Annotated in this window: 111 protein-coding genes, 1 tRNA gene and 2 pseudogenes (1 of these 114 running past the window's edge); 82 read left to right on the forward strand and 32 right to left on the reverse strand. The window is 68.5% G+C overall.

Annotation, left to right across the window (positions count from 1 at the left end):
- Positions 1-143: 143 nt before the first annotated feature.
- A pseudogene (locus ABZX90_RS27705) lies at positions 144-254 on the reverse strand (IS5/IS1182 family transposase); the annotation flags it as partial.
- A gap of 324 nt (positions 255-578) precedes the next feature.
- On the opposite strand from ABZX90_RS27705, the gene ABZX90_RS27710 reads away from it, so the two are divergent.
- Positions 579-1019, forward strand: a complete 441-nt coding sequence (locus ABZX90_RS27710; RefSeq protein WP_355209151.1) for a hypothetical protein — start codon at positions 579-581, stop codon at positions 1017-1019.
- A gap of 127 nt (positions 1020-1146) precedes the next feature.
- Here ABZX90_RS27710 and ABZX90_RS27715 read toward each other — a convergent pair whose 3' ends face one another.
- From ABZX90_RS27715 to ABZX90_RS27725, 3 genes are all read right to left on the reverse strand, one after another.
- The gene (locus tag ABZX90_RS27715; protein ID WP_355209154.1) at positions 1147-1953 is read right to left on the reverse strand and encodes a tetratricopeptide repeat protein; all 807 of its coding nucleotides are present in this window, start codon (positions 1951-1953) and stop codon (positions 1147-1149) included.
- Between the two features lie 343 nt (positions 1954-2296).
- The gene (locus ABZX90_RS27720) at positions 2297-3598 is read right to left on the reverse strand and encodes a restriction endonuclease (RefSeq protein WP_355209157.1); all 1302 of its coding nucleotides are present in this window, start codon (positions 3596-3598) and stop codon (positions 2297-2299) included.
- A gap of 865 nt (positions 3599-4463) precedes the next feature.
- Positions 4464-5531, reverse strand: a complete 1068-nt coding sequence (locus ABZX90_RS27725; protein WP_355209160.1) for a DUF262 domain-containing protein — start codon at positions 5529-5531, stop codon at positions 4464-4466.
- A gap of 407 nt (positions 5532-5938) precedes the next feature.
- On the opposite strand from ABZX90_RS27725, the gene ABZX90_RS27730 reads away from it, so the two are divergent.
- On the forward strand, positions 5939-6343 hold the full coding sequence (locus tag ABZX90_RS27730; protein ID WP_355209163.1) for a GntR family transcriptional regulator: 405 nt from the start codon (positions 5939-5941) through the stop codon (positions 6341-6343).
- A gap of 29 nt (positions 6344-6372) precedes the next feature.
- On the forward strand, positions 6373-6933 hold the full coding sequence (locus ABZX90_RS27735) for an HD domain-containing protein (protein WP_355209166.1): 561 nt from the start codon (positions 6373-6375) through the stop codon (positions 6931-6933).
- Here the strand turns inward: ABZX90_RS27735 and ABZX90_RS27740 are convergent.
- Together ABZX90_RS27740 and ABZX90_RS27745 are read right to left on the reverse strand one after the other, a co-directional pair.
- Complete coding sequence (locus ABZX90_RS27740) at positions 6926-7399, reverse strand: NUDIX domain-containing protein (protein WP_355209169.1); 474 nt, start codon at positions 7397-7399, stop codon at positions 6926-6928. The two genes, ABZX90_RS27735 and ABZX90_RS27740, sit on opposite strands and share 8 nt — an antisense overlap.
- On the reverse strand, positions 7396-8142 hold the full coding sequence (locus tag ABZX90_RS27745; RefSeq protein ID WP_355209172.1) for a helix-turn-helix transcriptional regulator: 747 nt from the start codon (positions 8140-8142) through the stop codon (positions 7396-7398). The genes ABZX90_RS27740 and ABZX90_RS27745 overlap by 4 nt, the downstream gene beginning before the upstream one ends.
- 337 nt (positions 8143-8479) lie before the next feature.
- Between ABZX90_RS27745 and ABZX90_RS27750 the strand changes: the two genes are divergently transcribed.
- The 16 genes from ABZX90_RS27750 (at position 8480) to ABZX90_RS27825 (ending at position 19963) form a co-directional block, all read left to right on the forward strand.
- Positions 8480-8770 carry a hypothetical protein gene (locus ABZX90_RS27750; protein WP_355209375.1) on the forward strand — a complete coding sequence of 97 codons (291 nt, stop codon included), beginning with the start codon at positions 8480-8482 and terminating at the stop codon, positions 8768-8770.
- Positions 8767-8913, forward strand: coding sequence for a hypothetical protein (locus ABZX90_RS27755; RefSeq protein ID WP_355209175.1), 147 nt, complete (start codon positions 8767-8769; stop codon positions 8911-8913). Before ABZX90_RS27750 ends, ABZX90_RS27755 begins: the two co-directional genes overlap by 4 nt.
- Positions 8910-9905: a DUF2637 domain-containing protein gene (locus ABZX90_RS27760; protein WP_355209178.1), complete on the forward strand. Its 996-nt coding sequence runs from the start codon at positions 8910-8912 to the stop codon at positions 9903-9905. The genes ABZX90_RS27755 and ABZX90_RS27760 overlap by 4 nt, the downstream gene beginning before the upstream one ends.
- A complete protein-coding gene (locus ABZX90_RS27765; RefSeq protein WP_355209181.1) occupies positions 9902-10552 on the forward strand; it encodes a GGDEF domain-containing protein in 651 nt (216 codons plus the stop codon). Before ABZX90_RS27760 ends, ABZX90_RS27765 begins: the two co-directional genes overlap by 4 nt.
- Positions 10549-11250, forward strand: coding sequence for a DNA methylase (locus ABZX90_RS27770; RefSeq protein WP_355209184.1), 702 nt, complete (start codon positions 10549-10551; stop codon positions 11248-11250). The genes ABZX90_RS27765 and ABZX90_RS27770 overlap by 4 nt, the downstream gene beginning before the upstream one ends.
- Complete coding sequence (locus ABZX90_RS27775) at positions 11250-11636, forward strand: RRQRL motif-containing zinc-binding protein (RefSeq protein ID WP_355209187.1); 387 nt, start codon at positions 11250-11252, stop codon at positions 11634-11636. Before ABZX90_RS27770 ends, ABZX90_RS27775 begins: the two co-directional genes overlap by 1 nt.
- A gap of 80 nt (positions 11637-11716) precedes the next feature.
- Positions 11717-13957, forward strand: a complete 2241-nt coding sequence (locus ABZX90_RS27780; protein ID WP_355209190.1) for a cell division protein FtsK — start codon at positions 11717-11719, stop codon at positions 13955-13957.
- A gap of 140 nt (positions 13958-14097) precedes the next feature.
- A complete protein-coding gene (locus tag ABZX90_RS27785; protein ID WP_355209193.1) occupies positions 14098-14349 on the forward strand; it encodes a hypothetical protein in 252 nt (83 codons plus the stop codon).
- Between the two features lie 19 nt (positions 14350-14368).
- Entirely contained in the window at positions 14369-14557 is a 189-nt protein-coding gene (locus ABZX90_RS27790; protein WP_164192113.1) for a hypothetical protein, read from the forward strand.
- Between the two features lie 13 nt (positions 14558-14570).
- Positions 14571-15173, forward strand: coding sequence for a hypothetical protein (locus ABZX90_RS27795; RefSeq protein ID WP_355209196.1), 603 nt, complete (start codon positions 14571-14573; stop codon positions 15171-15173).
- Complete coding sequence (locus ABZX90_RS27800) at positions 15170-15484, forward strand: hypothetical protein (protein ID WP_355209199.1); 315 nt, start codon at positions 15170-15172, stop codon at positions 15482-15484. Before ABZX90_RS27795 ends, ABZX90_RS27800 begins: the two co-directional genes overlap by 4 nt.
- 12 nt (positions 15485-15496) lie before the next feature.
- Positions 15497-16183 carry a MazG-like family protein gene (locus ABZX90_RS27805; protein WP_355209202.1) on the forward strand — a complete coding sequence of 229 codons (687 nt, stop codon included), beginning with the start codon at positions 15497-15499 and terminating at the stop codon, positions 16181-16183.
- 87 nt (positions 16184-16270) lie between these two features.
- Complete coding sequence (locus ABZX90_RS27810; RefSeq protein WP_355209205.1) at positions 16271-17170, forward strand: bifunctional DNA primase/polymerase; 900 nt, start codon at positions 16271-16273, stop codon at positions 17168-17170.
- Complete coding sequence (locus tag ABZX90_RS27815; RefSeq protein ID WP_355209207.1) at positions 17167-18324, forward strand: AAA family ATPase; 1158 nt, start codon at positions 17167-17169, stop codon at positions 18322-18324. Before ABZX90_RS27810 ends, ABZX90_RS27815 begins: the two co-directional genes overlap by 4 nt.
- A complete protein-coding gene (locus ABZX90_RS27820; RefSeq protein ID WP_355209210.1) occupies positions 18321-18515 on the forward strand; it encodes a helix-turn-helix domain-containing protein in 195 nt (64 codons plus the stop codon). Before ABZX90_RS27815 ends, ABZX90_RS27820 begins: the two co-directional genes overlap by 4 nt.
- 206 nt (positions 18516-18721) lie before the next feature.
- Positions 18722-19963, forward strand: coding sequence for a site-specific integrase (locus tag ABZX90_RS27825; RefSeq protein WP_355209213.1), 1242 nt, complete (start codon positions 18722-18724; stop codon positions 19961-19963).
- A gap of 45 nt (positions 19964-20008) precedes the next feature.
- Here the strand turns inward: ABZX90_RS27825 and ABZX90_RS27830 are convergent, their stop codons facing one another.
- Positions 20009-20620 carry a hypothetical protein gene (locus ABZX90_RS27830; RefSeq protein ID WP_355209216.1) on the reverse strand — a complete coding sequence of 204 codons (612 nt, stop codon included), beginning with the start codon at positions 20618-20620 and terminating at the stop codon, positions 20009-20011.
- Positions 20621-21252: 632 nt separating this feature from the next.
- Between ABZX90_RS27830 and ABZX90_RS27835 the strand changes: the two genes are divergently transcribed.
- The 4 genes from ABZX90_RS27835 (at position 21253) to ABZX90_RS27850 (ending at position 26377) form a co-directional block, all read left to right on the forward strand.
- A complete protein-coding gene (locus ABZX90_RS27835) occupies positions 21253-22239 on the forward strand; it encodes a hypothetical protein (protein WP_355209219.1) in 987 nt (328 codons plus the stop codon).
- A 920-nt stretch (positions 22240-23159) separates the two neighbouring features.
- The gene (locus tag ABZX90_RS27840; protein ID WP_355209222.1) at positions 23160-25133 is read left to right on the forward strand and encodes a hypothetical protein; all 1974 of its coding nucleotides are present in this window, start codon (positions 23160-23162) and stop codon (positions 25131-25133) included.
- 216 nt (positions 25134-25349) lie between these two features.
- Positions 25350-25796, forward strand: a complete 447-nt coding sequence (locus tag ABZX90_RS27845) for a GntR family transcriptional regulator (RefSeq protein WP_355209225.1) — start codon at positions 25350-25352, stop codon at positions 25794-25796.
- 11 nt (positions 25797-25807) lie between these two features.
- Positions 25808-26377, forward strand: coding sequence for an HD domain-containing protein (locus ABZX90_RS27850; protein ID WP_355209228.1), 570 nt, complete (start codon positions 25808-25810; stop codon positions 26375-26377).
- On the opposite strand, the gene ABZX90_RS27855 is transcribed toward ABZX90_RS27850, so the two are convergent.
- Positions 26365-26838 (reverse strand): NUDIX domain-containing protein, encoded by a 474-nt coding sequence (locus tag ABZX90_RS27855; protein WP_355209230.1) that lies wholly within the window; start codon positions 26836-26838, stop codon positions 26365-26367. The two genes, ABZX90_RS27850 and ABZX90_RS27855, sit on opposite strands and share 13 nt — an antisense overlap.
- Positions 26838-27605 (reverse strand): helix-turn-helix transcriptional regulator, encoded by a 768-nt coding sequence (locus tag ABZX90_RS27860; RefSeq protein WP_355209233.1) that lies wholly within the window; start codon positions 27603-27605, stop codon positions 26838-26840. The genes ABZX90_RS27855 and ABZX90_RS27860 overlap by 1 nt, the downstream gene beginning before the upstream one ends.
- 501 nt (positions 27606-28106) lie before the next feature.
- Here ABZX90_RS27860 and ABZX90_RS27865 point away from each other — a divergent pair.
- The 18 genes from ABZX90_RS27865 (at position 28107) to ABZX90_RS27950 (ending at position 42201) form a co-directional block, all read left to right on the forward strand.
- Complete coding sequence (locus tag ABZX90_RS27865) at positions 28107-28487, forward strand: RNase adapter RapZ (protein WP_355209236.1); 381 nt, start codon at positions 28107-28109, stop codon at positions 28485-28487.
- 165 nt (positions 28488-28652) lie between these two features.
- Positions 28653-28949, forward strand: a complete 297-nt coding sequence (locus tag ABZX90_RS27870; protein ID WP_355209239.1) for a hypothetical protein — start codon at positions 28653-28655, stop codon at positions 28947-28949.
- On the forward strand, positions 28946-29926 hold the full coding sequence (locus ABZX90_RS27875) for a DUF2637 domain-containing protein (RefSeq protein ID WP_355209242.1): 981 nt from the start codon (positions 28946-28948) through the stop codon (positions 29924-29926). The genes ABZX90_RS27870 and ABZX90_RS27875 overlap by 4 nt, the downstream gene beginning before the upstream one ends.
- Positions 29923-30573 (forward strand): GGDEF domain-containing protein, encoded by a 651-nt coding sequence (locus ABZX90_RS27880; protein ID WP_355209245.1) that lies wholly within the window; start codon positions 29923-29925, stop codon positions 30571-30573. Before ABZX90_RS27875 ends, ABZX90_RS27880 begins: the two co-directional genes overlap by 4 nt.
- Complete coding sequence (locus ABZX90_RS27885; RefSeq protein WP_355209248.1) at positions 30570-31784, forward strand: DNA cytosine methyltransferase; 1215 nt, start codon at positions 30570-30572, stop codon at positions 31782-31784. The genes ABZX90_RS27880 and ABZX90_RS27885 overlap by 4 nt, the downstream gene beginning before the upstream one ends.
- Positions 31781-32116: a hypothetical protein gene (locus tag ABZX90_RS27890; RefSeq protein WP_355209251.1), complete on the forward strand. Its 336-nt coding sequence runs from the start codon at positions 31781-31783 to the stop codon at positions 32114-32116. The genes ABZX90_RS27885 and ABZX90_RS27890 overlap by 4 nt, the downstream gene beginning before the upstream one ends.
- A gap of 151 nt (positions 32117-32267) precedes the next feature.
- Positions 32268-34508, forward strand: a complete 2241-nt coding sequence (locus ABZX90_RS27895; protein WP_355209254.1) for a cell division protein FtsK — start codon at positions 32268-32270, stop codon at positions 34506-34508.
- Between the two features lie 139 nt (positions 34509-34647).
- A complete protein-coding gene (locus ABZX90_RS27900; RefSeq protein ID WP_355209257.1) occupies positions 34648-34899 on the forward strand; it encodes a hypothetical protein in 252 nt (83 codons plus the stop codon).
- A gap of 19 nt (positions 34900-34918) precedes the next feature.
- Positions 34919-35107: a hypothetical protein gene (locus ABZX90_RS27905; protein WP_164192113.1), complete on the forward strand. Its 189-nt coding sequence runs from the start codon at positions 34919-34921 to the stop codon at positions 35105-35107.
- A 13-nt stretch (positions 35108-35120) separates the two neighbouring features.
- Positions 35121-35726 (forward strand): hypothetical protein, encoded by a 606-nt coding sequence (locus ABZX90_RS27910; protein WP_355209260.1) that lies wholly within the window; start codon positions 35121-35123, stop codon positions 35724-35726.
- A complete protein-coding gene (locus ABZX90_RS27915; protein ID WP_355209263.1) occupies positions 35723-36055 on the forward strand; it encodes a hypothetical protein in 333 nt (110 codons plus the stop codon). Before ABZX90_RS27910 ends, ABZX90_RS27915 begins: the two co-directional genes overlap by 4 nt.
- Entirely contained in the window at positions 36052-36300 is a 249-nt protein-coding gene (locus tag ABZX90_RS27920; RefSeq protein ID WP_355209266.1) for a hypothetical protein, read from the forward strand. The genes ABZX90_RS27915 and ABZX90_RS27920 overlap by 4 nt, the downstream gene beginning before the upstream one ends.
- 5 nt (positions 36301-36305) lie before the next feature.
- A complete protein-coding gene (locus ABZX90_RS27925) occupies positions 36306-36794 on the forward strand; it encodes a single-stranded DNA-binding protein (protein ID WP_355209269.1) in 489 nt (162 codons plus the stop codon).
- Between the two features lie 86 nt (positions 36795-36880).
- Positions 36881-37780, forward strand: a complete 900-nt coding sequence (locus tag ABZX90_RS27930; RefSeq protein ID WP_355209272.1) for a bifunctional DNA primase/polymerase — start codon at positions 36881-36883, stop codon at positions 37778-37780.
- Positions 37777-38952 carry an AAA family ATPase gene (locus ABZX90_RS27935; RefSeq protein WP_355209274.1) on the forward strand — a complete coding sequence of 392 codons (1176 nt, stop codon included), beginning with the start codon at positions 37777-37779 and terminating at the stop codon, positions 38950-38952. The genes ABZX90_RS27930 and ABZX90_RS27935 overlap by 4 nt, the downstream gene beginning before the upstream one ends.
- A complete protein-coding gene (locus tag ABZX90_RS27940) occupies positions 38936-39127 on the forward strand; it encodes a helix-turn-helix domain-containing protein (RefSeq protein WP_355209378.1) in 192 nt (63 codons plus the stop codon). Before ABZX90_RS27935 ends, ABZX90_RS27940 begins: the two co-directional genes overlap by 17 nt.
- Positions 39124-40578 (forward strand): site-specific integrase, encoded by a 1455-nt coding sequence (locus ABZX90_RS27945; protein ID WP_355209277.1) that lies wholly within the window; start codon positions 39124-39126, stop codon positions 40576-40578. Before ABZX90_RS27940 ends, ABZX90_RS27945 begins: the two co-directional genes overlap by 4 nt.
- A gap of 456 nt (positions 40579-41034) precedes the next feature.
- Positions 41035-42201: an ImmA/IrrE family metallo-endopeptidase gene (locus tag ABZX90_RS27950; RefSeq protein ID WP_355209280.1), complete on the forward strand. Its 1167-nt coding sequence runs from the start codon at positions 41035-41037 to the stop codon at positions 42199-42201.
- Here ABZX90_RS27950 and ABZX90_RS27955 read toward each other — a convergent pair.
- The 3 genes from ABZX90_RS27955 to ABZX90_RS27965 form a co-directional block, all read right to left on the reverse strand.
- A complete protein-coding gene (locus ABZX90_RS27955; RefSeq protein ID WP_355209283.1) occupies positions 42198-43004 on the reverse strand; it encodes a hypothetical protein in 807 nt (268 codons plus the stop codon). The two genes, ABZX90_RS27950 and ABZX90_RS27955, sit on opposite strands and share 4 nt — an antisense overlap.
- Positions 43005-43135: 131 nt before the next feature.
- Positions 43136-44632 carry a PD-(D/E)XK nuclease family protein gene (locus ABZX90_RS27960; RefSeq protein WP_355209381.1) on the reverse strand — a complete coding sequence of 499 codons (1497 nt, stop codon included), beginning with the start codon at positions 44630-44632 and terminating at the stop codon, positions 43136-43138.
- Between the two features lie 343 nt (positions 44633-44975).
- Positions 44976-45047: transfer RNA gene (locus ABZX90_RS27965), tRNA-Arg, on the reverse strand.
- 163 nt (positions 45048-45210) lie between these two features.
- On the opposite strand from ABZX90_RS27965, the gene ABZX90_RS27970 reads away from it, so the two are divergent.
- The 26 genes from ABZX90_RS27970 (at position 45211) to ABZX90_RS28095 (ending at position 73949) form a co-directional block, all read left to right on the forward strand.
- Positions 45211-45702, forward strand: coding sequence for a response regulator (locus tag ABZX90_RS27970; protein WP_355209286.1), 492 nt, complete (start codon positions 45211-45213; stop codon positions 45700-45702).
- A 490-nt stretch (positions 45703-46192) separates the two neighbouring features.
- The gene (gene nrtL, locus ABZX90_RS27975) at positions 46193-47458 is read left to right on the forward strand and encodes an ArgS-related anticodon-binding protein NrtL (RefSeq protein WP_355209289.1); all 1266 of its coding nucleotides are present in this window, start codon (positions 46193-46195) and stop codon (positions 47456-47458) included.
- Between the two features lie 34 nt (positions 47459-47492).
- The gene (gene lysA / locus ABZX90_RS27980; RefSeq protein ID WP_355209292.1) at positions 47493-48884 is read left to right on the forward strand and encodes a diaminopimelate decarboxylase; all 1392 of its coding nucleotides are present in this window, start codon (positions 47493-47495) and stop codon (positions 48882-48884) included.
- A 262-nt stretch (positions 48885-49146) separates the two neighbouring features.
- Entirely contained in the window at positions 49147-50436 is a 1290-nt protein-coding gene (locus ABZX90_RS27985; RefSeq protein WP_351127920.1) for a homoserine dehydrogenase, read from the forward strand.
- Positions 50437-50442: 6 nt separating this feature from the next.
- Entirely contained in the window at positions 50443-51501 is a 1059-nt protein-coding gene (gene thrC, locus ABZX90_RS27990) for a threonine synthase (RefSeq protein WP_351127776.1), read from the forward strand.
- A 393-nt stretch (positions 51502-51894) separates the two neighbouring features.
- The gene (thrB, locus tag ABZX90_RS27995) at positions 51895-52824 is read left to right on the forward strand and encodes a homoserine kinase (protein WP_351127778.1); all 930 of its coding nucleotides are present in this window, start codon (positions 51895-51897) and stop codon (positions 52822-52824) included.
- Positions 52825-53212: 388 nt separating this feature from the next.
- The gene (gene rho / locus ABZX90_RS28000) at positions 53213-55252 is read left to right on the forward strand and encodes a transcription termination factor Rho (RefSeq protein ID WP_351127780.1); all 2040 of its coding nucleotides are present in this window, start codon (positions 53213-53215) and stop codon (positions 55250-55252) included.
- Positions 55253-55504: 252 nt separating this feature from the next.
- Positions 55505-57205 (forward strand): trypsin-like serine protease, encoded by a 1701-nt coding sequence (locus tag ABZX90_RS28005; RefSeq protein WP_351127922.1) that lies wholly within the window; start codon positions 55505-55507, stop codon positions 57203-57205.
- A gap of 209 nt (positions 57206-57414) precedes the next feature.
- Positions 57415-58551, forward strand: a complete 1137-nt coding sequence (locus tag ABZX90_RS28010) for an LCP family protein (RefSeq protein WP_351127782.1) — start codon at positions 57415-57417, stop codon at positions 58549-58551.
- A gap of 148 nt (positions 58552-58699) precedes the next feature.
- A complete protein-coding gene (rpmE, locus tag ABZX90_RS28015) occupies positions 58700-58921 on the forward strand; it encodes a 50S ribosomal protein L31 (protein WP_100595864.1) in 222 nt (73 codons plus the stop codon).
- Between the two features lie 173 nt (positions 58922-59094).
- Positions 59095-60171: a peptide chain release factor 1 gene (gene prfA / locus ABZX90_RS28020; protein ID WP_351127785.1), complete on the forward strand. Its 1077-nt coding sequence runs from the start codon at positions 59095-59097 to the stop codon at positions 60169-60171.
- Between the two features lie 36 nt (positions 60172-60207).
- Positions 60208-61053 carry a peptide chain release factor N(5)-glutamine methyltransferase gene (gene prmC, locus ABZX90_RS28025; protein WP_266762817.1) on the forward strand — a complete coding sequence of 282 codons (846 nt, stop codon included), beginning with the start codon at positions 60208-60210 and terminating at the stop codon, positions 61051-61053.
- A 101-nt stretch (positions 61054-61154) separates the two neighbouring features.
- Complete coding sequence (locus ABZX90_RS28030) at positions 61155-61802, forward strand: L-threonylcarbamoyladenylate synthase (protein ID WP_266762819.1); 648 nt, start codon at positions 61155-61157, stop codon at positions 61800-61802.
- Positions 61799-62467: a protein-tyrosine-phosphatase gene (locus ABZX90_RS28035; RefSeq protein WP_351127787.1), complete on the forward strand. Its 669-nt coding sequence runs from the start codon at positions 61799-61801 to the stop codon at positions 62465-62467. The genes ABZX90_RS28030 and ABZX90_RS28035 overlap by 4 nt, the downstream gene beginning before the upstream one ends.
- 70 nt (positions 62468-62537) lie before the next feature.
- On the forward strand, positions 62538-63776 hold the full coding sequence (glyA, locus tag ABZX90_RS28040) for a serine hydroxymethyltransferase (protein ID WP_351127788.1): 1239 nt from the start codon (positions 62538-62540) through the stop codon (positions 63774-63776).
- Between the two features lie 129 nt (positions 63777-63905).
- Positions 63906-65258: an MraY family glycosyltransferase gene (locus ABZX90_RS28045; RefSeq protein ID WP_351127790.1), complete on the forward strand. Its 1353-nt coding sequence runs from the start codon at positions 63906-63908 to the stop codon at positions 65256-65258.
- A 295-nt stretch (positions 65259-65553) separates the two neighbouring features.
- Positions 65554-65991: a hypothetical protein gene (locus tag ABZX90_RS28050; RefSeq protein WP_351127791.1), complete on the forward strand. Its 438-nt coding sequence runs from the start codon at positions 65554-65556 to the stop codon at positions 65989-65991.
- Between the two features lie 225 nt (positions 65992-66216).
- Positions 66217-67044, forward strand: coding sequence for a F0F1 ATP synthase subunit A (gene atpB / locus ABZX90_RS28055; protein WP_351127793.1), 828 nt, complete (start codon positions 66217-66219; stop codon positions 67042-67044).
- 74 nt (positions 67045-67118) lie between these two features.
- On the forward strand, positions 67119-67346 hold the full coding sequence (gene atpE, locus ABZX90_RS28060) for an ATP synthase F0 subunit C (protein ID WP_351127795.1): 228 nt from the start codon (positions 67119-67121) through the stop codon (positions 67344-67346).
- Between the two features lie 41 nt (positions 67347-67387).
- A complete protein-coding gene (locus ABZX90_RS28065) occupies positions 67388-67933 on the forward strand; it encodes a F0F1 ATP synthase subunit B (RefSeq protein WP_351127797.1) in 546 nt (181 codons plus the stop codon).
- The gene (locus ABZX90_RS28070) at positions 67930-68751 is read left to right on the forward strand and encodes a F0F1 ATP synthase subunit delta (protein ID WP_351127799.1); all 822 of its coding nucleotides are present in this window, start codon (positions 67930-67932) and stop codon (positions 68749-68751) included. The genes ABZX90_RS28065 and ABZX90_RS28070 overlap by 4 nt, the downstream gene beginning before the upstream one ends.
- Positions 68752-68877: 126 nt before the next feature.
- Positions 68878-70467 carry a F0F1 ATP synthase subunit alpha gene (atpA, locus tag ABZX90_RS28075; protein WP_351127801.1) on the forward strand — a complete coding sequence of 530 codons (1590 nt, stop codon included), beginning with the start codon at positions 68878-68880 and terminating at the stop codon, positions 70465-70467.
- Between the two features lie 21 nt (positions 70468-70488).
- Positions 70489-71403, forward strand: a complete 915-nt coding sequence (locus tag ABZX90_RS28080; protein WP_351127803.1) for a F0F1 ATP synthase subunit gamma — start codon at positions 70489-70491, stop codon at positions 71401-71403.
- The gene (gene atpD / locus ABZX90_RS28085) at positions 71403-72839 is read left to right on the forward strand and encodes a F0F1 ATP synthase subunit beta (RefSeq protein WP_351127804.1); all 1437 of its coding nucleotides are present in this window, start codon (positions 71403-71405) and stop codon (positions 72837-72839) included. Before ABZX90_RS28080 ends, atpD begins: the two co-directional genes overlap by 1 nt.
- 128 nt (positions 72840-72967) lie before the next feature.
- Positions 72968-73342, forward strand: coding sequence for a F0F1 ATP synthase subunit epsilon (locus ABZX90_RS28090; RefSeq protein ID WP_351127806.1), 375 nt, complete (start codon positions 72968-72970; stop codon positions 73340-73342).
- A gap of 160 nt (positions 73343-73502) precedes the next feature.
- Positions 73503-73949: a DUF2550 domain-containing protein gene (locus ABZX90_RS28095; RefSeq protein WP_351127807.1), complete on the forward strand. Its 447-nt coding sequence runs from the start codon at positions 73503-73505 to the stop codon at positions 73947-73949.
- 114 nt (positions 73950-74063) lie between these two features.
- On the opposite strand, the gene ABZX90_RS28100 is transcribed toward ABZX90_RS28095, so the two are convergent.
- From ABZX90_RS28100 to ABZX90_RS28110, 3 genes are all read right to left on the reverse strand, one after another.
- Positions 74064-75902: a glycoside hydrolase family 18 chitinase gene (locus ABZX90_RS28100; protein ID WP_355209307.1), complete on the reverse strand. Its 1839-nt coding sequence runs from the start codon at positions 75900-75902 to the stop codon at positions 74064-74066.
- A gap of 218 nt (positions 75903-76120) precedes the next feature.
- Positions 76121-76762 carry a response regulator transcription factor gene (locus ABZX90_RS28105; protein ID WP_351127811.1) on the reverse strand — a complete coding sequence of 214 codons (642 nt, stop codon included), beginning with the start codon at positions 76760-76762 and terminating at the stop codon, positions 76121-76123.
- Entirely contained in the window at positions 76759-77964 is a 1206-nt protein-coding gene (locus ABZX90_RS28110; RefSeq protein WP_351127813.1) for a histidine kinase, read from the reverse strand. Before ABZX90_RS28110 ends, ABZX90_RS28105 begins: the two co-directional genes overlap by 4 nt.
- Before the next feature lie 152 nt (positions 77965-78116).
- On the opposite strand from ABZX90_RS28110, the gene ABZX90_RS28115 reads away from it, so the two are divergent.
- The gene (locus ABZX90_RS28115; protein ID WP_355209311.1) at positions 78117-78716 is read left to right on the forward strand and encodes a hypothetical protein; all 600 of its coding nucleotides are present in this window, start codon (positions 78117-78119) and stop codon (positions 78714-78716) included.
- 49 nt (positions 78717-78765) lie between these two features.
- On the opposite strand, the gene ABZX90_RS28120 is transcribed toward ABZX90_RS28115, so the two are convergent.
- The gene (locus ABZX90_RS28120; protein ID WP_351127817.1) at positions 78766-79338 is read right to left on the reverse strand and encodes a cob(I)yrinic acid a,c-diamide adenosyltransferase; all 573 of its coding nucleotides are present in this window, start codon (positions 79336-79338) and stop codon (positions 78766-78768) included.
- Between the two features lie 223 nt (positions 79339-79561).
- Between ABZX90_RS28120 and ABZX90_RS28125 the strand changes: the two genes are divergently transcribed.
- From ABZX90_RS28125 to ABZX90_RS28135, 3 genes are all read left to right on the forward strand, one after another.
- The gene (locus ABZX90_RS28125) at positions 79562-80410 is read left to right on the forward strand and encodes a 3-hydroxyacyl-CoA dehydrogenase family protein (protein WP_351127819.1); all 849 of its coding nucleotides are present in this window, start codon (positions 79562-79564) and stop codon (positions 80408-80410) included.
- A 215-nt stretch (positions 80411-80625) separates the two neighbouring features.
- The gene (locus ABZX90_RS28130) at positions 80626-80949 is read left to right on the forward strand and encodes an STAS domain-containing protein (protein ID WP_028804243.1); all 324 of its coding nucleotides are present in this window, start codon (positions 80626-80628) and stop codon (positions 80947-80949) included.
- A 269-nt stretch (positions 80950-81218) separates the two neighbouring features.
- Positions 81219-83768: an ATP-binding protein gene (locus tag ABZX90_RS28135; RefSeq protein ID WP_355209316.1), complete on the forward strand. Its 2550-nt coding sequence runs from the start codon at positions 81219-81221 to the stop codon at positions 83766-83768.
- A gap of 148 nt (positions 83769-83916) precedes the next feature.
- On the opposite strand, the gene nucS is transcribed toward ABZX90_RS28135, so the two are convergent.
- Positions 83917-84588, reverse strand: coding sequence for an endonuclease NucS (gene nucS, locus ABZX90_RS28140; RefSeq protein WP_351127823.1), 672 nt, complete (start codon positions 84586-84588; stop codon positions 83917-83919).
- 360 nt (positions 84589-84948) lie between these two features.
- Here nucS and ABZX90_RS28145 point away from each other — a divergent pair, with 360 nt between their 5' ends.
- The gene (locus ABZX90_RS28145) at positions 84949-85341 is read left to right on the forward strand and encodes an SCO5389 family protein (protein WP_266762851.1); all 393 of its coding nucleotides are present in this window, start codon (positions 84949-84951) and stop codon (positions 85339-85341) included.
- A gap of 104 nt (positions 85342-85445) precedes the next feature.
- Here ABZX90_RS28145 and ABZX90_RS28150 read toward each other — a convergent pair whose 3' ends face one another.
- Positions 85446-86474 carry an LLM class flavin-dependent oxidoreductase gene (locus tag ABZX90_RS28150; protein WP_355209319.1) on the reverse strand — a complete coding sequence of 343 codons (1029 nt, stop codon included), beginning with the start codon at positions 86472-86474 and terminating at the stop codon, positions 85446-85448.
- A 221-nt stretch (positions 86475-86695) separates the two neighbouring features.
- On the opposite strand from ABZX90_RS28150, the gene ABZX90_RS28155 reads away from it, so the two are divergent.
- Complete coding sequence (locus tag ABZX90_RS28155; protein ID WP_351127826.1) at positions 86696-87028, forward strand: ATP/GTP-binding protein; 333 nt, start codon at positions 86696-86698, stop codon at positions 87026-87028.
- Positions 87029-87104: 76 nt separating this feature from the next.
- On the opposite strand, the gene ABZX90_RS28160 is transcribed toward ABZX90_RS28155, so the two are convergent.
- The 3 genes from ABZX90_RS28160 to ABZX90_RS28170 all read right to left on the reverse strand — a co-directional run bounded on the left by ABZX90_RS28160 (position 87105) and on the right by ABZX90_RS28170 (position 90300).
- On the reverse strand, positions 87105-87947 hold the full coding sequence (locus ABZX90_RS28160; RefSeq protein WP_351127828.1) for an ABC transporter permease: 843 nt from the start codon (positions 87945-87947) through the stop codon (positions 87105-87107).
- Complete coding sequence (locus tag ABZX90_RS28165; RefSeq protein WP_355209323.1) at positions 87944-89173, reverse strand: ABC transporter ATP-binding protein; 1230 nt, start codon at positions 89171-89173, stop codon at positions 87944-87946. Before ABZX90_RS28165 ends, ABZX90_RS28160 begins: the two co-directional genes overlap by 4 nt.
- 236 nt (positions 89174-89409) lie before the next feature.
- Positions 89410-90300, reverse strand: a complete 891-nt coding sequence (locus tag ABZX90_RS28170; RefSeq protein WP_351127832.1) for a hypothetical protein — start codon at positions 90298-90300, stop codon at positions 89410-89412.
- A gap of 295 nt (positions 90301-90595) precedes the next feature.
- Between ABZX90_RS28170 and ABZX90_RS28175 the strand changes: the two genes are divergently transcribed.
- Positions 90596-91465 (forward strand): hypothetical protein, encoded by an 870-nt coding sequence (locus ABZX90_RS28175; protein WP_351127834.1) that lies wholly within the window; start codon positions 90596-90598, stop codon positions 91463-91465.
- Positions 91466-91546: 81 nt separating this feature from the next.
- Here ABZX90_RS28175 and ABZX90_RS28180 read toward each other — a convergent pair whose 3' ends face one another.
- The 5 genes from ABZX90_RS28180 to mce all read right to left on the reverse strand — a co-directional run bounded on the left by ABZX90_RS28180 (position 91547) and on the right by mce (position 99111).
- Complete coding sequence (locus tag ABZX90_RS28180; RefSeq protein WP_351127836.1) at positions 91547-92314, reverse strand: ABC transporter permease; 768 nt, start codon at positions 92312-92314, stop codon at positions 91547-91549.
- 2 nt (positions 92315-92316) lie between these two features.
- The gene (locus tag ABZX90_RS28185; protein WP_351127838.1) at positions 92317-93321 is read right to left on the reverse strand and encodes an ABC transporter ATP-binding protein; all 1005 of its coding nucleotides are present in this window, start codon (positions 93319-93321) and stop codon (positions 92317-92319) included.
- Positions 93322-93461: 140 nt separating this feature from the next.
- Positions 93462-94397, reverse strand: a complete 936-nt coding sequence (locus ABZX90_RS28190) for a cellulose-binding protein (RefSeq protein ID WP_351127840.1) — start codon at positions 94395-94397, stop codon at positions 93462-93464.
- 181 nt (positions 94398-94578) lie between these two features.
- Entirely contained in the window at positions 94579-98427 is a 3849-nt protein-coding gene (gene scy, locus ABZX90_RS28195; protein WP_351127842.1) for a polarized growth protein Scy, read from the reverse strand.
- 243 nt (positions 98428-98670) lie between these two features.
- On the reverse strand, positions 98671-99111 hold the full coding sequence (mce, locus tag ABZX90_RS28200) for a methylmalonyl-CoA epimerase (protein ID WP_351127844.1): 441 nt from the start codon (positions 99109-99111) through the stop codon (positions 98671-98673).
- Between the two features lie 148 nt (positions 99112-99259).
- Between mce and ABZX90_RS28205 the strand changes: the two genes are divergently transcribed.
- The 4 genes and pseudogenes from ABZX90_RS28205 to ABZX90_RS28220 all read left to right on the forward strand — a co-directional run.
- Positions 99260-100462, forward strand: coding sequence for an acetyl-CoA C-acetyltransferase (locus ABZX90_RS28205; protein WP_351127846.1), 1203 nt, complete (start codon positions 99260-99262; stop codon positions 100460-100462).
- Between the two features lie 38 nt (positions 100463-100500).
- Complete coding sequence (gene meaB / locus ABZX90_RS28210; RefSeq protein ID WP_351127924.1) at positions 100501-101457, forward strand: methylmalonyl Co-A mutase-associated GTPase MeaB; 957 nt, start codon at positions 100501-100503, stop codon at positions 101455-101457.
- Positions 101458-101663: 206 nt separating this feature from the next.
- Positions 101664-102914, forward strand: a complete 1251-nt coding sequence (locus ABZX90_RS28215; protein WP_355209330.1) for an MFS transporter — start codon at positions 101664-101666, stop codon at positions 102912-102914.
- A 210-nt stretch (positions 102915-103124) separates the two neighbouring features.
- Positions 103125-103400, forward strand: a pseudogene (locus tag ABZX90_RS28220) (ATP-binding protein); the annotation flags it as partial.
- Positions 103401-103406: 6 nt separating this feature from the next.
- On the opposite strand, the gene ABZX90_RS28225 reads toward ABZX90_RS28220, so the two are convergent.
- The 4 genes from ABZX90_RS28225 to ABZX90_RS28240 all read right to left on the reverse strand — a co-directional run bounded on the left by ABZX90_RS28225 (position 103407) and on the right by ABZX90_RS28240 (position 106057).
- On the reverse strand, positions 103407-103883 hold the full coding sequence (locus ABZX90_RS28225) for a MarR family transcriptional regulator (protein ID WP_103550943.1): 477 nt from the start codon (positions 103881-103883) through the stop codon (positions 103407-103409).
- Between the two features lie 92 nt (positions 103884-103975).
- A complete protein-coding gene (locus tag ABZX90_RS28230) occupies positions 103976-104776 on the reverse strand; it encodes an AIM24 family protein (protein ID WP_351127850.1) in 801 nt (266 codons plus the stop codon).
- The gene (locus tag ABZX90_RS28235) at positions 104773-105423 is read right to left on the reverse strand and encodes an AIM24 family protein (protein WP_351127926.1); all 651 of its coding nucleotides are present in this window, start codon (positions 105421-105423) and stop codon (positions 104773-104775) included. The genes ABZX90_RS28230 and ABZX90_RS28235 overlap by 4 nt, the downstream gene beginning before the upstream one ends.
- 1 nt (position 105424) lies before the next feature.
- Positions 105425-106057, reverse strand: coding sequence for an AIM24 family protein (locus ABZX90_RS28240; protein ID WP_266765854.1), 633 nt, complete (start codon positions 106055-106057; stop codon positions 105425-105427).
- A gap of 191 nt (positions 106058-106248) precedes the next feature.
- Between ABZX90_RS28240 and ABZX90_RS28245 the strand changes: the two genes are divergently transcribed.
- From ABZX90_RS28245 to ABZX90_RS28260, 4 genes are all read left to right on the forward strand, one after another.
- Positions 106249-106593, forward strand: a complete 345-nt coding sequence (locus ABZX90_RS28245; protein WP_355209334.1) for a DUF3817 domain-containing protein — start codon at positions 106249-106251, stop codon at positions 106591-106593.
- Positions 106590-106883 (forward strand): MTH1187 family thiamine-binding protein, encoded by a 294-nt coding sequence (locus ABZX90_RS28250; RefSeq protein ID WP_261707197.1) that lies wholly within the window; start codon positions 106590-106592, stop codon positions 106881-106883. The genes ABZX90_RS28245 and ABZX90_RS28250 overlap by 4 nt, the downstream gene beginning before the upstream one ends.
- A 249-nt stretch (positions 106884-107132) precedes the next feature.
- A complete protein-coding gene (locus ABZX90_RS28255; RefSeq protein WP_351127854.1) occupies positions 107133-108917 on the forward strand; it encodes a cellulose synthase catalytic subunit in 1785 nt (594 codons plus the stop codon).
- A 3-nt stretch (positions 108918-108920) separates the two neighbouring features.
- Positions 108921-110876, forward strand: coding sequence for a kelch motif-containing protein (locus ABZX90_RS28260; RefSeq protein WP_355209337.1), 1956 nt, complete (start codon positions 108921-108923; stop codon positions 110874-110876).
- Here the strand turns inward: ABZX90_RS28260 and ABZX90_RS28265 are convergent.
- Together ABZX90_RS28265 and ABZX90_RS28270 are read right to left on the reverse strand one after the other, a co-directional pair.
- Positions 110869-111867, reverse strand: a complete 999-nt coding sequence (locus tag ABZX90_RS28265) for a glycoside hydrolase family 6 protein (RefSeq protein WP_351127858.1) — start codon at positions 111865-111867, stop codon at positions 110869-110871. The two genes, ABZX90_RS28260 and ABZX90_RS28265, sit on opposite strands and share 8 nt — an antisense overlap.
- Before the next feature lie 96 nt (positions 111868-111963).
- Positions 111964-112613 carry the 3' portion of a DUF5937 family protein gene (locus ABZX90_RS28270; RefSeq protein ID WP_351127860.1) on the reverse strand. Its footprint extends 334 nt past the window's final position, so 650 of the gene's 984 nt are visible here — the last part of the coding sequence; the start codon falls outside the window, past its right edge — the gene reads right to left on this strand; it ends in the stop codon at positions 111964-111966.

Raw genomic sequence — 112613 nt, forward strand, 5'->3', positions numbered from 1 at the left:
AAGCATTAGTTCCCCCATGTGTAAGCCCGCGCACGCGCAATGACGTGCGCAAAGATCAGTCGCGTTCGAACTGTATCTCGACAGCTGCTGCACCCCCGCGTGGCGACGTGCGGACAGATCCCGCGGGCCCACAGTCTCCGTTACTTGTCGTGGTCGTAGCCGCGGTCCGCGAGCAAGGTGGTGGGCTGGCTGCGCGGGCGGCCGACCACACCGGCCACCGCGGGAACTTTGTCGAGCATCGACAGTAGTTGGGTGGCAAGATCCACCCCTGGCGGACGGTTACTCCACACACGGCTCCGGAGCACAATCAGAGTTCGGCTTGCGGATGGGATCTGACCAGCAGGTTCCTTGATCCCCGGAGGCGTGTGGTGCCCTCCTGTATCGCAAATAGTGCGAAGTCGGAAGTCGCCTCCGGCTCCTGCGCCCATTGAGAGGTCGGCTCCGCCGACGGGCTGCAACACCCCGGGTGTTACAGCCGCTTGTGTCTATCTGCTGTCGTCCGGCTGGCCCGTGCTGGTGACGTGCCCGGGCTGTCAGTGGAGGACCGTACGGTTTCTCTATTGGCTGATGGAGGGCAAATGCCGGAAGGCGTAAGCGAGTTCCGATGGTGGTGGATCAAGACGACCAAACCGAAGGAAGAGAAGATCTTCCTGTACTACCCGAACAGCGCGCGTACGGACTGCAAGGTGATCCGGGTGTGCGATCGGGACGGGCTCGATCACGCAATCCTGATCTGGAACGCCTGCCACGACTGCCGGTTCGGGATGATCGCGAAAATCTCGATCATCGACGAATGGCAGCGGCAGGGCCTCGGGCGGCGGCTCTTGCTGTGGGCTTTGCGGGAAAGCCCAGGCTGCGACTGGGTCACTTCGGGCCAGTCGCCTGAGGCGCAACTGTTCTTCCCGGCCATGGCGCGGGAGACCGGTGCTGCCTTCACTACTAACCGGGGTAAGTCGTGCGGACACCTTGACATCGGGAACCGGTCGTACCCGCGACCGCGGGTCCTAACCGACATCTGAGGCCATCAGACCGGACACCCCGGACAGCTGGAAACATAGCTGTCCGGGGTGTCCGTGCAGTTCAGGGCCCTAATCGGACAGTCGGACACCTGGGACCCCAGTGTTCGGAGTCTCGGTGCGCGTCCGATCAAGCGCCGTCTATTCGGTCGAGCAGAGCCTGAGCCTCGACTGTGCGGCGATGGTCCGGGCCGTATGAGGCCAGACAGGCATCGTGAGCAGCTGCGGCCTGAAGGCGAGCTTCGGTGCCGCGGCGTAGTCCCAGGAGGGCGGTGGCTATGGCCAGCTCGATGGCGCCGGTCGCTGGGCGGCCCTCCGCGGGCAGGCTGCGGCACAGCTCACGGGCGCGCTCCGCCTCGGCGAGGGCCTCCCCGTGGCGGGCTTGGCCGTTGAGGCTGCGTGCCAGGCCGATCCTCAATGCCAGAGTCAGCCGGTCCGGTTCAGGATGGGCGGCCAGGGCCTCGCGGGCGCGTGCCTCGGCCTCTGGGTGGCGCTCCTGCGCGCTGAGAGCGAAGACCAGCCCGTTACTGGCAGCCCTTACTACGTTTTGCAGCTCCCCTGTACCGCCGCTCGCGGTCTGGGCGACGGCCGCACACTCTGCCTCACACTCGGCGTACCGACCGAGCTCGGCCAGCGTCTGGGCGCGGTCGGAGCGCAGTTTCAGGGTCTGCCAGTGATCGGCTCCGAAAGACTTTCCGACGGCCGGCAGCACTTCGTCGTATATGGCGAGAGCGTCGGCGTGGCGGCCCTGGGCGCCCGTCGCGTTTGCGGTGATGCTCAGTGCCAGCGGTGTGTACGTGTCATCGTGTGGCAGTGACCGGGCCACAGCACGGGCCTCGGTCACCGCCTCTGCGTAGCGCCCGGCCGTGTACAGGGCCATGGCCCGCGACACAGGGGGTTCAGTCGTCCGCTTGGCGCGCGATCGGAAGAGTCTCATGGCCGGAGGATATGGATACTGCGCGTGGTGCTCCCGAAGGGGCGGGAATGGTCGGCAGCACCGGATGAGGCGACTGGGGCGCGCGGCGGCCACCTAGCGTGCTCAGCCACCTGAGTTCGCTACTGCGGCAGGAATCCGGGCTTCTCTTGTCCAAGCGCGCAGACGTGCCAGATACTCCTGAGCGGCTGGCTCAGAGCTGTAGCGACGCTTCATCTCGGCAGCGAGTTCGAGGCTGGTCGTGATTCCGGAGGCCCCGTGTGTCTCACGCGTTCCAGCAGGTCAGAGACTTTCGGGCACCCGATGGCGTCGCTGGCGTCCGCGAATAGGCTGCGGCCAAGGATGCTCACTCAAGCAGGATCTCTTCCGGCCGCCGATTCGTGATCACAGTCTCCTGCCCGGCCAGTATGTGCTCGATGCAGGCCGTGAGGTTGCCGCCGTGGTCGTCACGGGCCATACCCCTGAGCTCACGGACAAGGTCCAAGCCGTTGATCAGGACGATGGGATATTGGTCCTCCACAATCTCGGTCTGGGCTGGCTCCGAATAAGCCCCGGTCGTGACGTACACCCCGATCCAGCCCCGCCGGAGTCGGGCCACGATCCGAGCGATCTGCTCTGCACTGACGAGGTTGTCCAGCTTCACGCACTTGGCCTGGCCCAGTACAACGAGGCTGGTGCCAGCCAAGCCGCTACCGAGGTCGATGCGTCCCACGAAGTCGGCGCCGCCGTCGCCAGACCGTCGCGTCAGCCATCCTTCGACGTAGCTGTGCCCCGAACCGCGCAAGACCCGGGCCGCTACAGCGGATGCCAAGGCCTCAAAGTCGTGCTTGCGCCCATCGAAGTGCTTGTAGACCAACTCCAGGTCGACAAGCTCAGGGCTGCCGGGCTGCGGCCGTTGGTCTCGGACCTTAGTGACCTTGGCACGTGCCACGCGGCGCCGCAGCCTGGGCAGTGCCGAATTGCCGTTCTTGACCCACTCGCGCCAAGCCTTCGGTGCAAGGTCGAGGGCGGCGGAGTCAGCTACAGCCCCATTCCTGCGAGCCTCGATCCACTCCCACGTGACCTCTTCGTCCTCGGCAGTCAGGTCGATCAGGGCAATGTCGTAGACGTAGTTGACAAACGTCGTGTGCTCGCGCCCGCCCCACTGCACCAGGCGCTCGGTCCGCTCGATAACACCCAACCCACAGAACTCGACATGCCCCTTCGGCTGGCCGTTGCGCGACACGGAACGGAACAACAACAGGGGAGTTGCCTTCGTCCGATCCTCCGGGGTGTGGCCCTGATAGCCGTCGAAGGCATCCAACAGCGTGGCGTTCCCCGTGGTGGTACCGGGAGTAGCGCTCAGGCCAGCCTTGTGGTCACCGAAGTAGCGGACGTGACCGTTGTCCATATCGAACACGTCGTGCCACGGCGTCTGCTCGGTGCCAGCCTTCCACGGACTCGACCGGATGAAGATGGCCGGCCGACGTGCACCACCTGGCGCCGAGACCTTGGCCATGCCGTTGATGCCACGTTCGAGCAACGCCCGCTTCAGGCCCGGAGAGTGCGTCACGTGATGGAAGTTGGGAAATCCGTCGACCTCAGGCGACGCCTGGTCCTTCCCACTCGCATATCGGTACACCTGACCGACGCGCAGCCGTCCACCCACGATGACCCTCCTCAAATGTCGCTTTCCCGCGATGTTCCACGGTCAGTAGATTTGGGGCGCTGAAAGCTCACCACATCATGAAATTGAGCGTCGTCTTTTAAGTCATGGGCGAGCTTATCTGCTATCGATCTAGGAAGCGACGGGCGCCCGAGACTGATTTCTCGCCCGAGCGGCCGTCCAACCGGAACTGCCCAAATTAGTTTGTTGCAGCTTCTGTGACTAGCTTGAGGCAGTCCACCCAGTGTGAGAAATTGGCAATGCCGCCGACCCCGGTTTGGCACATGTGGCTGTGCGCGTCGGTGCATCCCTGCCGGAAGTGACGCTTCATACGGTCGTAGGTCTTGTCGCCTTTGTGGGCGCAGAAATTCCGCACCTCCCTAATTTCCTCGATTGGATTAGGGGCGGAGTTTCCGAACGGAAGGCTGATGCTGTTGGCCGTAACGGCGCCATACAGTGGATGCGTGGCCGGAATAGTCAACGACTGACAGATGTCTAGAAGCATCTCGGGAGCGGACCAGGTGGGCTCGCCACCCATCATGCGAATTCTATTATTCTGGCTGAACGAGTCAGTCTTGAGTTTTCTCAGCGCATCGCGCTCGTTACGTGGGCGCCTCGGCACGTAGCGGGTTCCGGACCCTCCAACCGTTTCACTCGCAGCGCTGGTTATGACGACAGACCGTATGAATCGTCCCCACAAATCCCAGAGTGCAGTAAGGCAGCCGTCGGTGGCAGGTATATATGCAACCTTGTATGCGGAGACGGGAGCCATCGAGGCGCACTGATGGAAGCAGCTCTCAATTTCGTCTGCTTCGCGACCAAAATCCTTACTTATGTCACGCAGGTTGGGAACCACCCCCGAATCCCCTTACATGTCGTAGAAAGACTTCCCAGCGAGTGCGCGGCAGAAATACTCAAAGCGGACCTGGCGGCTAGCCATGCGCTGGCTGGACGATCGCGCCTCGATGAATGGCAGTGCGCGTTTGTCCAGGTCTTCTGCCGGGGTGTCGATCGCAGTGTTGAGGTGGCCGATGGCGGTCACGGCCAGGTCTCGATCGTTCAGCATCGAGCCAGGTTCCTCGACCTTTGCGAATGCCAGTCGACCCTCCGGCAAAACCCCCATGCTGTACATGACAGCAGCTGCCAGTATCAGGAAATTCGGGCGCGTGGAAATCGCTTCGTTCTTGAAATCCGCCAGCAGGTCCGAGGTTGTCTGCATTACCTGGATAAAGAGTTCCTCTGAAGGGAGTTCGCTTTCCAGGGTCTCGATGTGCGACTCGTAAAGCTCGGTGATATCGGAGTCGGCTCCCTCGGCAACTCCTCGCATCATGAACCCGAGTAGTTCCGCGATGGTCGAGTGGTCATTCATGCGGACTCTGTCGCGGTTTGAGATAACCCCCAGCTCCCAAACGAACGGGATCTTTCGAGTCAGGTCCTTCACATACGATGAAAAGGCGTTGTCGAAGCGGGCGTTGCGAAGCTCGGATCCGTTCACCGGTACGGCGTACGAGTTGATACGGAGAAATACTTCCAGGACGTCTTCGTCGCTAGCATTGATGAGTTGCTCGCAGGTTAGCTTGTAAGCCAGGAATGCATCCTTCTCCTCATCCTCCAGGTCGGAGTACCTGTATCCCCGGTACTCTCCTGCCTTGGATGTGAGGGCGAACTTGCCGGCTGCGAAATCAATGATTGTGCGAAGTCGCTGCTGCCCGTCCACGACGTCACGGATTGTTCGCCGAGTATCCCTGTCGATATTGGTGCGTAGTAGAAGTTTCGGGATGGGGTATCCGCGAATAATTGAGTCGATGAGGTAGCTGCGTGCAGGAGACGCCCAGACAGGACCTCTTTGGAATTTCGGATTCAGGTTCAGCTCTTTATCGTCGTCCCATTTTAGGAATTCGGCGATGGTGAATGTCTGTGGTGCGCTGCCCTGCATTTTTCGCCCTTCTGGTGGTCCGAATCTCGCTGATTCTAACGGCGGATGGGTGCCTGGGTGTGGGTTTTGTGGAGCCGACCGCCCCAGCCACCGCGGGTTGTCCCACCCATCAACCCTGAGCCGTAGGCGCGCGGGCCGCACGCGCCTCGCGTGCGCGGCGGGTGCCTTGATCAGGTAGGGAAAACGTCACTCTCCGGGCTGTAACACCCCGCGTGTTGCAGCCGTCTGTGACCGGACAGGCCGGACAGCGGTCTTCTGAACTGTCCGGCCTGTTAGTGCTGGTGAGAGCCATATCCGGACAGTCGGACAGCTGGGACACACAGTGCGGATCCACGTGGGAAGCTTGAACGCGACGGTCTCCGAAGGAGGAATGCGTGCCGAGCCCTAGCCCTCGCGGGACGTATCAGGTGATCTCTCAGGCGTTGCGCGAGCGGATCGCCGCTGGGGTCTATGTGGACGGGTTGCCGTCCGAGGCCGAGATTGGGCGCGAGTTCGAGGTGGCTCGTACGACAGTTCGGCGCGCGCTGCATGACCTCGAGGAATCGGGGGACATCAAGACCGTTGCCGGCGTTGGCCGCATTGTCGCCGGGGGTGCTGGGAATGCACCTTACGAACGGATCATGGCCGACCTGTTGGATCAGATCCGGAGCGGCGACCTGCCCTCTGGAGCGCGTCTTCCCAGTGAAGCCGCCCTTGTCGAGAGGTACGGGGTGTCTCGTGGCACGGTTCGCCGGGCTGTGCGTGAGCTGGAGACCGCCGGCCATGTCGAGGCGCGGCACGGGGTTGGTCGGTTCGTCAGCTCTCCTTCCTGAACTCCCGATTGCCTCGGAGGCAGTAGAAGATGCAACTGGCCAAGTGGGCCTACGATCTTGCTGAGTCGCTGTTGGCCGACAACCTGCCGCAGCGGTGGGCGCACTCCCAGAGGGTTCACTCCCAGGCGCTGACCCTGGCACCGACGCTGGGAGAGGACGCCGAGCTGCTGGCGGCCGCAGCCATCGTGCACGACATCGGTTATGCCAGAGACGCCGTGGATACCGGACAGCACATGATCGACGGGGCCCGGTACTTGCGCGACGTTGTGGAGGCTGACCCACGCCTGTGCAGCATCGTGGCCTTCCACACGTCCTCGTCGTGGGAAGCATCCCAACTTGGGCTGGACGATGCGCTGACCGAGTTCGGGCCCGCCGAACCCGAATTGGTAGACGCGATCACCTACTGCGACCTGACCAGTACTCCGACCGGGGACCTTGTGGACCCTGCCAAGCGGCTCTCCGAAGTTCTGGAGCGGTACGGTCCCGAACACGTCGTCTTCCGGGCAGTATCCGAAGCCCGGCCCGAACTCATGGCCAGGGTGGCCCGGGTACGGAGCCGAGCCGAGGCAGTGGAGACAAAGCTCAACTGATCAACGGGACCTCGGCGTTGCGGAACCCCGCTTCGAGGCGTCGACGTGTAGTTGGCGAGACATCGAGAGACGCCAGCTCTGTTCTCGGGACCCACCGCACTGCGAATGACTCCGAACTCACCTTGATCTCGCCGCCGAGCGGCCTGGCTCGGAAACAGAGCGAGAACTCCTGACGCACCTCTCCGTCTGCGAAGGCGATGACGTGTCCGGGGTCGGTGAAGATGCCGACCAGGCCGACCACTTCGACGTGAATCCCCGTCTCCTCCAGGACCTCCCGGACGACGGTGCCAGCGATATTCTCCCCGACTTCCTGAACGCCACCGGGCATGCCCCAGCGCCCGTTGTCCGAACGTTGCTCCAGGAGTACGTCGCCCGCGTCGTTGACGACGAACGCGGTTACCGCGGGCACGATGCTGTTGGCCTTTGGCGCGGCTGGATCGTTGAAGTAGTCGGTACGGCGACTCATGAGGACCCTTCAATGGGGATGGCTTCGGACCACACTTTCTCGAAGCTCTGCTGGTACGTCGAGACCAGCTCGGCGCCAGCGACACGGCGGAGGTGGAGCACCGGGGCCATGGGGGCGCTCACCCCGTAGACCTGCGTGTTGACCAGCCACTCGTCGTCGGAGCGGTAGAGCGAATTGTGAAGAGTTGACCTGTGCTTCCGGAACTCGATGCCCGGGACCGAGTACAGCGGACGGTAGAGCTTCATGACCTCGCGCACTTTGTAGGCGACGCCTTCGCCTATCTCCTCCTCTTCGCCCCGCCGCTGGATCTCCGGACTGCTGGGGTCGCCTAGCAGGATCCGGGCCCGTACGCCGGACGACGCCTTCAGCTTCAGCAGTTGGGGCCACCGCGGGTTCTCCGCGAGGAAGACGCCCGCGTGGACGAGTAGGCCTATCTCCCGCTGAGCGCGGCCAAAGAGCTGAAGCCAGAGATCCGGGGGAACGTAGGAGCGGTGCGGGTACACCTTCAGGACCTCGGCGTCGGCTGCGTCCTGACGCTGGCCGTCGGGAAGGCCGTTCGGCCAGAGATATGCCTCGTCTTCGCGCAGGAACGCGGCGACGGCAAGGCGGTGGCGCCGGTAGGGCGCACGGTCCTGAGTTATCCAGCGCTCGACGGTCTTTGGGTCCACTCCGATGTGGGTTGCCATGGCGTCGACCGTGATGCCGTTCGTCAACATCGCTGATCGTAAGCGTTCGTTCGCCATCCCAACTCCCGGGGACGTCTGGGGACGTGCATGACTCAGTGAACGCTAGCGAGGACGTCCCAAGTCGTCCAGGGACGTGGTGACTTCGTCCCACCCGTGAGCGGCAATCTGATGTCACGCCGCAGGGCAACCCGAAAGCAGTGAAGGACTTGACAGCCGCAATCAGGCGCGCCACTGTGAGATACACGTTCAAGCATGTATCGCATGACTGAACGGGCAGCCATGGCTGTCCCGACCTGTTCAAGCACGCCCTGCGGCGGGACTCCCCAGCAAGGTCGCCCGCCGCCGGGTTCTCCCTGCTCCTTCGACTCAGGAGAGATCTGTGAGTAGTTCGAGGTTGCGCACGTTCGTTGCAGGCCATGAGGCCCTGACCACGAACGACTTTGTGGAACTGGCGCTCGGCACCCCGGTTGAGCTGTGGCTCGGGGTGGAGGGCGAGACGGACGAAGAGCGTGCGGCTCGCTTGGATGCGGCGCGCGACATCCTCGCCGACAACCCGCATCTGCCCGACGCCGTGAGCCGGATCGCCGCCGAGGCGATCGAGTCGTACGCGCCGGAGCTGTTCAACGTCATCCCGCTGGCCCGTCCCGCCGGCCGTCGCCCGGTGCGCAAGGGGGCGGCGGCATGAGCGAGGACCAGAACTTCCAGGACCGCATGTTCCTGGAGAGCGAGGCCGTCTATCAACGCATCGTCGACGGCCAGGCCGGCGACGTGGAAGCCGAACTGATGGAGGCCCAGCTCCGGGCATCTCAGGACGGTGAGAGCGCATGAGCGCGCCGGAGACCATCGAGAGTCCGGCCGTGCCGCCGCTGACGACACCGGAACTGTGGCTGTTAGGCGCGGTCGCCGTACTCGCGGCCAGCGTCGGCGGGCTGGGCCTGGCCTCTTCCTTCGAGGCCGTGTCCGCGGCCGGGGCGCGCTGGGGGTTCGCCTCCCCGTGGATGCTGCCGGTGGGCATCGACACGGCGATCCCGGTGTTCACTGCAGCGTTCCTGCTGCTGATCCGTACGGACATGCCACTGGGCTGGGTGAGGTTCGTGCCGTGGGCGCTGACTGGGGTGACGTGCTGGCTCAACATCGCGGCTGGGCACTCGCTGTCCGCGAAGCTCGCGCACGGCACGATGCCGCTGCTGTGGGTGGTCCTGTCCGAGGTGGCCGCGCACGTCTACGCCTCTCGCATCGGCGCCGTCACGGGCCGGCGGATGGAGAAGATCCGTCGCTCGCGCTGGGTGCTCGCCCCGCTGTCGACGTTCGCCCTGTGGCGCCGGATGACGCTGTGGGAGGTCACGTCCTACTCCGATGCTTTGGGGCGGGAGCGTGAGCGGCAGTTGGCCCGTGCGGAGCTGCGCGAGCGGTTCGGCCGGCGGTGGCGTTCCAAGACACCGCGGCCGCAGCGGGTGCTGTTGAAGTTGGGCGAGCTGGCCCCGGCCAGCGACGACCTGTCGCCCGTTCTGCCGCAGAGCGCGGAGCCGCCGAAGCAGGAGACGCCCAAGCCGCCGCGCAAGCGCACCGTCAAACCCAAGCCCAAGACCGGCAAGGCACCGCGGACTCCCGCTGAACTGCTGGCCGAAGCCCGCGAGGCCACGGCCGAGTGGGCGGACGACGCGATCAACGCTGAAGCGATCCGCACCACGCTGCACTGCTCGGCCGCAAACTCCCGCGTGCTGCGGGACCTGCTGCTCGGCGAGCGCGCAGACGGCCGACGCCTGCACCCCATCGACCGTACCGACGACGGCGAGCGCGACGAGGGGGCGGCAGCATGAGCACCCCGGCCACCGTCCTGCTCCCCGCACTGGCCCCGGCCGCGGGCTGGGCTGTCCACGCCTGGAGGCTGCGGGCCCGTCTCAACACGGCACGGCGTGACCCGCTGACCGGCTTATGGACCCGCGACGGGTTCACCTGCCGCGCCACCGCTCTGCTCAAGGACCCGCGCGCCGTGGTGGTGCTGGCCGACGTGGACCGCTTCAAGCAGATCAACGACACTCACGGCCATGCGGCCGGGGACGCGCTGCTGAAGGCGACCGCCGACCGGCTCACCCACCACGTCGGCCGTGCCGGGGTCGCCGGGCGGCTCGGGGGCGACGAGTTCGCCGCCGTCGTCATCGATGACCACGGCACCGCGGGCGACCTGCTCGCCGTCCTGCACGGCGTGCTCGCCCGCCCGGTCGACGGCCACGACCCGGACGTACACACCACGGTCTCGCTCGGCTGGGTACGTGCCGCGGACTTCCCCGACGATGACCTGTCGGGGCTGCTGCGGCGGGCGGATGAGGCGATGTACGCGGCCAAGCAAGCGCGCGCCGGAATGCGCCGGGCTGGCCTGGGTCGGCTGTTCGCGACCGTCACCGGTCGTCGTTCCGGCCGAACCGGGGCCCGCACGAGTGCGCCGGTCGTGGGGGTGGCGGCATGAGCCGGCCGCGTCTGCTCGATCTGTTCTCGTGCGCCGGTGGCGCCGCGATGGGCTACCACCATGCGGGGTTCGCCGTGGACGGTGTGGACATCGTCGATCGGCTCAGCTACCCCTTCTCGCAGCACCGGGGCGACGCCCTGGAACGACTTGCCGCGCTGATCTGTTCCGGGGAGATCGAGCGGTACGCGCTCGTGCACGCCTCTCCGCCGTGCCAGGGGAAGTGCGCTCTCACGGTGGGCACCAATCAGTCGCAGGGTTGGGGCGGCACGCACGAGGACCTTGTGGCCCCCACCCGCGAGCTGCTCGACCGGACCGGTCTGCCGTACGTCATCGAGCAGCCCAACGGCCGCGCGCAGATCCGTAAGCACGTGACCTTGTGCGGGGAGATGTTCGGGCTCGGGGTGATCCGGCACCGCAATTTCGAGTTGGGCGGCTGGACGACCACGCAGCCGGTCCATGTCCCGCACCGCGGACGGGTCCGCGGGTATCGACACGGCCGCTACTTCGACGGCCCCTATGTCGCCCCGTACGGCTCCGGCGGCGGCAAGGCCACCGTCCCCGAGATGCAGTCGGCGATGGGCATCACATGGACCGACGTCCGCGGAGAACTGACCGAGGCGATCCCGCCCGCCTACACCGAGTGGATCGGTCGACAGTTCCTCACGGCTGGCGACGTGTCCGGGGCGGTGGCGGCCTGATGTCCACGGCGTTCAATGAGTGCTTCGACCCCGACGGCACGCGGTACGGGGTCCCCACCTTCCCGTGGCGCTTCGCCCCCGATGGCTACGCCACCCGCCGTCAGCTCCGGGACCGCGGGCTGAGGCCCGGCGGACAACCGATCGCAGCGCAGGTCATGCGCCGCCACCGGGGCCGGAAGTCCGGGGTTCAGGTCGCCTACCTCTACCGCGTCGACCACGCCCGTCTCGTGCGGCCGATGACCTCCCGCAAGTGGGGTGCGCTCGCCCTGGCGATGCTCGCCCGCCGCACCTGCCCCCTGTGCCTGTTGGACGCCGGATACGTCATCCCGACCTCGCTCGGAGCCTGCGTGTCCTGCGCCTACCCCGAGGAACAGTGCGCCGCATGACCAGCACGGCGGGCCCGACCGCTCACCTCCTACAGCGACGGCCGGGCCCGCCCTTTCCCTCCCGAGAGAAGGAACTGTCAGTGAAACACCCCGACGACGACAACGAACTCTTCAACCGGCTCGAAGCCGAAATGACCGACCCCGGTGCCCCGGCCGGGGGCGAGGTGGTCGACCTCGGCAAGGCCCGCACCGCGCGCGGTGAGTCGACCGACCCGGCCCCCGACCCGTCGGCCGACTCCGGTCCGTCGCAGTCGGCCGACCCGGAGCCGACCGGGTCGGCCGACGGACGGCCGACGCTGGTCGACAGCACAGTGCCGACCGTGTCCGGCCCCGGCGTGATCGACCGGATCAAGAACTCCAAGCGGCTGGACGTCTTCCCGGCCTGGCTCAAGTCGGCCGCGGAGTTCCGGGAAGCACTTGGCTGGCTGGCCGGGCACGCCTGGCACACCGTCGCCTTCCACACGGTCCGCGTCCCGGTCGTCTACCTGCCCAAACTGATCTGGCGTTCCCCGCGCGGCGCCCTCCACACCCTGGCCAAGGTCGGCCGCTGGTCCGTAGACGCCGAGGGCGAGGCACTGCGCCAGTACACGGCCACGAACGAGCAGGTGGATGAGTACCTGAAGCTCTCCCGGCAGCGCGACCGCCGCGTCCGCCTGCGGATGATCCTCACCATCATCGGCTCCCTGTTCACGCTGGGCACGGTCCTGTTCCTGGTCTACGGCGCGGAGCCGATGACGCAGGTCATCGCCGCCACGGTGGCGGTGCTCGGCTTCGGGCTGGCCGGGGCGCCGGCGGATGCTCCACTGGCGACGCGGGCGGTCATCAAGACCGAGGTGCAGAAGCTGACCAGCGACATCGTGATCAAGGCCATGGCCTCCATCGGGATCGGCCAGATCGCCAGTGCCGTGGCCAAGGGCAAGGACGGCATCCAGTTCGCCGCTCCCATCACTCGCGAGGGCCCCGGCTGGCGCGCGGACATCGACCTGCCGCTCGGAGTCACTGTCGCGGACGTAGCCGACCGGCGTGCCCGACTCGCCTCCGGCCTGCGCCGGCCGCTCGGGTGCGTGTGGCCGGACGCCGACCCCAACGAGCACGAGGGACGCCTGATCCTGTGGGTGGGGGACCGGGACCTGTCCAAGACCGGCATCGTCAAATGGCAGCTCGCAGGCGCCCGCAGGCACGACATCTTCAAGGGCATCCCGTTCGGCCTGGACCCGCGCGGCCGTGGCCAGTCGGTGCCGATGATCCAGCACAACGTGCTGATCGGCTCCCAGCCCGGCCAGGGCAAGACCGCCTCCGTCCGCGTGCTGGCCTGCGGTGCGGCACTGGACCCGTCGGTGGAAATGTGGCTGCACGAGCTGAAAGGCACCGGCGACGTGGACGCCCTCGCCTGCACCTGCCACCGGTTCGTCTCCGGCATCGACGACGACTCCATCAAGTACGCCGCCGACTCCCTCACCCTGCTGCGCGCCGAGGTCATGCGACGCGCAGCCGCGATCAAGAAGCTGCCGCGAGACCTGTGCCCGGACAAGCGCATCACCCGCACCATCGCCGACAAGCGCTCGCTCAAGCTGTGGCCGCTGCTGGCCGTGTTCGACGAGTGCCAGAACCTTTTCGCCCACCCCAAGTACGGCAAACAGGCAGGTGAGGACGCCGAGTTCATCATCAAGCTCGGTCGCGCCCTCGGGGTGATCCTGATCCTGGCCACCCAGCGCCCCGACAAGGACTCGCTCCCGACGGGGATCAGCGGCAACGTGTCCATCCGCTTCTGCCTCCGGGTCGCCGGGCAGGTCGAGAACGACATGATCCTCGGCACGAGCGCGTACAGGAACGGCGTGCGCGCCACCGCATTCCGACCGGAGATCGACGCAGGCAACGGCTACCTCGCCGGTGCCGGCCCCCTGCCGAGCGTGGTCCGCACCGCCTACCTCGACGACCCGGCCACCAACACCATCGCCCAGCGCGCCCTCGCCCTGCGCAAGGCCGAAGGCACCCTGTCCGGCCGTGCTCTCGGTGAGGACGCCGAGAGCACGGCCGGACCGTCCTACGACCTGCTCGCCGACGTCGCCGCGGTCGTGCCCGCCTCGGAGAAGCGGGTGTGGAACGAGCGGATCGCCGCCCGGCTCGTGGAGCTGCGGCCAGCGGTCTACGGCGGATGGAAGGGCGAGAACGTCACCAGCGCGCTTAAGCCGCACGGCATCAAGACCACCGGCATAGCCGGGACTACCGACGACGGCGAGCGCACCACCCGCCGCGGCATCGTCCGCGACGACCTCACCACCGCGATTGCGGAGCGTGACGGAAACCGGGGTGCCGCCTAGCCCCGCACCCCCGCTACCGGTAGCGGGCGCGCCTGCTACCGGTAGCACCCCCGCTAGCACCCCAAACAGCATCCGATCAGGGAGCTAGCGGATAACACCCCACCTGCGAAAACCCCGGAAAACAGCCCGGAGGGACCCCGATGACCCCCGTAACCCTCGCTATGGCATGCCTACTCGCCATCACGCTCTGTTATGGCGCTCTGTGTGTCGGGAGCCCGTTCGGCACCTGCCGCAAGTGCAACGGCTTCGGCTTCGCCACCACCACCGACCGCAAGGGACGCCCCAAGCGCGGCAAGCACTGCCGCCGCTGCAAGGGCCGCGGCAAACGCGTCCGCATCGGCCGCTGGCTCTACAACCGCGCCTCACGGATCTACCGCGCAGGCACCCGCTGACACGAAAGGAGGCCACCCCATGGCCGTGACCGTCTCCCTGGTCCTGCTCTTCGGACTCGTCCTGTTCTTCCTGCTCCGCTCCAAGTCCCTCGGCTACGGAGCCGCGTTCATCGCCGCGATGTTCGGGTTCTTCCTCGCCTCAACCGGCGCCGCCGGACCCATCAACGAACTCACCCGCGCCGTCATCAACGCCATCCCCGACCTGTGACAGGAGTCCGGCCGTGAACGAACAGATCATCGCCCGGCACTGGCTCGCCCTCATCGCCCCCAAAGCAGCGCCCGCCGTGGCCACGTCCACCGTGCTGATCCTGGCCCGCATCTGGAACGCCAACGGCGCCGAACACTCCATCGGCAACGCCGTGCTGATGACCGCGCTCTCCCTCGCTGCCGCAGCGGCCGGCGTGTGCGCGAGCATCGGCCAGGCCGGAGACCCCGTTATCGCCGGAACCGCGTTCGCCGCCTCTGGAGGACTCGTCCTCGCGGGCGTGGCCGGATACGCCGACGGCCTCTCGCTTCCGCTCCTGCTGTGGGTGCTCGCCACCGCCGTCGCCTACGGGCTCGCCGCGCGGTACTGGCGCGACGACCGCCGCACGCGAGTGGCGTACGAGCGACACGTGAGCGACCGGCGCGAGGAACGCACCCACATCGAGCGCGTCGAGACGATCCGCGGCACGACACAGATCGAGGTGGCCCGCAGCGGCGCCGCCTACGCCGAATCCCTCGCGCAGGCCCTCGTCACCCGCGCCGCCTTGCCCGGCTTCGATCCCAACGCCCTGGAAGCGGTGGGCCTGCCGGAGCTGCCGACGCACCACCGCGCCGCATGAATGCGGGCGTCGTACGCCTGCTGATCTGGTGCGAGGCACTGCACTTCGACCGGTTCGAAGACCTGCCCTGCGTCCTGTGCCGCAAGCCGACGCCGATGCGCTCCCACACTGACGAGCCCGTCCACAAGGTGTGCGCAGAGCAGTGGAACCACACCCACCCCGAGGCGCCTCGCCACCGGGCCGGAACGCGTGATCTCGGCACCCACCGCTTCCACGACGACGCCGCCACCCGCATCAAGCAGACCAACGTGCGGCACCTGCCTCAGCGGCCCGCACCCAAAAGCCCAACCCCTGCAACTCCCTACCGCTGAGAGGAAGTCCGCATGAGTACCGCACTGTGGCCCGCCATCAGTCGCATCGTCTCCGCTCTGAACGAGGCCAACGGCACCGGTGAGAATGAAATCTCTGTACGCCTGCTCAAGGTGACGGAGGAAGCGGGCGAGGTCGCCGCCGCATACATCGGCATGACCGGGCAGAACCCCCGCAAGGGCATTACACACAGCCGCGCTGACGTGGCCGACGAACTCTGCGACGTGATCATCGCCGCCACCGTCGCTCTCCACTCCTTCACCGACGCTGCGCCCGCCGTGCTGGACGCCAAGCTGCACGCCGCAACGCAACGTCTGTACGAGACCGAGGTGTGGCTAACGGCATGGCCTTCACCCGAGGACGCCTACGCCGCTGCCCCGGACATCATCCGCGAGATCGGATGGACCGCCGCGGCGGCCAGGACAGTGAGCAGCCGCTCGCAGGACGACGGTGTGGGCCGTGAGTACTGGCTGCGCAAAGCCGCCGTGCTGGACCGCATCGTCCTGAGCTACGAAGCCGAGGGCGTCCCCAACGGCAACGACGACATCGCAGCCAATGCCGCCCGGCAGCTCATCGAGGCCGACCGGGACGGCGACGGCGACTACTACGGCGACCCGTACAGCCCGGAGGACCCGGCCACGCTCGCCCACCCGCGCGGCTACGTCCGCCAGGAATACGCCCGTTGGGTCAAGAACCAGTAGCAACGCCGCGGCGGCGGGACTCCCCAGCAAGGTCGCCCGCCGCCGCGGTTCTCCCTGTCCACCCGAAAGAGAACAGGAACCTTCAGCATGCCGCACACGGACGGCTCTGCCCAGCTCACCTCAGCGCTCGACGCAGCGTCACGAGGCTGGCACGTCTTCCCCCTGATCCCCGGAGACAAGCGCCCCGCCCTCGCCGACTGGGAGCCCCGCGCCACCACCGACCCGGACCGCATCACCGTCGCGTGGTGCGTCGGCGCCTACAACCTCGGCATCGCCACCGGCCCCTCGAAGCTGGTCGTCATCGACCTTGACCGGCCCAAGCACGCCGACGACACCCCGCCGGCGCACTGGGCCGAACACGGCGTCACCGACGGCGCCGACGTCCTCGCCGTGCTCTGCGAACACCACGGCCAGCCCTTCCCTGCCGACACGTACACGGTCCGCACCTGGAGCGGCGGAACTCACCTGTACTTCACCGCCCCCGAGGGGGAGACCTTGCGCAACACGGCCGGGGACAGCGCCCGCGGGCTCGGCTGGAAGGTCGACACTCGTGCCGCTGGCGGCCTTGTCGTCGGCGCGGGCAGCACCTTCAACGGACACCCCTACGAGATCACCCACAACGCCCCCGCGGCCCCATTGCCGGGCTGGCTCGCCGAACTCCTGCGCCCCGCTCCACTGCCCCCACAAAAGCCGATCAGGGTTGCCCTGTCCGGTAGCGGCCGTCGTATCGGGTTCCTGCGGGCCGCGGTCAAGGGGGAAGTCGAGCGGGTTGCCACCTCCGGCGAGGACCAGCACAACAACGCCCTCTACATCGCCTCCGTCGCCCTCGGGCAGCTCGTTGCCGGGGGCGAGCTGGGCGAAGCCGACGTGACCGGCTGGCTCCTGACCGCAGCCCTTCAGCTCGGCCAGGGCGAGCGCGAGGCCCGCCGCACCATCGCATCGGGCCTGCGGGCCGGAGCACGTCGGCCCCGGACGGTCGTGGCATGAGCACCAAACCGATCCCGCCCCTGCACCTGTACTCCGTCCCCAGCGACCCCCAACAGCCGACCGTGCCGCCGCCGAAGCGGGAGCGTCCGCGGACCGCGTGGACGGCCGATCAGCTCATGGCCGCGGACTTCCCCGAACCGAAATGGGCCGTGCCCGGCATCCTCGCCGAAGGCGTCAGCCTGCTCGCCGGACCGCCCAAGGTCGGCAAATCCTGGCTTTCGCTCGGGCTCGCCCTCGCGGTCGCAGCCGGAGGGCAAGCGTTCGACTCCGTCCCCGTCCAGGGTGGCCCCGTCCTTTACCTCGCCCTGGAAGACACCCCGCGCCGTCTCCAGACCCGCATGGGCAAGCTCCTGGGAGGCCAGCCGGCGCCCGCTGGCCTCACCCTCGTGACCGAGTGCCCGCCCTTTCCCCAGGGCGGCACCGAAGCCATCGCGCAGTGGCTGGACCGCAACCCCGACGCCCGCATGGTCGTCATCGATGTGTTCGCCAAGATGCGCGGCCAAGCCCCACAGGGTGTGTCCGCGTATGACGCGGACTATGTCTCCGTCGGCTACGCGAAGCGCCTTGCGGACCACTACGGCATCGCGGTCGTTCTGGTCCACCACGTCCGCAAGGCAGGCTCGGACGACTTCCTGACGGAGGTCTCCGGGACCAACGGCATTGCGGGCGCCGCGGACGCAACGCTCGTACTGAAGCGGGCGCGCGGGCAGGCGGACGGCGTCCTGCACGTCACCGGCCGCGACGTGGACGAAGCCGAGTACGCCCTCAGCTTCCAACCCGCCTCCGGCGCCTGGCACTTGCTGGACGGCCCGGCCACCGACCACACCGTCGGAGACACCCGAGCCACGATCCTCCGGTACGTCCGTGCGCATCCCGGTGCGAAGCCCAAGGACATGGCAGGCGAGCTGTCGCACGTCGACCTGGACACGATCCGCCGGACCTGCGCCCGCATGGCCGAGGCGGGACAGCTCACCAGGGACGCTGGCGGCCGGTACTACTCGGACACCGAGACCCGGACACAGGGCGCCCTGGAGGTGTCCGGGCTGTCCGGCTGTCCTGTTAACCCCCCTGAGCTGCAAGAACGACCCGGACAGTCGGAATTGGAGCTGTCCGGGCTGTCCGGGTCGAGCGAAGCCGAAGGGACGGCGGTATGAGCGGCCGCGCGCTGGACGAGAAGTTGACCGTCGCCGAGGTCATCACTGATCTGAAGGTGGCTCCGTCGACCTTCTACCGGTGGCGTCAGCTCGGGAAGGGCCCGCGCTCGATCAAGCTGCCGAACGGCGACGTGCGCATTCGCCGCTCCGAGTACGAGCGCTGGCTTGCGGAGCGGGAGGATGCCGCGTGAGCACGCCCAACGACTCCCCGGCCGGGCGACCTCGCGGGTCCGCCCGATCGTGCTACTCCCTCGACATCCGCCTGTGGAGGGTCACGAAGACCGGTCGGAAGTCTCGCCCTTACCGACTGCGTTGGGTAGTGGCCGGACAGGTGCACGGTGACACCTTCGCCACTTCCGCGCTCGCCGACAGCCGTCGATCGGAACTGTGGCAGGCCATGCGACGCGGCGAAGCGTTCCACGAGGAATCGGGACTGCCAGAGTCTGAGATCCGCGCGGCAGCAGAAGCCGCCGAAGCTAAGACTCCGTTGCGATGGTTCGAGTTCTGCCGGAAGTACATCGCAGGCCGGTGGCGCACCAGTGCGGCCAAGTCGCGGGAGAGCATGGCGGACGGGCTCGCGGCCGTTGCCCTCGCCATGGTTCAGCGCGGAGAGGGCGTTCCGGAAGATACGGATCTTCGGCTCGCGTTCCGGTGGGGCATTGTGCCCACGAACGCGAGGGAGGAGCCGCCGGCGGAGTTGAGGGCCGCGTACGAGTGGCTGACAACGTCTGACCGGCCGGTCCTGGATCTGACCGATGCGGAGGTCTTCGAAGACGTCCAGTACCGCCTTGGCTACCGTCTCGATGGCGTCCGTGCGGCAGGTGAGACGTACAAGCGGCGCCGCCGCGCCCTGAACACCGCACTCGAATACGCAGTGGACCGCGGGGAACTCCGAGAGAATCCGCTGCAGCGGGCCAGCAAGCGACGTGTGGGTTCCACCGATGTGGTGGACAGGCGTGTCCTGGTGAACGCTGTACAGGCCCGCCAGTTGCTCACCGCCGTTTCCTACGTCGGTTCATGGGATCGGTGCCGTGGAAGACGACTGGTTGCCTTCTACGCAGTCCTGTACTACGCCGGGCTCCGGCCTGCTGAGGCGGCGGGGCTCCGGGTGTCGGACTGCCACCTGCCGGAGACGGGTTGGGGCGTGCTGACGCTGCGGGAGACGCGCCCCGTCTCCGGCAAGCAGTGGACGGATTCCGGGGAGAGGCATGACCGCCGTGGCTTGAAGGCGCGCGAAGCGTCCACCGACCGGCCGGTCCCGATCCCGCCGGTTGTGGTCGCAATCCTCCAGGCTCACCTGAAGGACTTTGGAACGGCTAAGGAAGGGCGCGTGTTCGGGAACGAGCGCGGGGGAGTGGTCGGCTCGTCCACCTACTGGCGGGTGTGGGAGGAGGCGCGCGAGTACGCACTGCCGTCGGAGCGCATCGACTCGCCACTGGCCGGCCGTCCATACGACTTGCGGCATGCCTGCATCACGCGGTGGCTGAACGCTGGGGTGCCCATCGCCGAGGTGGCCCGGCGGGTCGGCAACTCCCCTGAGGTAATCCACCGCCGGTATCACGGTTGTATCGACGGTCACGAGGAAGCTGCGAATGCGAAGATTGCCAAGTCGCTAGAAGAGGACGGCGACGCAAACTAGCGGATGGCGCGCGTTCCGAGGGCGGTCGTGGATTGCGATCGCCCTCTAAGGTGCTTTTTCTGGCTCTCTCAGAGCCTGCGCTGCCATTTTGGCGAACTCCACATGCAACGTTGTGAGCTCACGGTCGCACCTCTGAAAAGTTTCACTATACGCGTCCGCCAGAAGCCCGTCAGTAACTGCCGACTGCCAGGCCCACCACGACTTGTAAACCTGATCCGCCTGATTGATGAGTTTGGTATTGATTTCTGGTCCCAACTCCGGACCCCACACCGAAAGGCGAGGAAGAATTCGCAGCAATGCTCCCTGGGCGGTCCTGTACTGCTCATGCAGGGAGTCCGGTGGCACTTCTCCGAGGGTGAGTTTCACCTTCGCGGCATTCAAGGTGCTTTGAAGGGCCGCAAGCTGATCAAGTACCTCCATCAAGGTCAGCATGCGCTGCTCCCGTGCCCAATGCCTATGCTCGGCCTTCTCCTGCCCTTCGACCTGGGCGTGCGCCGCTTCCAACCCTTTGGCAGCGCCCGTTCGAGCACCCCACATCGCTGCGCCAGCGCTCGCAAACGCGCCGATCAGCGCGAAGGCGCCCGCGGTCAGCGCCGCGGTTCCTTCATCCATCGCATCATGATCGCAATTTGCGACGTTTCGTGCGGCGTCCGACACGCTCCCAACTGTGTGTCGGAGGTGTGTCGTGAACGCTGAGAGGCAACGAGAAAGAGCGGGAGTCAGTGAGACTGACTCCCGCTCTCTCGTCTAGGCATCCGCCCAGCTCAGCGGGTGATTCTTGCTGGCTGTGTGGCGAGTGCCCCCGGCAGGATTCGAACCTGCGCACACGGCTCCGGAGAGCATGCTCATGAAATTCTCGATTATGGCTCTGACCTGCAAGGTAGCCATGAGGGTCGCGCTATCCCCACTCGCTCACACGCCCCTCACGCGCACGGGAGAGGGGCGCGAGGGCACCTCTGGTTGTTAAAGCCTGGCGGGAGGCGACGACGTGAGGGGCTGCAACACCCTGTGGGTGTTGCAGCCCGATGCTCAGGTCGGACAGGTGGGACACTGGCGAATCTCGCTGTCCCACCTATTTGTGCAGGTCAGAGCTTCAACCGGACAGTCGGACACGTAGGACACATGGCGTCCCAGGCTTGGAGTGGAGATCCCTTTGTCTTCGCGCACCGGCCAGGCACCTCGCGACACTTCAGTGGAGGCGGCTAGCAGAAGACCCGAACTGCCACTGGGTAGTGCCATTCTCTGCCATGCTAGTAACTAGACTGATTACTAGGGACTTTGGGGGTAAAGTGCCTACATCTCCTGCGAATGGCGCGGCGGGTTCCGGTGGTGTGGTGCCGGGTCAGTCCGGGGCGGCGTCTGGTGGCGCGGCGGGTTCCGGTGGTGTGGTGCCGGGTCAGTCCGGGGCGGCGTCTGGTGGCGCGGCGGGTTCCGGTGGTGTGACGGGCGAGCGCCACATGGCTGGCCGTTTCGATGAGTGGACTAAGCGAAATGTATTCCTGACGGTGCTGGCATTTTCGGCAGTGCTTATTTCTTCTGTGATTACGCTGTTTACAGCTGCGAGTGACCTCAAGGGCTGGTACGAGTCACGCTTTGACTGGAAGGAAGCCGAGTACGAGAAGCTGACCTCCCTGCATGCCGGCTATAGCTTCGCGAAATTCAGAGAGGAGCTTGGCGCTCCATTATTCGTGCAGCCGGTCCGGGGTAAGGATCTCACGGAGAATATCTTCGAGGGGAGGGGGTATTGGGTCGATGTCGTGACTGACAAATCGGGAACATCCTTATCGTATGCAGTCACGGCCTGCAAAAGCGACTTCCGCCCAAAATTCTCGTTCTCGATAGGGTCGGTTGACGAATCATCGGGCGCTTTGAGTGTAACTCTTAATCAGGACTTCATGACCCAGAATCCAGTACGCGACTTCGGTACGCTAAAGGTTTACGCGTCCGGTGCCACGTCGAATAGTTTTGCCTTCCAGGTCATTCCACCCTCCAATCCGACTAGCTATAAATCTTACGGGTGGGGATTAAATGATGCTTGCCCTTGGCGTTCGACTCTCTCTGGTGATTCTTTGGATTCGTGGCTGAAGTGGCAAGATAGTCATCTCTCAAGCAAGCCCTACTTTCAGATGGATGGCCTATCTGCGCCTTTGCGTGGACTGATGGATCGATCAATTGTGAACACTTACATGGAGACGGCTCCTCATGTTGAGGAGTCAGATGTATATCCGTGGCAAGTTGGCGTTGATCGGATTCTCACACGAACTGTCAGTCAGTGATCTGATACGCGCACATGGCTCTGGAGAGCACGCTTCCGTAACGACTTATCATCCGTCTGACCTGCATGAATCCTTCGGGAAGATCGCGCACTCTCCCGATCCACACGCCTGTCACACGATGACTGCGATGCTTCGTAGGTCCAAGAGGAGAGCCCGTTGTCAGGACGGGTTCGAATCGCTTCTGTGCAGTGCCCCGGGAAACACCACGTGCCCCGCTGCTGCGTCCGCGCGAAAGGGGTTGGAGCCCGAGGCATCGAGGCTGGCGAGTGCGGTCCATGCCTCCCAAGCGCAGTGCCACAACTCTGGTAGGGACGCCGCATGAGCGGCTCCCCGTGACCGACTGGTCGCATGATTCCTTGCGCGCCACCCCCCCGCGACTGTCCCGGCGCCGACTGTTGAGGGGCGGCGATGTGGCTCCTTGAAGACGGTGCTCCAGGACCAAGCCGCAGACAACGGGACCGAGTGCAGATGCGGTCGCCTGTTCCGACGCGCTGATGTGTGCAAGCAGCTCTGGCCACCTCAGCACGACGACGCTCTCCCAAAGTTCCGGAGGGACGGTATTGGCGACGTGGTGACTCTCCCCGACCGGGAGATCACGAAGCCGCCGTTCCCCTTTTCGCGTTTGACCGACGTAGCACAGCCCGCCACTGGTGAAGACCCCGTACAGGACAGGCCCCGTCACAGGAGCACGCCGGCCGTTCGCGCGCGTCAACAAGTCACCCACCTGATGCGCGAAGGCGAACCGACGGTCCTGCCACTGAGCGAGACTCGCTGGGTCCGAGACCAGGTGATGAAGGGAGGCGAGCCAGCCCGTGTATGCATTATCAAGATCAGTCACATCAGACAGTCTGAGGGTATGACTGTCCAGTCCAACAGCCCGTCGGCTCCTACATCTTCAGCTTGACGTGACCCACAAACCGATGGCTCAGACCAGCAAGGTTCGAGACCATGAAGCCATGTCTCTCCCGACGGTAGCTTTGGTGCGCATCTTGCAGGCTGCGAGAAACGAACTTGGTCAGCTCACTGACCCGCCGCGGGCCAGTGTTCCCGTGGCTGAGGACGACTGGGAGCAGTCTCTGTGGGATGCAGGGCTCTGTGAAGAAGAGTGGTTTCTCGGTGGCCCAGCGAATGCGCTGGTGACCGCCGTTGCGGACGGGAACGCCAAGGAGATCAAGAAACATGCGCTCGACTTGGTGCATGATGTAAAGGCGCAAGAAGAAGACCTGTGGTATTTGGCCTTGCTCAAATCTGGGCTCTCGTTGGAAGTGCTGCACTTGCGAGAGCGCTTGCATGCTTTTGCGATCCAAGTTCTTGATGATGCTGCTTGTGGATTTCCTGATGGTCTGCGGCATGTGGATGAGTTGCGGGCCAAGCTGGACTCGATTATAAGCGCCACGCCAAGTTTACCGAGCGAAACGTGCAGTAAGATCTTTGGCGTGGCGCGCGATGAGATCTGTGATCAACGAGGGGTCTTCCTTCCGTCGCGCCTCCTGGCGAACTATCGGGGGCGTATTGGCGTGCTCTATAAGCGTCTATCTTCTGTGCTTTCTGAGCTAGCGAAGAAGCCACTGACTGTCGAAAGTGCAGTCGATCTCGCTTGGGCCTACACTCAAAGCGGAAGACCTCTGTTGGTGTTGCGCTCGGCATTCTTTGTTTCGCGCACCGTAAGGAGTGGATTTTCTTCAGACCCGATTTTCGCGGAGCCGATCAGGCGCCTGAAGGCGCGGACCGATCGAAGCGCGGCTAATCACCAGGGGATCATTCAAGCCCAGCAGAACCTCAGAAATGCATCAACTGCTCAGCAGCGTGCCTTTTGCATGCTCGATATCTATCGCAGGGTGGTGGAGGGCCAACTCCGGCCTTGTACGTGGACGGTCCTTGAGCTGCGAGGGCGATCTGGAAGGCTGCCCGAGGTTGCCTCCTTGCGTGACCAGTTAGTTGCTGATGGACACCAAATCCTTCAGGATGCAGCACAGGCGATACTGCCAGCGGTCAGAAATGGGGCCGCTCACGAAGACTTCGAATGGGATGAAGATCGCGAGCTAATTTGTGTCGGCGAGGACACGGCCGCGGTAGAGGATCTTGCTGATGGGATCGAGCGGGCGTACGCATTCATGGTGGGGTTCGACTGTGCATTGATGGCGCTCCGGGCAGAGATGCCAGAACTTGCGCGCTTCCTTGACGAGAGTGATCCGCCGCAGGGCGTTCGTGCGCTGCGTGAAAAAGAAGCTCTCAACTCCTTCGGTAGTAATGGGCTCTCGGTCCGCGATTGGCGCTATGAGCGCGGTCGCCTCGAAGTGGTGTTAGATCGCTGGGGGATGGACTCCTTCTATCCTGGTCTTCAGGCGGTAATGTGGACTTCCCGCTTTCTGGAGAACCTAAAAGAAGTCGCGGTGAGTGTTCGCGGCTCTGAATCGGTTCCGATCGTGGTAAGCCGCCCGGCGCTGGATGCCATGTTCGCTGTATGGGACGAAGCGCGTACTCTCTTCCCGGTGCTGCCTGCCTTCGTCTTCATGCCGGTGGAGTACTCGGTGAGGGTCGCTGGAGGTCAGCACGACGTTGCGTTTGGTGTAGTGCTCCGCTTGGCGATTCAGAACACGCTAGCTATGTTCTCCTCATTCGAAGAGAGTGGCAAATCCGACGTCTTGGTGCGCCGTCTTACGTTGGTGACGATTGCCATCCGACAAACGAAGGACCTAAGCGGAAATGGTCAATGCGTGGGAGTGGATGATGTTGAATCGCTCATTTATCGCCTGGTGGAACAGTTTGTAAAGCCTAAGCGAGAAAGGGTTCCGTCAGTTGCTCGCTACCTGCTTCAGAAACTGACGAACGTGCATGACCGCTTGCCAGTTGCGTTGCCAATCCCTGGGCTCTCCGGCGGCTCTGGGGCCTAACGCACAGGCTCCCACCGGCTGAAACACCCCGGTGTTTCAGCGCCGGTCGGACAGCTGGGACAGCAAGGTTTCTCGCTGTCCCAGCTGTTTTCCCAGGTCAACCCGGGTACTGGGACAGTCGGACAGCTGGGACAGTGTCTGCCCGGCGCTGCCTTGAAACGTCGTGGCACTCTTGGCACTGGGCACTGGGCAGTGGAGGCTGTGAGAGGAGTCGGAGTGTCGGAGGCCAGTCCGCGCGGGACCTATCTGGTCATCTCTGAGAAGCTACGAGAGCGGATCGGGGCAGACGAGAACGCCGAGGTACTGCCCTCAGAGGCTGACCTGATGCGTGAGCATGGCGTCGGCCGGAACACGGTCCGGCGGGCTCTCAAGGTTCTCGAATCTGAGGGCGTCTTGGAGTCCGCTCCCGGGATCGGGTGGCGCATCGTGCGGAGTGACGATCACCGTCCCCTCGCGGAGCGGATGTCTGACCTGATCGCTGAGGAATCACTGTCGGTGGGCGACCCGTACCCGTCCGAGTCAGAGCTCTGCAAGCGCTTCGAGGCCTCCCGTACGGCAGTACGTCGCGTCCTGGCACTGATGGAGGGGAACGGTCTGTTGGACACTGTCCACGGCAAGGGGCGAACGGTGCGCGCTCTCCCGGGTCCCACTGTCCGGCCGTAGTCTTGACCTCCATGGGCCTCACTGAGTGGGCGTACTCGCTCTCCGAATCGCTGCTATCCGATCCGCTCCCGCGTCGGTGGGCGCACTCCCTGGGGGTCGCCAAGCGCGCTCGCTCCCTGAGCCCGATCCTGGGCGACGACGCCGAACTCTTGGAAGCCGCCGCTGTGCTGCACGACATCGGGTACTCGCCGGCTATCGCTGTCACCGGCTTCCACCCCTTGGACGGCGCCCGGTTCCTCCGGGACCAGGAGGGCGCGGACGGGCGGGTCGTTCGTCTGGTAGCCCACCACTCATGCGCGCTTCTGGAAGCCGAGGAACGCGGACTGAGGCAAGATCTAGAAAGCGAGTTCGAGCTGGAGCGTCCGGACCTCGTTGACGCTCTGCTTTTCTGCGACATGACGACGACACCGGACGGGACGCAGACCACGCCTGCTGAACGGCTGGACGAGATTGTGAAGCGGTACGGCTCGGACACGATCGTTGGGCGGTTCATTCAGCATGCTGCCCCGGAGATCAACGCTGCTGCGGATCGTGTTGAAGAGCGCTTGGCGCAAGTCTCCGTTGGCGATCAGCCGATGTAGGGCTCACGTTGCGACTCGTCGAGGCCGTGCCTAATCCGCAGCATCATCGACGGGTGAATCTCCAGTCCATCGAGGTCCGTTGGGGCAACCCACCGGACCTCTTTCGATTCGCTGCTAGTGCGGAGGGAACCGCCGACAGGGTGCGCTCGGAAGCAGATCGAGAACTGTTGCCGGACCTCTCCGTCGTCGTACGCGAGCACGTGCTCAGGGTCGGTGTAGAGCCCGACGATGTTGTCTACCTCGACCTGAATGCCGGTCTCCTCCAAGACCTCACGGACGGCTGTGTCGGCGATGCGCTCGCCGATGTCGTGGCCGCCACCCGGCAGTGCCCAGAGATCGTTGTCGGTCTTGTGGATGAGCAGAAGTCGTCCGGCATTGTCCCGAACGATTGCCGTGACCGAGGGCACCACTGAGTTGGCCCTCGGGGCGCTGGGGTCGCGGAAGTAGTCGATACGGCTCATCAGTTCGTGCCTTCCCAGTCGGCCGGCGAGGAGATAGGGCGGGCCGATTCCCAGATCCGTTCCACGCTTTCAGCGTAGGCGTCGAAGAGTTCGCCACCGGGAACGCGTCGCAGGTGCAGTACGGGGGCCATGTAGGCACCGACGCCGTATATGTGGCCGTTGGCCAGCATCTCGTCATCAGCTCGGTAGATCGAGTTGTAGAGCGTGGTGTTGTGCAGTCGGAACTCAACACCGGCAAGGCCGAAGAGCGGACTGTAGTTGACCAGGGCGTTCCGGATCTTCGCACCCATCGCCGGGCCGATTCCTTCGTCGTCCCCGCGTACGGCCACGGCCTGCGACGTTGGCTCTCCCAAGAGGAAGCGGATCGACACCCCCTCTGCTGACTTCTCCTTCACGATGCGGTGGAAGGTCGCGTCTTCGGTCAGCCAGAACCCGGAGTACACCAGCACATCGAACTGGCGTCTCGCCTTGGAGTAGAGGTCTGTCCAAAGGGTCTGCATCACCACGGAGCGGTGCGGATAGAGCCTGACCAACTCCGCGTTGCCGGAGGCTGTGACCTCGGCAGACGTCTGTTCGTCGGGCCACAGATACGACACCTCGCACTTCAACAGTGAGGCTGTCGCGTACTGGAAGCGGCGGTACGGCTTGCGCTCAGGGTCGTTGATCCAGCGTTCGACCGTCTTGGGTGCTACCCCGAGCCGCTCACCGACCTCATCGAGCGTGAGGCCCAAGTCCACTATCGCGCCGCGCAGTCGCTCGTTCGCCACACCAACCTCCCTTCACGCAGGACGACTTGGTACGACTTCACGCTAGCCAAGAGCGACCTGAGTCGTACAGGTGCGAAGTCGAGTGTCGTCAATGCCAACGGCAGTCTGTAGATACATCGCGGCGAGGGGCTCGCCGAACTCCACCAGTCGAAGGGCTTGACGGAGTGAACCCCCCTCTGCATGATGAGGAACAGGTACTACATGTTCCTCATGGAGGAAACGGCCCGGAGAGCCCCGTGACACGGGCTTGAAGGAAGCCGCTGATCTTTGACAACTGAATGGGGATCACGCCGCCTCTCCTCGGCCAAGTAGGCGGTCACGCGGGTCATCCCGCGTGACGTACAGCGCAACCCAATCCTTCGCAGCGCTTCGGCGCTGCGGCCCCGGCCAGCCGTGATGGCGGCGGATCGAATCCGCCCTGGGGTGCTGCGGGCGATCGTCTCTCACCTCTCACGACCACGGTCGCCCGCCTTCATTCCCATCGCCTTTTCAGGAGCCTTGATGGCCGCTGTTGAGATCGTCTCGTTCGGCTACCTGCACGACGGGCCGCCCACCGCACATCTGACCATCGACCTGCGCCACCACTTCCGTGACCCGCACGTCTCGCCGGAGCTCCGTTGCATGACCGCCGACGACGAGCCCGTCAGGGCCGCGGTGCTGGGCACCCCTGGCGTCGCGTCCCTCGTTATGGCAACTGTCGCCGCGGTTGAGGCATTCGCCTTCGGGCCGTCCGCCAGGACCATCACGATCGCCGACGGATGCGCCGGCGGTCGACACCGCGCCCCCGTCTTCGCCCGAGCACTCGCCGAACTGCTGCGCGATGCCGGACATGACGTGTCCGTCCACCACCGTGACCTGGACAAGCCCGTCGTCCAGCGTTGACCCGCTTCACCGTCCCGATGGTCGAGAGGCTGGGTTCGACTCCTGGCCGGGGCACTCACCCCGCCGCATCTGCGGCTTGGGGCGCACATCCCGAGCGGTCGCCTCTCACCACCAGGCCACGACCGCCCGGCGCCTCTCCATCCCTTCGACATCAGGAGCGCTGCCATGCGTGCCTACATCGGCGGCCATCAGGCCGTGAATGACACCGATTTCGTCGAACTCGCCCTCGGGACCCCGGTTGAGCTGTGGCTCGGGGTCGAGGGCGAGAGCGACGAGGAGCGAGTGGCCCGGCTGGACGCGGCCCGCGACATCCTCGCCGCTCCCGAGTACCGCGACCTGCCCGACCGCGTGAGCCGGGTCGCCGCTGAGGCGATCGAGGCCTACGCGCCGGAGCTGTTCAACGTCACCGAGCTGTCGCGCCCCGCGCGGCGCCGCACTTCTCGGAAGGGGGCTGCGGCATGAGCACCGCAACCGAGACGGCAGCGCCCCAGGTACCGCCGTTGTCGAGGCCTGAACTGTGGCTGTTGGGCGCGGTCGCCGTGCTCGCGGCCAGCGTCGGTGGACTGGGCCTGGCCTCTTCCTTCGAGGCCGTGTCCGCGGCCGGGGCCCGTTGGGGGTTCGCCTCGCCATGGATGCTGCCTGTGGGTATCGACACGGCGATCCCGGTGTTCACCGCGGCGTTTCTGCTGTTGATCCGTACGGACATGCCGTTGGGCTGGGTGCGGTTCGTGCCGTGGGTGCTGACCGGGGTGACGTGCTGGCTGAACGTCGCGGCCGGGCGGTCGCTGTCCGCGAAGCTCGCGCACGGCACGATGCCTCTGCTGTGGGTGGTGCTGTCCGAGGTGGCCGCGCACGTCTACGCCTCTCGGATCGGTGCCGTCACGGGCCGGCGGATGGAGAAGATCCGCCGCTCGCGCTGGCTGCTCGCCCCGCTGTCGACGTTCGCTCTGTGGCGCCGCATGACGCTGTGGGAGATCACGTCCTATTCCGACGCGTTGGGGCGGGAGCGTGAGCGGCAGTTGGCCCGTGCGGAGCTGCGCGAGCGGTTCGGCCGGCGCTGGCGTTCCAAGACACCGCGCCCCGAGCGGGTGCTGTTGAAGCTAGGTGAACTGGCCCCGGCCAGCGAGGGCGTTCCGCCCGTGCCGCCGCAGGATGCGGAGCCGCCGAAGCAGGAGACGCCCAAGCCGCCGCGCAAGCGCGCCACCAAAGCCAAGGCGCCCAAGGCGCCGCGGACCCCTGCGGAGCTGCTCGCTGAAGCCCGCGAGGCCACGGCCGGGTGGGCGGATGACGCGATCAACGCCGAGGCGATCCGCACAGCGCTGCACTGCTCGGCAGCGAACTCCCGCGTGCTGCGGGACCTGCTGTTGAGCGAGCGCGCGGACGGCCGGCGCCTGCACCCCATCGACGACACGGACGACGGCGAGGGGGCTGCGGCATGAACACCCTGGCCACGGCCCTGCTGTCCGCACTGCCCCTGACGGCCGCTTGGGCGGTCCACGCGTGGTGGCTGCGCGCCCGGCTGAACAAGGCACGGCGCGACCCGCTCACCGGCTTACGGACCCGTGACGGGTTCACCCGCCGCGCCACGGCTCTGCTCAAGGACCCGCGCGCGGTCGTGGTGCTGGCCGACGTCGACAAGTTCAAGCAGATCAACGACACCCACGGGCACGCGGCCGGGGACGCCTTGTTGAAGGCGACCGCGGACCGCCTCGCCCACCACGTCGGCCGGTCCGGGGTCGCAGGGCGGCTCGGGGGCGATGAGTTCGCCGCCGTGGTCATCGACGACCACGGCACCGCCGGCGACCTGCTCGCAGTCCTGCACGGCGTTCTCGCCCGGCCGGTCGACGGCCAGGACGCGGCCGTGCACACAACCGTCTCGCTCGGCTGGGCCCGTGCCGCGGACTTCCCCGCCGATGACCTGTCCGGCCTGCTGCGGCGGGCGGATGAGGCGATGTACGTGGCCAAGCAAGCCCGTGCCGGAATGCGCCGTGCCGGTCTGGGCTGGTTGTTCGCCACCGTCGCCGGACGGCGTGCTGGCCGGACCGGCGCCCGTGCGGCGGCGCCCGTGGTGGGAGTCCCGGCATGAACGGGCCCCGGATCGGGTCAGTGTGCACCGGATACGGCGGCCTTGACATCGCCGTCCAGGCCGTGTTCGGCGGCTCGCTCGCGTGGGTGGCGGACAACGACCCCGGCGCCGCGCGCATTCTCGCCCACCACCATCCCGAGGTGCCCAACCTCGGGGATGTCACCGCCGCTGACTGGCACGACGTCGAGCCGGTCGACGTCCTCACTGGCGGCTATCCGTGCCAGCCGTTCAGCACTGCGGGCAAACGGAAGGGAACCAAGGATGCCCGGCACCTCTGGCCGCACATCGCCCGCGCCCTTGGCGTTCTACGACCCCGGCTCGCGGTCTTTGAGAACGTCGCAGGGCACCTTTCACTCGGCTTCGACACCGTCCTTGGAGACCTTGCCGCGCTCGGGTTCGATGCGGACTGGTGCTGTGTACGCGCGTCGGACATCGGTGCTGCACACCAGCGCAACCGGCTCTTCGTGCTCGCCTGGCCTGCCGACTCCGGCGGCGCGGGACTGGCGCGGAGGTGGGCAGCGCGGACAACTGCCCATCGCGGTATCGCTGTTGCCGACGCCATCGACCTCGGAGAACACGGGGGCGGGGCACGCGGCACAGGGAGGGATGAACCTGCGGCACGTCGTATCCCTCCTGCCGACACCAGTGGTCGGGGACTCCAAGGGCGCCCTCCAGTCGACAGCCCCGAACCCCCGCAGCAGTTCTCCGACGCTGACGGACCTGACTTTCAGCGGGGCATTGCTGCCGACTCCCCGCGCGTCGGAGAACGAGAACCGGCAGACCCGACGTACCCCGTCGCAGGAAGCCGGGACGCACGGCAAGTGCCTGGCTGCGGAGGTGGCGAGTCTGCTGCCGACTCCGAGGGCGTCGGACGGGGCGAAGGGCGGCCCGAACCAGCTCGGCAAGGGGGACTTGACGCTTCCCTCAGCGGCACACCGGACTGGGGCGAGTACGAGCCCGCGATCCGGCGGTGGGAAGCGGTCATCGGCCGCCCTGCCCCCGGGCCAACTGACGCTCTGGGACGGCTGAACCCACCGTTCGTCGAATGGCTGATGGCCCTGGACGACGGCCACGTCACCGCCGTGCCTGAACTGTCGCGCACGGCGCAGCTCAAGGCGCTCGGCAACGGTGTGGTGTGGCCGCAGGCGATTGCCGCCCTGCGCATCCTGCTCAGCCGCGCGGAGCCCGCGATGTGGGGGAGGGCGGCATGAAGTCTCAGCCCATCGTCGGCGCCGCCGTGTTCAACACGGTCATGGAGGCCGCCAGCCACCGCTGCCAGTGCGAGGGCGAGTGCGGCCAGCCCCACACCAAGGGCGACGGGCGGTGCCAGCACGAGCATGACCACTACACCAGCAAGCACGGGCGCCGGGTCCGGCTGATGGCCGCGCCCGCCGACCCGCTCGCCACCGACGTCGCCGCCGCTCGCCTCCCGGCGAGCGAGCTGCGCGCCTGGTGCCCCGACTGCCATGGCGCCGCCGCACGGCATGCCCGCAGGCAGCTTCCCCCGACCCTGACGGATCAGGGCGGCCTGTTCGACCTGTAACCAACCCTGAATCCCAATCAGGCCTGATTGCGGTTCAGGGCTCCGGGGCCCAAATGGCCTTACGTTCAACGCCCGTTGGGGCTCGGCCCTCAACCGACCAAAGCGATGACCGAGCCCCGACTTACCCCTCCTGTTCAGGAAGGAAGTCCCAGTGAAGCACCCCGACGACGACAACGAACTCTTCAACCGGCTCGAAGCCGAAATGACCAGCTTCGGTGCCCCGCCTGGGGGCGAGGTGGTCGACCTCGGCAAGGCCCGCACCGCGCGCGGTGAGTCGACCGACCCGGCCCCCGACTCGTCGGCCGACTCCGGTCCGTCGCAGTCGGCCGACCCGGAGCCGACCGAGTCGCCCGACGGACGGCCGACCCTGGTCGACAGCACGGTGCCGACTGTGTCCGGCCCCGGCGTGATCGACCGGATCAAGAACTCCAAGCGGCTGGACGTCTTCCCGGCCTGGCTCAAGTCGGCCGCGGAGTTTAGGGAAGCGCTCGGCTGGCTGGCCGGGCACGCCTGGCACACCGTCGCCTTCCACGCGGTCCGCGTGCCGTTCGTCTACCTGCCCAAACTCGCCTGGCGCGCCCCGCGTGGCGCGCTCAACACCCTGGGCAGGGTGGGCCGCTGGTCCGTGGACGCCGAGGGCGAGGCGCTGCGGCAGTACACGGCCACGAACGAGCAGGTGGACGAGTACCTGAAGCTCTCGCGGCAGCGCGACCGACGGGTACGCCTGCGGATGATCCTCACCATCCTCGGTGCCGTCTTCGCCCTGGGTACGGCTTTGTTCCTGGTCTACGGGGCGGAGCCGATGACGCAGGTCATTGCCGCCGCGGTGGCGGTGCTCGGCTGCGGTCTGGCCGGGGCGCCGGCGGATGCGCCGCTGGCGACCCGTGCGGTCATCAAGACCGAGGTGCAGAAGCTGACCAGCGACATCGTGGTCAAGGCCATGGCTTCCATCGGTATCGGTCAGATCGCGAGCGCGGTCGCCAAGGGCCAGGACGGCATTAAGTTCGTCTCGCCCATCACCCGCGAGGGTCCGGGCTGGCGCGCGGACATCGACCTGCCGCTCGGGGTGACGGTGGCCGACGTGGCCGACCGGCGCTCCCGGCTCGCCTCCGGCCTGCGCCGCCCGCTCGGGTGCGTGTGGCCAGACGCCGACCCCAACGAGCACGAGGGACGCCTGATCCTGTGGGTGGGGGACCGGGACCTGTCCAAGACCGGCATCGTCAAATGGCAGCTCGCAAGCGCCCGTCGGCACGACATCTTCAAGCGGAACCCGTTCGGCATCGACCCGCGCGGCCGGGCTCAGTCGGTGCCGATGATCCAGCACAACATCCTGATCGGCTCACTGCCCGGCCAGGGCAAGACCGCCTCGGTGCGGGTGCTGGCCTGCGGTGCCGCGCTGGATCCGTCGGTGGAACTGTGGCTGCACGAGAACAAGGGCACCGGTGACCTGGACTCGCTCGAATGCGTCAGTCACCGGTTCGTTTCCGGCATCGATGACGACTCGATCAAGTACGCGGCCGACTCCCTCAAGCTGCTGCGCGCCGAGGTCATGCGGCGCGCGGGTGTGATCAAGAAGCTGCCGCGGGACCTGTGCCCGGACAAGCGGATCACCCGCTCCATCGCAGACAAGCGCTCGCTGAAGCTGTGGCCGCTGGTCGGCGTGTTCGATGAGTGCCAGAACCTGTTCGCCCACCCCAAGTACGGCAAACAGGCAGGTGACGACGCCGAGTTCATCATCAAACTCGGCCGTGCCCTAGGCGTGATTCTCATCCTGGCCACGCAGCGCCCCGACAAGGACTCGCTCCCGACCGGGATCAGCGGCAACGTCTCCATCCGCTTCGCACTCAAGGTCGCGGGCCAGGTCGAGAACGACATGATCCTCGGCACGTCCGCCTACAAGAACGGCGTACGCGCCACCTCTTTCCGCCCCGAGATCGACGCCGGTAACGGCTACCTCGCCGGCGCGACCGCGCTGCCGGTCGTGGTCCGCACCGCCTACCTGGACGACAACGCCACCCACGCCATTGCGCAGCGCGCGCACGCTCTGCGCAAGGCCGAAGGCACCCTGTCCGGACACGCGCTCGGTGAGGACGCCGAGAGCACGGCCGGACCGTCCTACGACCTGCTCGCCGACGTCGCCGCGGTCGTGCCCGCCTCGGAGAACCGGGTGTGGAACGAGCGGATCGCCGCCCGGCTCGCGGAGCTGCGGCCGGAGATCTACGGCGGATGGAAGGGCGAGAACGTCACCTCCGCGCTCAAGCCGCACGGCATCAAGACCACCGGTGTGGCCGGGACGACCGACGACGGTGAGCGCACCACCCGCCGCGGCATCGTCCGCGACGACCTCATGGCAGCGATTGCGGAGCGTGACGGAAACCGGGGTGCCGCCTAGCCCTGATCGGCTGCTACCGGTAGCGGGCTCGCCTGCTACCGGTAGCACCCCCGCTAGCACCCCAAACATCATCCGATCAGGGATCTAGCGGATAGCACCCCACCTGCGAAAACCCGGAAAACGGCCCGGAGGGACCCCGATGACCCCCATAGCCCTCGCTATCGCATGCCTACTCGCCATCACACTCTGTTACGGCGCTCTGTGTGCTGGGAGCCCGTTCGGGACCTGCCGCAAGTGCAACGGCTTCGGCTTCGCCACGACCACCGACCGCAAGGGACGCCCCAAGCGCGGCAAGCACTGCCGCCGGTGCAAGGGCCGCGGCAAACGCGTCCGCATCGGCCGCTGGCTCTACAACCGCGCCTCACGGATCTACCGCGCAGGCACCCGCTGACACGAAAGGAGGCCACCCCATGGCCGTGACCGTCTCCCTGGTCCTGCTCTTCGGACTCGTCCTGTTCTTCCTGCTCCGCTCCAAGTCCCTCGGCTACGGAGCCGCGTTCATCGCCGCGATGTTCGGGTTCTTCCTCGCCTCAACCGGCGCCGCCGGACCCATCAACGAACTCACCCGCGCCGTCATCAATGCCATCCCCGACCTGTGACAGGAGTCCGGCCGTGAATGAACAGATCATCGCCCGGCACTGGCTCGCCCTCATCGCACCCAAGGCCGCGCCCGCGCTCGCCACGTCCACCGTGCTGATCCTGGCCCGGATATGGAACGCCGACGGCGCCGAACACTCCATCGGCAACGCCGTGCTGATGACCGCGCTCTCGCTCGCCGCAGCGACGGCCGGCGTGTGCGCGAGCATCGGCCGCGCCGGAGACCCAGTGATCGCCGGGACCGCTTTCGCCGCCTCCGGCGGACTCGCCCTCGCGGGAGTTGCCGGATACGCCGACGGCGCCTCGCTGCCGCTCCTGCTGTGGGTGCTGACCACCGCCGTCGCGTACGGGCTCGCCGCGCGGTACTGGCGTACCGACCGCCGCGAGCGCGTCGCGTACGAGCGGCACGTGAGCGACCGACGCGAGGAACGCGCCCACATCGAGCGCGTCGAGACGATCCGCGGCACGACACAGATCGAGGTGGCCCGAACCGGCGCCGCCTACGCCGAACAGCTCGCGCAGGCGCTCGTCACCCGCGCCGCCCTGCCCGGCTTCGACCCGAGGGCCCTGGAAACCGCAGGCCTGCCCGAACTCCCCACCGCTGAGGGGAAGTCCGTATGAGCGCCGTCCTGTGGTCCGTCACCGGCCGCATCGTCGCAGCCTTGAACGCCACCAACGGCACCGGCGAACACGAGAGCGCGATGCGACAGATGAAGGTGACAGAGGAAGCCGGGGAGGCCGCCGCCGCATACATCGGCACGACCGGCCAGAACTCCCGCAAGGGCACCACCCACACCCGCGCCGACGTGGCCGACGAACTGTGCGACGTCATCATCGCCGACGCCGTCGCCCTGCACGCCTTCACCACCGCAGCGCCTGCCGTGCTGGACGCCAAGCTGCACGCCGTGGCCCGGCGACTGAACGCGGATGCTCCGGAGCACACCCCGTGAGGCAGAACGATCCCATCTCTGACGGCCCCCTCGAACAGGCTCCGTTCGGCTTTGTCGGAGCCCGCGGACAGCGTGCCGCACTGATGGCCGAACTCGAAGCCGCAGGGGTCGAACTCGGCTTCTACGACCCGCGGATCGTGGACTGGCCTGCGGGCTGGGACTGGCCCACCGTCGCCACGGTCGCCAGCCTCATCCGCCGCGCTCACCGATCCGCACCTCACCCCACCCTCACCGAAAGCGAGTGATCCCCATGTCCGTGGGAGAGACCACCATCACCATCGTCGGCAACCTGGCCGGAGACCCGGAACTGCGCTACACCCCGTCCGGGGCCGCGCTGGTCAAGTTCTCCGTCGCCTCCACCCCGCGCAGCTACGACAAGGCCACCGGCCAGTGGCAGGACGGCACCGCGATGTTCCTGCGTTGCACCGCCTGGCGCGACCTCGCGCAGCACATCGCCGAGAGCCTGACCAAGGGCATGCGCGTGGTCGTCACCGGTCGTCTGCGGCAGCACAACTGGAAGACGGACCAGGGCGAGAACCGCTCGATGCTCGGTCTGGAGATCGACGACATCGGGCCCTCGCTGCGCTTCGCCACGGCCAAGGTCGAACGCGTCCAGCGCAACGGCGCAGCCAACTCCGGCCCGGCGAGCGACGCGTGGAACACCCCGGCCCCTGCCGGAGCCGCTCCGGCTGCGGGCGGATGGGGCGCGTCGTCGACCGGTGACGAGCCGCCGTTCTAGACACGCCCGGGGCGGGCGCCTCTCACCACAAGACCGCGCCCGCCCCGGCTCCCTTGTCCCTTCGACAGAACAGGAGAACCTCCAGAATGCCTCACCTGGACGGCTCTGCCCAGCTCGCTTCTGCGCTTGACGCAGCGTCGCGAGACTGGCACGTCTTCCCCCTCATCCCCGGCGACAAGCGCCCAGCCGTCTGCGACTGGGAGAACCGCGCCACCATCGACCGCGAGCGCATCACCCGGTGCTGGACGCACGCCCCCTACAACGTCGGCATCGCCACTGGTCCCTCCGGCCTGGTCGTCGTCGACCTCGACACCCCCAAGGGCCCGGACGACATCCCGCCGGCCGCATGGGCGGCGCACGGCGTCACCGACGGAGCCGACGTGCTCGCCGTTCTCTGTGAGCGCCACGGCCACCTCTTCCCGGCCGACACCCACACCGTGCGCACCGGCCGCGACGGACAGCACCTGTACTTCGCCGCCCCTGACGGCGAAGAGCTGCGCAACACCGCAGGAGACAGCGCACGCGGGCTCGGCTGGAAGGTCGACACCCGAGCGGCCGGCGGCTACGTCGTAGGCGCGGGCAGCACCGTCAACACCCGCCCGTACACGACCGTCCACGCCGCTCCCGTGGCGCCGCTCCCCACCTGGCTGACTGGTCTGCTGCGCCCGGCGCCGCTGCCCCCGCAACGCCCGGTCCTGGTCCCGCTGACGGACCGCGACCGGCGCGGCAAGTTCCTCAACGCCGCGCTCAACGGCGAGTTGGCCCGCGTCACCGGCTCCGGCGATCACCAGCACAACCACGCGCTCTACATCGCCTCGCTCGCCCTCGGGCAGCTCGTCGCCGGGGGAGAGCTGGATGCGTACGAGGTGACCGAGAAGCTCGTCGAAGCCGCGCTCAGCGTCGGCCAGGGCCAGGGCGAGGCCCGGCGCACCATCGCCTCCGGCCTGCGGGCCGGAGCCAACCGCCCCCGAAGGGTCGCGGCATGAGCGCCAACCCGATTCCCCCACTGCACCTGTACTCCGTACCGAGCGATCCCCAACCGGCCCCACCGGAGCTGACCAAGCGGGAGCGCCCGCGAACCGCATGGACGGCCGATCAGCTCATGGCCGCGGACTTCCCCGAGCCCAAGTGGGCGGTGCCCGGCATCCTCGCGGAAGGCGTCAGCCTGCTCGCCGGACCGCCCAAGGTCGGCAAGTCCTGGCTCTCCCTCGGGCTCGCCCTCGCGGTCGCCTCTGGGGGCTACGCCTTCGACTCCCTGCCGGTCGACAGCGGGCCGGTGCTCTACCTCGCCCTGGAAGACACCCCGCGCCGTCTGAAGACCCGCATGGGCAAGATGCTCGGAGGACGACCGGCCCCGGCCGGGCTGACGTTGGTCACCGAATGCCCGCCCTTCCCCCAGGGCGGCAGCGACGCCATCGCCGGATGGTTGGAGCGCAACCCGAACGCCCGCATGGTCGTCATCGACGTCTTCGCCAAGATGCGCGGCCAAGCCCCACAGGGCGTCTCCGCATACGACGCGGACTATGTCGCGGTCGGATACGCCAAGCGGATCGCGGACCATTACGGCATCGCCGTGGTGCTCGTTCACCACGTCCGCAAGATGGCCTCTGAGGACTTCCTGACAGAGGTCTCCGGCACCAACGGCATCGCCGGAGCCGCGGACGCCACGCTCGTACTGAAGCGGGCGCGCGGGCAGGCGGACGGCATCCTGCACGTCACCGGACGCGACGTAGACGAAGCCGAGTACGCGCTTCAGTTCCAAGCAGCCTCCGGCGCCTGGCACATGCTCGATGGACCGGTCACCGACCACACCATCGGCGACACCCGCGCGGCCATCCTCCGGCACGTCCGCACCCACGTTGGCGCCCGCCCCAAGGACATCGTCGCCGCACTACCGCAGCTCGATGCCGACAACGTCCGCCGCACCTGCTCGCGCATGGCCGCAGACGGACAGCTCACCAAGGACGGCACCGGCCGCTACTACCCGAACACCGAGACCCGGACAGAGGGCACGGCAGAGGTGTCCCACCTGTCCGACTGTCCCAATACGTCCCCTGACCTGCACGAAGAGGTGGGACAGCCGCAATCGAGATTGTCCCACCTGTCCGACTCCCGTTCCGCTGGCGACAACTCGGAGGGAACTGACCGTGGCGCGTGACGAGATGCTCACGATCTCTGAGGTCATCGAGGAAATCGGCGTACCCCGAGCGACCTTCTACCGCTGGCGACAGCTCAGAAAGGGTCCGAAGTCCATCAAGCTCCCCAACGGCTCGGTGCGTATCCGGCGATCGGAACTGGACCGCTGGATCGAGGCGCTGGAGGAAGCCGCATGATCTACCGCAACACCTCGCAGGGCGCCCGCGAGAGCAGGCGCCCTGCCGCCACACAGGAAGCCATCCTGTCCACTGACGTGCGGGTATGGAAGATCAGCCAGGTACGGAGCAAGAGGGCTCCCTATCAGCTTCGTTGGGTTGTAGCGGGCAAGGTCAATACGGCCAGTTTCGCGACGATTACCCTCGCTGAGCATCGTCGTTCTGAACTGTGGAAGGCGATGGTCAAAGGCGAGGCGTTCGACGTTGATTCGGGGCTGCCGGAGTCAGAACTCCGGGCGGCTGCCGCACGGGCGAGGGCCAAGCCCGATCCGTCATGGTGGGACTTCAGCCGCGAGTATGTGGCGAGCCGCTGGCGAACGTCTGCGGCTAAGACCCGAGAAGGCATCGCGGACGGCCTCGCCACGGTCGCGCTCGCGATGATGGGTGACGGGAAGAGGACACCGTCGCTCGAAAGCGTCCGCTTGGCAACGCGGTGGGCCGTTGTTCCGGCGCACAAGGACGACGCCCCTCCTGAGGGCCTGGCGGCTGCTTGTACGTGGCTGCAGAGTCATTCTCTGCCCCTGTCGGCTCTCACAGACCCGAAGGTGGCCAGGGATGTCCAGTACAGGCTGTCGTTCAAGTTGGACGACACCCCAGCAGCATCGGAGACCTATAAGCGCCGGAGGCGTGCCTTCAACACGGCCATGGTGTACGCCATCGAGGCGGGCTACCTGGAGCAGAACCCCCTCGCAAACGTCAAACGCTCAGTACGGCAGGGCGGCGATCTCGTCGATCCCCGCGTCCTGGTCAATGCGACGCAGGGGAATCAACTTCTCGTTGCCGTCTCCTACGTAGGCTCCGTGCACCGCAACCGGGGGCGCCGGTTGGTGGGCTTCTTCAGCTGCATGCTCTATGCGGCGATGAGGCCGGCGGAAGCTGTCGGTCTGCGGCTCGTTGATTGCCATCTCCCTGATGAGGGGTGGGGGACCCTCACGCTGAGGGAGACCCTGCCGGTCTCCGGAACCAAGTGGACGGATTCGGGGAGGCGGCATGACAAGCGAGGGCTCAAGTCTCGGGAGGCAACCAAAGACCGGCCGGTACCGATCCCCCCGCTGCTGGTGGCGACGCTTCAAGCTCACGTGTCTGACTTTGGGACAGCAAGCGATGGCCGGCTATTTCACAACGAGCGAGGTGGGGTCCTTGGCACGTCGAGCTACTGGCGCGCTTGGCAGGAGGCAAGGCCCCTGGCCTTACCTCCGGACAAGGTTGAGTCTCCGCTGGCACGTAGGCCGTACGACCTACGCAGTACCTGCATCACCAACTGGCTGCGGGCGGGTCTGCCCATCGCCGAAGTCGCCCGACGTGCTGGCAATTCTTCCGAGGTCATTCATAGGAGGTACGCAGGGTGCATCGACGGGAGTGAGGATGAGAGCAATCGAAGGATTGAGCAAGTGATGGGCTGGACGGACTAGCTTCGCTCCGGGGGAGGGCGCTTACACGCGGCCTCCACCCCGGAGTGCGTGCACTGCGCTTCGGGGTGGAGGCAATGGCAGATTTCAGCTCGGCGCAGAGCTGATGCTGAGGCGCAGCGCAGGGCGTGCGGGCCATCAGCCCGCGTCCACGAGTCACGAGCCGGTGGGACCGTGCACACGACTACTCAACGCAGCCGTGGCAATGATCCCTAGCCTCGATGCCAGGTAGCAGCGCAGTTGGCACGGCTTGCCAGTCGCGACCTCTGCCTTCGCATCAATCAAAAGTTACAGAGAGTGACTGTCAGTGGTGGGCGATAGCGTCTCTCTCAACGAGTTGGGGGGCGTCAGTCCTGCTGCTCTCGATGTGTGATCGCAGTACATCTGCCACACTGGGTAGCGGTTGATAGGTCATGTCTGAGCCTTGTGCAGGGAGTTGCCAGAACGTGAGAAGGGGCGGTGACGGAAGTGGGTGAGACGCTCGAACAGCGCTTCGCCGTGACTTTTCAGTCCCTGATTGACGAGGCCAAAACACCTCTCGCGCAACTCATTGAACTTCTCGGGTCCAAGGCAGATTTGGACGACCTTGTGACAGGTTCGCGGCTGCCCTCCTTGTATGAGGCCACCGCGCTTGGTGCGTTCTTCAAGGTGGCGCCAAGCACTCTGCTTCAAGAAAAGTCTCCCTCAATGGGGGTCAGCTTCAGGCTTGGTCAACTTGAGGGTATTCGCGATGTCAGCGGCGCTGTCGCGCATGCCGCAAGGCTTCTTGCCGTTGATCGCCTGACGCGCGATTGGGGGCACGAAGAAGCGGTAACACCGCTTCCGAAATTCGCTCCCTCGAAATCATGGAATTATCGTCAAGCGGGCGAAAAAACTGCGTCTCGTCTTCGAGCGTTCCTTGATATCGACGATTTGGCGCCGATTGAGGACCTTACAGGTCTCGTCGAGAGCCTGGGTTACCCGGTCGAGTACCGGCTTCTCCCTGAAGATGTGCATGGAATCTCGGTTCCGGAAGACTGGGATGGCTTGCCCGCGTGGGTTGTTCTCATCAACTGTGAGGACAATTGGGCGCGACAACGCTTCACTCTTGCTCACGAACTGAGTCACATTCTGCAAAGGGATTTGGGGCAGATCGTGATTGACCGCGCCAATCTAGATGACGACAGGCGCGCTGAGCGAATCGCTGATTCGTTCGCGAGAAATTTCCTCCTCCCTGAAGAGGCAGTGCAGTATGCCTATTCAAGGAGTGGCAGGATCTCCAGCGTGGAACAGATGGCTTCGCTAGTTACGAACCTGATGCTCACGTACGGCGTCAGTCGTGATGCCACGATTTATGCACTGCAAGAGACGGTTGAGGATATCTCGAACAGCCCCTTTTTTGCGGCCTGTAAAGAAGCAAAAGTATCCGACCTGATGCATATCTCTGGCAATGAGCATGATTGGGTCGAGGTCAAGGGCAATCAGGGAATCCCGTTCCCGTCAGACCGCCTCACGCAACAAGCCCTGAATGCGTACGCTGCTGGGGTGGTCCCCTTGAGAGCAGTAGCCGACGTGATTACTGACGGGGACGAGTCGGCTGCGGAAGCTCAACTGCGATCCGCTGGTTGGGACATGGCCGGCACCTAGGGCTGACCGTCGCAGAGTGCGCACCTTTCGCCATCTCTGCGGCACGTGAAGAACTCCGAGTCCTTCGGTCGTACTTCCGAGGGAACCGTCGCGAAGCTCGACGTCATGTGATTGAAGTCGCCGAGCAGTTCTTCGGCATTCAGGAGCGGGTCTTGACAGACCAGTTCCGCGAGCAGTTGGCCCGTGTGCTTCCAGGCGATATTGTTCTGCTCCGCGACACGCATCGCGCCGTTGTCATTCGTGAGCAGGACCGTGCTTCCGCCGTGGCCGACTGTGAGCATGGCGCTAACGATGCTGTGCGCCTCGCCAGCGTGTTTCTGAGAAGAACGCACGGCGTCATCGGTCCGGCCGAAGATAGCGTTCTGCCGCTCCTCGAACGCGTCCAGCTGGCTGAGCACGCGGTCGATCATGCGAACTGTCTCCTCCGTGGCGAGGAGGGGGTGCTCCGGGATGTCTCCGGCGTTCAGTATCGCGACGACCGAGTCGGCACTCTCGCACCGCTGACGGTTCTCGTGGGTCCGGTTGGCGCCACGGATGTTCGCCATGGCGCGAACCTCGTGTGCCACGGCATAGGTGACGACCAACGATGAACCGTACAGCTCCCGCACCTTGTTGAGGGTGTCGGGCTGCCGGCCGAGAGACAGCAGGGTTCCGGTGTCGCACCAGGCCAGGGTGACAGGAGTATGGCGCTTGGGGCGACTCTCCATCGCCTCCCGGCGCGACGGCTGAACTTTGGACCGCGGCTGGAGGTTCGGTCGACGCAGGGCCATCGCTTTGGGGGAGGGGCGCTCCAAGTCGTCCAACGCCCCCTCCTCGCCGTCCCGTTGAGTCCCGCCCATGCACGGGAGTATCCGGACAAGCGTAGCCTCGCCGGACAGCGTTCGCACCCGTCTCCGTGAACGCGCCCAGCGCGGGCTATCCCGCTTTAGGCTACTCACTCCAATGTGTCGGCCTCGTTCGCGTCTTCGCTGTCGGCTTCGGGGCACCAGCGCTTAACTGGGCACCAGGAACAGTGTTTTCCCGGGGTGGCTTCCCAAGTAGTGTCCCTATGCCACGCCTTGGCCCGTTGACGTACCTCTTTCCCGGCCATGCGGAGGACGCCTGCATCGTTGAGGTCCCACGTGAAGACCTTGCTGTCGCCAGCGGAGATCACTTCGAGTTCGAGTCGAGCCGATGTGCTCTGATACGGGCCGCGGTACCCACTGGCGAAAAGGTTAAGCAGCCAAGCAGATGCGAAGAATTGATCGAATGCTTCTGCGTTATCTTCGGGAAGATCGCGACTAGTCGTCTTAGTTTCCCGAATCACCAGAGAATCATCAACGTCGACGAACACCATGTCAGGAGTACTGGCGATCACGACATCGGCTGAGGCGTCGTATCCGTAGAGCGGTGCCTCGATCGAGATGATCTGGCTTCCTGGATTCACGGGGCAGGTCTGTACGTGATGCGCGAGAAAGGGTTCAATTTCTGTGTACTCATCCTCGGACATGGTCCCCGTGAAGGTGTTGGGGTTGTGAAAGTCCCCGGTTTCCTCGACGCTGCACCTCTGGTTCCGGGAGTGTGCTTGCGCGATCCATTCGTGAACAAGCCGACCGCGATGCGACGCGGCGCCAGAAACGGACTTCCGTGGCAAAAATTGTGAGTGAGTTAGGAACCACTGCGTGGGGCAAGTCTCATATACTTCTACATCCCTGGCGCTAACGGATCGAGTGCCGGCGCCGGGGGTTGTCTGCCCCAAAAAGCCGTCCCACCTATCGAGTGCCCCACAGCATCCGGCAATCTTGCAATCTTTACAAAAGGTGCCGGAGTGTGTGGTGTTGGCGTTGACGATTTTCAGTAGGTGAGGCAGCGCGTTCGATGTGAAAGTGGAGCGGACTACCTCAGGGGTGGCTTCGAAGAGGACTTGACATGAGGCGTCACTCAGCCCGATCTCCACGACGCGGATGCGCGATACCGCTCTCTGGGGAGGGAAGAGTCCGGCCACGTGTGCAGCAACGACAGTCCAACGGTCCGGATTCGTGGGCCTCTCTCGGACACCGCCCAGGCGGATCTTCCTAATTTCCCGGATTCCGTCTGGAGATTCGTAGAGGGGGGCCCATACGGTTAGGGTCCCGTTAGGCTCAGGGAAAATTTTCGGGTCGAAGCAGCGAAACTCCAGCCCTGGAGTTTCGGCCGACAGGACCTCGTGCGCTTCGAGGTAGTTCGTGATCGCGTGCTCGGTGTATCTGCGAGTCGCAGGGTGCAAGGGGACAGTCGCCAGCTTTTCGTGGATGGCGGCTTGCGTCCCTTCCCAAGTCTCGATCCGTGGGTCGCTGTGCAGGGCACACGCGATCTCGCGGATCACCCGTCCCAGGAAGGGGTGGCTGTCATCTCGTCGACGACTCCACTCGGGGCTGACGACATCCGGACGCACTTTCAAGGCGCCGCCCATACCGCAGGTGGCTGAGCGCTCCTGCACGTCCGTGGCGCTGATCTTCAGGATGTGTCTGCGCCCGACGAGGTCCGGGCCCGCACCTTCAGCATGCAACGCTGGTTTGCCCCCATTCAAGCGACGAGTCGTCAGCTTACGGCTTTGGGGTGGTGCGTGGCAGGGAACGCGTGGCACACGGTCGAAAACGACTTGAGCTTGATCGGTGCGGTAGCAACCCACTCGCCCCTCACTCGGGAGGCGTGCGTGAGAATCACAAAGAGCCGGACTCAGTGGGACTGAGTCCGGCTCTCTATCTTTGGCACTTCTGCTGGTCAGCGGCTTGATGGCGCTGTTCCGGCTTCTGTGCCCCCGGCAGGATTCGAACCTGCGCACACGGCTCCGGAGGCCGTTGCTCTATCCCCTGAGCTACGGGGGCGTGTCGGGCGCGTTGTGTGCGGCGACGGGTAGAACCCTACCAGCTCTTTCAGGGGTGATCGCCACGTGTTTTGGTCGGGGTCGGGTGGTGTTGCGGGGAGTGCGGGAGGGCTGGGGGAGTGGGGTGCGTCTGCGGTGGGTGATGGGGTCCGCACGGGGTGGAAGTGGGGAAAACCCGGACGCGGCGGTGGGCGCGGACCTACTCTCGAGTTGTGCCAGGCGCGTCCGGCCGGGTGCTTGTTGTGGACGACAACAAGGTCATCCGGCAGCTGATCAGGGTCAACCTCGAGCTGGAGGGTCTCGAGGTCGTGACCGCGGCTGACGGTGCCGAGTGTCTGGACGTCGTCCATCAGGTCCGGCCCGATGTCGTCACACTCGACGTCGTGATGCCTCGGCTCGACGGCTTGCGCACCGCCGCTCGGCTGCGTGCCGATCCCCGGACGCGGAGCCTTCCCATCGCCATCGTCAGTGCCTGCACTCAATACGAGGTCGAGAGCGGGCTCGACGTCGGTGTCGACGCCTTTCTCGCCAAGCCCTTCGAACCCTCCGAACTCGTGCTGCTCGTAAGGCAGTTGATGGATCGGCGTGAGGCGGGCGGTGGCGTCGCGGGCGGCGGCGTCGAGGAGGCCGAGCGTGCGGGACGCACCGGTCACTGAGCCGTGGCCCGGCTGCCGGTCGCGAGCGTCCTGATCCGGCGGTCGGCTGAGCTGCGTGCAACACCCGGTCGCCGAGGTATGCCGGACCCCGCGGACCCGCGGACCCCGCGGACCCGTCGGTGGATCGCTGAGACGGCGCCGGCCCCCTGTATCGGCGAGGGTCGGCAGTAACCGGGCGTGGTCGGCCTTCCGGGTGAGCGGCGGCGGCCCTGGAGCCCGTCCTCCGGGTCCGTCCTCCGGGTCCGTCCTCCGAGCCCCTTGGCGATCCCGGCCCCGGCAGTCGACCCCGAGGCGCTGCCCCGGCCCACCTCCGACCTCGCCCCCGGAGCCCATCCCCCCAGCCCACCCCGACGCCCACCAACCGCTCCCCCCTTCTTCCTCCCCCTCCCCCTCTCCCTCTCTCCCTCCCCCCGCCCCAGTCCGTCCACATCCCGGACCATCGTCCAAACTGGCTCGCATACCCACCCCCCTCCTCCCCTAGGCTTGTCCCGTGACTCCCGTCGAGCTCTCCCGTACCGTGCTGTGCGCGGTGCGTCGTGCTGTCGACGTGGGGGAACTGAGCGTCTCCGTGCCGGCGAGCGTGGCGGTCACCCCGCCGGGGCCGGGCGGGTGCGGTGACTACGCGACCAACATCGCGCTGCGGCTCGCCGGTCCGGCCGGGCGGCCGGCTCTGGAGGTCGCCGAGATCCTGCGGCCGCACATCGAAGGCGCCCCCGGCATCGCCGACGTGACCATCACCGGGCCGGGTTTCCTCAACATCACCCTCGGAGACGGAGCGTTCGCCGCCCTGGTGGAAGGCGTCTTGGAGCAGGGGACGCGGTACGGGTACGGCGACACCCTCGCCGGGCACGTCGTCGAGCTGCGCGTGCCCTACGACACCCGGGCCGAAGTCGTCGCCGACACCCTCGTACGGATCATCGCCACCCAGGGCGGACGTGCCGATGTCAGCCATGCCGAGCCTGTGAACCTGCGGCCCGTGCCCGCGCCCGAGGACCCCGCCCCCCTCGGCCAGGACGCCGCCCGCTGGGCGCTGCTCCACCCCGCTCCTCACGACCGGCCCCGGATCAGCGCCGGCCACCTGCTCCAGCGCGAGAGCAACCCTCTCTTCCGGGTCCGCTACGCCCACGCCCGCGCCCGGGCCCTGTGCCGGAACGCCGCCACCCTCGGCTACACCGGCGCCGTCCGTGGCGTCCACCCCGCGGACGGTCCCGCCAGTGACGCCTCCGCCCTCACCGACGTCCGTCGTACCGAGGCTCCCTCCGGGTCCGCTGCCGAGGTCGACGCCTCCACCGTCGGTCCCCGCACCGGTGCCCGCACCGCTCCCCTTGACGGCGGCCCGCCCGCATCCTCCGGGTCCGCTGCCGACATCGACGCCTCCACCATCGGTCCCCGCGCCGCTCCCCCCACCGCTCCCCGTGCCGGCGGCCATCCCGCATCCTCCGGGGCGACTGCCGACATCGACGCCTCCTCCGCCAGCCTCCCCACCTCGCCCCACGAAACCGACCTCCTCGCCGCGCTGGCCGAATACCCGCACGCCCTTCGTGTCGCCGCGCGGCATCGTTCTCCCGATCGGCTGGCTCGGCATCTTGTTGTCACCGCCGATGCCCTTCTCGGGTTTCAGTACGGCGTGCTGCCGCTCGGCGACGAGAAACCCTCGGCCGCCCACCGCGCCCGGCTCGCGCTCGCCGAAGCCGCCGGGACGGTGCTGGCCGGCGGCCTGTCCCTGCTCGGCATCAGTGCACCCGAATACCTCTGACACCGCAGATGACACAGCAGAAAGCCCTACAGACATGAGCCGTTCCGCACATCCCGCCGGGCCCCGTCACGCCGACGTCTTCGCCGAGGGCCACTACAGCGCCCCGCCCGCCGACCTCAACGCCCTCGACCCGAAGGTGTGGTCGCACACCGTCAGCCGTACGGACGACGGAGTCGTGACGGTCGGAGGGATCGAAGTCACCGCGCTCGCCGAGGAGTTCGGCACGCCCGCGTACTTCCTCGACGAGACCGACTTCCGGGAGCGGGCGCGTGCCTGGCGCACCGCGTTCGGGCACGACGCCGATGTCTTCTACGCGGGCAAGGCCTTCCTGTCGCGCGCCGTCGTGCGATGGCTGCACGAGGAGGGGCTCAACCTGGACGTGTGTTCCGGGGGTGAGCTGGCGACCGCCCTCTCCGCCGGGATGCCCGCCGACCGCATCGCCTTCCACGGCAACAACAAGTCCGAGGACGAGATCCGTACGGCCGTCGAGGCCGGTGTCGGGCGGATCGTGCTCGACTCCTTCCAGGAGATCGTGCGGGTGGCTCACGTAGCCCAGTCCCTGGGCAAGCGCCAGCGGGTGCAGATCCGGGTGACGGTAGGCGTGGAGGCGCACACGCACGAGTTCATCGCCACGGCGCACGAGGACCAGAAGTTCGGGATCGCCCTCGCCGACGGGCAGGCCGCCGAGGCCGTACGGCGGGCGCTCACGCTCGACGCGCTCGAACTCGTCGGGATCCACTCGCACATCGGGTCGCAGATCTTCGACATGGCCGGGTTCGAGGTCGCCGCCCGACGAGTCGTCGCGCTGCTGGCCGCCGTACGGGACGAGCACGGGGTCGAACTGCCCGAGATCGACCTCGGAGGTGGGCTCGGTATCGCCTACACCAGCGACGACGACCCCCGCGAGCCGCACGAGATCGCCAAGGCGCTGAGCGAGATCGTGACCCGTGAGTGCGAGGCCGCGAAGCTGCGCACCCCGCGGATCTCCGTGGAGCCGGGACGCGCCATCGTGGGCCCCACCGCGTTCACTCTGTACGAGGTCGGCACCATCAAGCCGCTCGACGGGCTGCGGACGTACGTCTCGGTGGACGGCGGCATGTCCGACAACATCCGGACCGCGCTGTACGACGCCGAGTACAGCGTCTCCCTCGTCTCGCGCACCTCCGACGCCGAGCCGATGCTCGTGCGCGTCGTCGGCAAGCACTGCGAGAGCGGTGACATCGTCGTGAAGGACGCCTTCCTGCCCGCCGACCTGGCCCCGGGCGACCTCATCGCGGTCCCGGCCACCGGCGCGTACTGCCGGTCCATGGCCAGCAACTACAACCACGCGCTGCGCCCGCCGGTCGTCGCCGTGAAGGACGGCTCGGCGCGGGTGATCGTCCGCCGCGAGACGGAGGAGGACCTCCTCCGTCTCGACGTCGGGTGAGTGGGAGAGCGTGGGAGAGGGTGGCAGAAGGAGCGACGGCGTGGTCCCTGATGGTGGAGACATGACGTCACGTGACAGGGGGTGACTTCAGGTGGTCGGATGGACCGGATCAGCAGGGTGCGGACCGGGGCGGAAGATCTCCTGTCGTCGCCTAGCAGAAAAATGAAATGGACGTCTCACGATCCGGACGAAGGGTAGAAACTCCCGTCCGGTGAGTGAGACTGGTCCAACCGAAGACGGTATGAGGAAACGAGGTCGGATGATGCGTACGCGTCCGCTGAAGGTGGCGCTGCTGGGCTGCGGGGTTGTCGGCTCAGAGGTGGCGCGCATCATGACGACGCACGCCGATGACCTCGCCGCGCGCATCGGAGCCCCCGTCGAGCTGGCCGGTGTCGCCGTGCGGCGGCCGTCCCGGGTGCGCGAGGGCATCGACCCCGATCTCGTCACCACCGACGCCACCGCCCTCGTCAAACGCGGGGACATCGACGTGGTCGTCGAGGTCATCGGAGGTATCGAGCCCGCCCGTACGCTGATCACCACAGCGTTCGAGCACGGCGCCTCCGTCGTCTCCGCGAACAAGGCGCTGCTCGCCCAGGACGGCGCCGCCCTGCACGCGGCGGCGGAGGCGAACGGCAGGGACCTCTATTACGAGGCCGCCGTCGCCGGTGCCATCCCGCTGATCCGGCCGCTGCGCGAGTCCCTCGCCGGCGACAAGATCAACCGGGTGATGGGGATCGTCAACGGGACCACCAATTTCATCCTCGACAAGATGGACTCCACGGGGGCGGGCTACCAGGAGGCCCTCGACGAGGCCACCGCGCTCGGGTACGCCGAGGCCGACCCCACCGCCGACGTCGAGGGCTTCGACGCCGCCGCCAAGGCCGCCATCCTCGCCGGGATCGCCTTCCACACGCGCGTGCGCCTCGACGACGTCTACCGCGAGGGCATGACCGAGGTCACCGCCGCCGACTTCGCCTCGGCGAAGGAGATGGGCTGCACCATCAAGCTGCTCGCCCTCTGCGAGCGGGCCGCCGACGGGGGATCGGTGACGGCGCGCGTGCATCCCGCGATGATTCCGCTGACCCACCCGCTCGCCTCCGTGCGCGGCGCGTACAACGCCGTGTTCGTCGAGTCGGACGCCGCCGGTCAGCTGATGTTCTACGGGCCGGGCGCGGGCGGCGCCCCGACGGCCTCCGCCGTTCTCGGCGACCTGGTGGCTGTCTGCCGCAACAGGCTCGGCGGTGCCACCGGACCCGGCGCCTCCGCGTACACCCAGCTGCCCGTCTCGCCCATGGGCGAGGTCGTGACGCGCTATCACATCAGCCTGGACGTGGCCGACAAACCGGGTGTTCTCGCTCAGGTCGCCACCGTGTTCGCCGAGCACGGGGTGTCCATCGACACCGTGCGTCAGTCGGGCAAGGACGGCGAGGCCTCCCTCGTCGTCGTCACCCATCGTGCGTCCGACGCGTCCCTGGACGGGACCGTCGAGGCGTTGCGCAGCCTCGACACCGTTCGGGGAGTCGCCAGCATCATGCGGGTTGAAGGAGAGTAACCAGCAATGACCCACCAGTGGCGCGGAATCATCGAGGAGTACCGGGACCGGCTTCCGGTGTCCGACAGCACGCAGATCGTGTCGCTCCGCGAGGGCGGCACGCCGCTCGTGCCCGCGCAGGTGCTCTCCGAGCGCACGGGCTGCGAGGTCCACCTCAAGGTGGAGGGCGCCAACCCGACCGGGTCCTTCAAGGACCGCGGTATGACCATGGCCATCACGCGGGCGAAGGAGGAGGGCGCGAAGGCCGTCATCTGCGCCTCCACCGGCAACACCTCGGCGAGCGCCGCCGCCTACGCCGTGCGCGCCGGGATGGTCTGCGCCGTCCTCGTGCCGCAGGGCAAGATCGCGCTCGGCAAGATGGGCCAGGCCCTCGTGCACGGCGCCAAGATCCTCCAGGTCGACGGCAACTTCGACGACTGTCTGACGCTGGCGCGCTCGCTGTCCGACAACTACCCGGTGGCGCTGGTCAATTCGGTCAACCCGGTGCGTATCGAGGGCCAGAAGACCGCCGCGTTCGAGATCGTGGACATGCTCGGCGACGCGCCCGACATCCACGTCCTTCCGGTGGGCAACGCGGGCAACATCACCGCGTACTGGAAGGGGTACACGGAGTACGCCGCCGACGGCATCGCCCGGCGCACCCCGCGCATGTGGGGATTCCAGGCGTCCGGTTCCGCGCCGATCGTGCGCGGCGAGGTCGTCAAGGACCCGTCGACCATCGCCACCGCGATCCGTATCGGCAACCCGGCCTCGTGGAAGTTCGCGCTGGCCGCGCGGGACGAGTCGGGTGGCCTCATCGACGAGGTGACGGACCGTGAGATCCTGCGCGCCTACCGGCTGTTGGCCGCGCAGGAGGGCGTCTTCGTCGAGCCCGCGTCCGCCGCGTCCGTCGCCGGTCTGCTGAAGGCCGCCGAGCAGGGCAAGGTCGACCCGGGGCAGCGCATCGTCTGCACGGTCACCGGAAACGGGCTCAAGGACCCCGACTGGGCCGTCGCGGGCGCCCCGCAGCCGGTCACGGTCCCGGTGGACGCGGCGACGGCGGCGGAGCGGCTCGGCCTGGCGTAAAACCGCCAGGCGTGAACCCGCCAGGCGGGGCCGGCCGGCCCCGCCGCACACGGCGGAACGCGCCGAACGCGGGTGGGCCTCGCGGAAGGTGGGCAAAAAACCGGCAGAAGCCGACGGAAACGCCCGCCATCGGGGGTCACCCCCTACGGTGACCCGATCGCGACCCTATGGGGGGTGCACGGGAGGCTTTCGACACGCATCGTGCGCCTCCTGTGCGCCCTATGTCGCCACAGAACCTTCCTTCGATAGGCTGTACCTAACCCGCCCGCCGCATATGCCGCGGTGCCGCGCCGACTTTGCGGACTCCGGGTCCCGGTGCCCGTCTGTCGCAGTTCATCTCGCAGTGCTTCGAAAATCTCGTACATCACGCAGCTCAAGGAGAGTCATCGAGCGATGGCCGGTCCAGCGTTCCGCGCCGCCGCCGTCCGGGTGCGCGTCCCCGCCACCAGTGCCAACCTCGGCCCGGGCTTCGACGCCTTCGGCCTGTCACTGGGGCTGTACGACGACGTGGTCGTCCGGGTGGCCGACTCCGGGCTGCACATCGACATCGCGGGTGAGGGCAGCGAGACGCTGCCGCGCGACGAGAACCATCTCCTCGTACGCTCCCTGCGCACCGCCTTCGATCTGCTGGGCGGCCAGCCGCGCGGCCTTGAGATCGTCTGCGCCAACCGCATCCCGCACGGCCGTGGTCTCGGCTCGTCCTCGGCCGCCATCTGCGCCGGCATCGTCGCCGCCCGCGCGGTGACGATAGGCGGGGACAGCAGGCTCGACGACACCGCGCTCCTCGAGCTCGCGACCGAGATCGAGGGACACCCCGACAATGTCGCGGCCTGTCTCCTCGGCGGTTTCACGCTCTCCTGGATGGAGTCCGGCGCCGCGCGGGCGATCAGGATGGAGCCCGCCGATTCCATCGTTCCGGTGGTCTTCGTACCGGGAAAGCCCCTGCTCACCGAGACCGCGCGCGGTCTGCTGCCGCGCACCGTCCCGCATGTCGACGCCGCCGCCAACGCGGGCCGTGCCGCACTGCTCGTCGAGGCGCTGACCCGGCGCCCCGAGCTGCTGCTGCCCGCGACCGAGGACCGGCTGCACCAGGACTACCGCGCCCCGGCGATGCCGGAGAGCGCGGCTCTCGTGGAGCGCCTGCGCGCCGACGGCATCCCGGCGGTGATCTCCGGCGCGGGGCCCACGGTGCTCGCTCTGGCGGACCGCGCGTCGGCCGACAAGGTGGCCGATCTCGCAGGTCAGAGCTGGGCCGCCAACCGTCTGGACCTCGACGCGCAGGGGGCGTGCGTGCTGCCCCTCGCACCTGCCGGGGTCAATTGACGACCCACGGTTGCCGGATTTGGAGAGGGGGAATGTTTGTTGGATCCGGTAGTGTTAACCTCAAGTCTGCACCCGACCCCACCATGGCGAGGTGCTTCGCGTCCCCGTCCGGGACACCCATTCTTCCGGGAGCCTCCCAAACTGCTTTGTGCCTTGCATTGGGTGCTATGCGCTGAGCAGTGCTGAGCACGCTCCGGAACCGGCGTGACCGAGCCGATGACACCGAACCTCAGTGCCACGGCTCCGGAATCGTCATCATCAGATATTTCTTCCGCCGCTTTGGCGGACCACCGCCCCGGCACGGTCCACATAGCAAGGACCAAAGCCGGACAGCACAACCGGTCGCCGAGCCAGACAGGCCGACGTCCGCTCCAGGGAAGGACCCTTCGTGAGCGACACCACCGATCTGATGGGCGCACGTGTCGAGGAGACCGCTGCCGCGCCCGCCACGGACGCCTCCGCGCCTGCCACCGGTGCCGGCTCCAGGCGACGCCGCGGTACCGGCCTTGACGGCATGGTGCTGGCCGAGCTGCAGCAGGTCGCATCCGGCCTCGGAATCAGGGGCACCGCGCGTATGCGCAAGAGCCAGCTGATCGAGGTCATCAAGGAGGCGCAGGCCGGAGGCGGTGCTCCGGCCAAGACGGCGTCCGACGACGCCGCCGCCGAGACCAAGCCGAAGCGCCGGACCACCTCGAAGGCCCGCACGGGCGACGAGGCCGCCGCCCCGGCCGAGAAGAAGGCCGAGAAGGGCGACGCCGAGAAGGCCGTAGCCCAGCAGCAGATCGAGATCCCCGGCCAGCCGGCGTCCGACGACGCCCCCGCTGAGCGCCGCCGTCGCCGTGCCACCGCCGACGCGGGCAGCCCCGAGACGGTTGTCGCCGAGGCGAAGAGCGAGCCGAAGACCGAGACGCAGACACAGGGCGACGCCGAGGGCGCCGACGGCCGTCGTGAGCGCCGTGACCGCCGTGACCGCGACCGGGGCGGCCGTGACCGCGACCGCCGTCCCAGCAAGGGCGACGAGCAGCAGGGCGGCCAGGGTGGTGGACAGCAGCGCCCCGACCGTCAGGAGCGCCAGGACCGTCCGGACCGTCAGCAGCAGGGCGGCGGCCGTCAGGACCGCCAGCAGCCGCGTGACAGTGGTCCGCGTGACAACGGCCCGCGCGACAACGGCCCGCAGGACGACGACGACTTCGAGGGCGGCCGCCGCGGCCGGCGCGGCCGTTACCGGGACCGCCGTGGGCGTCGCGGACGTGACGAGATCGCCGAGCCGCAGGTCGCCGACGACGACGTGCTGATCCCCGTCGCGGGCATCCTCGACATCCTCGACAACTACGCGTTCATCCGTACGTCGGGCTACCTGCCGGGTCCCAACGACGTGTACGTCTCCCTCGCCCAGGTCCGCAAGAACGGTCTGCGCAAGGGTGACCACGTCACCGGTGCGGTGCGCCAGCCCAAGGACGGCGAGCGCCGCGAGAAGTTCAACGCGCTGGTCCGCCTCGACTCGGCGAACGGCATGGCGGCCGAATCCGGCCGCGGGCGCCCGGAGTTCAACAAGCTGACGCCGCTCTACCCGCAGGACCGGCTCCGCCTGGAGACCGACCCGGGCGTGCTGACGACCCGGATCATCGACCTCGTCGCGCCGATCGGCAAGGGCCAGCGCGGTCTGATCGTGGCCCCGCCGAAGACCGGCAAGACCATGATCCTGCAGGCGATCGCCAACGCGATCACCGTCAACAACCCCGAGTGCCACCTGATGGTCGTCCTGGTCGACGAGCGTCCGGAAGAGGTCACCGACATGCAGCGGTCGGTGAAGGGCGAGGTCATCTCCTCGACCTTCGACCGTCCGGCCGAGGACCACACCACGGTCGCCGAGCTCGCCATCGAGCGTGCCAAGCGTCTGGTGGAGCTGGGTCACGACGTCGTCGTGCTGCTCGACTCGATCACGCGTCTGGGCCGTGCGTACAACCTCGCCGCCCCGGCCTCCGGCCGCATCCTGTCCGGTGGTGTCGACTCGACCGCGCTCTACCCGCCGAAGCGCTTCTTCGGTGCCGCGCGCAACATCGAGGACGGCGGCTCGCTGACGATCCTGGCCACCGCGCTGGTCGACACCGGCTCGCGCATGGACGAGGTCATCTTCGAGGAGTTCAAGGGCACCGGCAACGCCGAGCTCAAGCTCGACCGGAAGCTCGCCGACAAGCGCGTCTTCCCGGCGGTGGACGTCGACGCGTCCGGTACCCGTAAGGAAGAGCTCCTGCTCGGCAGCGACGAGCTCGCCATCACCTGGAAGCTGCGCCGCGTGCTCCACGCGCTCGACCAGCAGCAGGCGATCGAGCTGCTGCTCGACAAGATGAAGCAGACGAAGTCGAACGCCGAGTTCCTGCTCCAGATCCAGAAGACCACGCCGTCGCCGGGCAACGGCAACGACTGAGGTCTGTAGGGCAAGAACCACCAAGGACCGCCCCCGTCACGCAGGTGACGGGGGCGGTCCTTTGTGCTGTCCGGTGCACATGTACGATCGCGCCCTTGAACTTCTGCTGAAGCAGATCTGAACTCTTGACTCTGAGGGGGGACTTGAGTGGATACGTCCACGTCCGGAGGCGGTCGACACAGACGCCGTATACGGATCGCCGTGCCGGTCGCCGCAGCCGGCCTCGCCGCCGCGGTCGCCGGCGCGCTTCTGATGTCGTCCGCGAACGCCGCGCCCAGTACGACGCTGCCCACCCCGACCGTGCGGCCCACCCACTCGACGCCGTCCCTGGCCGAGCTGGAGAAGCGTGTGGCGGGCGCCGTCGCCGGTGACGACATCGCGGGCCGGACGACCCAGAAGGCGTCGCTGAGCGCGGGTACGAACACGGCGCGCGTCGACCCGAAGATCATCGGCGGCACCACGACCACCATCGCCACGGCCCCGTTCATGGCCCAGCTCTGGTACTACGACGACAAGGGCACCACCAGCGAGGCCGACGACCTCGGCTTCTTCTGCGGTGGCTCCGTCGTCTCGCCGACGAAGATCCTGACCGCCGCGCACTGCGTCAAGGGCTACGACTGGAAGGCCAACGGCGCCGTCATCACGGGCACCTCCCAGCTGCCGACCGGCAGCGACCTGCCGTCGGGGGCCACGGTGAGCGCCCCCTGGCGGCAGTGGAACCACCCCTCGTACAGCTCGACGACCATCGACAACGACATCGCGGTCATCACGCTGGCGAACGCCGTCACCGCCAAGCCGATCCGCATGACGACGTCCGGTGACACCGCCTCGTACGCGGCCAACACCGAGGCGACGCTCTACGGCTGGGGCCGCACCAGCTCCACCACGCAGGACATCTCCGAGACGCTGAAGACGGCCACGCTGCCGATCAACTCGGACACCACGTGCAGCAACACCTATCCGGCCGACTTCATCAAGGGCCACATGGTCTGCGCGGGCAAGCCGGCGACCGGCAGCGACACCGGCACCGTCTCGGCCTGCAACGGCGACTCCGGCGGCCCGCTGATCGTCGGCGGCCGCATCGTGGGCGTCGTCTCCTGGGGTGTCGAGGACTGCGTCGCTGAGGGCGCCCGCAGCGTCTTCTCGAAGGTCAGCACCTATGTCGGTGCCGCCTACCCGCGCGTCGAGGACACGAACCTGAGCGGCGACCACAAGGCCGACCTGTGGGTCCGTAACGCGTCGACCAAGACGGGCTACTCGAAGGACTCCAAGGGCACCTCGTTCGCCGCGCGCGTGTCGTGGGGCGGCTGGGACGGCGTCAACGTCGTGCTCCAGACCGACCTGAACCGTGACGGCTACCAGGACCTCGTGGTCCGCGACAGCGCCAGCGGTGACGTCCTCTGGATGCACTACGTGAAGTCGATCGACGACTGGTCCACCGAAAAGATCTTCAGCAGCTGGGGTACCCGTCAGCGCATCATCGCGCCGGGCGACCTCAACGGCGACGGTCTGCCCGACATCCTCTCCGTCGACTCCTCCGGCGTGATGTGGCAGTACCCGGGCAAGGGCAACGGCACCTTCTCCTCGCGTGTCCAGGTCAGCACCGGCTGGAGCCAGTACAACTCGGTGCGCGGGCACGGCGACTTCACCGGCGACGGCAAGGCCGACCTGATCGCGCGCAGCAAGACCGGCTCGTACGTCTACCTGTACAAGGGCACCGGCAAGACCGGCAGTGGCGCCTTCTCCTCCCGCATCAAGGTGCGTACGTGGAGCAGCTACAACGCCTTCGACGCCGTCGGTGACGTGACCGGCGACGGCAAGGCCGACTTCCTGGCCCGCACCTCCGGCGGCACGCTGTACCTGTACCCGGGTACCGGCAAGGCCACCAGCGAGATCTTCGCCACGCGGATCTCGGTCGGCACCGGTTTCCAGGAGTACGACATCTTCGGCTGACATCGCAGGTGAGCGGGGTTTTCCCGGTCTCACCGATCACGCAATGTGCCCATCGCGCCACGCGGTGGGCACATTTCGTTGTGCAACCCTTTCCCGGGTTTCCCCGTCTGACCGTACGGAGTGACCATGGAGCGGTACGCCTCGTCACGACCAGACGGGCCTAGCCCTGAAAGCAGGGGGTAACCGACCGCAAAGGAATTGAGGAGCACATGCCTGCCGAGAGCACGCCGGAGCCCGCAATACCGGGGGACTCCGGCACCAGCACCCAGCGCCGGGCCAAGGGCCGCCGCCGCAGGACCCGCAGCACGCGGAGCAAGGCCCTGCTCGTCACGGCCTGGACCGCGGCGGGCATCGTGGTGCTCGGCGGCACCGGAGCCGGCTACCTGTACTTCAAGCTCAACGGCAACCTCAAGAGCGTCGACATCAACCAGGCGCTCGGCAGCGACCGGCCCACCAAGGTCGACAACGGCTCCGAGAACATCCTGGTCCTGGGCTCCGACACCCGCTCCGGCAGCAACAAGAAGCTGGGCGGCGGCACCGACGACGGCAGCGCCCGCTCCGACACCGCGATGATCGTCCACGTGTACAAGGGCCACAAGAGGGCCAGCGTGGTGTCCATCCCCCGCGACACCCTCGTCGAGCGGCCGTCCTGCGTCGACCCCCAGGGCACCGTCCACGGCGCCGCCTCCGGCGTGATGTTCAACTCCGCCTACTCCACCGGCGGCGCCGCTTGCGCGGTGAAGACCGTCGAGTCCCTCTCCGGCATCCGCATGGACCACTACCTGGAGGTCGACTTCAGCGGCTTCCAGAAGCTGATCGACGACCTGGGCGGCGTCACGGTCACCACGACCAAGGCCATCTCGGACCCCGACAGCCATCTGCGTCTGACGGCCGGATCGCACGAGCTCGACGGCAAGCAGGCGCTCGGCCTGGTCCGCACCCGGCACGGCGTCGGCGACGGCTCCGACCTCGGCCGCATCCAGCTCCAGCAGGCCTTCATGAAGGCCCTGGTCGACCAGGTCAAGCACATCGGCATCCTGTCCAACCCGAAAAAGCTGTACGACCTCGCCGACACCGCGACCCGGACGGTGACCACCGACTCCGACATCGGCAGTGTCACCGACCTCGCCTCCTTCGCGGGCGGCCTCAAGGGCATCAGCTCGTCCCACATGAACATGGTGACGATGCCGGTCCAGTACGACAGCGCCGACGCCAACCGCGTCCTGGTCGACAAGGCCAAGGCGAAGCTGGTCTGGAAGGCGCTGAAGGACGACCTGCCGATCCCGAAGGCGGCCACCAAGGGAACCGCCACGGGCACCGCGAAGGGTGTCGTCAGCCCCGGCTGACCTGCGCGCGGACCCCTGGGGAATAGATCGTCGCGTCCCCCCGTTTTGGGGGATACGGCCAGTGCTGGCAGACTGGTACGTCGGCCCCGGTTCACGCACCCGCATCCCGCGGCGGCGACCCGGTGCCCTCCCGAAACTAGGAGACACCTTGAAGCGCGACATCCACCCCGAGTACGTCGAGACGCAGGTCAGCTGTACCTGTGGCGCGTCGTTCACCACCCGTAGCACGATCTCCAGCGGCACCGTCCGTGCCGAGGTCTGCTCCGAGTGCCACCCGTTCTACACGGGCAAGCAGAAGATCCTCGACACCGGTGGCCGTGTGGCCCGCTTCGAGGCCCGCTTCGGCAAGGCTGCGGCTGCCAACAAGTAGCGAGCCCACAGCGCCGGTCTTCGGAGTCCCCAGCACGGGGACGCCGGGACCGGCGCTTTGCGGTCCAGCCCCCTCCCCCAGGCTCTCGAACCCGTTCGAGCAGGGGGACCCCCACGCCGTACCTACGTCCCCGAGCCCGTCACGGAGCTGGGGACAGTCCATTGGAGCCGGAGATGTTCGAGGCGGTCGAGGAACTGATCGGCGAGCACGCCGATCTGGAGAAGAAGCTCGCTGACCCGTCGGTGCACGCCGACCAGGCCAACGCGCGCAAGCTCAACAAGCGCTACGCCGAGCTGACCCCGATCGTCGCGACGTACCGCTCCTGGAAGCAGACCGGGGACGACATCGGCACGGCGAAGGAGTTCGCCGCCGACGACCCCGACTTCGTGGCCGAGGTCAAGGACCTGGAGAAGCAGCGCGAGGAGCTCACCGAGAAGCTCCGCCTGCTGCTGGTCCCGCGCGACCCGAGCGACGACAAGGACGTCATCCTGGAGATCAAGGCGGGCGCCGGCGGCGACGAGTCCGCCCTGTTCGCCGGTGACCTGCTGCGCATGTACCTGCGCTACGCCGAGCGCGTCGGCTGGAAGACCGAGCTCATCGATGCCACCGAGTCCGAGCTCGGCGGCTACAAGGACGTCCAGGTCGCGGTGAAGACCAAGGGCGGCCAGGGTGCCACCGAGCCCGGCCAGGGCGTCTGGGCCCGCCTGAAGTACGAGGGCGGCGTGCACCGCGTGCAGCGCGTGCCCTCGACCGAGTCGCAGGGCCGGATTCACACTTCGGCCGCCGGTGTCCTCGTCACGCCCGAGGCCGAGGAGGTCGACGTCGAGATCCACGCGAACGATCTCCGTATCGACGTCTACCGCTCCTCGGGCCCCGGCGGCCAGTCCGTCAACACCACCGACTCCGCGGTGCGCATCACGCACATTCCCACCGGAGTCGTCGCTTCCTGCCAGAACGAGAAGAGCCAGCTGCAGAACAAGGAGCAGGCGATGCGTATCCTGCGCTCCAGGCTCCTCGCGGCGGCGCAGGAGGAAGCGGAGCGGGAGGCCGCGGACGCCCGCCGCAGCCAGGTCCGTACCGTCGACCGCTCCGAGAAGATCCGTACGTACAACTTCCCGGAGAATCGCATCTCGGACCACCGCGTCGGCTTCAAGGCGTACAACTTGGACCAGGTCCTCGACGGCGAGCTCGACGCGGTCATCCAGGCCTGCGTCGACGCGGACTCGGCCGCCAAGCTCGCCAACGCGTAACAGCAAACGACAACAGCTCAGCCCCGGAGGACCAGCGTGAACCTGCTGCTCGCGGAAGTGGCCCAGGCCACCCAGCGGCTGGCCGACGCCGGCGTGCCCTCGCCGCGCAACGACGCGGAGGAGCTCGCCGCCTTCGTGCACGGCGTGAAGCGGGGCGAGCTGCACAGCGTCAAGGACGCGGACTTCGACGCCCGCTACTGGGAGGTGACCGCGCGCCGCGAGGCGCGCGAGCCGCTCCAGCACATCACCGGGCGCGCCTACTTCCGCTACCTCGAACTCCAGGTGGGCCCGGGCGTGTTCGTCCCGCGCCCCGAGACCGAGTCGGTCGTCGGCTGGGCCATAGACGCCGTCCGCGCGATGGATGTCGTCGAACCGCTGATCGTCGACCTGTGCACCGGCTCGGGCGCCATCGCGCTCGCCCTGGCACAGGAGGTCCCGCGCTCCCGTGTGCACGCCGTGGAGCTGTCCGAGGACGCCCTGCGGTGGACGCGCAAGAACGTCGAGGGGTCCAGGGTCGACCTGCGCCAGGGAGACGCCCTCGCGGCCTTCCCCGACCTCGACGGCCAGGTGGACCTGGTGATCTCCAACCCTCCGTACATCCCGCTCACCGAATGGGAGTACGTGCAGCCGGAGGCCCGGGACTACGACCCCGAACTCGCCCTCTTCTCGGGCGAGGACGGACTCGACCTCATCCGCGGCATCGAGCGCACCGCGCACCGTCTGCTGCGCCCCGGCGGCGTCGTCGTCATCGAGCACGCCGACACCCAGGGCGGCCAGGTGCCGTGGATCTTCACCGAGGAGCGGGGCTGGGCCGACGCGGCCGACCACCCGGACCTCAACAACCGGCCGCGGTTCGCGACCGCCCGCAAGGCGATGCCGTGAGCACGGCCCACGGGGTTCCGGCCCACCGCGCCGTTGTGCGCGCACGCATCGCGTTTCCCCGCATCCCCAGCCAGCAGTACATGTATGAGGAGGCCCGCTAAATGGCACGGCGATACGACACCAACGACGCGACCGACCGCACCACAGGTCTGCGTGAGGCAGCGTCCGCCGTCCGCCGTGGCGAACTGGTGGTCCTCCCGACGGACACCGTCTACGGCATCGGTGCCGACGCCTTCACCTCCGAGGCCGTCGCCGACCTGCTGGACGCCAAGGGCCGGGGCCGCAACATGCCCACCCCTGTCCTCATCGGCTCCCCGAACACCCTGCACGGCCTCGTCACGGACTTCTCCGAGATGGCCTGGGAGCTCGTCGACGCGTTCTGGCCGGGCGCCCTGACGCTCGTCGCCAAGCACCAGCCGTCCCTCCAGTGGGACCTGGGGGACACCCGGGGCACGGTCGCGATCCGTATGCCGCTGCACCCCGTCGCCATCGAGCTCCTCACGGAGGTCGGCCCGATGGCCGTCTCCTCCGCCAACCTCACGGGCCACCCGGCGCCGGAGGACTGCGACGCCGCGCAGGACATGCTCGGCGACTCCGTCTCGGTCTACCTGGACGGCGGCCCGACCCCGGGCAACGTGCCCTCCTCCATCGTCGACGTGACCGGCAAGGTGCCCGTGCTGCTGCGCGCGGGCGCCCTGTCGGCGGAGGAGCTCCGGAAGGTCGTCCCCGACCTCGAGGTGGCGAATTGACAGCCCCTGACGCGGGGCGTGGATGGATAGGCACGGGGATCACGGGGACCGGTGGGTCCCCCCGGGGGTCCTTCCGCATCCTCCACGTCAGCACCGGCAACGTGTGCCGCTCGCCGATCACCGAGCGGCTGACCCGGCATGCCCTGGCGGACCGGCTCGGCGACCCCCTGTGGGGCGGCCTGATCGTGGAGAGCGCCGGCACCTGGGGCCACGAGGGCGCGCCCATGGAGGCCAACGCCGAGACCGTCCTCGCCGACTTCGGCGCGGACTCCTCCGGCTTCGTCGGACGTGAGCTCCTCGACGACCACGTCATCCGCGCCGACCTGGTCCTGACGGCCACCCGCGACCACCGTGCCCAGGTCATCTCCATGGGCCACTCGGCGGGCCTGCGCACCTTCACCCTGAAGGAGTTCACCCGCCTCGTCCGCGCCATAGACACGGCGACCCTGCCGCCCCTCCAGGACGGCGTGATCGAACGCGCCGTCGCCCTGGTGCGGGCCGCCGCGGCCCTGCGCGGCTGGCTGCTGGCCCCGACCGCGGAGGCCGACGAGGTCTACGACCCCTACGGGGCGCCGCTGCCGTTCTTCCGGTCCATCGGGGACGAGATCAACGAGGCACTGGATCCGGTCGTCACCGCTCTGACGGGGGTACCCGCGCGGACGTGATACCGGGCGTCCCACCGGTCCCGGTCCTACATTGGACGTAAGCGTCCCCCGTAGAGGTCCGGAGTCCACCATGCCGGTCGCAACCACGCTCGAAGCGGATGTCCTGAGCCGCCAGGACCCCGAGCTCGCCGAGATCCTGATCGGCGAGCTGGACCGGCAGTCGACCACGCTGCAGCTGATCGCCGCCGAGAACTTCACCTCGCCGGCCGTGCTGGCCGCGCTCGGCTCGCCGCTGGCGAACAAGTACGCCGAGGGATACCCCGGCGCCCGCCATCACGGCGGCTGCGAGATCGTCGACGTCGCCGAACGCGTCGCCGTCGACCGGGCCAGGGCGCTCTTCGGCGCCGACCACGCCAACGTCCAGTCCCACTCCGGGAGTTCGGCCGTCCTGGCCGCGTACGCAGCCCTGCTGCGCCCCGGTGACACCGTGCTGGCGATGGGCCTTCCCTTCGGCGGTCATCTGACCCACGGGTCGCCCGCGAACTTCTCCGGCCGCTGGTTCGACTTCGTCGGCTACGGGGTCGGGGCGGAGTCCGGGCTCATCGACTACGAGCAGGTGCGCACGCTGGCCCGCGCCCGTCGCCCCAAGGCCATCGTCTGCGGATCGATCTCGTACCCCCGGCACATCGACTACGCGCTCTTCCGGGAGATCGCCGACGAGGTCGGCGCCTATCTCATCGCGGACGCCGCCCATCCCATCGGGCTCGTCGCGGGGGGAGCGGCGCCCAATCCGGTGCCGTACGCCGATGTCGTGTGCGCCACGACCCACAAGGTGCTCCGCGGGCCGCGCGGCGGCATGATCCTGTGTGGGAGCGAGCTGGCCGAGCGCGTCGACCGGGCCGTCTTCCCGTTCACCCAGGGCGGCGCGCAGATGCACACGATCGCGGCCAAGGCCGTCGCGTTCGGCGAGGCGGCAACCCCGGCGTTCACCGCGTACGCCCATCAGGTGGTCGCCAACGCGCGTGTGCTGGCCGACGGGCTGGGCGCGGAGGGGCTCGCGATCACCACGGGCGGCACCGACACCCATCTGCTCGCCGCGGATCCCGCGCCGCTCGGTGTCGACGGGCGCACCGCGCGTGGCCGGCTCGCCGCCGCCGGTATGGTCCTCGACACCTGTGCGTTGCCTCACGGCGACGCCCGTGGCCTGCGGCTCGGCACCGCCGCGCTGACCACGCAGGGGATGGGCGAGGCGGAGATGGCACGGGTCGCGGCCCTGTTCGCCGGGGTACTGCGGGACGAGATCGACGCCAGGACCGCGCGTGAGGAAGTGCGGGAGCTGACGGGAAGATTTCCGCCTTATCCGGACTGACCGGGGGTACACGTACCGGACTGCACAGCCACTCGTGCAACCATCGTCGCTACCCGGAAGTCCCCAACCATATGCGTGCATCGCTAGGGTGTGGGGCTGTGATGGCCTGCGAGACCTGTGGGGAAGCCCGTGCGTGAATACCTGCTGACGCTCTGCATCACGGCCGCGGTGACGTATCTGCTGACAGGGCCGGTACGGAAGTTCGCGATCGTGGCCGGAGCCATGCCGGAAATCAGGGCACGCGACGTGCACCGTGAACCCACGCCGAGGCTCGGCGGCATCGCGATGTTCTTCGGTCTGTGCGCCGGCCTGCTGGTCGCCGACCACCTGACCAACCTCAACGCGGTGTTCTCGAACTCCAACGAGCCGCGCGCCCTGCTCTCCGGAGCGGCCCTGATCTGGCTGATCGGCGTGCTGGACGACAAGTTCGAGATCGACGCGCTGATCAAGCTGGGCGGTCAGATGATCGCCGCGGGCGTGATGGTCATGCAGGGTCTGACGATCCTGTGGCTGCCGATCCCGGGGGTCGGCCTGGTCGCGCTGACCCAGTGGCAGGGCACCCTGCTGACGGTGGCGCTCGTCGTCATCACCATCAACGCGGTCAACTTCGTGGACGGTCTCGACGGACTGGCCGCCGGCATGGTGTGCATCGCGTCCACGGCGTTCTTCCTGTACGCCTACCGGATCTGGTACTCGTACGGCATCGAGGCGGCCGCTCCGGCGACGCTGTTCGCGGCGATCCTGATGGGCATGTGCCTGGGCTTCCTGCCGCACAACATGCACCCCGCGCGGATCTTCATGGGCGACTCCGGTTCGATGCTCATCGGGCTGGTGCTGGCCGCCGGCGCCATCTCCATCACCGGGCAGATCGACCCCGACGTGATGAACCTGTTCACCGGTTCCCCGCGCAACACCGTGCACCAGACGGTTCCCGTGTTCATCCCGCTGCTGCTGCCGCTGACGATCATCGCGATCCCGGCCGCCGACCTGGTGCTCGCCATCGTGCGGCGCACCTGGCGCGGGCAGTCGCCGTTCGCGGCGGACCGCGGGCACCTGCACCACCGCCTCCTGGAGGTCGGCCACTCGCACAGCCGTGCGGTGCTGATCATGTACTTCTGGTCGGCGCTGATCGCCTTCGGCGCCCTCGCGTACTCGGTCAACTCCGGGGCAATGTGGAGCGTGCTCACCATCGCGGCCCTGAGCGCGGTGGGTCTCGTACTGCTCCTGCTGCCGCGCTTCACGCCGCGTGCCCCGCGCTGGGCCGAGCACCTCGTGCCGCCGCGCTACCGCCGCCGCAGGGCCGCCGCGGCGGCCGGAGCCGGGTCGCCCGTCACCCATGAGACAGCGGTGGCCGACGGGCCGGACGAGGCCCGGGAGCACCGTGCGCCGGCTGTCGCCGGAGTCTCAGGAGTCAACGGAGCGACGGCAATTGGTACCCGTTCGCGACTCCTGGACCGGCGTGAGGCCGAGTCGTCGCGCTGAGGCGAAGGTAAGAATCTGACTAACGCGTGACCAAATCGTGGGGTAGTAAAGCGTCCCAATACCAGACAAGTTGGGTTGCCGAGTGCACAGACGCGCACCCTCACTCTCATGTGTGACAGTCAGCACACCAACCAGGTAAAGACCTCATCAAAATAGTTTGTGATACGGTTCACGAGAACCCAGGGCAGAGCCGAAGGACCCCAGTACGACGGTCCCTTGGCGTGAGGTTCTCTCTCGGCCCGGGACTACGCTCGTCCATGACGACACGCCCCCCTTAGCAAGCGGAGTTGCCGCCATGCCGTCCAATGACGCCCGGATTCTCCTTCAGGCCGCTGTGCCCACGGCTGCCGTCGGCGCGATTGCCGCCGTCGTCAGTGGTGTGGTCGCCGGCGGCAAGGGAGCGATCGGGGCGATCGTCGCGACGCTGGTAGTGATCCTCTTCATGGGACTCGGGCTCTACGTTCTGCAGCGCACTGCCAAATCGCTTCCGCACCTGTTCCAGGCGATGGGCCTCTTGCTCTACACGGCACAGATTCTTCTGCTGTTCATCTTTGTCGCCGTGTTCAAGAACACGTCGCTGTTCAACCCCAAGTCCTTCGCGCTCACCCTGGTCGCCACCACCCTCGTGTGGATCGGCGCACAGGCGCGTGCCCAAATGAAGGCCAAGATCCTTTACGTGGAGCCGGACTCTTCGAAGGGCGACAAGCCCGAGAAGAAGGGCCACTCGTCGTGAGGGGTAGGGCCGGGATAAGTGCGCGTAAGAGATCCTGCTATCGTCCGGTGCCAACTGCGGCATCGCGGGCGCGGGCATCTGAGCTGACGCCTGCTCAATCGCGAGGCTTGATGCCCCACAGCCGCCCCCACATCCGTAACACCAGTCCAGTGCCGAACCGCGGCTGTCCGCCGCGCCGACACAACGAGGTTGCCGTACCTATGCGCCACGCTGAAGGAGCCCGCGGTGAGTGCTGACCCGACGCAGGTGCTCGCTTTCGAGACCGACTGCCACATCTTCGAGAACAACGGTTGTGGCTTCCCGGCACCCGGCTTGCACTCGTTCCTGTTCGAGCCTCTCTGGGGCGACGGGGACAGCAACTTGTACTTCAACAAGACGATGCTCCTGGCGCTGCTCGGCTCGGTTATCGTCGTCGCCTTCTTCTGGGCCGCCTTCCGCAAGCCGAAGGTCGTCCCGGGCAAGCTGCAGATGGTCGCGGAGGCGGGCTACGACTTCATCCGCCGCGGCGTCGTCTACGAGACGATCGGCAAGAAGGAAGGCGAGAAGTACGTCCCGCTGGTCGTCTCGCTGTTCTTCTTCGTCTGGATGATGAACCTCTGGTCGATCATTCCGGTCGCCCAGTTCCCGGTGACGGCGATCATCTCGTACCCCGCGGTGCTGGCCGGAATCGTCTACATCGTCTGGGTGTCCCTGACGTTCAAGCGCCACGGATTCGTCGGAGCGTTCAAGAACTTCAGCGGCTACGACAAGTCGCTGGGCCCGGTTCTCCCGCTGGCCATGTTCATCGAGCTGCTCTCGAACCTGATCGTCCGGCCGTTCACGCACGCGGTGCGACTCTTCGCGAACATGTTCGCGGGACACACCCTGCTGCTGCTGTTCACGATCGCCACCTGGTACCTGCTCAACGGTCTCGGGATCGTCTACTCGGGCGTCTCGTTCATCATGGTCATCGTCATGACGGCCTTCGAGCTGTTCATCCAGGCCCTGCAGGCGTACGTGTTCGTGCTGCTGACCTGCACCTTCATCCAGGGCGCGCTGGCCGAGCACCACTGAGCGCCCGTCCTCTCCGCCCCGCAGTCGTCCGGTGGCCAACCCCCACCGGTCCGTAAAGAAAAGGAATAACTGGCATGCAGACCCTTGCCGCTGTCTCCGGCTCGCTCGGCTCGATCGGTTACGGCCTCGCGGCCATCGGCCCCGGCGTCGGCGTCGGCATCATCTTCGGTAACGGCACCCAGGCGCTCGCCCGTCAGCCTGAGGCCGCCGGTCTGATCCGCGCCAACCAGATCCTCGGCTTCGCCTTCTGTGAGGCGCTCGCCCTCATCGGTCTGGTCATGCCGTTCGTCTACGGCAAGTGATCTTCGGATCCACGACAGCCCACTAGACGAAAGGCACTGATATGAGCCAGCTGCTCATTCTGGCGGCCGAGGAGGCCGAAAACCCCCTCATCCCGCCGATCCCCGAGCTTGTCATCGGCCTGATCGCCTTCGTCATCGTCTTCGGTTTCCTGGCCTGGAAGCTCCTCCCGAACATCAACAAGGTTCTGGAGCAGCGCCGCGAGGCCATCGAGGGCGGTATCGAAAAGGCCGAGGCCGCTCAGACCGAGGCCCAGAGCGTTCTTGAGCAGTACAAGGCTCAGCTCGCCGAAGCCCGTCACGAGGCCGCGCGCCTGCGCCAGGAAGCAACGGAGCAGGGCGCCACGCTCATCGCCGAGATGCGCGCGGAAGGCCAGCGGCAGCGCGAGGAAATCGTCGCCGCCGGTCACACGCAGATCGAGGCAGACCGCAAGGCCGCCGCTCAGGCGCTGCGTCAGGACGTCGGCCACCTGGCCACCGACCTGGCCGGCAAGCTGGTCGGCGAGTCCCTCGAGGACCACGCCCGGCAGAGCCGCGTCATCGACCGTTTCCTCTCCGAGCTTGAGGAGAAGGCCGAGGCGGCTCGATGACAGCGCACGGAGCGAGCCGCGAGGCAACCGCAGCCGCACGTGAGCGTCTCGACGCGCTGACGGACTCGACGTCCGTGGACGCGGTACAGCTCGCCGACGAGCTGGCCGCGGTCACCGCGCTGCTCCACCGCGAGGTGTCGCTGCGTCGGGTCCTCACCGACCCGGCGCAGCCCGGCGAGGCCAAGGCCGAGCTGGTCCAGCGCCTGATCGGCGCCCAGGTGGGCGGCACCACCGCCGACCTGGTGTCCGGCATGGTGCGCTCCCGCTGGTCGCAGCCCCGCGACCTGGTGGACGCCCTCGAGGAACTCTCCGCCACGGCCGACCTCACGGCGGCCCAGCGGACGGGTGCGCTCGACAACGTCGAGGACGAGCTGTTCCGCTTCGGCCGGATCGTCGCCTCGAACACCGAGCTGCGCGCCGCGCTGACCGACCGCGCCGCCTCCACGGCGGCCAAGAGCGAGCTGCTGCGCAGCCTGCTCGGCGGCCGCGCCGACGTGACGACCGAGCGTCTGGTGACGCGCCTTGTGACCGCGCCTCGCGGACGTAGCCTGGAAGCGGGACTCGAGTCCCTGTCCAGGCTCGCCGCCGAGCGCCGCAACCGCATGGTCGCCGTGGTCACCTCGGCGGTGCCGCTGAGTGACGGACAGAAGCAGCGCCTCGGCGCCGCTCTGGCGAAGCTCTACGGCCGCCCGATGCACCTCAACCTCGACGTGGACCCCGATGTCCTCGGCGGGATCCGGGTGCAGGTCGGCGACGAGGTCATCAACGGTTCCCTCGCGGACCGTCTCGAGGACGCCGCCCGCCGCATGGCGAGCTAGTAACCCCATAAGCAGTACGCAATTACGGCCCATGTTGGGCCGTGCAGAGGATTCACCTCTCATAGGGGGGAGTCCCCATCCCCCCAAGTGAAACTTCGGGCCCAACAAGGAGAGCAGGGAACCCAGATGGCGGAGCTCACGATCCGGCCGGAGGAGATCCGGGACGCGCTGGAGAACTTTGTCCAGTCGTACCAGCCGGACGCGGCCTCGCGCGAGGAGGTCGGTACGGTCACCGTCGCCGGCGACGGTATCGCCAAGATCGAGGGTCTGCCCTCGGCCATGGCCAACGAACTGCTGAAGTTCGAGGACGGAACCCTCGGCCTCGCGCTGAACCTGGAAGAGCGCGAGATCGGTGCGGTCGTCCTCGGCGAGTTCAGCGGCATTGAAGAGGGCCAGCCGGTGCAGCGCACCGGTGAGGTGCTGTCCGTCGCCGTGGGCGAGGGCTACCTCGGCCGCGTCGTCGACCCGCTCGGCAACCCGATCGACGGCCTCGGCGAGATCGAGACGTCCGGCCGCCGCGCCCTCGAGCTGCAGGCCCCGGGCGTCATGGTCCGCAAGTCGGTGCACGAGCCGATGGAGACCGGCTACAAGGCCGTCGACGCGATGACCCCGATCGGCCGTGGCCAGCGTCAGCTGATCATCGGTGACCGTCAGACCGGCAAGACCGCGCTGGCCGTCGACACGATCATCAACCAGCGCGACAACTGGCGCTCGGGCGACACCAAGAAGCAGGTCCGCTGCATCTACGTCGCCATCGGTCAGAAGGGCTCGACCATCGCCTCCGTGCGTGGCGCCCTCGAAGAGGCCGGCGCGCTGGAGTACACGACCATCGTCGCCGCCCCGGCGTCCGACCCGGCCGGCTTCAAGTACCTGGCGCCGTACACCGGTTCGGCCATCGGCCAGCAGTGGATGTACGAGGGCAAGCACGTCCTCATCATCTTCGACGACCTCTCGAAGCAGGCCGACGCCTACCGCGCCGTGTCCCTGCTGCTCCGCCGCCCGCCGGGGCGCGAGGCCTACCCCGGTGACGTCTTCTACCTGCACTCCCGTCTGCTGGAGCGCTGCGCGAAGCTCTCCGACGACCTGGGCGCCGGTTCGATGACGGGTCTGCCGATCGTCGAGACCAAGGCGAACGACGTGTCGGCGTTCATCCCGACCAACGTCATCTCCATCACCGACGGCCAGTGCTTCCTGGAGTCCGACCTGTTCAACGCCGGTCAGCGTCCGGCCCTGAACGTCGGTATCTCGGTCTCCCGCGTCGGTGGCTCCGCTCAGCACAAGGCGATGAAGCAGGTCTCCGGCCGGCTCCGCCTCGACCTGGCCCAGTACCGCGAGCTGGAGGCGTTCGCCGCCTTCGGTTCCGACCTGGACGCCGCGTCGAAGTCGCAGCTGGAGCGTGGTCAGCGACTGGTCGAGCTGCTCAAGCAGGCTCAGTACCAGCCGATGCCGACCGAGGACCAGGTCGTCTCCGTCTGGGCCGGTACCACCGGCAAGATGGACGACGTACCGGTCGCCGACGTCCGCCGCTTCGAGAAGGAGCTCCTGGAGTACCTGCACCGCAAGGAGCAGGGCCTCATGACCTCCATCAAGGAGGGCGGCAAGATGTCGGACGACACCCTGACCGCCGTCGCGGACGCCATCGTGGACTTCAAGAAGCAGTTCGAGACCTCGGACGGGAAGCTTCTCGGCGAGGACGCTCCGGCCGCTGCCAAGTGACGTAAGGAAGGGACCTGACTCATGGGAGCCCAGCTCCGGGTCTACAAGCGTCGCATCCGATCCGTCACCGCGACCAAGAAGATCACCAAGGCGATGGAGATGATCGCCGCCTCGCGCGTCGTCAAGGCGCAGCGCAAGGTGGCGGCCTCCGCGCCGTACGCGACCGAGCTCACCCGCGCGGTCACGGCGGTCGGCACCGGCTCGAACACCAAGCACCCGCTGACCACGGAGGCGGAGACGGCGACCCGTTCCGCGGTACTGCTCCTCACGAGCGACCGCGGACTGGCCGGCGCCTTCAACTCCAACGCCATCAAGGCGGCGGAGCTGCTGACCGCCCGTCTTGAGGCCGAGGGCAAGGAGGTCGACACGTACATCGTCGGCCGCCGCGGTCTCGCCCACTACAACTTCCGCGAGCGCAAGGTCGTGGAGTCGTGGTCGGGTTTCACCGACGAGCCCACCTACGCGGACGCGAAGAAGGTTGCGGGTCCGCTGATCGAGGCCATCGAGAAGGAGACGGCGGACGGCGGCGTGGACGAACTCCACATCGTCTACACCGAGTTCGTCTCGATGATGACGCAGTCGGCCATCGACGGCCGACTGCTGCCGCTTCGCCTCGAAGAGGTGGCGGAAGAGGCGCCCAAGGGCGAGATCCTTCCGCTGTACGAGTTCGAGCCGTCGGCGGAGGACGTCCTTGACGCCCTTCTGCCGCGCTACGTCGAGAGCCGTATCTACAACGCGCTGCTCCAGTCGGCTGCCTCCAAGCACGCCGCAACGCGCCGCGCGATGAAGTCGGCGACCGACAACGCGGGAGACCTGATCACCACGCTCTCCCGACTTGCCAATGCGGCCCGCCAGGCCGAAATCACCCAGGAAATCAGCGAGATCGTCGGTGGCTCCGCAGCCCTTGCCGACGCGACCGCGGGGAGTGACAAGTAATGACGACGACTTCTGAGACGGCCGTTGCCACGGGCCGCGTCGCCCGGGTCATCGGCCCGGTCGTCGACGTGGAGTTCCCCGTCGACGCGATGCCGGAGATTTACAACGCCCTTCACGTCGAGGTGGCCGACCCGGCCAACGCCGGCGAGAAGAAGACGCTGACCCTGGAAGTCGCCCAGCACCTGGGTGACGGCCTGGTCCGCACGATCTCCATGCAGCCGACCGACGGTCTGGTCCGCCAGGCCGCGGTCACCGACACGGGCGCCGGTATCACGGTCCCGGTCGGCGACTTCACCAAGGGCAAGGTGTTCAACACTCTCGGTGAGGTGCTGAACGCCGACGAGAAGTACGAGGGCGAGCGCTGGTCCATCCACCGCAAGGCCCCGCGCTTCGACGAGCTCGAGTCGAAGACCGAGATGTTCGAGACCGGCGTCAAGGTCATCGACCTTCTCACCCCGTACGTCAAGGGTGGAAAGATCGGTCTGTTCGGTGGTGCCGGTGTCGGCAAGACGGTGCTCATCCAGGAGATGATCTACCGCGTCGCCAACAACCACGACGGTGTCTCCGTGTTCGCCGGTGTCGGTGAGCGCACGCGTGAGGGCAACGACCTCATCGCGGAGATGTCGGAGTCGGGCGTCATCGACAAGACCGCCCTTGTCTTCGGCCAGATGGACGAGCCCCCGGGCACCCGTCTGCGCGTGGCCCTCGCGGGTCTGACCATGGCGGAGTACTTCCGCGATGTGCAGAAGCAGGACGTGCTGTTCTTCATCGACAACATCTTCCGCTTCACGCAGGCCGGTTCCGAGGTCTCGACCCTGCTCGGCCGTATGCCCTCCGCGGTGGGTTACCAGCCGAACCTGGCCGACGAGATGGGTCTCCTCCAGGAGCGCATCACCTCGACCCGTGGTCACTCGATCACCTCGATGCAGGCGATCTACGTCCCCGCGGACGACCTGACCGACCCGGCCCCGGCCACCACGTTCGCCCACCTCGACGCGACGACGGTTCTCTCCCGTCCGATCTCCGAGAAGGGCATCTACCCGGCCGTGGACCCGCTGGACTCCACGTCCCGCATCCTGGACCCCCGCTACATCGCGGCGGACCACTACGCGGCCGCGATGCGCGTCAAGTCGGTTCTTCAGAAGTACAAGGACCTTCAGGACATCATCGCGATCCTCGGTATCGACGAGCTGGGCGAAGAGGACAAGCTCACCGTCCACCGTGCCCGTCGCGTGGAGCGCTTCCTGTCCCAGAACACCCACGTCGCCAAGCAGTTCACCGGCGTCGACGGGTCGGACGTCCCGCTGGACGAGTCGATCGCGGCCTTCAACGCGATCATCGACGGCGAGTACGACCACTTCCCGGAGCAGGCGTTCTTCCTGTGCGGTGGCATTGAGGACCTCAAGGCCAACGCCAAGGAGCTCGGCGTCTCCTGAACCTCGTGTTCTGAGTGAGGGGGGCGGGACCGCGCCTCGCGGGGTGCGGTCCTTCCCCCTCCGTACGCCTACTAGACTTTGACCCAACACCCGGCAGCAACGCCGGGTGGTGACCCGAGGAGCCCACCTTGGCTGCTGAGCTGCACGTCGAGCTCGTCGCCGCGGACCGTAGTGTCTGGTCCGGCGAGGCCACCCTGGTCGTCGCGCGTACCACGTCCGGCGACATCGGCGTCATGCCCGGTCACCAGCCGCTGCTCGGTGTGCTGGAGTCGGGCCCGGTGACCATCCGTACGAGTGATGGTGGAACGGTCATCGCCGCGGTGCACGGCGGTTTCATCTCATTCGCTGACAACAAGCTGTCGCTGCTGGCCGAGATCGCCGAGCTGTCGGACGAGATCGATGTCCAGCGTGCGGAGCGGGCGCTCGAGCGCGCGAAGTCGGACGCCGACGCGTCCGCCGAGCGCCGCGCGGACGTCCGCCTGCGTGCGGTGGCGACCCGCTGACCATCGGTGCGACCCCAGCCCTTCAGGCGCTGGGGGAGCACTGTGTGAAGCTTTGACTCAGCCGCGGCTGGGACCGGATCACTCCGGCCCTGGCCGCGGCTGAGGCAAATCCGGAAGTTTTTTCTTTTCCGTTACCTAGGAGACGAGGAGGTCGGTGTCGATGGTCCTCGCTCTGACTGTGTGCGGAGTACTAGTAGCGCTTGTAGTGGTGGGGCTGTTCGTCTTCGGCCTCCGCCGCCGGCTGATCCAGCGTTCCGGCGGAACGTTCGACTGCAGCCTGCGCTGGGACGTCCCCGAGAAGGGTGACCCCAGCGGCAAGGGCTGGAGCTACGGTGTCGCCCGCTACAACGGCGACCGCATCGAGTGGTACCGCGTCTTCTCGTACGCCCCCCGCCCGCGCCGCACCCTCGAACGCTCGGCGATCGAGGTGGCCGGCCGCCGTGCCGCCGAGGGCGAGGAGGAGCTCGCGCTGCTCTCCGACGCGATCATCCTCGCCTGTCTCCACCGCGGGACGCGCCTGGAGCTGGCGATGAGCGAGGACGCGCTGACGGGATTCCTCGCGTGGCTGGAGGCGGCTCCGCCGGGACAAAGGGTGAACGTCGCGTAGCGACGTTCGGGGCCCCGTTGGTTGGGGGTCCCCCCGCTCACCGGGGCGGAAACAGAACGCCGCGGACAGACCCGGAGGTCTGCCCGCGGCGGATGTGCGGGGGTGGGACGAGGGTCAGCTCAGGCCGCTGTTGATCGCGCCGACCAGTTCACCGTTGCTGGTGTCACCGCTGAACTCCCAGAAGAAGGCGCCGCCCAGCCCCTGGCTCTTGGCCCACGACATCTTCGTTCCGATGGTGGCCGGGGTGTCGTAGGACCACCAGTTGTTGCCGCAGTAGGCGTATGCCGTGCCGGCGACGGTGCCGGTGGAGGGGCAGGACGTCTTGAGGACCTTGTAGTCCTCGATGCCCTGCTCGTACGTACCGGCCGCCGGGCCGGTCGCCGTGCCGCCGGGCGCGGACTGGGTGACACCGGTCCAGCCGCGGCCGTAGAAGCCGATGCCGATGAGCAGCTTGCTCGCGGGCACGCCCTTCGACTTGAACTTTGCGATCGCGTCGGCCGTGGTGAAGCCGGGCGTCGGGATGCCGCTGTACGAGGTGAGCGGGGAGTGCGGGGCGGTCGGGCCCTGTGCGGCGAACGCTCCGAAGAAGTCGTACGACATCACGTTGTACCAGTCGACGTAACTCGAAGCGCCCGCGTAGTCGGCGGCGTCGATCTTGCCGCCGGAGGTGCCGTCGGCCGTGGTGGCCGCGGTGACCAGGTTGTTCGTGCCGAACTTGGCGCGCAGGGCCTGCATCAGGTTCTTGTAGGCCGCGGCGCCGCTGGTGTCGCAGGACAGACCGCAGGCGTTCGGGTACTCCCAGTCGATGTCGATGCCGTCGAAGACATCGGCCCAGCGCGGGTCCTCTACCAGGTTGTAGCAGGACTGCGCGAAGGCGGCCGGGTTGGCGGCGGCCTGGGCGAAGCCGCCGGACCAGGTCCAGCCGCCGAAGGACCAGAGGATCTTGATGTTCGGGTACTTGGCCTTCAGCTCGCGCAGCTGGTTGAAGTTGCCGCGCAGCGGCTGGTCCCAGGTGTCGGCGACGCCGCTGACCGACTGGTCGGCGGTGAAGGCCTTGTCGTAGTCGGCGTAGGAGTCGCCGATCGCGCACTGGCCGTTGGTGACGTTGCCGAAGGCGTAGTTGATGTGCGTGATCTTGGCGGCCGAGCCCGACGTCACCAGGTTCTTGACGTTGTAGTTCCGGCCGTAGATGCCCCACTCGGTGAAGTAGCCGAGCTTGACGGCGTTGCCGGTGGGCGGCGGGGTGGTGGTGCCACCGGTGGTGTGGACCGCGACCGCGCCGCTGACCGGACCGGTCTGGTCGGCGGTGTCACGGGCCTGCACGGTGTACGAGTAGTCGGTGCCGGCGGTCAGACCGGTGTCCGTGTACGAGGTCGTCGTCACGGTCGCGACCTTGGAGCCGCCGCGCAGGACGTCGTAGTTCTTGACGCCCTTGTCGTCGGTGGCCGCGCTCCAGGAGAGCTTCACCGAGGTGTCGGCGATCGAGGAGGCGGTGGGGGTGCCCGGCGCGGTGGGCGGGTTGTCACCGGGGACGGTGGTGCCGCCGTCACAACTGCCGCCGTTCAGGGTGCAGTTGGAGGGAGAGCCGGAGCCCGCGCCGTTGAAGCCGAAGGAGACGGAGGCGCCCGCTGCGAGGCTGCCGTTGTAGGACTTGTTCTTGGCGGTCCAGTGGGTGCCGGAGCTGGTGACGTCCGCGTCCCAGGCCGAGGTGACGGAGGTGCCGGACGGGAAGTCCCACTCGATCGTCCACGAACTGATCGCGGTGGTACCGGTGTTCTTGACGGTCCACTTGCCTTCGAAGCCCGTGCCCCAGTCCTGGGTCTTGGCGTACGTGGCGGTGGCGGTGGTGGCGGCCTGGGCGGGGCCGGCGAGGCCGACCAGGGCGGCGAGGGGAAGGAGCAGGGTGGTGAGCCCCGCCACGGTTCGGTGTCTGGCTCTCTGCCGGAAGCGCATGACGCCTCTCCTCTTTTGTCAGTTGCCCCGGGGGCACCGCAGCGGGTGGGGGACCGCGATCGTGCTCGGCCCGTCGAGGGGCGTGCGCGCGCTCGCGCTCCCGCCGGCGACGAGCCCCCTTGCTGGGGGTGTCGTGGGCATGTCTAAGCGCAGTGGGGCGAGAATAGAAAGGTCTGGACCACAGGTCAATAGGTCTGGACCAGTGCTTTGGTTCTCGCTCAGATCCCCAACTCCTGCGCGAGGACAGCCGCTTGGACCCGGCTGCGCAGTTCGAGCTTGCCCAGCAGACGGCTGACGTGCGTCTTCACCGTCGCCTCCGCCATGTCGAGCCGCGTCGCGATCTCCGCGTTCGACAGCCCCTGCCCCAGACAGGAAAGAACCTCGCGCTCGCGCCGGGTGAGCGCGTCCAGGACGGCCGGATCGGCGGTCGGCTCCCGTACGGGCTTCGCCGCGAACTCCGCGATCAGCCGGCGCGTGACGGACGGCGCGATCAGGCCCTCCCCGCGCGCCACGGTCCGTACCGCCTCCAGCAGGTCCCGTGCTTCGGTGTTCTTCAGCAGGAAGCCCGAGGCGCCCGCGCGCAGCGCCCCGAAGACGTACTCGTCGAGATCGAAGGTCGTCAGGACGAGAACGTCGGCGAGTCGCTCGGCAACCACCTGCCGGGTGGCGGACACCCCGTCCAGACGCGGCATCTGCACATCCATCAGGACGAGATCCGGGCGCAGTTCGCGTGCGAGGGCCACCGCCCGTTCGCCGTCCGCCGCCTCGCCGACCACCTCGATGTCGGGCGCGCTGCGCAGGATGAGGACGAGTCCGGCGCGTACCGCGGACTGGTCCTCGGCGACGAGCACACGGATCATGCTTGTTCTCCTCGGGTGACGGGTTCTCCCCGGGTGACGGGCAGAGTGGCGTGCACGGTCCAGGTCCGGCCGGCGGGGGAGTCCCCGGGACCTGCCTCCAAGGAGCCCCCGAGGAGCGCGGCCCGCTCCCGCATCCCGACGAGACCGGCCCCCGACCCCGGGGCCCGCGGACCGTCCCGGTCGCCGTACGGACTGGTGATCCGCACGACGAGCGAGCCGTCCGCCCGGGTGAGCGCGACGGTCACCCGGCCCGGCGCGGCGTGCTTGAGGGCGTTGGTCAGGGACTCCTGGACGATCCGGTACGCGGCGAGCTCGACCGGGGCCGGCAGCCGCTCCCCGCGCTCCGCCTCCAGCGTCACGTCGAGCCCATTGGTGCGGGCGCCCGCGAGCAGCGCCCCGAGACCGTCGAGCGTGGGCGTCGCCGCGGGCTCCCGGTCACCGCTGTCGTCCCGCAGGATGCCGATCAGCCGCCGCATCTCGGCGAGGCCCTCGACGCTGTTCTCCCGGACGACGGCGAGGGCGTCCTGCGAGGTCCTCGGGTCGTCGAGCGAGAGCGCGGCCGTGGAGTGGATGGCGATCGCCGACAGCCGGTTGGCGACCATGTCGTGCAACTCCCGTGCCATCCGGGCGCGTTCGGCCGTGACGGCCTGGGAACGGTCGAGCTCGGCGAGCAGCGCGGTCTGTTCGGCGCGCAGCCGCTCGGCGTCGGCGGTGTCACGGTGGTTGCGGACGATCCAGCCGGTGGCGGCGGGGGTGAAGGTCACCAGGCCGGTGAACGCCCCGATCAGCAGCCCCTCGGGCCGGTGCCAGGCGGCGACCGGCCACACCGTCGCGATCACCGTGACGAGCCCGGTGATCCACGGGATGCGCCGGGCCGCACCGGCCGATCCGTACAGCACGGCCGCGTACACCAGGTCCGTGAACATGATGACGGTGGCGAGATTGCCCCGCGTCAGCAGGTCCGCGACCAGGGCCAGGGTGCCGGTCAGCAGGGCGGTGCGCGGCCGGGAACGGCGCAGCAGCTCGCAGCCGGCCATCACGGCCAGCGGAACGAGGACCGCCCAGCCCTGGTCGACGCGCGCGAGCACGTCGTCCGCGGTGCGGCTGAAGAGACCGGCGCCCCAGAGGCAGAGCCCGCCGAGCAGACCGCCCACGGCGATGCGTACGTCGTCGCGGTGCGGGCGGGGGAGTCGCGGGGCCATGGATCTATCCAACACGGCGGTCCGCGACCCGGCGTCCCCGTCACGGGTGACCTTCCGCTGCATCGAAAGTCGCAGTCCGGCCTCGTCATCGCCGACGACGTATCGGGCGCCGGCGCCCGCGAGCCTGGAACGGTGAGCGAGAGGAGCGAACCGTGATCGTCGGACTGATCATCGCCTGCGAGGTGGGCTTCTGGGTGCTGCTGGCGGCGGGCCTCGCCGTCCGCTATCTGCTGAAGCGGCGCCGCACGAGTGCGGCCCTGCTCCTGGCCGAACCCCTCCTCGAAGTGGTCCTCCTCGTGGTGACGGCCGTCGATCTCAGGAACGGCGCCGCACCGGGCCCGGAACACGGCCTGGCCGCGCTGTACATCGGCTTCACCGTCGCCTACGGCCCCCGCACGATCCACTGGCTCGACGGCCACGCCGCCCACCGCCTGGCCGGCGGCCCGCGCCCGCCGAAGCCGCCCCGCCACGGCATGGCCCGCGCCGCCCACGAGGGCCGTCTCTGGCTGCGCACGGTGCTCGCGGCCGCCGTCGCCTGCGCCCTGCTGCAGGGCGCCGTCCTCTACGTCGGTGACGGCGCCACCGAGTCGCTGCGCGGTGTCCAGTGGACGGCCCTGCGGGTGGTCGCGATCCACGGGGTCGTCGCGCTGACGTATCTGCTGTGGCCGAAGAAGGCACCTGCGCGCGAGCCGGAGCCGGAGCGGGCACCCGCGCGCGAGCCGGAGCCGGAGCGGCGGTTCACGAAGGGCTGAGACGGCCGAGGGCGCTCGCAGCGCGCCCGGCCGGCCGCCGCCGCTTCGGCTAGCGCTCTCCGCCCGGGACCCACAGCACGTCGCCCACATCCTTGTTCGCCGTGCGCGCCAGGATGAACAGGAGGTCGGAGAGCCGGTTGAGGTAGGTCGCGGTGAGCGGGTTCATCGCCTCGCCGTGGACCTCCAGCGCCGCCCAGGTGGAACGCTCGGCCCGGCGCACGACGGTGCACGCCTGATGGAGGAGGGCCGCGCCGGTGGTGCCACCGGGCAGGATGAAGGAACGGAGCTTTTCCAGCCGTTCGTTGAAGAGGTCGCAGTCCGCCTCGAGCTTGTCGATGTAGAACTGCTCCACCCGCAGCGGCGGGAACTTCGGGTCCTCGACCACCGGCGTCGACAGGTCCGCCCCCACGTCGAACAGGTCGTTCTGGACGCGGGTGAGGACCTGGACGACCTCCGCCTCCAGGCCGCCCAGCGCGATCGCCGTGCCGATCACCGCGTTCGCCTCGTTGGCGTCGGCGTACGCCGAGATCCGCAGATCGGTCTTGGCGACCCTGCTCATGTCACCGAGGGCGGTGGTGCCCTGGTCGCCGGTCCGGGTGTAGATGCGCGTCAGATTGACCATGGGGCCAATTTAGACGCTCCCCGTACGAGCACCGCAGGCCCCGGCGCCCGCCGGTCCGGGCCCGAGGGAGGAACGCCGAGCCCTCCGGACGGGACGTGACGGGTGTCTCACGCCCTGAGACCGTGACACGCGTTACTTACGGGTTTCCCGGCCCCTCCCGAACGCTACTCTCCGCCGAAGAGGCATACACAAGCAGCGTGTTAAGCGTGTTGAGGGAGTCGGAGTGGCAGGGAAGCTCGCCGTCATCGGAGCCGGACTCATGGGGTCCGGTATTGCCCAGGTCTCTGCACAGGCGGGCTGGGACGTCGTCCTGCGCGATGTCACGGACGAGGCACTGAACCGTGGTCTCGACGGGATCAGGGCCTCGTACGACAAGTTCGTGAGCAAGGGCAAGCTGGAAGCCGCGGACGCCGAGGCGGCGCTCGCGCGCATCACGGCGACCACGGATCTGAACGCGGCCGCCGACGCGGACATCGTCATCGAGGCCGTCTTCGAGAAGCTCGAGGTCAAGCACGAGATCTTCCAGGCTCTCGACAAGATCGTCCGCCCGGACACCGTGCTCGCCTCCAACACCTCCGCGATCCCGATCACCAAGATCGCGGCGGCCACCGAGCGCCCGGAGCGGGTCGTCGGCGTGCACTTCTTCTCGCCGGTGCCGATGATGCAGCTCGTCGAGCTGGTCCGCGGCTATAAGACGAGCGACGAAACGCTCGCCACCGCGCGGGAGTTCAGCGAGTCCGTCGGCAAGACCTGCATCGTCGTCAACCGCGACGTCGCCGGTTTCGTGACCACCCGTCTCATCTCGGCCCTCGTCGTCGAGGCGACGAAGCTGTACGAGTCGGGCGTGGCCACCGCCGAGGACATCGACCTCGCCTGCCGGCTGGGCTTCGGCCACGCCATGGGGCCGCTGGCCACCGCCGACCTCACGGGCGTCGACATCCTGCTGCACGCCACCGGCAACATCTACACCGAGACCCAGGACGAGAAGTTCGCGCCGCCGGAGCTGATGCGCCGGATGGTTGACGCCGGTGACATCGGGCGCAAGAGCGGGCAGGGCTTCTACAAGCACTGAATGATCACGCGGCGGCCGAAAACCGGTCGCCGCATCCGTCACGGAAGCCGCACACACCTCTCGGGTGTCACTCCATGAGGTGAATTCGGTATCGGTTCGCTTACAGACGGCAACCTATGCGGCCCTCAGGCAGTCAGACCGTGCACAACATACAGACGCGAAGACGCGGAAACAGACACACGCGGAGTTACGAGACGCATTCTCGGGGAGCGCATATGTACATCAGGGGCGACCACGCCGAGCTGGTCGTCGGGGGCCGCCTCGACGTACGCAGCGCGGCGGACGCCCGTACGGTCCTGCACTCGGCCGTCGACGACGGAGCCGGCGATCTGGTGCTGGACCTGTCCGAGCTGGACTCCTGGGACGCCACCGGGCTCGGTGTCATCATGGGGGCCCACCGACGTGCCGGGCGGTGCGGCCGACGGCTCGTACTGCGCGGCGTACCACCACAGATGCAGCGCCTGCTGGTGGCCACCCGACTGCACCGGATCCTGGCGATCGAGGGTGGTATCGGGGTCGACTCCCTGCCCCGGGTGTGACCTGAGAGCGCGTCCCACTCGCTCCGCGTGTGCGACCGCGTACGCGCCCTGACCGGCGTACGAAGCGCACCACGTGCACAATCCTCACGAAGCTGTGACGGTTCGGACGGCGCGGTACCCCGCCTGTTCGTAGATACTGTGCGAAGGTTTAGGGTTCGGCTGCCCGCCGACCGAAACCCTACGAGCGGGCACCGGACCAGAAGCGACAGAGCGGTGTGCAGCAAGGCCGGGAGGGCATCGGCACACGACGCTTTTGGGGGGCTTGGAACATGGACCCGAACAACCGGGGACCCGAAGAGTACGGTCATGACGACGACGGCCAGGCGCCTCGCCCGCGCCCGCCGCGCGACCCGCTCGCCGCCGACCTGAGCCAGCACAAACCCGTGCTCGCCCGCACGGTGCAGCTCGTCACGGGCGACTTCCTGCTCACGGTCAACCCCGTCGACGGCAGCGAGATAGAGAACTGCCCGCCGCACGAGCGACCGCAGCCGCCGGTCAAGCACGGCGCCGCCGAACGCGCCGAGCTGGCCCGCGCGGCCCAGCCGCCCGTCCCGCCCGGCCCGGCACAGCCCCGGCTGCCGCTCCTGGAGCGCCAGGAGGAGCGCGAGCGGCTCGTACGCCTTCTCGCGCGCGGGCGCTCGGTGCGGCTCACCGGTCCCAGGGGATCGGGCCGGACCGTCCTGCTCGACGCCGTCGCCGACGACTGCGCGGACCTCGCCCCCGACGGCGTCGTCCGCCTCTCCGGCTACGGGCGCACGGCGAGCGACCTGCTGCACGACCTCTTCGCCGCCGTCTACGACGCCCCGCTGTACCGTCCGGCTCACGACGAACTGCTCCGGCTCGTCCAGGGGATCGGCGCGGTCGTCGTCCTCGACGACGGGGAGATCGGCGGCAGCGCCCTCGACGAACTGCTCGACGCCACCCCCGAGTGCGCCTTCGTGATCGCCGCCACCCCCGACGTCCCGGCCCCGTCCGCCCACTCGCTCCTCGAAGAGGTCTTCCTCGGCGGCCTCGACCGCAGCGGCGGTCTCGAACTGCTGGAGCGCGCCGTCGGACGCGTCCTGACCGAGGACGAGTCGAACTGGGCGGGCGACCTCTGGTTCGAGTCCGAGGGACTTCCGCTGCGCTTCATGCAGGCCGGAGCGCTGCTGCGCCAGCGCGACCGGCTGCAGGCCAGCGACGAGGCCTTCGACGAGTACGGCGTCTTCCAGGAGGCCCCGGTCGACGCGCCCTTCGAGGCCGGCGACGGCCACGACGTGCCGCTGCCCTCCCTCGCCGAAGGCGCCGCGCCCGCCGCGCTGCTCGCCTCCCGGCTGAGCGACTCGGCGCGTGCCACCCTGCGTTTCGCCGTCGCGCTCGGCGGCGAGGTGCCCCACCAGGCCCACCTGCCCGCACTCGTGGGCGACACCCACGCCGACGCCGCGCTCGCCGAACTCGCGGGCTGCGCGCTGGTCTCCCCGATCGGCTCCCGCTACCGGCTCGCCGCCGGAGTGCAGGCCCAGCTCGAGTCGGCCTCCGGATACGCGGACACGCTCCAGGAGCGGGCGCTCGCCGCCGCCCAGCACTACACCTGGTGGGCCGGGCATCCCTCGGTCACCCCGGAGCGGGTCTGCGCCGAGGCCGACGCGCTGCTCGCCGCGCTCGACGTGCTCGTCCCGGTCACCACCGCCCCGCTGGACGAGGAGGAGGACGAGAGCGCCGCCGTCCAGCTGGCCCGCACGGCCGCCCCCGCCTTCGCGGCGGGGCTGCACTGGAGCGCCTGGGAGCGCGCCCTGCGCTTCGGCGCCGATGCCTCCCAGCTGTCCGGTGAGGTCGGGGAACAGGCCTACTTCCACCACGAGTTGGGTGTTCTCGCGCTCTGCGGCCAGCAGCTGGACCGGGCCCGCGCCGAGCTGGAGGCCTCCGTCGGCTTGCGCGGCGCGCTCGCCGACAAGCGCGGCACCACCGCCGGCCGCCGCGCCCTCGCGCTGGTCGCCGACCGCTCCGGAACCCTGCAGATCGTCGGCGGGCACACCGCGGCCGGCGAAGAGGGGCCCGACGCGCGTCACGAAGAGTCGATGTCGCCTCCCGGCGGCATACCGGCCGCCTTCTCCCCGGCCGACCCGTCCGGCGACGCCGTGACGGTGCTCGCCCACCCGGGCGGCCCCGGTACCCCCGCGGCGAAGCGCCAGGGCGTCGCCGGGCGGCTGGTCACCGGCACCCGGCGCAATCTGGTGGCCGCGGGCGCGGGCGCGCTCCTCGTCGCCGTGCTCGGCACCGTGGTGACCCTCGGCGCGACCTCGGACCACAACAACGACACCCCGTCGGAGAAGGTCGGCGTCAACCCGTCGGCCACTCAGGGCGCCGAGGACGACAGCCTGGGCGCGGACAAGGCGAAGAAGGGCGACGACTCCGCCACCGGCGCCGTGGCCACGCCCACCGATCCGGGACCCGACGGCACGTACGGCACCTCGGACGATCCGACGCCCCCGGCCACGGCCACGACGGGCAATGAGCCCTCGGACGACCCGAGCGGGACGCACACGTCGGGCAAGCCCTCGAAGTCGCCGTCCAAGTCGCCCTCGAAGTCGCCGACGAGCAAACCGTCGTCGTCCCCCTCGCGGTCGACGTCGAGCACGCCGTCGTCGTCCCCCTCGAAGTCGCCGTCGGGCACGCCGTCCACGTCGCCGTCGCCCAGCACGTCGACGACTCCGTCCACCTCGGACTCCGCGAGCGGCCCCGCGGCGAGCAGCGCGCCGGCGAGCACGTCGGCGAGTCTGCCGGGGAACAGCGGGCCGGCGAGCGGCGGCGTCACGTCGTCGGGCGGCGCGGTGATCTGACCGCAGGAGAACGGGAGAGGGCCGGGTCCGTCTTACGGACCCGGCCCTCTTTCGCGTCGGTCGTACGGGAGGCCGGAGCGAGCCCGGCGCCTGTCGTGCGCGGCGGCGGACCCGGCGGACCCGGCGGACCCGGCGGACCTTCGTGGGGTCAGAACAACCGCAGCTTGTCGTCCTCGATGCCGCGCAGGGCGTCGTAGTCCAGGACCGCGCAGCCGATGCCGCGGTCGGTGGCGAGGACGCGGGCCTGCGGCTTGATCTCCTGGGCGGCGAAGATGCCGCGGACCGGCGAGAGATGCGGATCGCGGTTCAACAGCTCCAGGTAGCGCGTGAGTTGCTCCACGCCGTCGATCTCGCCGCGTCGCTTGATCTCCACGGCGACGGTCCGGCCCTCGGCGTCCCGGCACAGGATGTCGACCGGGCCGATGGCCGTCATGTACTCACGGCGGATGAGCGAGTAGCCCTCGCCGAGGGTCTCGATGCGGTCGGCGAGCAGCTCCTGAAGGTGTGCTTCCACGCCGTCCTTGATCAGGCCGGGGTCCACGCCGAGTTCGTGCGAGGAGTCGTGGAGGATCTCCTCCATCGTGATGATGAGCTTCTCGCCCGCCTTGTTGATGACGGTCCAGGTGCCTTCCTCGTCGCCGGACCCCTCCTTCAGTGTGCAGGGCGGCGACATCCAGTTGAGGGGCTTGTAGGCCCGGTCGTCCGCGTGGATCGAGACGCTTCCGTCCGCCTTCACGAGGATGAGGCGAGGGGCCGACGGGAGATGGGCGGTGAGCCGGCCCGCGTAGTCCACGGAACAGCGGGCAATGACGAGACGCATGGTCGGCAACGCTACTCGACTGGCGGCGGTGCACGCGATTCTCCCGCCCGTCTCCCGGTGCCACACCCGACAGAGAACTCATGGTTCGCACCTTTTGTTCTCCCGTCTCCCGGTGTCGCGCCGGGCCGGGCCGGGGTTTTTGCGGGTCACCCCATTGATCCTGAAGGTTCCCTGTTCGGTCGTGGCTGATTGTCGGCCTACTGGGCGTTCGCTATGTGCGCATTCTCCTGGTGCCGCCACCTGGCGTTGCTTACCGTATGAACGGGAGGTCGCGATGCGTGTACTCAGCGTGTTCGATATTGCGAATTCCCCATCCCTGTCCGGCAACCCCCGAGGTATGGGGGTGCGAGAGGAGAACCCATGTCGCTCGACGTCTCACCGGCCCTACTCCAACAGGCCGAGCGAGGCGAGGTCGACGAAGCTGAATTCGTCGACTGCGTCCGGACCTCCCTGCCCTACGCATGGGAGATGATCAGCTCCCTGGTGGCCCAGCTGAAGGTGGACGGCGGCAACTTCGCCGACAACCAGACGCCCCCGCCGGACGAGCAGGCACGTGGCCAGCTGCTGCGTGCGCTCGCGAGTGACGCGATACGCGGCGCGCTGCAGCGGCACTTCGGAGTGCGGCTGGCCTTCCAGAACTGCCACCGGGTGGCGGTGTTCCCACTGGACGACTCGGTGGACGACACACTGGCACGCTTCACCTCGGTTCGCAGTCAGCTGCTGAACCAGTCCCCCGAGTTCAGGGACTGCTGACGCACTGATGCCGCATTGCTTGCCGCTCCGTACGCGGGAGGTGCATTGGTACTGGGGCGGCAAGCTCCCCGCGTGTCCGGCCCGCCCGGCCGGACTCCGTGCGGTCACCTGAGGTGGGGCAGCACCTCGGTGCCGAGCCGATGGACGTTCTCCTCGGTCGCCGCCAGGTCGCCCGAGCCTTCGACGAGCAGGGCGAAACGTGAGATGCCGGTCCGCTCCGAGGTCGCCGCGAGCCGGTCGGCGCACAGCCGCGGGGTACCCACCGGGTGCAGCCCGCAGAGCAGTTCGGTGTACGCCACCGGGTCCCGCATCGAGCGGGCGCGGCCGTCGACCGTCACATGGGCGTCCAGCCCCTGCCTCAGCCAGCCCGGCATCGCCTTGACGAGCGTCTCGACGGCGTCGGTACGGCGGTCCGCGATCTGGCAGACGCCGGCGGAGACATGGGCGGCCGCGAGGATCTCGTCCGCCGGGCGCCCGGCCGCGCGCGCGTGCTGCCGCCACAACGCGACCATTTCGGCCTTCTCCTCGTCCCCGACGTGCATGCCGAGAAGCATCGGCAGTCCGCGCTCCGCGGCGAGCCGGACGCTCGCCGGTGAGGTGCAGGCGACGACGACCTCGGGGCCCGGGGCGCCGCTCAGCGCCTCCGACGGGCGCGGGACGACGGGGACTTCACGGAAGGAGAACCGCTCGGAGGTGCCGGCGACGGACGGCTCGCGCAGCCATTGCATCAGCAGATCGAGCGATTCCGGGAACCCTTGTTCGTATGCAACGAGGCCCGCGCCGAAGACCTCCAGGTCGACCCAGGGGCCGCCGCGTCCGACGCCCAGTGAGAACCGTCCGCCGGACATCATGTGCAGCAGTGCGGCCTGCTCGCCGAGCGCCACGGGGTGGACGGTCGGCAGCACACTGACCGCCGTGCCGACCCGGATCCTGCTCGTGCGGCCGAGCAGATACGCGGCGAGTGTGACGGCCGACGGGCAGGTCCCGTACGGCACGAAGTGGTGCTCGGCCAGCCAGACGGTGTCGAGCCCGGCCTCCTCGGCGACCTCGGCCGACCGCGCCGCGCGGTGCAGGGCCTCTCCCTGGCCCTGTCCAGGGAACTGGGCGGCCAGTACAAAGCTTCCAACGTGCATCGAACTTCCTGCTTCCTCGGCTCCGACACGGAGCTCCCCCACTCGGCATAACCGCGTGACACGTGCCGAGGACACGGCCTCGCGGAGAGATTTGCGGATTGTCTGGGAATTGGGCTGTCCGGTGGGGGATCCGAGCGGGTCGGCGGAGTACACGTACCCCGGTGCGCGCCGCGTAGGCTGGAGACGGCCCCTGCTCCCTGTATAGCTCCGTGAGGTGTCCCTTGTCCCCGCGTCGCAACCGTCCGAAGGAGGTCGGCTCGTCCGGCAGGAGCGCCGAGGAGGACCCGTCGGACCGCTACGGCGGCTGGCAGTCCACGGAGAGCTGGCGGGGCGAGGAGTGGAGCGTGCGCCATGTGGCGGGCGCGAGCACGCAGGGCAAGACCTACCGCTGCCCCGGCTGCGACCAGTTGATCCCCTCCGGGGTTCCGCATGTGGTGGCCTGGCCCGAGCACTCGGGCGTCGACGAGCGGCGCCACTGGCACAAGGCCTGCTGGAACGCGAAGGACCGCCGCACCTCGCGGGTGCAGCGGTCCCGTAACGCGCCCAGGTTCTAGGCGACTTGGGGCGGTCCGGCGGCAGGCTGTCCAGCCTCGTCCCGTCCGGCCCCGGCGTGTCCGGTGGGCGTGGTCGTCACACGTCCCGGCGCTCCAGGAGCACGAAGGCACCGACGACCGCCGCCGCCGTCACCCCGGCGAGCAGGCCGAGCTGTGCGCCGCCGTTGCCGTTCTCGCTGTCCAGCCCGAAGATCCGGGCGAGGGCGTTGGGGGCGGCGTACTCCTGCATCTTCTCGCCGAACGTCCGCATGCTCTCGGACATCATCAGGAACGCGGGCATGATCGCGGGCAGCAGCACGACACCGAGCATCGTGGTGATCGCGCCTGCCGAGTGACGCAGCATCGAGCCCACCGCGAGCGCGAGAACGCCGAGCAGCGAGACGTACAGCGAGGCCATCAGGACGGTGCCGCCCCACGGGACGGAGTCACCGTCGTGCAGCCCCTCGGTCATCAGGCCGACGAGCCCGATGGCGAAGGCCGAGACGGTGAACGCCACCGCGAAGAAGATGATCAGTTTCGCGGCGAGCACCCGGTGCCGCTGCGGCGACGCCGTGAACGTCGTACGGATCATGCCCGTGCCGTACTCGGAGGAGACCACCAGCACGCCCAGCGTGATCAGGCAGATCTGTCCGAGCATCAGCCCGAAGAACGCGGGGATCGTGTACGGCGTGTCCCCGAAGTCCTCGTTCGTGGTCTGCGCGGCGACCAGGAAGCCGATGCCGACCACCAGGAGCAGGAAGATGCCGAGCGTCCACATCGTGGAGCGCACCGACTTGATCTTCGTCCACTCGGAGGTGAGCGCGTGCCCGAGGTGGGTGCGGGTGACGGGGATCGGCGAGGTGTACGAAGTGCCGGGCGCCGCCTGCCAGTTGGGAGCGGCGGCGGCCTGCTGCGGCATCGGGGGCTGGGGCGTGCTCATCGGGCGTCCTCGGGCTTGGTCAGGTCGGCGGCGGGCGCGGGCGCGGAGGCGGGCGCCGGGGCGTCCGCGGGGGCCGGGGAGGCGGCCTGGGCGTACGGGTTGGCGTCCACCGCGCCGGGGGCGGCCGGAGCGCCGGGAGCGCCGTACGGCCCGGCCTGCGGCTGGCCCTGCGGCATGACGAAGGGCTGCCCGCCCTGCTGGGGCGGCGGCGGCGCGTACCAGCCGGGCTGGCCCTGGCCCGCCACCGGCATCTGCGGCGGGGGCATGGCGCCCGGCGGCAGCTGCTGCTGGAGCCCGGCCTTCTGGTCGACGGTCGAGCGGTAGTCGACGGCGCCCTGCGTCATCCGCATGTACGCCTCCTCCAGTGAGGCCTGGTGCGGAGAGAGCTCCCACAGGCGGACGTCGGAGGAGTGCGCGAGGTCGCTGATGCGGGGGAGCGGCAGCCCGGTGACGCGCAGCGCGCCGTCCTGCTCGGGCAGCACCTGGCCGCCCGCCTCGGTCAGCGCGGCGGTCAGCTTCTCGCGCTGCTGCGGCTCGGTGTCCGGCGTGCGCACCCGGGCGAAGTCGGCCGAGTTGTGCGAGATGAATTCCTTGATGCTCTGGTCGGCGAGCAGCTGGCCGCGGCCGATCACGATGAGGTGGTCGGCGGTCAGCGCCATCTCGCTCATCAGGTGCGAGGAGACGAAGACCGTCCGGCCCTCCGCCGCGAGGGACTTCATCAGGTTGCGCACCCAGAGGATGCCCTCGGGGTCGAGACCGTTGACCGGCTCGTCGAAGAGCAGCACCTGGGGGTCGCCGAGGAGCGCGGCGGCGATGCCGAGGCGCTGGCCCATGCCGAGCGAGAAGCCCTTGGAGCGCTTTCTGGCCACGTCCTGGAGACCGACGACGCCGAGCACCTCGTCCACGCGGCGGGCCGGGATGCCCGACAGCTGGGCCAGGCACAGCAGGTGGTTGCGGGCGTGCCGGCCACCGTGCACGGCCTTGGCGTCGAGGAGCGCGCCGACCTGGCGGGGCGCGTTCGGCAGCTTGCGGTAGGGGAAGCCGCCGATCGTCACCTGCCCGGAGGTGGGGTTGTCGAGGCCGAGGATCATGCGCATCGTCGTCGACTTGCCCGAGCCGTTGGGCCCGAGGAAACCGGTGACGGCACCCGGCCGCACCTGGAAGGAAAGGTTGTACACGGCCGTCTTGGCGCCGTAGCGCTTCGTCAGGCCGACTGCCTCGATCATTCTCCGCACCCATCGAAAGGTTCAGGACGTCGGGGCGCGCGCCCCCGTAAGAGTTAGGAGGATATCCGGGCGCTCGCGGTTCCACTCAAGAGAGAGTAAAACCGTGCCGTTCAGCAGGGGAAAGATCCAGTAGAGGGCTGGTTTTCGCACGGATTTCCTGTCGTGTACCCGTCGTTCTTGGTGGGGTGGGAAAGGGAATCCGTACCCGTCCGATCCGCTCTGATCGGCTGGAATTCTCAGGTCCGGTGCGGCAGGGAATCGTCCAGCGGCGGCAGGTCGTCGTAAAGCCGCAGCTCGGCCGACTCGTCGACGTACGGCAGGAAGTCGGTCTGGGGCAGCACCCAGCCCTCCTGGCCGAAGATCAGCGTGCCTTCCTCGCGCAGCGACCGGTCGGCCCCCGCGCCGCGCACCCAGGTCGCGGGGTCGGGCCCGAGCAGGGCGCGCAGCCGCGCGGAGGCGGCGAGCAGGGCGGCGAGCAGTTCGGACTGGTCGCCGCCGCCCGGGCGGGGCCGCCCGGTCGCCGGCTCGGCGAGCACGCCGTGCGCGCTGAAGTAGATGTACGCGCCGCCGAGCCGTTCTCCGGAGGGCATCGTCATCGCGAACTCGTCGCCGGGGAGTATCGCCCGCCGGTAGTCCGGGAACTCGGTGTCATCGACGGCCTTGAGCTGTGTCGAGTCCAGCCAGGTCACCACGAGCGTCGTCTCGGCGGTCCGGTCGACATACGGCGTCCCGGCCACGTAGCCCGCCGGGCTGATGTGTCCCGAGCAGCCCACGGCGATGCCGTGCACCCGTACCGGAACCATCGGCACCGTCGCCGGGATGCCGAGCCGGGTCAGCTTGTGGGCGACCTGACCGGGGGAGGCGTTCGAGCCGACGGCGATGACCGGGTGGCGCCGCCCGGTGCCCACCTGGCCCAGGTCGGCGAGGGCCTCGTCCAGCCGCTGCTGCTCCTGGCGCTCCTCCACGTACCACTCGCCGAGCCGCAGCGGCCGGACGTCGAGTTGGAGCAGTTCACCGCCGGTCAGCAGCGACGGCTCGGTCGTGGGCCGGCCGGGGTAGGTCAGCGGTTTCTTCGCGGGCACGTCGTCCAGGCCCAGCGCCTCGAGGCTTCGGTCCTTCGTCGTCACGGTGACGCCCTTCGGGGGTGGTCGCGCGAATGCGGGCACAGCCTTTCACGCGAGATGTACCCGGGGCGGGGCCTGGTCTCCCCGGTTCGGCGGGGTTGGCCCGAACCGACACCGGGAATCATGCTCTCCCTATTGTACGAGTGGGGGCGAAGTCGGTTACGGGGGACGTGAGTTGAGCTTCATGAGGCGTGTGGTGGTACGGGCGGGGCGAACGGGGCGGGGACGGGCGCATCCGAGGTTTCGCACGTCAGTTCGTTGGTGGATCGCGGGACGCACCGTCCACGCCCTGCTCCTGATGACACTGGGCGCGCTGGCCGGACTCTCGGTGGTCGTCGCGGCGGCGTGGACACTGACCGAGCACTCGCCGCGTTCGATGGCGGACCGGTTCTCGAACGAGGAGCGGCTCTTCGATCTCAGCCTGACCGTGCTGCGGGCCTGCGTCGGCACCGACAACCTCGAACCCGAACCGGACAGCACCGCTCACCAACTGCTCGCCACGCTCGCCTCCGTCACCGGGTCGCTGGTACCCGCGGTGCTGCTCGGCATCGTGCTGATCAAGCTGTTCGCGTTGCGGCCCTTCGTCTGGCGGCGGCGGGCCAGCATCTCGCACGCCTGGACCGCCGATTTCCCGGGTTACGCGCGGCGGAACGCGGACAGCGACGACGCCATCATCGCCGTCCGCTTCTACAACCGGTTCGACAACCTGTCCGTCGTCGACCTACGGGCCCGCGCCCATCTGCGCTACCTGGAGCGCTCCCCGCACGACGGCAGCCTCGTCATCTACAAGCAGTGGCTGAAGGTCCTGGACGCGAAGGGCGAGCCGGCGGACGAGCGGAGCTGGCTCGCGGTCGAACGCGGGGCGCCCTTCACGGTGTGGATACCGGTCGAGGCGCCGGTGGCCGAACTGCCGTTCCACAGGATCCAGGGCAAGGACCTGTCCGGCTCGTACGGGGTGAAGCTGCTCGTCCGGCTGACCGCGCGGACCGTCGGGCTCGGCACCGAGGTCGCCGACGAGCGCTGGTTCGACCTGGAGGCCGGGGACTTCGAGCTCGGCCGATTCGTGCCGCTCCAGCCGGACCTCGACCGGGACGTGTGGAGCTGGCAGGGGTGGACCGACTTCGACGGGCTGATCCGCCCCGGTCCGAACGGCGACGAGCCGGGCTAGCCGTCCCGGGCCCGGGCGTCCCGGACAGCGCGGCCCGGGTGCCCCGCCGAGACCGACCCGGGTGCCCCGCACGGGAGGGACCTAGGCGTCCCGCTTCTTGAGCAGCACGTAGCCGCCGATCAGGGCCAGGGCCACCCACAGCACCATGATCCCGAGGCCGCCCCAGGGACCGTAGGGGGTGTCGTCGAGGGGGGTCACGACCCGGAGGATCCTGCTGCCGGCCTGGTCGGGGAGGTAGCGGCCGACCTTCTTCGTCGCGGACACGGCGCCCAGGATGTTGGAGATCAGGAAGAAGAACGGCATCAGGATGCCGAGCGAGAGCATCGGACTGCGCAGCATCGCCGCGACGCCCATCGAGAAGACGGCGATGAGGGTCATGTAGAGCCCCCCGCCGATCACCGCGCGCAGCACACCCGGATCGCTGATCGACGCCCTGTGTGTGCCGAGCGCGGCCTGGCCCACGAAGAACGTGATGAAGCTGGTGATCATGCCGACGACGAGGGCGAGGCCGGCCGCCACCGCGACCTTGCTGAAGAGGAACGTGCCGCGCTGCGGGACCGCCGCGAGCGAGGTGCGGATCATGCCGGTGCTGTACTCGTTGCCGACGACCAGCACGCCGAAGACGATCATCGCGAGCTGGCCGAGGCTCATGCCCGCGAAGCTGATGAACGTCGGGTCGAAGGTGAGCCGGTCCCTCGTGCTCATCTTGTCCCACTCGTTCTTGGACAGGAGCGAGATGAGAATGCCCAGGGCGATCGTGACGACCGCCGCGAGGCTCAGGGTCCACACCGTGGACGACACGGAGCGGATCTTGGTCCACTCGGACTTGAGGACCTGGGTGGCCGCCATCGTCAGCCCCTCTTCCAGTCGCCGCCCCATTGCGGGGCCGGGGGCGGGTTCTGCGGACTCGGTGAGTGCTCCGGGTTCCGTGGGTCCTGCGGACTCGGCGCGTCGGTGTGCGCGTGGTACTCCACCGACTCCGCGGTCAGCTGCATGAACGCCTCCTCCAGTGAGGCCTGCTGAGGGCTCAGCTCATGCAGCACGATCTGGTGCTGCGCGGCCAGCTCACCGATGTGCTCCGGTTTCCCGTCGTCCACTTCGAGCGCGCCGCTGCCCGTCCGGACGACGGTGATCCCCGCGCCGTGCAGTACGTCGAGCAGGCGCTCGCGCTGCGGGGAGCGGATCCGGACGTACGAGCGCGAGTTCTGCTGGATGAAGTCGGCCATGGAGGTGTCGGCGAGCAGCCTGCCCTGGCCGATGACGACGAGATGGTCGGCGGTCAGCGCCATCTCGCTCATGAGGTGGGAGGAGACGAAGACGGTACGGCCCTGTGTCGCGAGGGACTTCATCAGATTGCGGATCCAGTGGATGCCCTCGGGGTCGAGGCCGTTGACCGGCTCGTCGAACATCAGGATCCGCGGGTCGCCGAGGAGCGCGCCCGCGATGCCGAGCCGCTGGCCCATGCCCAGCGAGAACCCCTTCGCCTTCTTCCTCGCGACCGCGGTGAGGCCGACGGTGTCGAGGACCTCGTGCACCCGCGCCGTCGGGATGCCGTTGCTCTGGGCGAGGCAGAGGAGATGGTTGAAGGCGCTGCGGCCGCCGTGCATGGCCTGGGCGTCGAGCAGGGCGCCGATGTACTTCAGGGGGTCCTTGAGATGGTCGTAGTGCTCTCCGTCGATCCGTACGTCGCCCGCGGTGGGACGGTCGAGCCCGAGCATCATCCGCATCGTCGTGGACTTCCCGGCGCCGTTGGGACCGAGGAAGCCGGTCACGATGCCCGGTCTGACGGTGAAGGTGAGGTTGTTGACCGCCAATTTCTCGCCGTACCGCTTGGTCAGCCCCTCGAGCTCGATCATGCGGACACGCTAAGACGGCCCCCGGGGGCCTGCCACTTGACCGGGGGCCTGCCACTTGAGCGGAGAGCGGGCCGAGAGGCGGCACGACAAGGCCCGCGCCCTCGGCAGGAGGGAGCGGGCCCTGGTGTCGAACCGTTCGATTACCGGGACTGCTGTGCCGGAACCCCACGCGAGATCGGCTCGTCCTCGGCCGGGCCCGTAGCGGCGGCCACCGCGGCGCCCGTGAGCGTCGCGAGCATCTCGCGGACGTTCGTGAGCTGCGCGTTGATCGAGTCGCGACGGTTGGTGAGGGCGGCCAGCTCGCGCTCGGATTCCGAGCGGATGCGGTCGGCCTTGGCGTTCGCGTCGGCCACGATGTCCTCGGCCTGCCGCTGAGCCGTCTCCACCGTCTGGCGGGCGCGGCGCTCGGCGTCCGTGCGCAGCTTCTCGGCCTCCAGGCGGAGCTGCTCCGCGCGGTGCTCGATCTCCGCGAGGCGCTTCTCGGCCTTGGCCTGCCGCGACGCCAGGTCGCGCTCGGACTGCTCGCGGCGCTTGGCGAGGTTCGTCTCGAAGTCGGCGGCGGCCTGGGCGGCCTTGGCGCGGGTCTCCTCGAAGAGCGCGTCCGCCTCCTCGCGCTTCTGCTGAGCGTCCTTCTGCGCGTCGGAGCGCAGCTGCGAGGCGTCGCTCTTGGCCTTCTCGACGATCCGGACGCCCTCGTCCTCCGCCTTGGACTTGCGGTCCGCGGCGAACGATTCTGCGTCGTTGCGCACCTGCTGAGCCGCCGACTCGGCGAGCTCGCGGTGCTGCTCGGACGCGCGACGGGCCTCCTCGCGCAGGTCCTTGGCCTCCTCCTCGGCGAGGCGGAGGATCTTCTCGACGCGCGCGCCGAGACCGGCGTACGACGGCTCGGCGTCGCTCACCTGGGCCTGGGCGTTCTGCGTTTCGAGATGAAGTTCCTCGATGCGCTTTTCAAGGGCGGTGATACGGGCCAGAGCGCTGTCACGGTCGGAGACGAGCTTCGAGATGCGTTCGTCCACCTGAGCGCGGTCGTATCCACGCCGCACAAGCTCGAAGCCGTAGGGGGAAGTGTCGCTCATGGGGTTCCTGTCGAATGAGACCGGTGAGGTGATAGGGGAATCCTAGGGGGCAATGCGGTGTGTCATCGAGCGGATACGTGTTTGATCTGGAGAATGACACTCCTTTTGGGTGGCTAGCTGTCGGATGGCTTGCCAGAAGCTGTGACAAACCTCCTACAAAGCACGGAATCGACGCTTCCGGCTAGCTCTCCGACGCCTTGCCGCCCGAACGGGTAGCACCCGCGGTGGCCCCCGCCTTCACCCCACCGTCCTTGGCGGCCCCCGGGGCTTCGAAGGACTCCAGTGCGTTCAGGACATCCTGGACACGGGAGATCTCCGCGTTGATGTCCTCGCGCCGGCGCACCAGGACCTCAAGATCCTGCTTGCCCTCCTCGACGGCGGCCTTCGCCTCCTGGATGGCCTCGGACCTGATCTTCTCGGCCTCACCGATGACCGAGGACTTCTTCTGCTCGGCCTCCTTGAGGAGACCCTCGGCCTTGCGCACCGCGGCGATACGGACCTTGCTCGCCTCGGAGTTCGCCTCCGACACCAGATCCTTGGCCTTCGCCTCGGCCTCGGCGAGCTGGTCCTCGGCGGCCTTGATCAGCGCGTCGCACCGGTCGCCCGCGTTCTTCATCGCCTCGGACGACTCACGGCGGGCCCGCCCGTGCAGATCCTCGATCTCGGAGGTGATGCGGTCGCGCAGCGACTCGGCGCGCTGCCTGATCGCCGTCGCGTCCCGTCGCGCGCCGACCAGCAGCTCGTCCGCGTCCGTACGGGCCCGCTCCACGAGGGTGTTGCCCTCGACGGTCGCCTCCGAGACGAGCCGCTCGGCCTCGCCCCGTGCCACGCCGACCATCGTGTCGGCCTGCGACTCGGCGTCCGCCGTCGTCTTCTGCGCACTCTGCTGCGCCTCCGAGAGCAGCTTGTCCGCCTCGGACGCCGTCTCGGAGATGAGCGTGTCGACCTGCTCGGCCGCCTCGGAGCGCCGCTTGTTGGCCTCCTGGCGGGCCTCGTCCAGTGTGCGCTCGGCCTCCTCGCGCGCCGACGACGTGAGCCGCTCGGCCTCCTCCGCCGCCCGCGCCCGGAAGCGCTCGGCCTCGGTGCGGATCCGCTCGGAGTGCTGCTGCGCGGAACCGACGGCCTCGGCCGCCTCGGCACGCAGCCGCTCCGCGTCACCGGTCGCGTCGGAGATGAGCTTCTCGGCCTTGGCCACGGACTCGGTGCGTACCCGCTCGGCCTCGGCCGCGGTCTCGACCCCGAGCCGCTCGGCCTCCGCCGTCGCCTCGGTGATGAGGGTGTCCACCTGCGCGGCCGCGTCCGAACGGATCCGGTTCGCGTCCTCCCGGGCGTCCGCACGGGTGCGCGAGGCGTCCTGGTCGGCGTTCGCGATCGCGTCCGACACCTCGGTGCGTACGCGCTGGGCGTGGTCGGCGGCGTCCGAACGCATCCGCTCCGCCTCGGCGATCGCCTCCGCGACCGTGCGCTCCGAAAGGGCGCTCGCGGCCTCCGTCGCCTCGGCCGCCTCCCGCCGCAGCCGCGCCGCGTCCTCGGACGCCCGCTCCCGCTCGGCGTACGCGTCGGCGCGGACCCGGTCCGCCTCCGCCTGCGCCTCGGTCCGGGTACGGTCCGCCACGTGCTCGGCGGCCGAGCGCAGCCCGGTGATCTCCTCCTGAGCCTGCTCGTGCAGCCCCGCCACCGCGTCCCGCACCTGCTGCGCGGTCTGCTCGGCGTTGGAGACCATCTCGGTCGCGCGCCGGTCGGCCTCCTCGACCAGCCGTACGGCCTCGGTCTGGGCCTCCTCGACCCGCTTGCGCGCGGAGGCGAGCAGCTCCTCGCTCTGCTCGCGGGCCCGCTCACGCTCCTGATCGGCCTCCTGGCGCGCCGAACCGAGGGTCTCCTCGGCCTCGCGGCGGCGCCGGGCGGCCTCCTCCTGAGCGGCGGCCAGCGTCTCCGCGCCCTCGGCAGCCAGACGCTCGGCCGCGGCCTGCGCCTCGCTCCGTACCCGGTCGGCGCTGTCCTGGGCCTCCGACTTCAGCCGCTCGGCCTCCGCCGCCGCCTCCGAACGCAGCCGTACGGCGATGGTCTCGCCCTCGGCCCGGGAGGCCGACGCGTCCGCCGCGGCCTCGTCGCGCAGCCGCTCGGCCTCGCGCTCGGCCTGCGTCTGGAGCGTACGGATCCGCTCGGCGGCCTCCGAACGCAGCCGGTCCGTCTCCTCGGCGGCCTCGCGGCGGATCCGCTCGGCCTCCGCACGCGCGTCCGTCAGCGCCTGCTCGGCGGCGGTGAGACGCTCCTCGGCCTCCGTGTGCAGCCGGGCCAGCCCCTCGGCGGCCTCGGCCTGACGAGCCGCTATGGCCCGCTCGGTCTCCTCGCGCTGCCGCTCGCCGGCCCGCTCCGCGTCGGCCACGATCGTCTCGGCCTGCTCGACGGCGTCCGTGCGCTGCCGCTCGGCCTCCGCGCGGGTCCGCTCCAGCGTCTCCTCGGCCTGCCTGCGCAGGGTCGTGGCGCGCTCGATGGCCTCGGTGCGGACCTTCTCGCTGTCCGCCGTGGCGGCCTGGCGCAGCTCGTCCGCGTCCACCTTCGCCTTGGCGAGCAGCTCCTCGGCGGTCCGCGCCGCCTCCTCGATCTGCTGGACGGCCTCGCGCCGGGCCTCGGCACGGATGCGCTCGCCCTCGGCGACCGCGTCCGAGCGCAGCTGCTCGGCGTCACCGCGCAGCCGGCGCGCCTCCTCCTGGAGCTCGACCGTCTTGGCGCGGTATTCCTTGGTGTCGTCCTTCGCCGTGCCCTTGAGCTGCTCGGCGATGTCGTGCGCCTCGGCGCGCAGCCGGTCGGCCTCGGTCTCCGCCTCGGTGCGGATCCGCTCGGCCTCCTCGGACGCCGCCTTCGTGGTCCGCTTGGCCTCCTCGGACGCGCGGTTGAGCACGTCCTCGGCGGTACGGGCGGCCTTGGCGAGCTGGGAGGCGGTCTCCTCGGCGGTCAGGCTGCGCGCGCTGTCCTCGGCCTCCGCAACGATCGTCTCGGCCTTGGCGCGGGCGTCCGCGACGACCTGATCGGCCTCGGACTTGGTGGCCTCGGCCTCCTTGGTGGCCTCGCCGACCAGCCGGGCGACCTGCTCCTTCGCCGTCCGCGTGCGCTGCTCGTTGACCGACTCGGCACTGGCGAGCGTCTTCGCCGCGGCGTCCTTGGCCTCGTTGAGGACCTTGTCCGCCTCGGACTGCGCCTCGCGCAGCGCCGTCTCGGCGGCGCTCATCCGCTGCTCGGCGGCCCGGCTCAGCTCGGTGGCCTGACGCCGGGCGTTGTCCGACTCGTTCGCGGTGGAGCTTCGCAGCTGCTCGGCGTGGTCGGTGGCCTCCTGGGCCTGCGTCGACGCGGCGTTCAGCAGCCGCTCGGCGTCCGTGCGGGCCCGGCGCAGCAGCGCCTCGGCCTCCGCGCGGGCCGATTCGGCGTCGTTGGTGAGCCGCTGGCGTGCCTCGGCGGCGACCCGCTCGGCCTCCGCGCGGGCGGCGGCCAGCGCCTGCTCGGCCTCGGCGCGCGACTCCTCCAGGAGACGGCGGGCCTGGGACTCGGAGCGGGCGCGCAGCTGCTCGGCCCACGCCACGTTCTCGTTGACGTGCGACTCGACGGTCTGCCGGCGCTCGGACAGCTCCTGGTCGAGCTGCTGGCGACGGGTGACCGCCTCCTGATGCAGCTCCGCCTGGAGCCGGGCGGCCTGCTCGGCGTGCTCCTGGAGGATGCGCTGGGTCTGCGCCCGGGCCTGGCTGATCTCGCGCTCGGCGTCGGTGCGCAGCTGGTCGGCCTGCATCTGGGCATTACGGAGCAGTTGCTCGGCCTGATAGCCGATGTCCGCCCCGTCGTAGGCAGGACGGGTCGCCAGACTGCGGCGCGCCTCATGCAGCTTGGCGCGCAGCACCTCGACCTGATAGCCGAGGTCCTCGGCGTGCTGGACGGCCTTCTCCCGCTCGGTCTTCAGCCGTTCCATCTCGGCCTCGAACCGAGAGAGGTGGTCGACGTCAGCCGCCGGCTCTCGCTCCTGGCGTTCGTAGCCCCGCACTGCGCGGTCCCATCCGTCCCCTGGTCGCAAGTAAATCCGAACGAGCACCGTTCATCCGCCGAACGGGGCCCCCGGGGAATGGTGTCAGATCAACGGCGGAGCACGGGCTGCTGCCCCGACGCTCGCCCCCCGAAACCTGGACCCCGGCCCTTGGTCCCGCTCGCCGGAAGGCGCCAGGACCACGGCCGTCTCCCGCAAAAGGCGACGGCCGCCCCCAACCCTACCGGCCCAGATATACGGAGGTCAGTGCTCAGGTGACTCAACCGCCGCCGAAGTGACCAGTTCTGTCAGGACTCCGTGGCAATCCTTGGGGTGGAGGAAGGTGATCCGGGACCCCATGGACCCGATCCGGGGCTCGTCGTAGAGCACTCGGACGCCCTTGTTCCGGATGTCCGCGGCGTCACCGTCGACATCCGCGGTGCCGAAGGCGATGTGGTGCACACCCTCGCCGTTCTTGGCCAGCCACTTCCCGACGGCCGAGTCCTCGCGGGTCGGTTCGAGCAGCTGGAGGTAGGAGGCGCCGCCGTCGGACGTCTCGTTGATCTTGAGCATGGCCTCCCGGACACCCTGCTCCTCGTTGACCTCGGAGTGGAAGACTTCGAAGCCGTACGTCGCACGGTAGAACTCGACAGTGGCGTCGAGGTCGAAACAGGCGATCCCGATGTGGTCGATTCGCGTCAGCATGGAGTCAGTGCAGCGCTCCCGGCCTGGTTACGCAACGTGCGCGCGATCACACTGCGGGCCGGATGACGGGTGGCCTACCGCTCAGTACATTCTCAGTAAACCCTCGTTCACTCCTCGGCTGTGCAAGCCGGTAAGGGGATCGCACCTCATGTCTGGAACGAACAGCAGTACCTCGGTGATCGTCGCGGGCGCCCGAACGCCCATGGGACGGTTGCTGGGCTCGCTGAAGTCCTTCTCCGGGGCCGACCTCGGCGGCTTCGCGATCAAGGCCGCCCTCGACCGTGCGGGCATCGGCGGCGATCAGGTGCAGTACGTGATCATGGGCCAGGTGCTCCAGGCCGGGGCAGGGCAGATCCCGGCACGCCAGGCCGCCGTCAAGGCGGGTATCCCGATGAGCGTCCCGGCCCTCACCATCAACAAGGTGTGTCTCTCCGGCCTCGACGCCATCGCCCTCGCGGACCAGCTGATCCGCGCCGGCGAGTTCGACATCGTGGTCGCCGGCGGCCAGGAGTCCATGACGAACGCCCCGCACCTGCTCCCGAAGTCCCGCGAGGGCTACAAGTACGGCGCCATCGAGATGCTCGACGCCATGGCCTACGACGGCCTGACGGACGCCTTCGAGAACATCGCCATGGGTGAGTCGACGGAGAAGCACAACACCCGCCTCGGGATCCAGCGCCCGGCGCAGGACGAGATCGCCGCGCTCTCCCACCAGCGCGCGGCCGCCGCCCAGAAGAACGGCATCTTCGAGGCGGAGATCACACCCGTCGAGATCCCGCAGCGCAAGGGCGAGCCCGTCGTCTTCAGCAAGGACGAGGGCATCCGCGCCGAGACGACCGCCGAGTCGCTCGGCAAGCTGCGTCCCGCCTTCGCCAAGGACGGCACCATCACCGCCGGCACCTCCTCCCAGATCTCGGACGGCGCGGCCGCCGTGGTCGTGATGAGCAAGGCCAAGGCGCTGGAGCTGGGTCTGGAGTGGATCGCGGAGATCGGCGCGCACGGCAATGTGGCGGGGCCGGACAACTCCCTGCAGTCGCAGCCCTCGAACGCGATCCTGCAAGCCCTGAAGAAGGAGGGCCTGGAGGTCGAGGACCTCGACCTGATCGAGATCAACGAGGCCTTCGCGGCGGTCGCGGTCCAGTCAATGAAGGACCTCGGGGTGTCCACGGAAAAGGTGAACGTCAACGGCGGCGCCATCGCCCTCGGCCACCCGATCGGCATGTCCGGCGCACGGGTCGTCCTGCACCTCGCCCTCGAACTGAAGCGGCGCGGCGGCGGTGTGGGCGCGGCCGCCCTGTGCGGTGGCGGCGGTCAGGGTGACGCGCTGATCGTGCGGGTCGCCAAGGCCTGACACCGTTTGACCACCGACCCCTCGTGAACGGAGCTGTGATGCAGGACGTCTCCTCGCTGGTGACCCAGGCCAGGGAAGGACGGCCGCGGGCCGTGGCCCGGCTGATCTCCCTGGTGGAGGGTGCGGCACCGCAGCTCCGTGAGGTCATGGCGGCGCTCGCGCCGCTGACCGGCAACGCGTACGTGGTGGGGCTCACCGGCTCGCCCGGCGTCGGCAAGTCGACCTCGACCTCTGCCCTGGTGACGGCCTACCGGCGCCAGGGCAAGCGGGTCGGTGTGCTGGCCGTCGACCCGTCCTCGCCCTTCTCCGGGGGCGCGCTCCTCGGCGACCGCGTCCGGATGTCCGACCACGCGTCGGACCCGGGCGTCTACATCCGCTCGATGGCGACCCGCGGCCACCTGGGCGGACTGGCCTGGTCCGCCCCTCAGGCGATCCGCGTCCTGGACGCGGCGGGCTGCGACGTGATCCTGGTGGAGACCGTCGGCGTCGGCCAGTCGGAGGTCGAGATCGCCTCCCAGGCGGACACCTCGGTGGTGCTGCTGGCCCCCGGCATGGGCGACGGCATCCAGGCGGCCAAGGCGGGAATCCTGGAGATCGGCGACGTGTACGTCGTCAACAAGGCCGACCGCGACGGCGCCGACGCCACCGCTCGCGAGCTCAACCACATGCTCAGCCTCGGCGAGTCCCGCGGTCCGGGGGACTGGCGCCCGCCGATCGTCAAGACCGTGGCCGCCCGCAGCGAGGGCATCGACGAGGTCGTCGAGGCCCTGGAGAAGCACCGGGCGTGGATGGAGGAGCACGGCGTGCTGGCCGAGCGCCGGCTCGCCCGGGCCTCCCAGGAGGTCGAGACGATCGCCGTCACCGCGCTGCGCCGGCGCATCGGCGACCTCCACGGCGACCGCCGCCTGAGCGCCCTCGCGGAGCGCATCGTGGCGGGCGAACTGGACCCCTACCGCGCCGCCGACTCCCTGATCGAGGGCCTCACACAGAGCTGAGCGGCAGCACCGCGACGGCGGGTGCGGGACGGACGCCCGGGGAAAACCCCTGGCCGACTCCCCGCACCCGCTGTTACGTTGACCGGCATGTTCCTCCTCCTGGCATAGGGCCCGCCCCGGCCCGCGACGCACCGACAGCACTCCGGCTGCGGCGTCGCGGCACTCAGGCGACCCTTGTCCCGCCTCGCTGTTGAGGAACTCTTCCCATGTCTGCGTCATCCTCGCGGCCGTCCTACGCCGCGCTCTTCCGCATTCCCCATGCCCGCCGCACCTTCATCGCGGCCATGACCGGCCGCCTGTCGTACGGCGTCGTCTCGCTGGCCATGATGCTCACCACCACCCGCGCCACCGGGTCGTACGCCGTGGCCGGCACCGTCATGGCGCTGTTCGGCGCGACAAGTGTGTTCCTGTCGCCCGCGCGGGCGGCGCTGATCGACCGGCACGGCGCCCGCCGTGCCCTGATCCCCATGGCCTCGCTCTACGCGGGCCTGCTCGCGGCCTTCGCGGCGACGGCCTGGCGGCCCGGCGCACCCGCCGCGGCGATCGGCGCGCTGGCGGTCGCCGCGGGCGCCTGCACACCGCCCCTCGGCCCCACGATGCGCGCCGTGTGGAGCGAAGTGGTCCAGGACGAGCGGCTGTTGCAGCGCGCCTACAGCCTCGACGGTGTCGTGGAGGAGATCCTCTTCGTCTCCGGGCCGCTGCTCGTCGGCGCGGTCGTACAGACGGCGCCGCCCGCCGCGGCGGTCGCTCTGAGCGCCCTGCTCGTGTGGTCGGGGACGCTGGCGTTCGTCCTCTCCCCGGTCGTGGCGGGCGTCCGCCCGACGGCGGCGAAAGCGGCGCAGGCCGGGCGCCGGTGGCGCGGCGGACGGGCCCTCGCCCAGCCCGTCGTCGTCGCGCTCGGCGTCGGACTGTCCCTGGGCGCCGTCGACCTCCTGGTCATGGCGTCCGCCGAACAACACCACCACGGCGCCGACGTGGTGGCCTGGGTGCTCGCGGCCCTGTCCCTGGGCAGTGCGCTGGGCGGCCTGCTGAACGGCGCGGTCAACTGGCGGATGTCCGCGGGCGTACGGCTGCCTCTGCTGGCCGGCGGTCTGGGCCTCGCCCTGCTCGCCGCCGCCCTCGCCCCGGGCCTGGCCACCCTGACCCTGGCCGTCGCCTGCGCCGGCTTCTTCGTCGCGCCGGCTCTCACGACGTCCTATCTGATCGCCGACGCGGCCGCCCCGCCCGGCTTCCGCACCCAGGCCGGCGCCTGGGTCAACACCGCGGTGAACGCCGGGAGTTCGGGCGGCACGGCCGGAGTGGGCCTGCTGGTGGGCCAGGTGCCCCTGGCCTGGTGCTTCGCGCTCTCGGGTGCGGTGGCTCTGACGGCGGGCATGATCGCGCTGCGGACCACGCCCAAGGCGCCAGCGTCGGCGGACGAGGCCGCCCCGGCCGACGCCGAGCCGAGCAGCGTCTGACCGCTGCGGTCACCGGGCTCCCCGCGGGGTTCCGCCCGGATTCGGCGCGGGGAGCCGCGCGGGTTCCGCGAGGGGTGGAGCCAGCCCGCGAATGGCGGAGCAAGCCCGCGCGGGGCGGAGCCAGCCCGGGCGCCCACGATGTCTGTCTGCGTCGCGCGCCCGGCCCGGTCGATCCCCGCTCCGGTCGGTCAGTCGTCGTCCGAAACCCGCTCCGAGCGGGTCGAGGTGCGGGTGCGCGGCGACGGCGTGTGGGCGGTGCTGACCGTCGCCGACGACGGGATCGGGATCCCCGCCGGTCAGCGCGAACGGGTCTTCGAGCGGTTCGTAAGGCTCGACGAGGCCCGCAGCCGGGACGACGGCGGAGCCGGTCTCGGCCTCGCCATCGCCCGGGACGTCGCCGCACGGCACGGCGGGACGCTCACGATCGGTGAGGCGCCCGCCGGCGGAGCACTCTTCGAGCTCCGGCTGCCGCGCCGGGCCTTGTGACGGGTGTTACGGCTTGCCGCGCTGTCCCAGCAGGTGCTCGGCGATCGGCCGCAGCGACTTGTGCAGGTCCTCCAGCGCCTCCGGTGACAGCAGATCGATGAAGTGCCTCCGTACGGACGCCACATGATGCGGCGAGACCTTCTTCATCGTCTCCATGCCGTGCTCGGTGAGGACCGCGTACAGCCCTCGCCGGTCCGACTCGCAGTTCTCCCGGCGCACCAGGTCCGCGTTCTCCATGCGGGTGATCTGGTGCGAGAGGCGGCTCTTGGACTGGAGGGTGGCGGACGCCAGGTCGCTCATCCGCATGCGTACGCCCTCCGACTCGGAGAGGTTCACCAGAATCTCGTAGTCGTTCATCGTCAGCCCGAACGGCTGAAGATCCCTTTCGAGCTGGTACGTCAACAGCCTGTTGACCTCCAGGTGGGTGCGCCAGGCGCACTGCTCCGCATCGGTCAGCCAGCGCGTGGCCGTCTCGGTCTCCATGAATGAAGTCTACCTAAAATGTTGAAAGGCGAACTAGTGAGGGTGGTGTGACTGCGCGCACGCGTTCGATGTCACACTCCGCAGACTACCGCTCACAGCCCGAAGCGACGCTGGAGGTCCCCCAGCTGTCCGGGAAGACGCGGTGCGCCGGCTTGCTGTCCGTGCGAGCCCGGTACCCCTCCCGCGCCGGGCACCCCGGCCTGGTGCGGGACCGCCCCCGTGGCCTGCTCCGCCATCAGGATCTCGGTGGACTGGAGCAGCACCGTGCCGGCGCCCACGAACTCGAACTGATGCTCCTCCCCGGAAGCCCCGCCGAGGCCCGTCATCGCACGTAGACCGCCCATGACACCGGTCATGTACCCGTGGTCGTAGTGGTGGCACGGGGACGGGCAGTCGGCCCATCCGACGAGGGCCTGCGGGTCCACCCGGATCGGGGGTTCCATGAACACCACCGGACCGTTGGACGCGGCCACGAACTTGCCGGTTCCGATCAGGGTCAGAAAGCCCGGCACGATCGACTGCTTGAGCGCGAGACTTGGCTGAAAAGCGAGCAAGTTGCCAGAGCGAATGGTCAGGTTGCCGTTGTCGAGGTCGTACGAATTCACGTCGAAGGCCCGGTCGGCGAGGAGCATCTTGCCCGAACCCTCGGCCACGACCCAGTCGCTCGCGTGCAGAGGCGAATGGAATGACGTACGGACAAGACGGTCAAGTCGGCCGTGCCCGATCCCGTTGAACTCCATCGAGCCGTAGTAGGCGATCATCTTGCCCTTCTGCAGGAACCACTGGCTCCCCTTGAGCTCCACGCAGAAGGTGTAGTTGTTGACGTTGTCGTCGACCGGCAGCGACATCGGATCGTGGATCACCGGGCCGCCCGGGGCTCCGTACCCGCTCACAGCTTCTCCTCCGAGGCCTGGACGTACACCGAACCACTGCCGCTCAGCTCCAGCTGGAACGCCTCGCCCGAACCGCGGCCCACCATGTCGCGCCAGCCCAGCGCCGTGGACAGCTTGTTGCGCACGTCGCCGTGGTGCGCCACGTACGCCTGCGGGTCGACATGCACCGCCCGCTGCGGGGTGATCGGGACCTCGAAGACACCGCCGTGCGCCATGACGGCCACCGCGCCGTGCCCCTTGAGCGTGGTCGTGAAGAGCCCCTGGCCCGTCACCTGGCCCCGCACCATGCCCATCACGCCGCCCTGCGAGCCCAGGAACATCGTGCCCTGCTGCAGCGTCCCGTCGAAGGCCAGCAGCCGGTCCGCCTCCACGTACAAGGTGTCCCCGGTGAGACTGATCACCTGGACATGGTGGCCGCCGTGCCCGAAGAGCACGGTGCCCGCACCCTCGACGGTCATCAGGGGAGTCGCCTCGTTGGCCAGCCGGCGGCCGATCATCGACATCACACCGCCCTGCCCGCCCTGCATGTTGGGCGTGAACGACACCTCGCCCTTGTACGCGAGCATCGCGCCGCGCTGACTGAACAGCCGCTGGCCCGGCACCACCGTCGCCTCGACCATCTTCGAATTCACCTCGCGGAACGGCACGTCACACATCCCCCGCGATCGTGTTGCGCTCACTGGGCTGGACGTAGACGAGCCCGTCGCCCTCGAAGCGCATCTGGAACGCCTCGCCGCCGCCCTCGCCGATCAGCGTGCGGAACGTCACACCGGACTGCAGCGACTGCCGCACATTGCCCTGGTGCGCGATGTACGCCCCCGGGTCGACCGTCAGCGGGTACTGGGAACTGACCCGCAGCACCACCGCGGGCCCGTCCGACATGATCGCCGCCTGGCCGTGGCCCTCGACGGTGGTCGTGAACAGACCGTTGCCCTGCGAGGCGCCGCGCAGCCCCGTGAACGTCGTACCCGTGCGCAGACCCGCGTCCGTCGCGAGCAGATTGCTCGACTCCACGTACAGCTTGTCCCCCTGAAGACCCACCAGATTGATCTCCGAGGCCCGGTCCGCGAACCAGCAGGTGCCGTGCCCCTTCACCTCCATCATCGTCATCTGCTCACCGGTGAGGCGCCGGGTCACCATCCCCCGGATCCCCTCACCGCCCCCGCTCAGCTTCTTGAAGGCCATCTGGCCGTCGTACGCGACCATGGAGCCGTTCTTCGCCTTCACGGCGTCCCCGGTCATGTCGACGGCCAGCACCTTGCTGCCCTGAAGTCGAAACATCGCCACTCGTCGAAGGTAGCCGCAGCGCCGTACCGCCGACAGAGCCCACGGGTGGATCCGATCCCTGAACCGACCCCTAGGGGCCCCGGACCCGGGATCGCGCCCTTCGGATGCCACAATGTCCGGGACGCTTGTGCTTGCGTTCACAAGGCAGCGTCTCCCCCGACAGCGAATCCCACCGAAGGTGACCCGTGGACATAAAGACCGCCACCGCACTCCGCCGCCTCCGCCTGGTCTCGGCCCCCGAGGCCGTCTCCTTTCTGCTGCTGCTGGTCTGCTCGGTGCTGAAGCGGACCACGGAGTTCAACGCCGTGCCCGTCATGGGCGCGATCCACGGTGTCCTCTTCATCCTGTACGTGATCTTCTGGGCGGACGCCTGGAACCGCGCCCGGTGGAGTGCCGGCACCGGCGTCCTCTACTTCGTCCTCTCCGTCCTGCCCACGGGCGGCTTCTTCGCCGAGCGCAGGCTCAGGCGCGAGGCCGAGGACGCGGTCATCGCCTCCCGCGCCCGCAAGGAAGGGGCCGTGAACGCATGATCGTCGCCTTCTCCGTGACACCGCTCGGTGTCGGCGAGGACGTGGGGGAGTACGTCGCCGACGCCGTCCGCGTGGTCCGTGAGTCGGGGCTGCCCAACCGCACCGACGCGATGTTCACGTCGATCGAGGGTGAGTGGGACGAGGTGATGGCCGTCGTCAAGCGCGCCGTCGCCGTCGTCGAGGAACGCGCGCCCCGCGTCTCGGTCGTCCTCAAGGCGGACATCCGCCCCGGCGTGACGGACGGCCTCACCTCCAAGGTGGAGACAGTGGAGCGACACCTGTCGGCATGACGGCATGACGGCATGTCGCCATACCGACAGGTCGGCATGACCTCGGGGCGCGGGCCCCACACCGAGAACCCCGGTCCTCAGGACCGGGGTTCTTTCATGCCCCGACGACGGCGGGGACCAAAGACCACCCGCCCGCACGCCCCCCGCACCCGACCGGACGCGCCCCGTTCGACACGTCGTCAAAACTCCACTTATGTGTGGGTACCAGCCAGAACGATCACCGGACACGTTCAACCACTGGAGGGCGATGTGCGGCCCGAGGGCTACGACTACGACACCTACAGCCGACTCGCCGGACCTCTGACCCAGCCGTCCGGCCCGGGCTACCGGGTGCAGTACACCAAGCTCCTCGCGCGCGAACCCCGCCGAATACGCGCCGTCCTGCTGATGACCCTCGCCCCCGTCCTCACCGGCGCGCTCCTCGTCTACCTCGTCTGGCCCACCCACTGGGTGGAACGCGAAGGCGGCGAGGGATGGATGGCCGGCCTCGACATCACCATGCTGATAGCCATCGGTCTGATCGAGCTGTTCATGGTCGTCAACGTCATGAGCATCGCCCACGCGACGATGGTCGCGAGCGACCCCGTCCCCGTCGTCCCCGCGCAGGGAACCCGGGTCGCCTTCCTCACCACCTACGTCCCGGGAAAGGAACCCCTCGCCACGGTCCGCGCCACCCTGGAGGGCGCGGTCGGGATCACCCACACAGGTCCCCTCGACATCTGGCTCCTCGACGAGGGCGACGACGACCAGGCCAGGGCGCTCTGCGCCGAGCTCCGCGTGAGGCACTTCACCCGGAACGGGGTGCCCGAGTGGAACCGCCCCGAGGGACGGCACAAGGCCCGCACCAAGCACGGCAACTACAACGCGTGGCTCACCCTCCACGGTCACGCGTACGACTTCTTCGCCTCCGTCGACACCGACCACGTCCCGCTGCCCGGATTCCTGGAGCGCATGATGGGCTACTTCCGGGACCCCGACGTCGCGTTCGTCGTCGGCCCCCAGGTGTACGGGAACTACGAGAACCCCGTCACCAAGGCCGCCGAGTCCCAGCAGTTCCTCTTCCACGCCCTGATCCAGCGCGCCGGCAACCACTACCGCTCGCCCATGTTCGTCGGCACCAACAACGTCGTCCGCGTCGCGGCCCTCAAACAGATCGGCGGACTGTACGACTCCATCACCGAGGACATGGCCACCGGGTTCGAACTGCACCGGCACAGGAACCCCCGGACGGGCGGGCACTGGCGGTCCGTCTACACCCCGGACGTACTCGCCGTCGGGGAAGGACCCTCCTCCTGGACCGACTTCTTCACGCAGCAGATGCGCTGGTCGCGCGGCACCTACGAAACCCTGTTCAAGCAGTACTGGACGGCGCCGTTCACCATGCCGGCCGGCCGGCTGTTCTCGTACACCCTGATGCTCGTCTACTACCCGATGACGGCCGTCAACTGGCTTCTGGGCATGCTCAGCTGCTTCCTGTTCCTGTGGTTCGGGGCCTCCGGGACCCAGGTCACGGCCTCCGTGTGGCTGATGCTCTACAGCGACGCCGCCGCCCTCCAGATCGGCCTGTACCTGTGGAACCGGCGCCACAACGTCTCGCCGCACGAACCCGAGGGATCCGGTGGCCTGGCCGGCATGGCGATGTCGGCGCTGTCGGCCCCCATCTATCTGAAGTCGCTGAGCGAGGCCGTGCTGCGGCGCCCCAGCCGCTTCGTCGTCACCCCGAAGGGCGGCGACGCAAGCCCCGACCGGCTCCTGACCTTCCGCGTCCACCTCGGCTGGGCCGCGTTCCTCGCCGTCTCGCTCGGCGCCTCGGTCGTCCTCGGCCACACCCACGCGGCCATGCGGACCTGGGCGCTGCTGGCCATGGCGATCGCCCTCGCACCGGTCGCGGTGTGGGTCCTCACCCGCGTCCAGGAGCACCGGACCCGGACGGCACCGCACACCCCGACCCGGGTTCCCCACAGCAAGGAACCGGTGCCCGCCCCGGGCCGCACCCCCACCCCCGTCACCGGATCCACGACAGGAGGTCTCTAGGCCATGGCGTACCGGCCCTCGAAGAAGACGAAGAAGACGGTGCTCGGCATCGCGGGAATCGCCGTCCTCGCGGGACTCAACGCTCCGGCGGCGCTCGGCTTCGCCGGGGAGAAGTACCACGAGTACAAGATCTCCCAGCCCGGCTACCAGGCGAAGTACGGCTCCTGGAGCCGGGTCGACATCCCGGCGGAGTACCGCACCAACGCGATCCACGCGGCCCTGCTGCACACCGGGAAGGTGCTCATCGTCGCCGGGTCGGGCAACGAGCAGAGGAAGTTCGACAAGGGGTCCTTCGACACGATCCTATGGGATCCGAGGACGGACACCTTCAAGAAGGTCCCCACCCCGGACGACTTCTTCTGCTCCGGGCACGCCCAGCTCCCCGACGGCCGCATGCTCGTGGCCGGCGGCACCGCCCGCTACGAACGGCTGGACGGCGAGGTCGTCCGGGCCGGCGGCGGCATGCGCGTGAAGAACGAGAACCCCGACAAGGCCGTCGTCCTCAGGAAGGGCACCCTCTTCCGCTCACCCGCCGGCGTCGAGTACGTCAGCAAGTTCGACGTGAAGATCCCCAAGGCCAGGCGGAACCAGGTCGTCACGTACGACCGGGCCGGCGTGATGCAGCCCTGGAGGACCACGGTCATCGCCGGCGAGGCCCGCGTCTTCGTGGAGGCCGAGGAGAACGGACCGCGGTCGGTCACCGACAGGCAGGCCCAGTACGAGATCGTCGGCCTGCGGGGCGAGGACGCCCGCAACACGTACGGCCTCTCGGAGAAGATCACCCTGGAGAAGCAGGACTTCCAGGGCATCAGGGCCGCCTACGAGTTCGATCCGAAGGCCGGGAAGTACGTCCCCGTCGACCCGATGGACAAGGCCCGCTGGTACCCGACCCTCGTAGGACTCGACGACGGACGGGTCCTCGCCGTCTCCGGCCTCGACGACGTCGGGGCCATCGACCCCGGCGACAACGAGATCTACGATCCGAGGACCAAGAAGTGGAGCCCCGGCCCCAAGCGCTACTTCCCCACCTACCCGGCCCTCTTCCTCACGCAGGGCGGCAAGCTCTTCTACCCGGCCTCCAACGCCGGGTACGGACCCGCCGACCAGGGCCGCGAGGCGGGCCTGTGGGACCTGCGGACCAACACGTTCGAGAAGGTGCCCGGCCTGCGGGACGCCGACGAGACGGAGACCTCCGCCTCGCTCCTGCTCCCGCCCGCCCAGGACCAGAAGGTGATGATCCTCGGCGGCGGAGGCGTCGGCGAGTCCAAGAGGTCCACCCCGCGCACCGCCGTCGTCGACCTCAAGAAGGACAGCCCCGTTTTCCAGGACGGCCCCGACCTTCCCCAGGGCACGCGCTATCTGAACAGCGTGATCATGCCGGACGACTCCGTCTTCACCACCAACGGCTCCCGGGACTACCGCGGCCGCGGCGCCAGCAACATCCTCAAGGCGCAGTTCTACGACCCCAAGGGCAATGTCTTCCACGAGGCGGCGTCACCGCGTGTGGGCCGCAACTACCACTCAGAGGCGCTGCTCCTGCCCGACGGCCGCGTCGCCACCTTCGGCTCGGACCCGCTCTTCGCCGACCGGAAGGACACCAAACTGGGGCACTTCGAACAGCGCATGGAGGTCTTCACCCCGCCCGCCCTGCACAGGAACGGCAAGAACCGTCCGGTGCTGGGCCACGGACCCGAAGAGCTCGACCGGGACCACCGGGCGACCTTCGCCACCGACCACCCGGAACGGGTCGCCAAGGCCCGGCTGATGCGCCCCAGCGCCGTCACCCACACCACGGACGTCGAGCAGCGGTCGATCGAGCTGGGGCTGACGAAGACCGGGAACTCCGTCACCGTCGACGTACCGAGGGACCCCGCGCTGGTGCCGCCCGGCTGGTACATGCTCTTCGTGACGGACGGTCAGGGCACACCGTCCGAGGCGAAGTGGATCCAGGTCAGGTGACGGAGTTGCGTGCCAGCTCCAGGGCGTAGTCCGGCCACCACTGTCCGGCCGCCGGTCCGCCCCCGCATTTCCCGTCCGACTCGCCCGGCCGTTTGATCCACAGGTAGGCGTCGAGGGCGGGCTCTCCGGTGGCCGTGGTCGGCGGGGTGCCCAGCGCCCGGCCGGGCGGGTTGCACCAGGCGCCCGGCACCGGGCCGTTGCCGTTGCGGCTGGTGTCGACGACGAAATGCTTGCCGCCGAGGCTCCCGGACAGGAGGACGCCGTACTGCTTGGCGGCGATGTCCGTCTGGAAGTTGGCGACGTTGAGCGAGAAGCCGTCGGCGTTCGCGATGCCCGCGCGTTCCAGGGGCTCGACCAGCTTCCCCGCATCGCGGATCCAGTCCGGGTTCCCGGCGTCCAGGTACACCCTGGTGCGCGGCTGGAGCTTCAGCCGGGTGATCGCCTCGCTCAGCAGCAGCTCACGCTCGTCGTGGTACTCGCCGGGCGTACAGCCGTCCACGATGTGGGCGATCGCGTCCGGTTCCAGGATCACCACGGCCCGGCTGTCGCCGAGGGCGTCGGCGAACGCCCCGATCCACTGCCGGTAGGCGTCCGCGTCCGCCGCTCCGCCCGCCGAGTGCTGGCCGCAGTCCCGGTGCGGGATGTCGTACGCCACGAACAGCGCCGTCCGCCCTTCCCGGGTGGCGGCCGCGGTCGCCGAACGGACCGCCGGGCCCGGGTCGATCTCGCCGGCCGGCCACAGGGCGACGGGCTCGTCCGCGATCCGCTTCAGCAGCGCGGCGTCCCGGGTGCGGCCCTGCCGCCGCCACAGCTCGATCTGCTGGGCCGCGGGCCCGGCCGGGTCGACCCAGAAGGGCGAGTGGGCGGCGGGGCCCGCCTGCTTCGAGGCGGCGCCGACGACGGAGGCCTCGCCGACCTCGGGCGGGGGCGAGCAGCCTGCCGCGAGCCCGAGCACCGCCAGTGCCGCGAGGGTGTGGATCAGCCGGGGCATGCTGCTCCCTTGCGCGAGGGTGACGGTCGGTCACCAATCGTTGCATAAAGGGACATCGCGGCCGGGAAGCGGCGTGGCGTGGTGAGCGTCCGCGGGTCAGCCGCCGCCCGACGCCAGCGCGATCCCCAGCGGGGTCCGCTCGTAGAGCACCTGGTGCCCGTACCGGCGTGAGACGAGCAGGCCCGCGTCGCGCAGGGCGGTGAGATGCGCGGAGACCGACGACGGCGCGAGGCGCAGCCGGTGGGCGAGGGCGGTCGTGCCGGCCGGTTCGTCGAGTGCGGTGAGCACCGTGGCCCGGCCGCGCCCGAGGAGCCGTACGAGCGCGTCGGGGGTGCGGTCCGTCGGCTCGGCCCACAGGCCGCCCACGCCGCGCGCCGGGTAGACGAGCGTCGGCTGCCAGGGAGGTTCGAAGCCGCTGATCACGTCCGGCCAGGAGAAGACGCTCGGCATCAGGACCAGGCCCTGCCCGGCCAGATGCCGTTCGTGCCGGCCCCCCGCCTCGATGGTCAGGGTGTGGGAGCGCCAGCCGAACCGCCGGTCGATCTCCGGCAGCAGCCCTCCGAGGCCGACCTCGGCGAGCCGCCGCGAGTGGAAGGCGATGTCCGCCTCCAGCAGGGCGCGCAGCCGCGGCCAGTCGGGCTCGACGAGGGTGTGCCAGGCCCGCTCCAGCAGGTCGGTCAGCTCCCGCACCATGTGGGCCGGGTCCGCCAGCAGGGCCCGGCCGCGCGGCGAGGTGAGCGCGCCCG

This window comes from Streptomyces sp. NPDC002935, assembly GCF_040611295.1.
In the GTDB taxonomy this organism is placed as follows: Bacteria; Actinomycetota; Actinomycetes; order Streptomycetales; family Streptomycetaceae; genus Streptomyces.

What these genes read in the sequence shown, in the direction of transcription:
- ABZX90_RS27710 (WP_355209151.1), top strand. Translation starts at nt 579, where the DNA reads ATGCCGGAAGGCGTAAGCGAGTTCCGATGGTGGTGGATCAAGACGACC.
- ABZX90_RS27715 (WP_355209154.1), bottom strand. Translation starts at nt 1,953, where the DNA reads ATGAGACTCTTCCGATCGCGCGCCAAGCGGACGACTGAACCCCCTGTG.
- ABZX90_RS27725 (WP_355209160.1), bottom strand. Translation starts at nt 5,531, where the DNA reads ATGCAGGGCAGCGCACCACAGACATTCACCATCGCCGAATTCCTAAAA.
- ABZX90_RS27735 (WP_355209166.1), top strand. Translation starts at nt 6,373, where the DNA reads ATGCAACTGGCCAAGTGGGCCTACGATCTTGCTGAGTCGCTGTTGGCC.
- ABZX90_RS27740 (WP_355209169.1), bottom strand. Translation starts at nt 7,399, where the DNA reads ATGAGTCGCCGTACCGACTACTTCAACGATCCAGCCGCGCCAAAGGCC.
- ABZX90_RS27745 (WP_355209172.1), bottom strand. Translation starts at nt 8,142, where the DNA reads ATGGCGAACGAACGCTTACGATCAGCGATGTTGACGAACGGCATCACG.
- ABZX90_RS27755 (WP_355209175.1), top strand. Translation starts at nt 8,767, where the DNA reads ATGAGCGAGGACCAGAACTTCCAGGACCGCATGTTCCTGGAGAGCGAG.
- ABZX90_RS27760 (WP_355209178.1), top strand. Translation starts at nt 8,910, where the DNA reads ATGAGCGCGCCGGAGACCATCGAGAGTCCGGCCGTGCCGCCGCTGACG.
- ABZX90_RS27765 (WP_355209181.1), top strand. Translation starts at nt 9,902, where the DNA reads ATGAGCACCCCGGCCACCGTCCTGCTCCCCGCACTGGCCCCGGCCGCG.
- ABZX90_RS27770 (WP_355209184.1), top strand. Translation starts at nt 10,549, where the DNA reads ATGAGCCGGCCGCGTCTGCTCGATCTGTTCTCGTGCGCCGGTGGCGCC.
- ABZX90_RS27775 (WP_355209187.1), top strand. Translation starts at nt 11,250, where the DNA reads ATGTCCACGGCGTTCAATGAGTGCTTCGACCCCGACGGCACGCGGTAC.
- ABZX90_RS27785 (WP_355209193.1), top strand. Translation starts at nt 14,098, where the DNA reads ATGACCCCCGTAACCCTCGCTATGGCATGCCTACTCGCCATCACGCTC.
- ABZX90_RS27790 (WP_164192113.1), top strand. Translation starts at nt 14,369, where the DNA reads ATGGCCGTGACCGTCTCCCTGGTCCTGCTCTTCGGACTCGTCCTGTTC.
- ABZX90_RS27800 (WP_355209199.1), top strand. Translation starts at nt 15,170, where the DNA reads ATGAATGCGGGCGTCGTACGCCTGCTGATCTGGTGCGAGGCACTGCAC.
- ABZX90_RS27805 (WP_355209202.1), top strand. Translation starts at nt 15,497, where the DNA reads ATGAGTACCGCACTGTGGCCCGCCATCAGTCGCATCGTCTCCGCTCTG.
- ABZX90_RS27810 (WP_355209205.1), top strand. Translation starts at nt 16,271, where the DNA reads ATGCCGCACACGGACGGCTCTGCCCAGCTCACCTCAGCGCTCGACGCA.
- ABZX90_RS27815 (WP_355209207.1), top strand. Translation starts at nt 17,167, where the DNA reads ATGAGCACCAAACCGATCCCGCCCCTGCACCTGTACTCCGTCCCCAGC.
- ABZX90_RS27820 (WP_355209210.1), top strand. Translation starts at nt 18,321, where the DNA reads ATGAGCGGCCGCGCGCTGGACGAGAAGTTGACCGTCGCCGAGGTCATC.
- ABZX90_RS27825 (WP_355209213.1), top strand. Translation starts at nt 18,722, where the DNA reads ATGCGACGCGGCGAAGCGTTCCACGAGGAATCGGGACTGCCAGAGTCT.
- ABZX90_RS27840 (WP_355209222.1), top strand. Translation starts at nt 23,160, where the DNA reads ATGGCTCAGACCAGCAAGGTTCGAGACCATGAAGCCATGTCTCTCCCG.
- ABZX90_RS27850 (WP_355209228.1), top strand. Translation starts at nt 25,808, where the DNA reads ATGGGCCTCACTGAGTGGGCGTACTCGCTCTCCGAATCGCTGCTATCC.
- ABZX90_RS27855 (WP_355209230.1), bottom strand. Translation starts at nt 26,838, where the DNA reads ATGAGCCGTATCGACTACTTCCGCGACCCCAGCGCCCCGAGGGCCAAC.
- ABZX90_RS27865 (WP_355209236.1), top strand. Translation starts at nt 28,107, where the DNA reads ATGGCCGCTGTTGAGATCGTCTCGTTCGGCTACCTGCACGACGGGCCG.
- ABZX90_RS27870 (WP_355209239.1), top strand. Translation starts at nt 28,653, where the DNA reads ATGCGTGCCTACATCGGCGGCCATCAGGCCGTGAATGACACCGATTTC.
- ABZX90_RS27875 (WP_355209242.1), top strand. Translation starts at nt 28,946, where the DNA reads ATGAGCACCGCAACCGAGACGGCAGCGCCCCAGGTACCGCCGTTGTCG.
- ABZX90_RS27880 (WP_355209245.1), top strand. Translation starts at nt 29,923, where the DNA reads ATGAACACCCTGGCCACGGCCCTGCTGTCCGCACTGCCCCTGACGGCC.
- ABZX90_RS27885 (WP_355209248.1), top strand. Translation starts at nt 30,570, where the DNA reads ATGAACGGGCCCCGGATCGGGTCAGTGTGCACCGGATACGGCGGCCTT.
- ABZX90_RS27890 (WP_355209251.1), top strand. Translation starts at nt 31,781, where the DNA reads ATGAAGTCTCAGCCCATCGTCGGCGCCGCCGTGTTCAACACGGTCATG.
- ABZX90_RS27900 (WP_355209257.1), top strand. Translation starts at nt 34,648, where the DNA reads ATGACCCCCATAGCCCTCGCTATCGCATGCCTACTCGCCATCACACTC.
- ABZX90_RS27905 (WP_164192113.1), top strand. Translation starts at nt 34,919, where the DNA reads ATGGCCGTGACCGTCTCCCTGGTCCTGCTCTTCGGACTCGTCCTGTTC.
- ABZX90_RS27915 (WP_355209263.1), top strand. Translation starts at nt 35,723, where the DNA reads ATGAGCGCCGTCCTGTGGTCCGTCACCGGCCGCATCGTCGCAGCCTTG.
- ABZX90_RS27925 (WP_355209269.1), top strand. Translation starts at nt 36,306, where the DNA reads ATGTCCGTGGGAGAGACCACCATCACCATCGTCGGCAACCTGGCCGGA.
- ABZX90_RS27930 (WP_355209272.1), top strand. Translation starts at nt 36,881, where the DNA reads ATGCCTCACCTGGACGGCTCTGCCCAGCTCGCTTCTGCGCTTGACGCA.
- ABZX90_RS27935 (WP_355209274.1), top strand. Translation starts at nt 37,777, where the DNA reads ATGAGCGCCAACCCGATTCCCCCACTGCACCTGTACTCCGTACCGAGC.
- ABZX90_RS27945 (WP_355209277.1), top strand. Translation starts at nt 39,124, where the DNA reads ATGATCTACCGCAACACCTCGCAGGGCGCCCGCGAGAGCAGGCGCCCT.
- ABZX90_RS27960 (WP_355209381.1), bottom strand. Translation starts at nt 44,632, where the DNA reads ATGGGCGGCGCCTTGAAAGTGCGTCCGGATGTCGTCAGCCCCGAGTGG.
- lysA (WP_355209292.1), top strand. Translation starts at nt 47,493, where the DNA reads ATGAGCCGTTCCGCACATCCCGCCGGGCCCCGTCACGCCGACGTCTTC.
- ABZX90_RS27985 (WP_351127920.1), top strand. Translation starts at nt 49,147, where the DNA reads ATGCGTACGCGTCCGCTGAAGGTGGCGCTGCTGGGCTGCGGGGTTGTC.
- thrC (WP_351127776.1), top strand. Translation starts at nt 50,443, where the DNA reads ATGACCCACCAGTGGCGCGGAATCATCGAGGAGTACCGGGACCGGCTT.
- thrB (WP_351127778.1), top strand. Translation starts at nt 51,895, where the DNA reads ATGGCCGGTCCAGCGTTCCGCGCCGCCGCCGTCCGGGTGCGCGTCCCC.
- ABZX90_RS28005 (WP_351127922.1), top strand. Translation starts at nt 55,505, where the DNA reads ATGTCGTCCGCGAACGCCGCGCCCAGTACGACGCTGCCCACCCCGACC.
- ABZX90_RS28010 (WP_351127782.1), top strand. Translation starts at nt 57,415, where the DNA reads ATGCCTGCCGAGAGCACGCCGGAGCCCGCAATACCGGGGGACTCCGGC.
- prfA (WP_351127785.1), top strand. Translation starts at nt 59,095, where the DNA reads ATGTTCGAGGCGGTCGAGGAACTGATCGGCGAGCACGCCGATCTGGAG.
- ABZX90_RS28030 (WP_266762819.1), top strand. Translation starts at nt 61,155, where the DNA reads ATGGCACGGCGATACGACACCAACGACGCGACCGACCGCACCACAGGT.
- glyA (WP_351127788.1), top strand. Translation starts at nt 62,538, where the DNA reads ATGCCGGTCGCAACCACGCTCGAAGCGGATGTCCTGAGCCGCCAGGAC.
- ABZX90_RS28050 (WP_351127791.1), top strand. Translation starts at nt 65,554, where the DNA reads ATGCCGTCCAATGACGCCCGGATTCTCCTTCAGGCCGCTGTGCCCACG.
- atpE (WP_351127795.1), top strand. Translation starts at nt 67,119, where the DNA reads ATGCAGACCCTTGCCGCTGTCTCCGGCTCGCTCGGCTCGATCGGTTAC.
- ABZX90_RS28065 (WP_351127797.1), top strand. Translation starts at nt 67,388, where the DNA reads ATGAGCCAGCTGCTCATTCTGGCGGCCGAGGAGGCCGAAAACCCCCTC.
- ABZX90_RS28070 (WP_351127799.1), top strand. Translation starts at nt 67,930, where the DNA reads ATGACAGCGCACGGAGCGAGCCGCGAGGCAACCGCAGCCGCACGTGAG.
- atpA (WP_351127801.1), top strand. Translation starts at nt 68,878, where the DNA reads ATGGCGGAGCTCACGATCCGGCCGGAGGAGATCCGGGACGCGCTGGAG.
- ABZX90_RS28080 (WP_351127803.1), top strand. Translation starts at nt 70,489, where the DNA reads ATGGGAGCCCAGCTCCGGGTCTACAAGCGTCGCATCCGATCCGTCACC.
- atpD (WP_351127804.1), top strand. Translation starts at nt 71,403, where the DNA reads ATGACGACGACTTCTGAGACGGCCGTTGCCACGGGCCGCGTCGCCCGG.
- ABZX90_RS28095 (WP_351127807.1), top strand. Translation starts at nt 73,503, where the DNA reads ATGGTCCTCGCTCTGACTGTGTGCGGAGTACTAGTAGCGCTTGTAGTG.
- ABZX90_RS28100 (WP_355209307.1), bottom strand. Translation starts at nt 75,902, where the DNA reads ATGCGCTTCCGGCAGAGAGCCAGACACCGAACCGTGGCGGGGCTCACC.
- ABZX90_RS28105 (WP_351127811.1), bottom strand. Translation starts at nt 76,762, where the DNA reads ATGATCCGTGTGCTCGTCGCCGAGGACCAGTCCGCGGTACGCGCCGGA.
- ABZX90_RS28110 (WP_351127813.1), bottom strand. Translation starts at nt 77,964, where the DNA reads ATGGCCCCGCGACTCCCCCGCCCGCACCGCGACGACGTACGCATCGCC.
- ABZX90_RS28120 (WP_351127817.1), bottom strand. Translation starts at nt 79,338, where the DNA reads ATGGTCAATCTGACGCGCATCTACACCCGGACCGGCGACCAGGGCACC.
- ABZX90_RS28130 (WP_028804243.1), top strand. Translation starts at nt 80,626, where the DNA reads ATGTACATCAGGGGCGACCACGCCGAGCTGGTCGTCGGGGGCCGCCTC.
- ABZX90_RS28135 (WP_355209316.1), top strand. Translation starts at nt 81,219, where the DNA reads ATGGACCCGAACAACCGGGGACCCGAAGAGTACGGTCATGACGACGAC.
- nucS (WP_351127823.1), bottom strand. Translation starts at nt 84,588, where the DNA reads ATGCGTCTCGTCATTGCCCGCTGTTCCGTGGACTACGCGGGCCGGCTC.
- ABZX90_RS28145 (WP_266762851.1), top strand. Translation starts at nt 84,949, where the DNA reads ATGTCGCTCGACGTCTCACCGGCCCTACTCCAACAGGCCGAGCGAGGC.
- ABZX90_RS28150 (WP_355209319.1), bottom strand. Translation starts at nt 86,474, where the DNA reads ATGCACGTTGGAAGCTTTGTACTGGCCGCCCAGTTCCCTGGACAGGGC.
- ABZX90_RS28160 (WP_351127828.1), bottom strand. Translation starts at nt 87,947, where the DNA reads ATGAGCACGCCCCAGCCCCCGATGCCGCAGCAGGCCGCCGCCGCTCCC.
- ABZX90_RS28165 (WP_355209323.1), bottom strand. Translation starts at nt 89,173, where the DNA reads ATGATCGAGGCAGTCGGCCTGACGAAGCGCTACGGCGCCAAGACGGCC.
- ABZX90_RS28175 (WP_351127834.1), top strand. Translation starts at nt 90,596, where the DNA reads ATGACACTGGGCGCGCTGGCCGGACTCTCGGTGGTCGTCGCGGCGGCG.
- ABZX90_RS28180 (WP_351127836.1), bottom strand. Translation starts at nt 92,314, where the DNA reads ATGGCGGCCACCCAGGTCCTCAAGTCCGAGTGGACCAAGATCCGCTCC.
- ABZX90_RS28185 (WP_351127838.1), bottom strand. Translation starts at nt 93,321, where the DNA reads ATGATCGAGCTCGAGGGGCTGACCAAGCGGTACGGCGAGAAATTGGCG.
- ABZX90_RS28190 (WP_351127840.1), bottom strand. Translation starts at nt 94,397, where the DNA reads ATGAGCGACACTTCCCCCTACGGCTTCGAGCTTGTGCGGCGTGGATAC.
- mce (WP_351127844.1), bottom strand. Translation starts at nt 99,111, where the DNA reads ATGCTGACGCGAATCGACCACATCGGGATCGCCTGTTTCGACCTCGAC.
- ABZX90_RS28205 (WP_351127846.1), top strand. Translation starts at nt 99,260, where the DNA reads ATGTCTGGAACGAACAGCAGTACCTCGGTGATCGTCGCGGGCGCCCGA.
- meaB (WP_351127924.1), top strand. Translation starts at nt 100,501, where the DNA reads ATGCAGGACGTCTCCTCGCTGGTGACCCAGGCCAGGGAAGGACGGCCG.
- ABZX90_RS28215 (WP_355209330.1), top strand. Translation starts at nt 101,664, where the DNA reads ATGTCTGCGTCATCCTCGCGGCCGTCCTACGCCGCGCTCTTCCGCATT.
- ABZX90_RS28225 (WP_103550943.1), bottom strand. Translation starts at nt 103,883, where the DNA reads ATGGAGACCGAGACGGCCACGCGCTGGCTGACCGATGCGGAGCAGTGC.
- ABZX90_RS28240 (WP_266765854.1), bottom strand. Translation starts at nt 106,057, where the DNA reads ATGTTTCGACTTCAGGGCAGCAAGGTGCTGGCCGTCGACATGACCGGG.
- ABZX90_RS28250 (WP_261707197.1), top strand. Translation starts at nt 106,590, where the DNA reads ATGATCGTCGCCTTCTCCGTGACACCGCTCGGTGTCGGCGAGGACGTG.
- ABZX90_RS28260 (WP_355209337.1), top strand. Translation starts at nt 108,921, where the DNA reads ATGGCGTACCGGCCCTCGAAGAAGACGAAGAAGACGGTGCTCGGCATC.
- ABZX90_RS28265 (WP_351127858.1), bottom strand. Translation starts at nt 111,867, where the DNA reads ATGCCCCGGCTGATCCACACCCTCGCGGCACTGGCGGTGCTCGGGCTC.